Origin of the sequence: Streptomyces blattellae (assembly GCF_009709555.1) — a bacterium.
Taxonomy (GTDB): domain Bacteria; phylum Actinomycetota; class Actinomycetes; order Streptomycetales; family Streptomycetaceae; genus Streptomyces; species Streptomyces blattellae.
The window spans coordinates 1-109,654 of sequence record NZ_WJBG01000218.1; the positions used below are offsets into that span (position 1 = coordinate 1).

The following is a 109,654-nucleotide window of genomic DNA, read 5'->3' on the forward strand; positions in this document are numbered from 1 at the left end:
GCCTAATGGGAGCTGCCGGGTCGGAGAGACTCGGTGCCGTAGCCGCCAGCAGGTGAGCACTTATGTCGCCGGAACCACTGTGAGTTCTGTGGTCAGACCGTGCCCCTGCTGGTTGGCCGGAAGGCCATGACCGCTGATGGGGTGGCGTGCCCGCCGAGCTGAGCGTGAGCACTGGATCCATTAGGCCGCGTGCCGTGTCTTCCGCGGGCTGCATGACCGGGAAGTACCTGACCTGGAGGATGAGTTGCTGCTGATCGGCGACGACTGGGCCGAGGACCACCACGATGTCGAAGTCCAGGACACCACCGGCCGCCGCCTCGCGACCGCAAGGTTGCCCGAGGGCGCGGACGGTATCACCAAGCTCCACGAGCTTGTGGCGAAGCATGCGGGTGAGGACCTCGTCCCCTGCGACGTGATCGTCGGGATCGAGACGGACCGCGGCACCTGGGTGCAGGCCCTGCTTGCGGCCGGCTACCGGGTCTACGCGATCAACCCTCGGCAGGTCGCCCGGTTCAAGGAGCGGTACAGCACCTCCGGCGCCAAGAGCGACAGAGGCGACGCCCACGCGCTGGCCGACATGGTCCGCATCGACCGCGACCAGCTGCGGCCCATCGCCGGCGACAGCGACCAGGCCCAGGCCGTCAAGGTCGTCGCCCGCGCCCACCAGACCCTGATCTGGGAACGCACCCGCACCTTCCAACGACTGCGCAACACGCTGCGCGAGTACTTCCCCGCAGCCCTGAACGCCTACGCGAGCCTGGAGCTGACCAGCACCGACGCGCTGGAACTGCTCATCAAGGCGCCCACCCCCCAGGCGGCGGCCAGGCTCACCCGCATCCAGATCACCGCCATCTTGGCCCGCGCCCGACGCCACAACCGGGACCAGAAGGCCGGGGCCATCCAGGCCGCCTTGCGCGAGAAGCACCTGGAACTGCCCGAGCCGGTGGCCGCCGCCTACGGGGCCACCACGACCGCCCATGCTCGTCTCCTGATCGCCCTCAACGAACAGATAGCCGCGATGGAAGAGCAGGTGAAGGCGCATTTTCTCGCGCACCCGGACGCTGAGATCTACCTCTCCATGCCCGGCATCGGAGAGATCACCGGCGCCCGGGTGCTCGCCGAGTTCGGGGACGATCCCACCCGTTACAGCTCCGCCAAGGCCCGCAAGAACTACGCCGGAACCAGCCCCGTTACCCGGGCCTCCGGCAAGAGCCACACCGTCCAGGCCCGCTACGTGCGCAACAACCGGCTCGCCGACGCGCTTCAGCGCCAGGCGTTCTCCGCCCTGCGGGCCTCACCCGGCGCCCGCCGGTACTACGACAAGCAGCGAGCCCGCGAGGCCGGCTACAACTCTGCCCTCCGCCAGGTCGGCAACAGGCTCGTCGGCATCCTCCACGGATGCCTCAAGACCCGCACCCTCTACGACGAAGCAACCGCCTGGTCGCACCACGCACAACCCCATACCGCTTGACACCAAACGACATGGGGTGTCTGACCTGGACCCCAGGGCACCTCGGCCTGGTGCCGCCGCGTCTCCGCGCGGCGGCACCAGCCCCCCGTCCCCTCACCAACGGAGGTACTTGGTGGTTGCTTCGCCTGCAGCGTTCCGCACCGGTTCCGCTGCTCTCGTGCGCACCGTGGCCCGGCCCTCGCTGCCGATTCCTCCATGCCCTGACCTCGATGACCGCTCGCCCAGTGGTTCGTCTGCCCGCGTGGCGTGGCTACGCGCGGTCTGGGCGAACAAGGACGTCACCGAGGCACTCCAGCACTCCAGCCCGGTCCTGGCCGCCCAAGTAGGGGCCCTGTGCACAGCCGAGGATCCCGCCCTCCGGGATGTGCAGCGCGCCGCGCTGTCCGTGGCCCGCTACCTGCTCCGGGCGCAGCACCGGGCCACACCCTTCGGCCTGTTCGCCGGCGTGGCCACCGCGGAGTTCGGCCCGCAGGCGCGGGCCGAATGGGGCGAGGAGCACGTGGTCGTCGGCCGGGCGGGGGCAGAGTGGCTGGCGGCCCTGGTCGCACGGTTGGAGTCATGCCCGGACCTCCTCCAACGGCTGCCCGTCGTCATCAACAACACCGTGACGTACCGGGGAGACCGGCTCATCGTGCCGTTCCAGCCCGACGTCCAGGACGACCGGACCCGCGCGGTCGAGGCGTCTCTGGCCCTGACCGGACCGGTGCGCGCGGTCCTTGCCGCGACCCGACTGCCGATCCGGTTCGGCACCCTCGCGGACAAACTCCAGGCGGAGTTCCCCGAAGCCAGTCCCGAGAGGGCACGTCGACTGCTGGCGGAGCTGATCCGGCGGCGGGTACTGATCACAAGCCTGCAGGCTCCGAGCACCGAGACCGATGCCCTCGGGTATCTGGTGGGCCAACTCGCCGCGATCGACGCCGGAAGCCTCGCCCCGGTCGCGGGGACCGTACGCGAACTCCACGCGGTCCGGGCGGGCCTGGAGGGGTGCACCACGTACGGCGGCCGGGACAGCGTCGCGGCGCGGATGCGCAACCTCGTCCCCGGCCTGCGTCGCCACCCCGTCGCGCTCGACCTCCGCCTGGACGCCCAGATCGTTCTGCCGGAAGCGGTCGCCCAAGAGATCGAGCGCGCCGCTCTCATCCTGACCCGCTTGAGCATCCGCCCGTACGGGACCGCCGCCTGGAACGAGTACCACCAGCGGTTCTACGAGCGGTACGGCATCGGCACGATGGTGCCGCTCGTGGAGGCCGTGGCGGACAGCGGCACCGGCTATCCCGACGGCTACCCAGGCGCTCCGGCCGGCGCACGCAGGCCCCGCGTCTCCGCTCGGGACGACGCCCTCGTACGGCTGGCTCAGACCGCCGCGCTCGAGGGCCGCGACGAAGTGATCCTCACGGACGAACAGATTGGGGCCCTGGACGTGGGTCCCGACAAGCCTCGGTTGCCGCCGCACTTGGAGATCGGGGTGCGGGTGCACGCGGCCAGCCTGGAGGAGTTGCAGCGCGGGCAGTTCCGGGTGGAGGTCGTCAGCGTGTCCCGTGGCGCCGGCGTCTCCACGGGCCGATTCCTCAGCGTGCTGTCCTCCGCTGACCGCGAGGCCCTGGCCGCCGAGCTTGCCGACCTCCCGGCCGCAGACGGCAACACCATGCCCGCGCAGCTCTCTTTCCCGCCCCTGCTCCCCGAGAGCGCCCACGTCACCCGCTCCCCACAGGTGCTACCCACCGTGATCAGCCTTCAGGAGCACCGCGCCCCGCAGGACATCGTCCTGACCCCGGAGGACTTGGCTGTGGGGTGCGACGGCCGCCGCATGTACCTCGCCGTCCCCGAGCGCGGACATCGCGTGGAGGCCGTCGGGATGCACGCGCTGAACCTGCGCACCCACACCCCACCACTGGTGCGGTTCCTCACCGAACTGTCCCGCGCCCAGTGCACGCAGGTCACCGTCTTCGACTGGGGCGCCGCAACGGCGATGCCGTTCCTTCCACGTCTGCGGTACGGCCGAACCGTGCTGGCCCCGGCCCGCTGGCGGCTGGAAGCGTCCGAACTGCCCGGCCATGCCCGTCCTCGGGCTGAGTGGGACGTTGCGCTCAGCGACTGGCGTGCCCGGCGGAGGCTGCCGCGCCACGTCCATCTCTTAGAGGACGACCGGCGCCTCTTCCTCGACCTCGACGAGGCCGGCCATCGTGCGCTCCTGCGCAGACACCTCGACCGTACGCGCCTGGCCGTACTCGTCGAGGCCCCGGAACCAGAGGCGTACGGCTGGTGCGGCGGGCGAGCCCACGAGGTCGTGGTGCCCCTCAAAGCAACCAGGCCGTCGACATGGCCGCCGCTGCCAGCCCCCAGCCGGGCCCGTGCCCTGTCTGCGGACCAGATGCAGACGCCTGCCTCTTCCTCGGTTCTTCTGGCCGCCCTGTACGGCGACCCCCGCCGCCAAGACGTCTTGCTCTCCCGGCACTTGCCCGGCCTCCTCGAACAGCTCGGCAACCCGCCGTGGTGGTTCATCCGCTTCCGAGACCCGGACCAACACCTCCGCGTACGCATCGCCCTCCCCGACCCGGAAGCCTTTGCCGGCACGGCCCGAACGGTGAGTGCCTGGGCCGACGAGCTACGAAGCGTCGGCCTGCTGGCCGACCTGCGCTATCCCACCTCCTACCGGGAGATGGGCCGCTGGGGCTCCGGCGCCGCATGGGAGGCGTCCGAGGAGGTCTTCCGGGCGGACTCGCGCGCCGTCCTGGCCCAGCTCACTCAGCCTCAGCGCCCTGGACCGCGCACGCGGGTGGTGGCGCACACCGTTGCGATCGCCTCCGCGTTCCTCGGCAGCACCGAGGCCGGCATGCAATGGCTGATCGAACACATCCCACCAACCGCCCCCGCGCCCGTTCCGCGCCCGCAGTTCACCGACGCCGTACGGCTCGCCGACCCGAGCGACGACTGGTCGGTGCTGCGCAGTGTGCCGGGCGGGGACGCCATCGTGTCGGGATGGGCTGACCGGGATACGGCGCTCGCTGCGTACCGGCCGCACCTGCCCGGCCCGGACACCCAGGGCATCGCCGTCGACGACGTCCTGACCTCGCTGCTGCACGTCCACTTCGTGCGCCACGTCGCCGTGAACTTTCCGGAGGAAGAGGTGTGCCTCTACCTGGCGCGTGCCGCGGCCCTGGCCTGGACCGCCCGCACTCGGGGGAGGGCCTCGTGACCGCCCACCCCGCGCTCGGCTTGGTCGACGCCATCGCCGCCCGGCTCGCCGACCCCGACATCGTGCCCCTCGGCTCCAGGCTGCTGTCCTCGGACCGGCAGCATCTTGCTTACGGCCCGCCCGGCATCGCGCTCCTGCACATCGAGCTGGCCGCTAACGGCCGCGGCCCGTGGCACCGCGCCCACGGCTGGCTCGCCGCCGCCTCCCGGCAGCCGCTCACCAGCGGCTCGGACAGCCACCCCTTCTATGGAGTGCCCGCCTTCGCCCATGCCCTGAGCTGTGCCGCCGACCACCTTCCCGGCTCCTACCAGCGCGCCCTCGACAGGATGGACGGACAGATCGCAGTCGACGTCGGACGCCGTCTCGACGCCGCACACCGCCGCATGGACGCCGGACGCCTGCCGCAGCTCGCCGAGTTCGACGCCATCCGGGGCCTCACCGGATACGGCGCCTACCTACTGCGCCGAGACCCCGGCAGCTCCACGATGCGCGCCGTTCTCGACTACTGCGTGCGCCTCACCGAACCGATCACCCACCACGGCGAGACCCTGCCGGGTTGGTGGGCGGAGACCGGGCCCTCGGGCAGCCCGGACGACCGATTCCCCGGCGGGCACGCCAACACCGGTATGGCGCACGGCATCGGCGGTGTGCTCGCGCTCCTGGCCCTCGCCGCTCGGAACGGCTCCGTCATCAACGGGCAGCATGCAGCACTGCGCACCATCCTGACCTGGCTGGACCGCTGGAAGGAGAAGTCCGACGGCGGACCGGTCTGGCCGTACTGGGTCACTCAGGGCGAGCTGCGCAGGGGGCGTCTCGCCCCGTCCGCGCCCCAGCGGCCTTCCTGGTGCTACGGCACCGCCGGCCTCGCCCGCGCCCAGCAACTTGCCGCGCTTGCCCTCGGCGATGCCAGCCGCCAGATCGAGGCGGAGAACGCGCTCGTGGCCGCCCTCACCGATCCCGAGCAGCTGAAGGCTACGACGGACAACGGCCTGTGCCACGGGTTCACCGGCCTCGCCCACGCTGCCGCGCGTATGGCCGACGACGCCCACCCCTCGACCGCGGGAAATCTCCGTGCCGCGATCCCTCCCCTCCTGGCTGCGGTCATCCCGCCGGGCACCGACCCCGAACTCATGGCCACGGCGCTCATTCAGGACGAGGACGGCGGCCCCGGCCTACTCGACGGCGCCGCCGGCATAGCCCTGGCCCTCCTCGCGCCCAGCACCGCCGCATCACCCCGGTCCGCCTGGGACGCATGCCTCCTCATCGCTTGATCCACCGACCGAAGGACCTCTATGCCTCCCGACCGCTGGCAGCAGCACAACATCACCTTCCTGGACCGGGAGAGTGCCCGGCGCACCATTGCCGAACGCCTCGGCCCAGCCCTGATCCAGGCCGAGGCCGACGGGCAGCTCACCGGCTGGTGGTTCATGAACAAGCAGCCCTGGCCGCTGCGTTACCTCGCCGACAAGCCCTCACCCGCCATTGAGTCGCTCCTGAGCGATCTCATCGGCGATGGCGTGGCCGTGTCGTGCCTGCCCGGCGTCTACGAGCCCGAGACCGACGCATTCGGCGGACCCGAGGCCATGGACGCAGCTCACGAACTGTTCCACAGCGACTCCCGCCACCTGCTCGCTTACCAGCCGAACCCGATGCACTTGGGACGCCGGGAGACCGCCGTCCTGCTGGCGAGCGTCATGATGCGCGGTGCTGGACTCGACTGGTTCGAACAGGGCGACGTATGGGCGAAGGTCGCGGCCCTTCGACCGGCCGCCGCTCCACAGCCACCCGAACGAGCCGCCGAACTGGCCCCGGCTATGCGGAAGCTCATGACCGCTGACGCCCACAGCCTCTGCCGCCTGGGCGGCCCACTCCACGCGCACGAAGAATGGGTGACCGCCCTTGAACGGGCCGGAGCCACCCTCGCCGACCTCGCAGGCCGCGGCGCCCTCACCCGCGGCCTGCGAGCCGTCATCGCCCACCACGTGATCTTCCACGCCAACCGCGCCGGTCTCCTCCGGGACGACCAGAGCGCCCTGTCCCACATCGCACGAGAGGTAGTCATGGGAACGAGTGACCACACCGAGTCGCCCACCGAGGCAACGGCCGACATGGATAGCGTCAGCGCGGTGAAAACCGACACGATCACCACCCCCACAGCGGACGCCGAACGCCTCCGCAACGCCCTGGTCGACCAGCTCCGCGCGGACGGACACGCCCGCACGCCCGCCGTCGAGACCGCGTTTCGGACCGTGCCCCGCCACATGTTCGTGCCCGAGGCGACGCTCGAAGACGCCTACGCCAACGCACCGGTGCACATCAAGTACGACACCGACGGCACGTCCATCTCCTGCGCCTCCCAACCGGGCGTCGTCGCCCTCATGCTGGACCAGCTCGACGCCCAGCCAGGCGAACGCATCCTCGAACTCGGCGCCGGCACCGGCTACAACGCCGGTCTCCTCGCCCACCTGGTCGGCGAAAGCGGCCACGTGACCACCCTCGACGTTGACGACGACCTCGTGGAAGGCGCCCGCGCCCACCTCGCCAGCGCGGGAATCACCAACGCCCAGGCCGTGACCCGCGACGGGGCTCTCGGCTACGCCGAAGGAGCGCCGTACGACCGGATCATCGCCACCGTCGGCGCCCACGGCGTACCGCACGCCTGGCTGCAGCAGCTCGCTCCCGGCGGCCGGCTCCTCGTCCCCCAGCGCCTCAAGGGCACGGTGTCCCGCTCCATCGCCTACGAGCAGCGTGACAGCCGGTGGGTGTCCCTCGGCAGCGAGATGAACACCTTCATGCCGCTTCGGAGGGGCATCGCCGACGACGTCCGCCGAGTGATCCCGCTCAGTACGGACGGCGCCGTACGACTCCAGGCCCCCGCCGGTCTCAGCATCGACGCCGATGCCCTCGCAGGCGTACTTGACCAGCCGCGCACCGAGGAGTGGACCGGCATGACGGTCCGCGCCATGGAGTCGCCGGAGTGGATGGAACTGTTCGTCACCTGCTCCCTCCCCTCCGGCCTGATCCGGATGCTGTTCCCCCGCAGCGCCAAGGGCACCCTGCTCACCGAGGACCCCTACCCCTCCTCCACCGCGGCCGTCGACAAGGGCGCCGTCACCTACCTCGCCCGGCGCGTGTCCAAGGAGAAGACCCCCGAGGGCGACAAGCTCTGGGAGTTCGGCGTCATCGGCCACGGCCCCGGCAGCGACGAACTGGCCGCGAAGGTCGCCGACGCCATCCGCACCTGGGACAGGGAGTACCGCGACCGCGAGGCCACGTTCGAGCTCCAGCCCCTGGACACCCCCGCCATCGAGCAGCGTCCCGGCCTCTTCGCCCTCGATACGCCGCTGAACCGCATCGTCGTCGATTGGCGATGACGCCCCACGCGTAGCGGATGGTGCCCGTCGGCACACGACCGGCGGGCACCGTCGCCTCAGTAGTCGTCACTCTCGACCCGGGGGATCCATGGACCCGCACGGCCCCATAGCCCAGCGCTTCCCGCTCATCGCCCGATTCCGCCCCGCCTGCCTGCCCCTCCCCAAACGGGTACGCGCGCTCGTCGACCTGGCTGACACCGCAGTGAAACAGGCCGATCAGGGGCTCGCATCGGCCGTTTACAACCAGGCCGCGCTCATCGCCTCCGACCTTGATCTCCCCGATCTCGCCCGCGAGATGTGCCACCAGCACGCCGCCGCCTACCTCCACGCCTGCCCCCTCCCCGGCATGAGCGCGATCCGAGGACTGGAACCGGTCGTCAACCTGGCCCGCCTCCAGATCCGCGCCGGCCACGCCGATGAGGGCCGTCAGCGACTGCTCGACCTGTACAAGGCGGTCGAGGCGGGCACAGCCGCCCGGTTCGAGGGCGTTACCGTACCCGCGGACCTCACTGCGACCGGCGAAGACCGCCAGGAGGTTCGTTCCTGGCTGTGGCGCGTACTCCTCGCCGACGGCACGCGCACCCTCACCACCGAGGGGCGATGGGCCGAGGCGCTGGCGCACATCGAAGCCCACCATGGCATCGGAAAGCGGATGCTCGACGGTCGGCAGGTCGCCGTACTCGCCGCCCTCGCGGCGGGTGACACCGCGTGGGCAGTTGTCCTCCTTGCCGACACGATGCCCGGCGATCCGTGGGAGCAAGCCGTCACGGCATGCCTGACCGTTCTATGCCGCCGCGACGCCGGGCAGCCGATCGACGGCCATTTGGCGGACCTGGTGACGGCCTACCTCGGACGGAAGACCGAACCCGGGATGACCGTCTTCGACACCCGGCTCGGACTTACCGTCCTCGACACGATCGGTTCCGCCGAGCCGCTCGCCGCGCACCGCATCGTCGAGGACCTCCACCGCAGGACGGCGGACGCCGAAGACGGCAAGGCGGCCCGCGAGAACTTGGCTCATCCTCTGTTCACCGAGATCGCCACGGACCGGCAAGCGCAGGACTGTCGCGCGCTGGTGCACACCTGCGCCCTCGGCGCTGGGATCCTCCCGGACGAGCAGCGAGGAGAACTGACGGCGGCTCTGCGCGCCAGCGATAGCGTGATCCGGGAAAGCCTCGCACGTCCCTCCGAGGTCGGACGTAGATCTACTATGGAGAGAGCCTGACGGACGCACCAACCTCGGAGCTTGTCGAGGGGCTGGAACTGCTTGCCCCTGGTTGTCCGCAGGGCGGCGATCAGCGCCGCCGTGTGTTTGACGGCTGCGGGGCTGGGACGGCAACCGCCGCGTGGACCGGGGCGTTGAAACGCTGTGGTGTGCTGCGGGCTCGGCTCGTCCCGCGCGCCCGCGCCACACACTGACTCTGCCGAAGGTCTGGATCGAGCACACCGGCATGGCCGAGGGCCGGGCCGTCTTCGCCCTGTCCGGCCTGCCCGCCGCGTAGCGACCTCCCGGGGTTCGGGCGGGCGGGTGAACGAGGGGCAAAGCCTGCCCGGGCCCCAAGCACCGCCGCGATACTGGCCGCCATGACAAGCTGACACGGGCGACGGCGGACGGCACCGAGCCCGCCTTGGACCCCGACCCGACCGCGTTCTACGGCCGGCCCAGGGACAGCCGACTGGAGGCTACGTGGCCGGAGCCTGCGGCCCCACTCGGACTGCAGGTAGGCCTCCCCACGGCTGCTGTAAGCCGGCCGTCGAGTTCGGCAGCGTGGTTGACAGGGCCGAAGATGATCTTGGCGCACGTAGTCACCCTGCTGCACGGGCACGCCAAGCTCGCCGACGACGGTGCCGCCTCGTCGAGTTCGCAAGCCGGGTCCGCGGGGAGGCCGTAGCCGGGCTGTCCCTGAAGCCGCGCACGTACGTCTTCCCTGTGTTCTCGCTGCGCTGGTGGGCGGCCCATCCCGCGGCAAGGGCGGGAAGAGGGTTATCTTCGCCGTGCCGGCCGATCAGGACGCCGTAGAGTCGGCCGTCGTGCTGGGACCGCTGGTCGTGCGGGTCACGGTGCAGCGTGGTCAAGACCGTCCATGGCATGCGTTCCAGGGCGGTGCCCGGTTCGGCGGTGAACTCTGCCTCGACTCCGATCACCGGCCCACTCCCGGAGCAGCCGGATCGCCTCTGCAGGGCCGCCAGCCCTCCCTGGTGACTCCGTACGGCGAAATCAGTGTCAGCGCAGTTGCTCCCACAACTCGCGCAGGGCCCGCACCTCATCCGCGACCGAGGATACGGATCGGGAATCGACGCACGGCAGGGCGATCCGGCGGCCGGAGCTGAGGCGGACTACGACCCACTCGCCGCTCAGCTTGTTCCTGCGGATCTCGAAGTCCTGGATGTCGCTCCACGCCATTCGCCTCGTCTCCAAGGGGAAGCGCGCCTCGATGTAATCGGGGTGCGTGGTCGTCGCAAACCCCTTGCTGACCCACCACTTGCCGCTGCTGTAGGTGCGAAAAGCCGCCTCGTCTGTCATGGCCGGCGATCGTAGGCCAGCGGGACCGGGACCCCTCCCCGTTTCCCGAATGAGGCTCAGTCAGGTTGTCCTTCCGCTCCCAACCGATCGCGCACCGCGTCCCGAACCGGCCAACAAGCGAAGCTCTGCTCGCCACGTGAGCCGTAAGACGCCACGGACAGGAACGACGAACGCGGATGTTCTCCGGCGTCGAGGGCGATCCCGCGGCTGGGTGGCACGTCAGGGGCCTGGAGGATGCGGTGGACGCGAGAGTGCTGGTATCGGGCCCACCGCACCGCCGTAAGTGGGCCCGAGTCAGTTCAGGCCGGCCGTCTTCAGCCAGGACTTGGCGACGTCCAGCGGGTCCTTGTTGTCGAGCTGGACCTGGGAGTCCAGGTCGAGCAGGGTCTTGGTGTCGAGCTTGGCGGAGACCGCGTTGAGGGCGTCGATGCCCTCCTGGGAGAGGCCGGACTTGTAGGCCAGCGGCGTCACGTTGGCGAAGCCGAAGAGGTTCTCCGGGTCCTGGAGGACGACGAACTTCTCCTTGGTGATGTTCGGGTCCGTGGTGAAGATGTCCGCGGCCTGCACGGTGTTGTCCTTCAGCGCCGCCGTGGTCAGCGGGCCGCCCGCGTCGAGCGCCTTGAAGGACTTGAACTCCAGGCCGTACACGTCCTTCAGGCCGACCAGGCCCTGCTGGCGGGTCTGGAACTCGGGCGAGCCGCCGATGACCATCTCGGGGGCCACGTCCTTGAGGTCCGCGAGGGTGGACGACGCGGTGAGGTCGTACTTCTCCGCGGTCTCCGCGTTCACCGTCACGGAGTCCTTGTCCTCGGCCGGCGAGGGTTCGAGGAGCGTCAGCTTGGAGTCGAGCTTGCTCTCCACCGCGGAGCCGACGGCCTCGACGGACGTCTGCTCCGCCTCCGGGTCCAGGTACGCCAGCAGTGAGCCGTTGTACTCCGGCAGCACGGTGATGGAACCGTTCTTGAGCATGCCGTAGGTCGTCTCGCGGCTGCCGATGTTCGGCTTGTACTCGACCTTGATGCCCTTGGCCTTCAGGGCCTCGCCGTAGATGTCGGCGAGCAGGATGCTCTCGGCGAAGTTGTTCGAGCCGACGACGACCGTGTCGCCGTCCGCCTGGTCTTCGGCCAGCGGGTTGTCCGACTCGTCGGAGTCGGACGAGCCGCACCCGGCAACGAGCGCCGCCACCGCGGCAAGGGCGACCGCGGCCGCGCGAGGGTGTCGCATGCTGGACCAGCTGCTCTTCACGGTAGAAGTCACGATTCCCGTTCCGGGCTCAGAGGTTGAATGACATCAGAGGTTGAATGACATCAGAGGCTGAATGACCTGTATCTGATCCAATCCAGCCACTTCTTGGTCAGTCAAGGCCAGCCGGGTCACCAATTGGCTTCGATGCGTACCCGATCGTGAAGATACCGGGAAGGATCCGGCCGGGAGCCGCAGTCGGGTTGTAACGGATTCTTGACTCAGGGTGCGGAGGTACCGCTTCCGAAGAGCCTGTAGTCTCGCCGCAGTTGGTGAAGCACAGTGGTGTGCAGGCGCCGCTCCCCTTACATCACAATCCAGCCAGAGTCGATCAGAGACGGTCACGTGCGTTCCCGCGCCGTGCGACACCCCACGAAGGAGGCCTGGTGTCCACGAACGAGGTGGGCCTAAGGCGCTTCGCCGACCGCTGGCCGTTCAGGCGCAAGCTCAACCTGCTGGTCGGCGTGCCACTCGCCGTTCTCGCCGTGCTGCTGGCATATCTCATCACCGACCAGGTGGGCCAGGCCCGGGACGCCGCAGCCGCGGCCCGGCTGGTGCGGGACAGCGCCCAGGTCGCGGAGCTGGCCGACCGGGTGAACGCCGAGCACCAGCAGGCGATCCTGCTGTCCGTGCGGTTCGAGGCCACCGAGTCCGGCGCCCGGCCCGGCATCACCGCCTTCCGCAAGGCGCAGGCCGAGGTGGACGAGCAGGTCGAGACGGTACGCGACACCTTCGGCGACCGGCTGCCGGGCACCGAGGCCCAGGCCCTGAAGGACATCGACGGCCTGTCCAGCCTGCGGACGACGATCGAGCAGGGCTATCTGCCCGCCGACAACATCGACCCCGCCTACACCAACGCCGCCAAGGCCCTGATCGACGGTCTCGGACTCGACCGCAACCCGGCCCTCGCCGCCACCTTCACCGGCAATCTGCTGGACTCCCTGCTGCGTGCCGACGCAGCCCACAGCGCCTTCGAGACCAGCGTGTTCTCGGCGCGGACCGGAGACTCCAACGCGCTCATCGAGTTCATCGCCGCGGTCGGCAACTACGAGCTGTACACCCACCAGGCCGAGCGCTTCGCCCGGTTCGCCACCGAGGCGCAGTCCGACGAGCTGAACGGTATCGAGCACAACGCCGCCCAGGCCGAGATCCTCCGGCACTACGCGGAACTGCAGATCGACCCCAGCGGACTGCAGGCCAGTTCACCGGCGGAGATCCGCGCCGCGTTCACCGAGGCCCTCGACGGCTACCCCGACTACCGCGCGCAGTCGCAGACCCGGCTGGAGATCACCTCCTCGCTCATCGGCCAGATCGCCGACCGCGCCGACAACGCCTCCGACGACGCCTGGTGGAACGCCGCCTGGCTGCTGGGCGTGGCGCTGCTCGGCTTCGCGCTCTGGCTGGCCCTCGCCGTGGCGGTGCGCCGCTCGGTGGTCCGCCCGGTGCAGGCCCTCACCGGCGCCGCGCAGGAGGTCGCCGAGGTCGCCGGGCGCGAACTCGCCCGGGTGGCCGACGACGACGCCGAGGACGACGGCCCGCCCCTGCTGCGGGACATGCCCGTCACCGCACGCGACGAGATCGGCGACCTCGCCGAGGCCTTCAACCAGGTGCAGACCACGGCGGCGGCGCTGCTGGAGCGCCAGGTGCTCAGCCGCCGCAACACCGCCGAGATGTTCGGCAACGTGGGCCGCCGGGTCAGCAACCTGACGACTCGTCAGCTGGCGCTCATCGACGCCGTCGAGCGCGGCGAGACCGACCCGGCGCTGCTCGAACGCCTCTACTCCATCGACCACATCGCGGTCCGGCTGCGCCGCAACGCGGACAGCCTGATGCTGCTGGCCGGCATCCGCGAGACCGTCCTCGACGCCGGCCCCACCACACTCACCACCGTCGTACGGGCCGCGCTCGGCCAGATCGAGGGCTTCCAGCGGGTACGGCTCGACGCACGGGCCGACGTCATGGTGGAGCCCGACATCATCGGCGACCTCACCCTGATGGTGGCCGAACTCCTGGAGAACGCCGTGTCGTTCTCGCCGGCGGGCAGCCCGGTCGAGGTGACCGTGCACACCGGCGACGAGGGCGGCACGTCGATCGTGATCGCCGACCACGGCCTGGGTATGAGCGCCGAGCGGCTGGCCGAGGAGAACGCCCGGCTGATCCGCCGTGAGCGGCTCGACCTCGTCCCGACGAAGGTGCTCGGCCTGTTCGTGGTGGGCACGCTCGCGCGCCGCTGGTCGGTCGGCATCACGCTGACCCGGACGCCGGGCGGCGGGGTGACCGCCGAGGTGGCCATCCCGTCGTCACTGCTGCTCACGATGAGCGCGGTGACCCCGGCGCCCACGGCTCCCGCCGTGCAAGCGCCGGCCGGCCCGCACCCGTCGGCCGCGGCGGCCCGGAACGGGCCCGCCCCGCTCCCCCGCCGGGTGCCCAGACGGGAGCCGGCCGGCGCCGAGGACAAACCCGGACCCGGCACCGAGGACAAGCCCCTGATTCCCAAGCCGCGAGACGAAGCCGCCTCCGACGACGCCCAGGCCTCCGACGCCCAGGCCTCCCGCCCGCTCCGCCGCCGCGTCCGCGGAGCGACGCTCCGTACGACCGTCGGCGACACCGATCGCCAGGCCGCGCGCCCCGCCGCACCCGCCGCCGACGCGGACGCCGTCCGCAGCGCGCTGGAGGAGTTCGAGGCGGCCGTGGAACGGGCGCACCAGGACAGCGCGAGCGCGCCCGGCCCGAAGACTTCGCAGGACCAGAACCACCTCCCGGAAGGAGCGGAGCAGTGAGCACGTCGACAGGTGACACTCCCACGGGAGGCGCCACGCCCGACGAACTGCGGGCCGCAGCAGCCGACTTCACCTGGCTGCTAAACCGTTTCGCCACCGAGACCGCGGGCGTCGTCGACGCCATCGCGGTGTCCTCCGACGGTCTGCTGATCGCGGTGGCGCAACTACGGGAGCGGGCGCACTCCGAGCGGCTGGCCGCGATCGTCTCCGGCCTCACCAGCCTGGCCGCCGGCGCCTCCGGCAACTACGGCCTGGGCGCCCTGAACAAGGTCATCATCGACCTGGAGGGCGGCCATGTCCTGGTCTCCGCGATCGGCAGCGGCGCCGTGCTCGGCGTGGTCGCCGACAAGGAGGCCAAGCTGGGCAACATCGCGTACGAGATGACGCTGTTCGCCAACCGTGCCGGTGCCGCGCTCAGCCCGCAGCTCGTGCTCGAACTGAAGAACACCGTCGGCGTCCCGTCCACGGGCTGACCGGCACCGCCCGGCCGAGAAGGAGCACAGACCCATGGCGGACGGCCGTACGCCGAGCGGTGCCGGCGAGGACGGCTCACCGGAGCCGGTGGGCCCCGCCTCCGCGGTGCGGCCGTTCCTGGTCACCGCCGGCCGGGTGGCGCCGAACTCGTCCGGCCGGACGATGCCCGTCGAGACCCAGGTGGTGGCCACCGCCGAGGGCCTCGACGCGCTCGACCGGCTCTCCTTCGAACAGCACGACATCGTCGCCGCCTGCCGGCAGCCGCAGTCCATCGCGGAGATCGCGGCCCGGCTGCGGCTGCACCTCAACGTGGTCCGTATCCTCTCCGAAGACCTACGGGCGGCTGGGCAGTTGACGGTGTACGTGCCCAGCACCGACGCCACCCACGACTCATCCGTCCTGCGCAGGGTTATCGATGGCCTCCGTGCCATCCCCGACTCCCGGGGGGTACTCCGTGACTCCGACTGAACCGGTCACCGGCCGCGCGGCTGCACAGACCGCCGTACGACCGCCGCTGCCGGTGAAGATGGTGATCGCGGGCGGCTTCGGTGTGGGCAAGACCACCGCGGTCGGCTCGATCTCCGAGATAGAGCCGCTGACCACCGAGGCAGCGATCACCGAGGTCGCCGCGGGGGTGGACGACCTCTCCCACACGCCCCGCAAGACCACGACCACGGTCGCCATGGACTTCGGGTGCATCACCATCGACCCGACGCTGAAGCTGTATCTGTTCGGTACGCCCGGGCAGGACCGGTTCGGGTTCATGTGGGACGACATCGTCGAGGGCGCGGTCGGCGGCCTGGTCATCGTCGACACCCGCCGCCTCGACGACTGCTACGCCGCCGTCGACTACTTCGAGCACAAGCAGGTTCCGTTCGCGGTCGCCGTCAACGCCTTCGACGGCAAGGTCGAGCACGGACTCGACGAGGTCCGCTGGGCGCTTGACGTCGCCGAGCACATCCCGGTCATCGTCTTCGACGCGCGTGAGCGGGGCTCGGTCCGCGACGCGCTGCTGGTCGTACTGGAACTGGCGCTGGCCCGCAGCGAGGGGTGACGGGTTCGTGCTTCACCTGCGGGCCGTCTGTGACTGGTCGGCGCCGCACCAGACCGACAACGCCTCGCGGCCGCGGAGCGCTTACGCGCGGCGTACGCCCCGTGACACCGAGAGGCGGCCCGCTGCCCAGAACACGCCGAGCGTGACCAAGGCCAGGGCGGCGACCAGCGTGGCGCCGCCGACGACCTTCTCGTAGTCACGCTGGTAGAGGCCGTCGACGATGTAGCGGCCGAGGCCGCCGAAGCTGACGTAGGCGGCGATGGTGGCCGTCGAGACGATCTGGATGGCGGCCGAGCGCAGTCCGCTGAGGATCAGCGGGAGCGCGACCGGCAGTTCGACCCGGAACAGGACCTCGGTCTCGGCCATGCCCATGCCGCGGGCGGCGTCCACCGGCGCGGGATCGACGGAGCGCATCGCCTCGTAGGTGGTGACGAGGATGGGCGGGATCGCCAGCACGACCAGCGGGATCATGACGGGCGCCAGGCCGAGGCCCAGCAGTACGAACATCAGCACCATCAGGCCGAAGCTGGGCAACGCGCGGCCCGCGGTGGCGATGAGGGCGAGGATGTTGCCGCCGCGTCCGGTGTGGCCGGTGAGCAGGCCGACCGGCAGTCCGACGGCGGCGGCGATGGCGAGCGCCTCCAGCGTGTACTGGATGTGCTCGGCGAGCCGGGTCGGGATGCCGTCGTAGCCCTGCCAGTGGGCGCTGTCGCTGAAGAAGGCGTCGATGTAGTTCAGGACGTTCACCGGGCGGCCGCCTTCGCAGTGAGCGTGGGAGTGTTCTTGCGGGTGCCGCGCGGCATCCAGGGCGTGAGGAGGATACGGACGCCGATCAGGGCCGCGTCCACGAGGATGGCGAGGACCGCCGTGCCCACCACGGAGAGCCAGATCAGCCGCTCCTGGTTGTAGATCATGCCGCTGTTGAGCAGGTTGCCGAGGGCTCCCTGGTTGCCGATCAGCATGCCGACGCTGACGAGGGAGATGCTGGACACGGACGCGACGCGCAGCCCGGCGATGATCGCGGGCGCGGCGATCGGCAACTGCACCTGGACATAGCGCCGTACGGGCCCGAAGCCCATCGCGGTGGCGGCGGCGAGGGTCTCCTGCGGCACCGACCGCACCGCGTCGACGATCGCCGGGACCAGCACGACCAGGCTGTAGACGCCCAGCGGGATCATCACCGTCAGCTCGCTCTGGCCGGTGTAGTCGATGAGGATGACGAAGAACGCGAGCGACGGGATCGCGTAGAGCACGGTCGTGATCCACAGCACCGGTGGGTACAGCCAGCGCAGCCGCACGCACAGCTGGGCCAGCGGCAGCGCCACCAGCAGCCCGAACAGCACCGGAAGCAGCGCCTCGCGCAGATGCAGCATGACCAGGCCGAGGTAGCTGTGCTGGAGGTCGCTGGGCATGTCGAAGAGTTCGCTCATCGCGCGGCCTTCTCCGTCGTGCCGTCCTTCTTGCTGCCCTTGCTGTCCCTGCTGTCTTTCTTGCCGTCCGTCTTGCCGTCCGCGCGCCGCTCCGCGTGGGCGCCGCGGATCGCCTCGCCGATGGTCTGCTGGGAGACGACTCCGGCGGCCCGCCCCTCGCCGTCCACGGCGACGGCCCACCCGGTGGGTGAGAGCACGGCACAGTCCAGCGCGGCCCGCAGCGACTCCTTACCGGCGACGAACGGCCGTCCGCAGGCGAGGAGTTGGTCCTGTCGGATCTCCCCCGCGGTCAGCTCCCCCGGTTCGGCCCAGCCCAGCGGCTTGCCGTCCAGATCCGTTACGAGGAGGTAGGGCGCGTCCCCGGTAGCGCGGGCGGCGATCTGCTCGGCGGTGGCGTCGACGGCGACGATCGGCGCGGTCAGCAGTTCCAGACCCGCGGACGGGAAGAACGACAGCCGCCGAATGCCGCGGTCGGCGCCGAGGAAGTCCTCCACGAAGGCGTCCGCGGGGTCGGTCAGCAGCTCGGCGGGCGGCGCGAACTGGGCGAGATGGCCGCCGGTGCGCATCACGGCGACCATGGTGCCGAGCTTGACGGCCTCGTCGATGTCGTGCGTGACGAAGACGATGGTCTTGCCCAACTCCTCCTGAATACGCAGGAGTTCGTCCTGAAGCCCCTTGCGGACGATCGGGTCTACGGCCGAGAACGGCTCATCCATCAGCAGCACCGGCGGATCCGCCGCGAGCGCCCGTGCCACGCCGACGCGCTGCTGCTGACCGCCGGAGAGCTGGTACGGGTAGCGCTTGGCGAGCGCGGAGTCGAGTCCGACCCGCTCCATCAACTCCCCCGCGCGCGCCCGGGCCTTGTCCTTCCCCCAGCCCAGCATGCGGGGCACGGTGGCGATGTTGTCGATGATCGTGCGGTGCTGGAAGAGCCCGGCGTTCTGGATGACGTAACCCATGGACCGGCGCAGCGTGTTGACCGGCTGCTTCATGATGTCGACGCCGTCGAGGGTGATGGTCCCCTCGGTCGGCTCCACCATCCGGTTGATCATGCGCAGGGTCGTCGTCTTCCCGCAGCCCGAGGGGCCGACGAGGACGGTGATCGAGCGGTCGGGTATCTCCAGGGAGAGCCGGTCGACCGCCACCGTGCCGTCCGGGTACCGCTTCGTGACTGAATCTATCCGTATCAAAACGCCGAATACCCTTCGGGTCTGGCTGTTTCCGCCCGCTCTCGACCGTACGGGTCCGGGCCGTTGCGGGGAGAGTGTAGACGGATTGTGTTGCGGGTATTCGGCCAGCCGACGCTTCCATCACGCGGCCTTGAGGAGCGGCATACGGAGGGAGCGGGCAGGCGTTGTTCTTCTCAGCTTCTCAGGCGACCGGCACCCTCTCCGTACGCAGGACCCGTCGCTCGGCGTCCACGGCGAACACCTCGCACCCCTCCCGCCCGGCCGCCCACGCGACACCCTCCGCGCCCATGGCGAACGCCGCCGTCGCCGCCGTGTCCGCCTCGGTGAGGGTGGCCGCCACGACGGTCACCGAGAGCAGTCCGGTCGCCGGGCGCCCCGTACGCCCGTCGACGATGTGGTCGCCGCGCTCATAGCGCCCGGACGTCGCGACCGCACCGTCGGTGATCTCCAGCACGGCGCACAGCTGATCGGCGTGTTCGGGGTGCCGTATGCCCACGCGCCAGGGACCGCCCGCCACGACGACGTCGCCGCCGGCGTTGAGGCAGAACCTGCGCACGCCGGCGGCGGTCAGCAGGTCCGCCGCCCGCTGCACCGACCAGCCCTTGACGACCGCGCACGGGTCGAAGCCCTCGCCGGGCCGGCGGGCGTCGAAGGCCCCGCCGGTGGCGAGGCGGTACTCCTCACACAGGTCGAGCACTTCGGCGAGGTCCGCGCTGACCTCGCCGGGGCCGATCTCGCCCCGGTCGAGCCGGGACACCTCGCTGTCGGGCTTGAACGGGCTGAACCGTTCGTCGACCTCGCGCAGCCAGGCGTAGACCTCGTCCGCGAGCGCGGCGGGGACCTCCTCGTCGTCGATACGCAGGGAGACGGGGAAGCCCATGACGTGCTCGACCCGGCGCATGTCAGGCGCCCTGCGCGTCGAGCGCGGCCTGGAGCGACTTCTTGTAGGCGCCGCTGGTGATCGTGGCGCCGGAGACGGTGTCGATGTCGGCGCTCTGCGCTTGAAGCGTCTGCTCGATCAGCTTGGGCACGGCCTCCGTGGTCTGCGGGGAGGGCGGCGGCTGCTCCAGCAGCTTCACGGCCGTCATCTTCTCGCCCTCGAAGGTCACCTCGACCCGTAGGGTGCCGGCCGTAAAACCTCCCAGCGCGATGGGCTCGGACGAACCCGCGACGGCCTGGGTCGACGAACCCGAGGAGGAGGAACCCGAAGAGGCGGAACCCGAGGACGACCCCGGGGAGGAGGACGAGGAAGGCGCCGAGGCGGGTGGGGCGGCCTCGGCGGTGTGCGCCGTGCCGAGCGACGGCGCGTAGCGCCACACGGGGACGAGACCCGCGATCGTCAGAGCCAGTACAGGCAGTGCTCGCTTCACGGTCTCCCTCTCATCCCGCCAGGCTGAAACGCTCGAAGTGGATTTGCGGCTTGGGCACGCCCAGCTCGCGCAGGCTCCCGAGGACGGCGTTCATCATCGGGGGCGGCCCGCACACGAACACGTCCCGGTCCGCGACGTCCGGCACCAGCTTCATCAGTTCGCCCGGCGCCAGCTTGTCGGGGCTGATCGGGCCGGTCACCAGGTGCAGCTCGGCACCCCTGGTGAGGGCGAGGTCCCGCAGTTCGCCGTAGAGGACGGCGTCCCGCTCGGTGGCCACCCGGTAGATGACCACGGTGCGTCCGTGCAGCTCCTCCAGCAGGGCCCGGATGGGGGTGACACCCACGCCGCCCGCGATGAGCAGGGCCTCCGGCCGGGTGCGGTGCATCGTGGTGAAGGCGCCGTAGGGGCCCTCGGCGAAGACGCGCGTGCCGACCTTCACGTGCCGCAGGGCGGCACTGCCGTCGCCGGCCGCCTTGGCGGTGAGCCGCAGCGTGCGGCCGTCGGGGGCGGCGGAGAGGGAGTAGGGGTTGGCCTGCCACCAGCGGTCCCGGGTCAGGAACCGCCACAGGAAGAACTGGCCGGCCTGTGCGGGCATACGGTCGAGGTCCTTGCCGGTCAGGTAGATCGAGACCACGTTGTCGGCCTCGGGGACGACGGCCGTGACCCGCAGCTGGTGACGCAGGTTCCGCCACAGCGGGAGCGCCACCCGGCCGACGAACACCGCGGCGAAGGCCACGACCCACAGGGCGTTCCAGTACGTCTTGGCCGCGGACGACGAGGCGAACGTCGTACCGATCGCCACCTCGTGCGTGTAGGCCAGCAGCACGGCGACGTAGGTGTACAGGTGGATGAAGTGCCACGTCTCGTAGGCCAGGCGGCGCCGGGCGAAGCGGCCCGAGACGGCGCCCACGACGATGATGATCCCCAGCGCGACCACCGCACGCAGCACGCCCTCGATGGTCTCGACGAGGTCGACCAGCTGGTCCATCGGGTCCAGGGACGACGCCTCGGCGTAGCCGAAGATGATGAAGACGGCGTGCGCGAGCAGAGTCCACAGGATGCCGAAGCCGACCCAGCGGTGCCAGGTGGTCAGCCGGTCCATGCCGATGCGGCGGTCGAACCACGGCAGCCGGGCCACCAGCACCAGCTGGAAGGCCATCAGGAGCGCCCCGTACAGTCCGGTCAGCCGGCCCAGCACGATGAGGGTGTTCGCCGCGAATCCGGGCTGGGAGAAGAAGTAGGTCACCACAGCCACGTTCGCGGCCAGCAAGGCGTACAAGCCGGTGCGGGCGACCACCCTTGGTCGTAGCGCCGTGGGGGGCGCTGGGGGCGATTGGACGGTCGTCACTGGCGACAGCTCCTCGATTTCGGCTGGGCTTTCGAGCTTGTCCGGCGGGAGCTGTCAAAAAGCTGTCGTACGTCTTTCAAGTGTTTATCGATCTGGTCGCGGTACCCCCCTCACCGCCGAGAAACGGCACAGGGTGCCGCAGTATGTACGGGTGGAGAAAGTACGCCTTCTGGTCGTGGACGACGACCCGCCGATCGCCGACCTCGTCGCGACGGTCGCCCGCTACGAGGGCTGGGAGGCGGTCACCGCGAACTCCGGGGAGGAGGCGCTGCGGCTGGCCGCCGAGTTCCATCCGGACATCGTGGTGCTGGACCTGATGCTGCCCGACCTGGACGGCTTCGGCGTCCTGGACAAGCTGCGCCGCTCCGGGGCGATGGTGCCGGTGGTGTTCCTGACCGCCCGTGACGGGGTCGCCGACCGGGTGGCCGGGCTGACCCGGGGCGGCGACGACTACCTGGTCAAGCCGTTCGCGGTGGAGGAACTGATGGCCCGGCTGCGCACCGTGCTGCGGCGCAGCGCCGGGCCCGGCTTCCAGCGCTCGGTGCTCCAGGTCGCCGATCTGACGATGGACGAGGACACCCGGGAGGTGCGGCGCGGCGAGAAGCTGCTCACGCTCACCCCCACCGAGTACGAGGTGCTGCGCTACCTGATGCGCAAGTCGCCGACCGTGCTCACCAAGGCGCAGATCCTCGACCATGTGTGGGAGTACGGCTTCGGCGGCCGCTCGAACGTCGTCGAGCTGGTCGTCAGCAGGCTGCGCCGCAAGCTCGACGAGTCCGACGACGGCACGGCGCCGCTGATCCACACCGTCCGGGGCTTCGGGTACGTGATCCGACAGGCCGCCGAGTGAGCCGGCGGCTGCGGCGGACGTACGGCAGGCTCCGGCTGGGCACCAGGCTCGCGCTGGGGCTGGGCGCGCTGTCGCTCGTCGTGTTCGCGGTCGTCGGCACGGGCCTGACGACGTACATGAAGAACTACCTGTCGTCCCAGCTCGACGAGCATCTGGCACAGGCCCAGATCGCCCAGGCCGAGGCCCTCGCGGACTACGGCACGCTGGAGGGCAAGAAGTACTACAACTGGTTCTACGCCGTGTACGACGTGCCGGACGGCAGGCCCGAACTCCGCAGGCCCGAGGACCCCGCCGACCTGCCGAAGGACGTCGACGCCTTCACCGCTGTGGCCCGGGCCCAGACAGCCGAGCACACGGAAGTCCTGCGCAGCGAGGACATCCAGGGCGAGGGCCTGTACCGGCTGCGCGCCTGCGAGGTGGAGCCCGGTGTGGTGCTGGTCAGCGCCGCGCCCATGGGCGAGATCGAGAACACCGTGGACCGGCTGATCGTCATCGAGGTCGTCACCTTCGTGCTCGCGCTGCTGGCCCTCGTGGTGTTCGGGCGGGGGATGCTGCGGCGCGGCCTGAAGCCGCTGAGCGACATGGCGCACACCGCGCGCGACATCAGCTCGCACGATCTGACGGACTCGTCCCGGCTGCCGGTACGGCACGACAGGCCCGGCGGCGGGCCCGAGGTGGAGGAGTTGCGCACCGCGTTCAACACGATGCTGGAGCACATCGACAGCTCCCTCGCGGTGCGGGCGGAGGCGGAGCAGCGGCTGCGCCGCTTCGTGGCGGACGCCTCGCACGAACTGCGCACACCGCTGATGTCCGTACGGGGCTATGCCGACCTCTTCCAGTACGCCGCCGCCAACGCCCCCGAGGAACGGGACAAGCACCTGGCGCGGCTGCGCGCCGAGGCCGCCCGGATGGGCTTCCTCCTGGACGACCTGCTGCTGCTCGCCCGGCTGGACGCCGCCGAGGTCGAGGAGCCGCTGCGGATCAAGGAGGCCGACCTGGTGGAGCTGGTGGAGCACGCCGCGGACGCCTTCCGCGCGATCCACACGGACCACCCGCTGACGGTGGCCACCGACCCCTCCGTGCTGCCGATGCGGCTGGATCCGCAACGCATCCGGCAGGTCCTGGACAACCTCCTCACCAACGCGGCCGTGCACACCCCGGCGGGCACCGCGGTGTCCGTGTCCGTGTCGGTCACGGACAGCCGGGCCGTCGTCCGGGTCGCCGACGCCGGCCCCGGCATCCCGCCCACCGACCGGGAACGGGTCTTCGACCGCTTCTACCGCGTCGACAAGGCCCGCAGCCGCGACCGGGGCGGCAGCGGTCTCGGCCTGGCGGTGGCGCACTCACTGGTGTGTGCGCACGGCGGCACCATCGACGTCACCAGCGAGCCGGGAGCGACGGAGTTCACGCTCTCGCTGCCGCTGCCGAAAGCTCTTACGGAGCGGTGACGGTTCACCGGTTCCGGTACACGACGTCGCCACGTCGACGGGGCCCCTCCGGCGGTTGAGGGCGGCGGGGGCGAAACCCGCCTGTCAGGCCCCGGCCATCGGCAGGGTCACCTCGAAGCGGCAGCCGCCGGGCACGTTGTGCACCGCGGCCCGCCCGTGATGCGCCTCCACGATCCCCCGCACGATCGCGAGACCGAGCCCCGCCCCCGCCGGCGGCGTACGCGCGTCGCTGCCCCGCCACCCGGTGTCGAAGACGCGCGACAGATCCTCCTCGGGAATACCGCCGCAGCCGTCCGTCACGGACAACACCACACCGTCGGCCGAGCGTTCGGCGGCCACGGCGACCGTCCCGTCCGCCGGCGTACGGCGGATGGCGTTGACGAGCAGATTGCCCAGCACCCGGCTCATCTCCTTGCCGTCGACCTCGACCGGCACCGGCTCCACCCGGTCACCGACAAGCCGTACGCCGTTCTCGCGCGCAAGCGGGTCCGCCCCCGCGAGGGCGTCGCCGACGAGGTCGTACAACGAGATCCGGCTCGGGCTCAGCGCCAGCGCCCCCGCGTGGATGCGGGAGAGTTCGAAAAGGTCTCCCACCATGCCGTTGAGGCGTTCCACCTCGGTGCGGATCTGGCGGAGGTAGCGGTCGGGGTCGGCGGCGACACCGTCCTCCAGTGCCTCGGCCATGGCACGCAGCCCGGCGAGCGGGGTGCGCAGGTCGTGCGAGATCCAGGCGACGAGTTCGCGCCGGGAGGACTCCAGGGCACGTTCCCGGGTCCGGGACTCGGCGAGCTTGGCGCTGGTCGCCTCCAGCTCCCGGCTCAGAGCGGCGAGTTCGGCGGTGGCGGGGCCGTCGGGCGAGGTGAAGTCGCCTCCGTCGCCGAAGGAGCGGGCGGCGAGCGCCAGGGCCCGGCTGCTGGCGACGACCCAGCGGCCGAGCAGAGTCGCGGTGGCGAGGGAGACCACGGCGGCCATCGCGACGACCAGCGTGACGACCTTCAGGTCGTGCTCGGACAGGAACATCGCCTGCGCGACCACGAGGGTGCCCGCCAGCATCGCGGTGACGGCGACGGCGGCGACCACGGTGAGGTGCACGGCGAGCGAGCGGCGCCGGACGATCCGCAGGACGCCCGCGCCGAGCAGGCCGGCCGCGGCGGCGCCGAGGAAGGCGAAGAGGGCGATGAGGAACATGTCGCGCATGGTCACGCCTCTCCGGTGTCGAAGCGGTAGCCGTCCCCGGTGTCGAAGCGGTAGCCGACGCCCCACACCGTCTGGATCAGCCTCGGGCGCCCCGGATCGTCCTCGACCTTGCTGCGCAGCCGGCGGACATGGACGGTGACGGTCGACAGGTCGCCGAAGTCCCAGCCCCACACCTCACGCATCAGGTCCTCCCGGCTGAAGACCCGGCCGGGGTGCCGGAGGAAGAACGCGAGGAGGTCGAACTCACGGACCGTGAGGGCGATCTCGGTGCCGTTCCTGGCGGCGCGGCGGGAGGCGGGGTCGACGGTGAGCCCGGCCGCGTGCACGCCGGCGGACTGCTGGGCGGCGGTGGCCCCCGCGGCGTGCGCGGAGTCGGGAGACCGGGGGAGGGCGCGACGCAGCACGGACTCGACGCGCAGGACGAGTTCGCGGGGGCTGAAGGGTTTCGTCACATAGTCGTCGGCGCCGACCTCCAGGCCCAGGATCCTGTCGTCCTCGTCGCCGCGCGCGGTGAGCATGATGACCGGCACGGGTCCGCGCACCCGCATCCGCCGGCACACCTCCAGGCCGTCCATGCCGGGCAGCATCAGGTCCAGCACGACGAGGTCCGGCCAGTGCGCGGCGGCCCGGGCGAGGGCGTCGGGCCCGTCCCCGGCCCGGTCGACGACGTATCCGGCGCGGTCGAGGTAGCCGGACACGACCTCCGCGACGGTCGGATCGTCATCGACGACGAGGACCCGGGCCCCGGCCCCGGCCCCGGCCCCGGCCCCGGCATGCTGCTGCTGTTCCATGCCGTAAGCCTCGCACCACGCGCGCACGGCTCAGGCCGGCCCCCGCTGACGTCTCTGTTTCGTAAGGAACCGAGGTCCGCTCGTCGGTTCCCGGCCACCGTCCCGTCACGCAGGAGGGGAACGCTCTCCGCGTTCCCCCTTTGCTCGCCTCCTCTTGCTCGCCTCCTCATACCCGTCCGTCCCGCCACGGCGGCGGGCACGACGCGGAAGGACGACGTGCGCCGTGTCCCCGCTCCGGATCCCCCCTGCCGCTCTCCCTCCCGTTCCCTGTCCCGCTCCCTCTCCCGCTTCGGTCCGCGCCCCCGTACCGGCCACGACGCGTCAGCGCCGGCTGCGCTGGGCGCTGAGTCCGCTGCCGCTCCTGCTGATCGGCGGGTACGCGGCGTTCGACTGGCCCACCGTCCAGGACAGCGCCGTCCGGCTGGCCGGTGCCGACCCCTGGTGGCTGCTGGCCGCAACCGGGTTCAACATCCTGTGCTGGGTGGCCGCGTCCGTGACCCGGCAGGGCGCCCTGCCGGAACGGCTGCCGCCGGGCCCGCTGCTGGCCTCGCAGTTCGCCGCGGGCGCCGCCAACCACGTACTGCCGGCCGGCCTCGGCGCCCACGCCGTGACCCTGCGCTTTCTGCGGAACCAGGGGATACCCCTCCCCCGGGCGACGGCGTCGCTGGCGCTGTACTCGCTGGTCAAGCCGGTCACGAAGATGCTGCTGATCCTCGCGTTCCTCGCCGCCTCCCCCGGCGCGCTGCGCGTCGGCCGGCTCCTCCCGGACGCGGAGACGCTGGCCCTGGCCGGCACCGGCATCGCCTGCGCGCTCGGCGCCGCGGCCCTGCTCGTGACGGCCGTACCACCGCTGCGCCGGCCGCTGCCCGGCTGCCTGAACACCGCCCTGACCGACGCGCGGCTGCTGCACACCCGACCGGTCCGGGTGCTCCAACTGTGGGGCGGGGCCGCCGCGTTCTGGCTGCTGCAGGCCTGTGTGCTCGCCTCGGTGGGGTCCTCGCTCGGGCTGCACCTGCCCTGGGTGCATGTGATCTTCGCGTATCTCGCCGCCAGCGCCGCGGTCGGGGCCGTGCCCGCGCCCGGCGGCATCGGCCCCGTGGACGCGGCGCTGGTGTTCACCCTCGCCGTGTTCGGCGCACCCATGGTCCTGGCGACCGGCACGGTGATCGGATTCCGCGTGATCACGGTGTGGTTGCCGTTGCTGCCGGGGGCGCTGGTGTTGTCGGGGATGGTGCGGCGGAGGATGTTGTGAGCGCCCCCGCCGCGGCGGAGCGGCACATTGACCCGGCCCCGCAGGAACGCGTCCTGCTCCAGAACGCGTCGGCCCGTGAGAACGCCGCTCAGTCCCCGTCGGCCGTCAACCGCACCGCGATGCTGTTGATGCAGTACCGCTGGTCGGTGGGCGTCGGGTAGCCCTCGCCCTCGAAGACGTGGCCGAGGTGCGAGCCGCACCGGGCGCAGCGCACCTCGGTGCGGACCATGCCGTGCGAGCGGTCCGCGATGAGTTCCACCGCGTCGGTGTCCTTGGGGTCGTAGAAGGACGGCCATCCGCAGTGCGACTCGAACTTCGTGTCCGAGGTGAAGAGATCGGCGCCGCAGGCGCGGCAGGAGTAGACGCCCTTCGTCTTGGTGTCGGTGTACTCACCGGTGAAGGCGGGCTCCGTGGCGGCCTGGCGCAGCACCGCGTACTCGCTCGGGGTCAGCTCCGCGCGCCACTGCTCGTCCGGCTTTTCGACGTCGTACGACATGGGTGTCAGCCCCTCACTGCGACAGACGGTCCAGGATCAGCGGGCCCAGGTCGGTCACATCGCCCGCGCCCATGGTGAGAACGAGATCGCCCGCCTTCGCCATTCCCGCGATCACCGACAGCACCTCGGCCTTGTCGTGGACCGCCGTGACATCCGCGCCCGCCGCCCGCGCGGCCTCGATGATCAGTTCGCTGGTGACACCCGGGATCGGGTCCTCACGGGCCGGGTAGACGTCGAGGACGACGGAGGCGTCGGCGAGGGAGAGGGACTGGCCCATCTCCTTGCCCAGTTCCTGGGTGCGGGAGAACAGGTGCGGCTGGAAGACCACCAGGATCCGGGCGTCACCGGCCGCCGACCGCATCGCCTCCAGGTCGGCCGTCATCTCCGTCGGGTGGTGCGCGTAGGAGTCGATGACCTGGACGCCCGCCGCCTCGCCCTTGAGCTGCAGGCGGCGCTTGACACCGGTGTACGCGGCCAGCGCGGGCGCCAGCTCCGCGGCGGGGACGCCCAGCGCCACGCCGGCGGCGAGCGCGGCGACCGCGTTGTGGGCGTAGTGCCGGCCGGGGACGGAGACCGTGAAGGTGATCTCCGTGCCGTCCAGCAGGACCGTGACCTCGCTCTTCAGCCCCTGCGCCCGCACCGACAGGATCCGTACGTCCGCGTCCGGCGCCTCGCCGTACGTCACCACGCGGACGCCCTCGATCCGGCCCGCCAGTTCGCGCGCGCCGTCCTGGTCCGCGGCGATCACCAGCGTGCCGCCGGGCACGATCTTGCCCGCGAAGGTCTCGAAGGACTCGTAGATCTCGTCCATCGACGCGTAGTTGGCGTGGTGGTCGAGCTCCACGTTGAGGACGATGGCGACCTCGGGGGCGTACTTGTGGAAGCTGCGGTCGCTTTCGTCGGCCTCGGCGACGAAGATCTCCCCGTCGCCGTGCAGGGCGTTGGAGCCGGGGGCGTCCAGGTCGCCGCCGATGGCGTACGACGGGTCCAGGCCCAGCTCGGACAGCGAGACGGCCAGCATCGACGTGGTGGTGGTCTTGCCGTGGGTGCCCGCGACCGCGATCGCACGCAGGCCCTCCATCAGGGCCGCGAGGGCGTCGGAGCGGTGCACCACCGGGATGCCCAGCTCGGCCGCGCGGGCCAGCTCCGGGTTGTCCTCGCGGATCGCCGACGACACCACGACACAGCTGGCGTCGTCGGCGAGGTGCTCCGTGGCATGCCCGATGTGCACGGTCACACCCAGCGCGCGCAGCGCCTCGGCGGTGGCGGACTCCTTCGCGTCACTGCCCGCCACCTTCGCGCCCCGCTGCGCGAGGATCTTCGCGATCCCCGACATCCCGGCGCCACCGATGCCGATGAAGTGCGGTCGGTCCATGGCGGTAGGAAGGCCGGGTGCCATGAGTGCTTCTCCCCAAGTGATGCGACACGTATCGAGGGGTCAGCCTATGCCTTGCTGTGGGAGAACAGCTTCAGTACCGGCACCCCCACCTTGTGCCGGGCCCGCGAGGCCCAGTCCCGGTGGAAGAACTCCTCCACGTAGTGGGGGTCGGTCAGCACGATGACCTCGTCGGCCCCGGTCTCCTCGACCAGGGCCCTGAGCGCGTCCAGCGGGTGGTCCTCGATGAGGCGGCCCTCCGCCTGGCTGCCGGAGCCGCGCAGGGCCGTGAGGGACACCGCCAGGGCCTGCTCGCCGAGGACGGCGGCGTCCTTGCCCTCCGGGGTCTCCCGCTCGCGTGCCGCCTCGTCCAGCTCGCCGAGGGCGATGTCGTCGATGGCCCGCAGCAGACGGTCGGCCTGGTCGCCGCGCGGCTGAAGCAGGACGTGGAACGAGACCGGTTCGTCCCCGTGCAAGGTGGTGACGAACTCCACGTCGGCGGACGTCAGGGCCTTCTCGATCATCAGTACGCTTGTGAACACGACAGGCGTCCTTCTCCTCCGTGGGCCTTGTCCGGGCCCCTGCGGAAACCATCCTGCCCCGCGATCGCACGGGGACTGCGAGATTTAGTGTGCCCACCGGAAGCTAAACGGAACGGCAGATTCCACCGATCACCGGACGGGCATTTCCACCGCCCCCCGGACCGGCACCCCCGCCGGCCACCGGACGGGCACGTCCACCGGCCACCGGACGGGCACCTCCACCCACCACCGGACCGACACTCCCACGCACCACCGGACGGGCACCTCCACCCACCACCGGACCGACACTCCCACGCACCACCGGACGGGCACCTCCACCCACCACCGGACCGACACTCCCACGCACCACCGGACGGGCACCTCCACCCACCACCGGACGGGCACCTCCACCCACCACCAGCCCGGTCGCTTTCCGGCGTTTCCCGGTCCGTCGGCATCAAGCTCGCCGGTACCTGCCGAAGAGGAACCCGTCCTCCTCCAGCAGGGACTCCAGGGCGAGGCGCCGCGGCACCGCGACCGCCGGCCCGCCCGCGATGCGCTGCGCGTCCCCCGCGGTGAGCATCGGGGAGACGGTCAGACACAGTTCGTCGAGCACCTCGGCGGCCACCAGCTGGCCCAGCAGCCGCGGACCGCCCTCGGTCAGCAGCCGGGTGTGTCCGAGGTCGGCGAGAGCCCGTACGGCGCGGGCCGGGTCGACTCCGACCCCGTCACCGCCGATCACCACCTGCGCACCCGCCTTCTCCGCGGCCGCGATCCGGTCGGGGGCCGCGGCGGCGCCCGTCAGGATCAGCGTCGGCACCGTGGCCGAGGTGAACAGCGGCAGCGTGAAGTCCAGGTTCATGCTCGCGGTGACCACCGCGATCGCCGGCGCGGGCGCCTGTCCGGCCTCCGTACGCCGCCGGGCGAACTCCTCACGCGCGCGTGCCGGACGATAACCCTCCTGGCGTACCGTTTCCGCGCCGACCACGACCACATCCGCCAGCGCCCGCAGCGTCCCGAAGATCCGCATGTCGGCCGCACTGGAAATGGGCTGCGAGCGGCCACCGTGCTGGGCGGCCCCGTCGAGCGTGCCCACCATGTTGGCCCGCAGCCACGGCTCCCGCCCACCGGGACCGGCCTCGGGATAGGCGTAGGCGTCGGCCAGCTCGTCGAGGCTCCATTCACGGCCGTCCGGGGCTGTTTCGCAGGTCACAGGGAACAGACGTCGCATGTCATGCAGTCTGGCACGCCGCCGAGCGGGTCCGACGAGGTCGGGCACGGTTCGACCGCGCCCCGAAGCGGCGCGGGGTGTCGATCGGCGGCTACCGCCGCGCGGGCGCGACCAGCCACAACAGACCCGCGGACGAAGAACCGGCCTTGCCGCGAAGCGCCTAAGGTAGGGAACCGTGCCTACCTCCACCGCCGCCTCCGGAACCGGTCCGATAGCCGACGGGTCCCCCGTGTCCCTGTGCGCCCGCGAGCCGCACGTCCCCGCGGACCGGCTGGTCGCCGAGATGGTGCCGCCGCCGCGCTTCGACTCGGTCCGCTTCAGCACGTACATCCCGGACCCGAACCAGCCCAGCCAGACCGAGGCCGTCCGGGTGCTGGAGGCCTTCGCGGGCGGGCTGGGCGGCGCCCCCGCGTCCGCCACCGCCAAGCGCGGCTTCTTCGGCCTCGGCAAGCCGAAGGCGGCGAAGGCGGCGAAGACCCCGGCCGGCCCACGCGGCGTCTACCTCGACGGCGGCTACGGCGTCGGCAAGACCCACCTGCTCGCCTCCCTCTGGCACGCCACCCCGGCCGAGCCCGCGCTCAAGGCGTTCGGCACCTTCGTGGAGCTGACGAACCTGGTCGGCGCCCTCGGCTTCCAGAAGACCGTCCAGACCCTGTCCGGGCACCGCCTGCTGTGCATCGACGAGTTCGAGCTGGACGACCCCGGTGACACCGTCCTGGTCTCGACGCTGCTCGGCAAGCTGGTCGACGCGGGCGTCGCGCTCGCCGCCACCTCGAACACGCTGCCGGGCAAGCTCGGCGAGGGCCGGTTCGCGGCGGCCGACTTCCTGCGCGAGATCCAGGGCCTGTCCGCGCACTTCCGCCCCCTGCGCATCGACGGCGAGGACTACCGTCACCGCGGGCTGCCCGAGGCGCCGGCGCCGTTCTCCCGCGAGCAGGTCACCAAGTCCGCGTACGCCACGCCGGGCGCCTCGCTCGACGACTTCCCGCATCTGCTGGAGCATCTCGCCCGGGTCCACCCCAGCCGGTACGGCGCGCTGACCGACGGAATCAGGGCGGTGTGCCTGACCGACGTCCAGCCGATCCCGGACCAGTCGACCGCGCTGCGGCTCGTCGTCCTCGCGGACCGGCTGTACGACCGCGAGGTGCCCGTCCTGGCCTCGGGGCTCCCCTTCGACCAGCTGTTCAGCGAGGAGATGCTGAAGGGCGGCTACCGCAAGAAGTACTTCCGGGCGATCTCCCGGCTCACCGCGCTCGCGCGGGACGCCAAGGGTCTCGTCGAGATCGCCTAGCCGGACAACTCCCCCAGGTCAAGAGGTATTTCACGCCAAGAGGCCACGACTTTCAGGCTCTCTTCAGCCGGAAACGTTAAGTTAACCCTGCAAACAACTTTGCAGGGTTAACGTGTTTCTTGACCAGTCATTGACCAAGTGTTGGTGTGCGCATAGTTCATGAACTGCCTGGAGGGGGGCGCATGTTCCGAGGTACGACGGCCCGGACCCTGGTGTCGGCCCTCGCCGCCGCCCTGCTCGTCCTGCAGTTCTTCGCTCCCTCCACATTATTCGCATACGCGCACACGGTCGGTCACGTCGAGGCCAAGGCCCAGCCCGGATCCAAGCTGTCACCCAAGGCGCTGCACAACGGAGCCATCGCGTTCCGTGACGTGAGTTGCTCCGGGGATCCGACCGGTCCCCGGCGCACCCAGGAGCAGAACCGGTCCTGCGCCGCCTGGGCCGGGTCGCAGGAGCACCCTTTCGTGGCCCCGTCCACGAGAGCCGCGCGCCTGACGGTGCCGAGCGCCGCGCAGCGTCGCACGGCGAGATCCTCGACAACCCACTCTCCGGCGGCACTTCAGGTCTTCCGCTGCTGAGAGAGAGCAGAGCAGCCCCCACAACCCCCCACCACTCTGTCTTGCACGTCCGACGCGCCTTTGGTGCGCCAGGAGGAGTCACCACATCATGCAGCCCCTCATCGACAACGCCCGTACGTTCGGACAGCGCCCTGAGGAGTTCGCCAAACTCGCCGAAGGCCAGTCCCCCGAGGTCCTGTTCATCACCTGTTCCGACTCCCGGGTCGTACCGGCCCTGATCACGGGTGCCCGCCCCGGCCAGCTCTTCGAGCTGCGCACCGCGGGCAACATCGTCCCGCCGTACGCCTCCGAGCACCCCACCAGCGAGGCGGCCACCATCGAGTACGCCGCGGAAGTGCTCGGCGTCCGCGACATAGTCGTCTGCGGCCACTCCCACTGCGGAGCGGTCGGCGCACTGGTGCGCGGTGACGATCTGGACGCCGTACCAGCCGTCCGCGACTGGCTCGCCTCCGCGACACCACGTCCGCGGGGAGCGGCCGGCGATCCGACCGTGGCCGAGGGGGTGCAGAGCCATGTCCTGGCGCAGTTGCTGCGGCTGCGCTCCTACCCCTGCATCGCACAGAAGCTCGCCCAGGGCCAACTCGCCCTGCACGCCTGGTACTACGAGGTACACACCGGCGCCGTACTGGCGCACAGCCCGCAGACCGACACCTTCAAGGCCCTGTGAGCACCGCCATGAGTACCTCCACCCTCACCAAGTTCCCTCATCTGCGGCAGGACTTCGCCGCGTCCCTCGTCGTCTTCCTGGTCGCGCTCCCGCTGTGTGTCGGCGTGGCCGTCGCCTCCGGTGTGCCGGCCGAGCTCGGGCTCGTCACCGGCATCGTGGGCGGCATCGTCACCGGGCTGATGCGCGGCAGCAGCCTTCAGGTGTCCGGCCCGGCCGCCGGTATGACCGTGCTGGTCTTCGAGGCGGTGCGCGAGTTCGGGCTGCCGGTGCTCGGTGTGCTCGTGCTCGCCACCGGCCTGCTCCAGATGCTGATGGGCGCCCTGAAGCTGGGGCGCTGGTTCAGGGCCATCTCGATCGCCGTCGTCGAGGGCATGCTGGCCGGTATCGGGCTCGTCCTGATCGCCGGGCAGCTGTACTCGGTCGTGGACGCCGAGGCGCCAGCCTCCGGGCTCGGGAAGATCGCGGGGCTGCCCGGGGCGTTCACCGACGCCCTGTCGGACACCGGGGCCTTCGCCTCGCTGTGCCTCGGCGCGGGCACGATCGCCGTGCTGGTGCTGTGGAAGCGGATGCCGCGCCGGGTGCGCACGGTGCCCGGTCCACTGGCCGCGGTGGGCCTGGCGACGCTGGTCGCCGTGGTCTTCGGCCTGCCGGTGGCCACCGTCGAGGTACAGGGGCTGCTGGGCTCCATCCAGCCGCCGCCCCTCGATGCCTTCGGTGAACTCGCCGATGTCGGCGTGCTCACCACCGTCGCCGCCTTCACGCTGATCGCGTCCGCCGAGTCGCTGTTCAGTGCGGCGGCGGTGGACCGGCTGCACGACGGTCCGCGCACCGAGTACGACAAGGAGCTGATCGCGCAGGGCGCCGGCAACACCGTCTGCGGTGTGCTGGGCGCGCTGCCGATGACCGCCGTGATCGTGCGCAGCGCGGCGAACGTCCAGGCGGGCGCGCGGACGAAGGCGTCCAGGGTGCTGCACGGCGTATGGCTGCTGCTGTTCGCCGCCCTGCTGCCGGCCCTCCTCGCCTACATCCCGATCCCGGCCCTCGCAGGCATCCTGGTGCACGCCGGCGCCAAGCTCATCCCGGTCCGGGAGATCGTGTCGCTGTGGCACGAGCATCGCGGCGAGGCGCTGATCCTGATGGTCACGGCGGTGTCGATCGTCGCGGTCAACATGTTCGAGGGCGTGCTCATCGGCCTCGCGCTGGCCATCGGCAAGACCGCGTGGGAGGCCTCGCACATCAAGCTGGAGGTCATAGACAAGGGGGCCGGGCCCGTCCAGGCGTATCTGTCGGGCAATGCGACCTTCCTGCGGCTGCCGAAGATACTCGACAGCCTGGAGGCCCTGCCCCAGGACCGTCCCGTCGAGCTGAACCTGTCCGGTCTGCACCACCTGGACCACGCCTGCCGTACGGCGCTGGAGAACTGGGCCGAGCGGCACAGCGCGGTCGGCACCGATCCGGTACGGCTCGACGGTGCCGTAGCGGTACCTGAGGCGCGGAGTTAGCACCCGCCGACGCCGGCCATGCCCGGCTGAGGCCCCGGCCCGGGGCTTCAGCCGGGCATATCGTCGCCCCGTCGCCCCATCTCCCCGTCGCCCCATCTCCCCGTCGCCCCATATCGTTGCCCTATTCGGGCATATCGTGGAAAGTAGTATGAATCTCATACTTTCTATGCAGGGCGGCTGAACAGGGGTCGTCATCATGCTTGAGGAGTTGCTGGCCGCGGTCATCGCCGCCGGGGCGGCCGGGGCCATCTACATCGCCGCCGCCGCGCGCGTCGTCAAGCAGTACGAGCGCGGAGTGGTCTTCCGGCTCGGGCGGCTGCGCGGCGACGTGCGCCTGCCAGGGCTCGCCCTGATCGTCCCCGGCATCGACCGGCTGCACAGGGTCAACCTGCAGATCGTGACGATGCCGATCCCGGCCCAGGAGGGCATCACCCGGGACAACGTCACGGTGCGGGTGGACGCGGTCGTGTACTTCAAGGTCGTCGACGCCGCCGCGGCGGTCGTCAACGTCGAGGACTACAAGTTCGCGGTCTCCCAGATGGCCCAGACCTCGCTGCGGTCGATCATCGGCAAGAGCGACCTCGACGATCTGCTGTCCAACCGGGAGAAGCTCAACCAGGGCCTGGAGCTGATGATCGACAGCCCCGCCGTCGGCTGGGGCGTGCAGATCGACCGCGTGGAGATCAAGGACGTGTCCCTGCCGGACACCATGAAGCGCTCGATGGCCCGGCAGGCGGAGGCCGACCGGGAGCGCCGGGCCCGGATCATCAACGCCGACGCCGAGCTCCAGGCCTCCAAGAAACTCGCCGAGGCCGCGCAGCAGATGGCCGACACACCCTCCGCGCTCCAGTTGCGGCTGCTCCAGACGGTGATGGCGGTGGCGGCGGAGAAGAACTCCACGCTGGTGCTGCCCATCCCGGTGGAGCTGTTGCGGTTCCTGGAGAAGGGGGCGGAGACCCACCCGGAACACCTCGACCGCCCGGCGCCCGACACCTCCGGCCGACGCCCACCGGACCACGCCGGTCGGACTCCTCCCGTCTCCGCCGGCCAGATGCCCCCAGACCACGCCGGTCAGATCCCTCCCCGCCCGGCTGACCAACTCCTTCCCGACGATCTCGGCCAGCTCCCGCCCGACCAGCCCGACCAGCTTCCGCCCGACCAGCCGGACCAGCTCCCGCCCGACCAGCCGGACCAGCTCCCGCCCGCCCCCTCCAGCCGGCGGTCCGCCCCCGACCGCTCGCTGGAGCAGTGAAACGCTCTACGCGCGTGGTTCACGCGGCCGCGACCAGATGGTAGACACGGCGGCGTCACAGTCCTGTCCGCCAGCAGGAAGGTTGCCCCATGCCCGAGTACGGCCGTACGACACGCCGTCAGATGCTCGCCCGCACCGGCGCGTCGGTCGCCTCCGTCGCCTCCATCGCCTTCGCCGGTGATCTCACGGAACTCTTCGCGGGTACCGCCCCCGCGCAAGCGGACCTGGGCCACACCGGTTACGGCCCGCTCGTCCCGGACCCGAAGGGCCTGCTCGATCTGCCGAAGGGCTTCCGCTACCGGGTCCTCTCCCGCGAGGGCGACCCGCTGCGCTCCGGCGAGGGCCGGGTGCCGTCCCGCCCGGACGGCATGGCCGCCTTCGCGGGCCGGCACGGTCGCGTCCATCTGGTCCGCAACCACGAGAACAGGGCCAACGCCGAGATCTCCGTCCCGACGGTCCAAGGCCTCACCTACGATCCCGCGGGCAAGGGCGGCTGTACGGCCCTGACGCTGGACAGCGGCGGCCGGGTCCTGGCCGAACGGGTCGCGATCGCCGGTACGGCCGTCAACTGCGCGGGTGGCCCCACTCCTTGGGGCACCTGGCTGACCTGCGAGGAGACCGAGGACCGGGCAAGCTCCGGCGGCTATGCCAAGGACCACGGCTTCGTCTTCGAGGTCGACCCGGCAGAACCACACCGCAGCGGGGCCGTACCGCTCACCGCGATGGGCCGCTTCCAGCACGAGGCGGTCGCCGTCGACCCCCGTCGCGGCATCGTCTACGAGACCGAGGACGCCTTCGAGCGGCCCTTCGGCCTCTTCTACCGCTTCCTGCCCGACCGGCCGCTCGGCGGCCCCGGTTCGCTCCGCGCCGGCGGCCGTCTCCAGGCGATGCGCGTGCCCGGCGTACCCGACCTCTCCTCGGTCCGGGAGACCGGCGCCCGCTTCGACGGCGTCGAGTGGGCCGACGTACCGGACCCGCTCGCGGCCGGAACCCCCCTCCGCCTCCAGGACTTCGGCCCGCGGGGCATCACGCACGCGCAGAAGCTGGAGGGCTGCTACTGGGGCGGGCGGTCCGTGTACTTCGTGTCGTCGTACGCACGCACCGCCGAGGGCTCGGCGGCCGACCACTACGGGCAGGTCTGGCGGTACGACCCGTCGGCACGCAGTCTCACCCTGGTGGTCGCCTTCGGCCCGGACACGGACGTCCAGTTGCCCGGCGAGTCACCGGACAACATCTGCCTCGCACCGAGCGGCGGGCTCATGGTGTGCGAGGACGGCAGCGGCGCCCAGCACGTCTTCGGCGTCACGCGGCAGGGGGAGGTGTACGCGATGGCCCGCAACCGCCAGAACATCGGCACCGCCGAGGAGCCGGAGTGGGGCGAGTTCGCGGGCGTCACCTTCTCGCCCGACGGCGGGACGATGTACGTCAACTGCTACACGCCCGGCACGACGTTCGCGGTGACGCGGAGCTGAGCCCTTCCGGCCGGAACTGAGTCCTCCCCGGCGAGCGGGTGAATTCGGCGAGAGACACCTGGAAAGGGCCCGTAAAGGACAAAGGGAACATTCCACACATAGCTACGTTCGTGCGGTGATCACACTTGTACGAAGAGTAGCCGTCGCCTGCACCCTGTGCGCCGCCCTCGCCTCCTGCGGGCCGGCCGAAGCGCCGCACCATCCACCCGCCCCCGCGAAGCGGACCGTCGCCCCGTCACGGCCCCCGACCCTCGCCCCCGGCCCCGCGGGCCTGACCCCCGTCTTCGAGAACGGCCCGCGGACCGGGGACAAGACCGTCGCCCTCACCTTCGACGCCGACATGACCGCGGACCAGGGGCCGAGGGCGGCGGCCGGGGAGCGGTTCGACAATCCACGGCTCATCGCGACGCTCCGGGCGCTGAAGGTGCCGGCCACCGTGTTCATGACGGGCCGCTGGGCCGAGGAGTACCCGGTCCAGGCCCGCGCCATCGGCCGGGACCCGCTCTTCGAGGTCGCGAACCACTCGTACAGCCACTACGCCTTCACCGACGACTGCTACGGCCTGCCGACCGTGTCCGGGGACCGGATGCGGGCGGACGTGGAGCGCGCGTACGCGGCCTTCCGCAGGGCCGGGGTGCGGGAGCCGATGCCGTACTTCCGCTTCCCCGGCGGCTGTTACGACGGCCGGGCCCTGAAGGCGCTGAGCGCCACCGGCGTCACCGCCGTGCAGTGGGACGTGGTGGGCGGGGACGCCTTCGCCACCGACGCGGGCGCGGTGGCCCGGCAGGTCCTGGACGGCGTACGGCCGGGCTCGGTGGTCGTGCTGCACTGCACGACCAGCGCCGCCCCGACGACCGAACGCGCCCTCCGTACGATCGTCCCCGAGCTGCGCCGCAAGGGCTTCCGGTTCGTGAAGGTGTCCGAGCTGATCGGGGCCGCGGACGGACGGCATTGACCCTCGCACGACGGACAGCTGGCCCTCGTACGCTGGACATATGAGCGACGACGACTACTGCCTGATCGACGCGACCAGGCCGCCCAGGGCCGACGGCCCGCCGTACGCGGAGTGTGTGCTGTGCCGGGAGCCGACGGAGTACCCGGAGTCGTACAAGGGCATCACGCTCTGCCCGGTCTGCGAGTGGCAGGAGGCCCAGCGCACGGCCTGCTCGGGGTGACCGACGCGCTACAGCCCGGTCCCACATGTGGTGCGGCCCTCCTCTCGCGCCCGGAGCAGCCGATCTTCCGCCTGGCAGACTGGCGGACGTGACCAGCCCGTCGCCCGGCCGGGATCATGGGTCTACCGTGAGATCCGCGCGCTGGAACGCGCAACGCCGAGGGTGTGTCCGGGAGTTGTCATGTCAGTCGACCGTCCGCTGATCAACAGCAAAGTGCCGCACTCCGCCCGCATCTGGAACTACTGGCTGGGCGGCAAGGACTGCTACGAGATCGACCGGCAGGTCGGTGACCAGATGCGTGAACTCAACCCCGAGATCGTCGACATAGCGCGCGCCCAGCGGGGGTTTTTGAAGCGCGCGGTCACCTATCTGGCCGGGGAGGCCGGTATCCGGCAGTTCCTCGACGTCGGCACCGGCCTGCCCACCTTCGACAACACCCACGAGGTCGCCCAGGGCATCGCCCCCGAGGCGCGGATCGTGTACGTCGACCACGACCCCGTCGTGCTGACCCATGCCCACGCGCTGCTCACCAGCACGCCCGAAGGCGCCACCGACTACATCGACGCCGACCTTCGCGCACCGGAGTCCATCCTGCGGGGCGCCGAGGGCACGCTCGACTTCAGCCGGCCCGTCGCGCTCATGCTGCTCGGCGTCGTCGCGCACATCCCGGACGACACCGCGCGACCGATCGTGGAACAGCTCAAGGAAGCCCTCCCCGCCGGGAGCCACCTGGTGTTCTGCGACAGCACCGAGGTGTTCCACGCGGACGAGATGCGGGCGATGGTCGAGCGCTGGAACGAGGCGAGCGACAACCCGCGGGTCAACCGGACCCCCGAGCAGCTGGCCCGCTTCTTCGAAGGCTTCGACCTGCTGGAGCCCGGTCTGGTCCCGGTCGCCGAGTGGCGCTCCGGCCCGGCTGGCCCGGACGAGCGGCGAGACGTGGACAGCTTCGGCGGCGTGGCCGTCAAGCGCTGAACGCCGGTCCCGTTCCGCGCCGTTGAACACCGGCCGTCTCCCGCGCGTACCTCCCGACGTCGGCGGCCTCCCGCCCACGTCCACTGCCTCGCCCGAACCTCAAATGTTGCTCTGAAGGCGCCCGGAGCGCGGTTCGGGTCGGCGTGCCGGGGCCATACCCCGTCACACAGCGGCGGAACGTCGAAGGAGACGACGCGGCACAGCCAGGTGACACCGGGGCGGAGGAGGGAACGATGGAGCGACTGGGGACGGGCATCGGGTGGCGGCCGGAGATCGCGGACGCCGTGGAGCGGATGCCGGGTATCGACTGGGTCGAGGCCGTGGCGGAGAACGTGTGCCCCGGCCATCTCCCCGAGTGGCTGCTGCGGCTGCGTGAGCGCGGCGTGACCGTGATCCCGCACGGTGTCTCCCTCGGCCTCGGCGGCGCCGACCGCCCCGACGAGATCCGCCTCACGGCACTCGCCGAGCGGGCCGAGGCGCTGGGCGCCCCGCTGGTCACCGAGCACATCGCGTTCGTCCGGGCGGGCGGCCCGCTCACCGTCTCCCCCCGTCTGGAGGCGGGCCACCTGTTGCCGGTCCCGCGCACGAGGGATGCCCTCGACGTCCTCTGCGAGCACATCCGTATCGCCCAGGACGCCCTGCCCGTGCCGCTCGCCGTGGAGAACATAGCGGCGCTCATCGCGTGGCCCGGCGAGGAGATGACCGAGGGCCAGTTCCTGTACGACCTCGCCGACCGCACCGGCGTACGGCTCCTGATCGACGTGGCCAACCTGCACACCAACCACGTCAACCGCGCCGAGGACCCGGCCAAGGCCCTCGCCGAACTCCCCCTGGAAGCCATCGCCTACGTCCATGTCGCCGGCGGCTTCCGGCGCGACGGCGTCTGGCACGACAGCCACGCCCACCCGGTCCCCGACGAGGTCCTGGACATCCTGACCGACCTGGCCTCCCGAGTCGCTCCGCCCGGCGTCCTGCTGGAGAGAGACGAGAACTTCCCGGAACCGGCTGAGCTGGAACGGGAGTTGGGAGCGATCAGGGGCGCTCTGGAGAAGGGCCGGACCGCACGGGAGTCGCCGACCGGCCACCCCGCAGCGGCACCGCAGGGCTCCAAGGCACCAGAGCGCCACAGGGCCCCGCAGAACCCGGCCTCCACGCCTCCCACCGACACGACCGCCGCCCGCCAGCGCCTCGCCCTCGCACAGACGGCACTCCTGTCCGCCCTGGTCGCCGGCACGCCCGTCCCCGAAGGCTTCGACCGGGTCCGGCTCGGCGTACAGGCACGGGCCCTGGCCGGAAAGCGAGCGGACGTCGTGGCGAAGGTCGCCCCCGAACTCCCGCACATCCTGGGCCCGTCCTACCGTCCCGCTTTCCTCGCCTACGCCCAGCGCCACCCGATGACGGGCGGCTACCGCCAGGACGCGCTGGACTTCGCGGGCCACCTGCTGTCCGCGGGCCGCCCAGAGGACGCGACAGCCCGACGGCACCTCCACGACTGGCACCTGGACCGCTCAGGCCCAACCCCGCGCCCCCACCGCCCCACGACCCGCCTGGCCCGCGCAACCCGCAAGGTACTGCTACGCCGCTGAGCACGCCCCCTCCGGGAGACGACACCCACCCCGACCCTCGCCCCCAGAGCCCCACCCTCACCCCCTTTGCCCCTGTACGCCCGCCACGCACACGCCCCCCACACCCCCCACCACACCCACCCAACCTCAACCATGCCTCCCCACCTCCCAGTTGGCGAAGACCGCGAAGTAATATGCCAACGCCGCACCAGAAGCGCACTGACGTGCGGTGCCGCAAGCAGGAGGCACCATGCGACCCCGACCCCCGATCAAAGGCCGAGGCATATTCTCCGGCACCGGCCTGATCATCACCGGCCTGGCAGCGACCCTCGCGGCGCTGATCTACCCGATCTGGTCGTACGCCGACCGATCGGGAACCGGGGTGGACGTACTCAACGCCGAGACGGTGCCGACGAGGTTCGGACCACTGTCGGCGCTGGACCGCGACTTCGTCACGAAGGTCAGGCTCGCGGGCCTGTGGGAGCTGCCCGCGGGCCGGCAGGCCCAGCAGAAGGGCACCACCCCGGCCGTACGCACGGCGGGACAGCACCTGGTCGAGGGCCACGCCTTCCTGGACGAACGGGTCCGCGACGTCGCCTCCCAGCTGGGCCTCGCACTGCCCAACGAGCCCACCGACCAGCAGCAGGAGCGGCTCGCCACGCTCAACGCGGCGCAGGGAGTGTCGTACGACCGCGAGTTCGCGAACATCCTGCGCCGGGCGCACGGCGACGTCTTCACCCTCGTCGCCCAGGTCCGCGCAAGCACCCGCAACTCCCTGGTCCGTGCGCTCGCCGACGACGCGAACACCACCGTGCTGGACCACATCACGGTGCTGGAGGCCACGGGCTACGTCGACTTCGACGCCCTGGCCCGCGACATGGCCGCCGCCGGCACTCCCCCGCTCACCCGCTCCCCGGCCCCGCCCGGTCCCACCACCGACCCTGGCCCGGTCGTCCCGCTGACCCCGCCGTCGTCCCCGTCCCCGACGTACTCGCTGCCGCCACCGGCCACCGACCCACCGCCCGGTATTCCCGGCGGTTCCTGAAGGGGCTCCATGTTCTGGGTACTGCTCCTGCTGCCGGCCTGGGCGATCGCGGGCATTGCGTGCACGCGGTTGTGCCTGGCCGCCGTACGTACAGCAGCCGCGGACGCCGATGCGACCGCGGGCCGGGGTCACGACCTGACGCTGTACGAGGCGGCGTTCCTGTCCGGTGGCCCCCGCCGGGTCGCCGATCTGACGCTGGTGTCGATGGCCCGCCAGCAACGGCTGCTCCTCGCGCACACGGGCTGGGCGACCGTCGTCGACCCGCGCGGGCGGGACGAGATGGAGCGCTCGGTGATCGGGGCCATCGGGCCAGAGGGGCAGTCGCCGATAGCCCCGGTGCGGGACGCCGCAGCCGCCGCGGACGCGGTCGGCAGCCTCGCCGACCGGCTGGTCAGCGCGGGCCTCGCCGTGCCCGCCGGCTCCCGTACGTCCGTCGGGGCAGCGGTCCGCCAGGTGCAGCTCGCCACGGTGGCCGTCCTCGCGCTGGGCACCGCCGCGCTGCTGACGCCCGCGCCGTCGGAGCTGCCGCGCCATCTGGTCGCCCTCTGGTTCGCGCTCCCGCTCGCCCTCACCCTGAGCTGCCTGGCCATCGCGCGGATCGAGATCCACCCGTACTCGCACTGGGCCTCCCCGGCCGGGCAGCGCCTGCTGGGCGCCCTGGCCTTGCACGCCGGCTCCGGGGACGACCGTACGTATCTCACCTCCGTCGCCGTACGCGGAGTGCGCGCGATCGGCGAACCGGACCTGCGCGCGGCCTTCGGGCGCCGTGATCCGTACTGGCGCCACCGAGACTCGTCAGGGGGCGCATAGGGCGCAATGGCGCCGACACCGGCAGGCGGTGCTTGCCTTCGCCGACGGCCGACCGAAACATCCCTTCTGTCGCTGCCGTGCACCGAAGGGATACCTGATGAGAGCCCCCGCCCTCTACTCGGCCGCCGGGTCTTTGCTCCTGACAGCCCTCGCCGGTGTCAGCGCCCCGCCGGCCGGCGCCGCCGTGGCCGCCGCGGGCATGCCCGAGCTGCAGGGCACCGCGGTCGCCGCCGCGCGCGCCGCGGCGGCCGGGATCGACTTCGGCACATGCGCCCTGGGACAGGACATGCCGGGCCGCATGCAGTGCGGCACGGTGACCGTCCCCCTCGACTACGCGCAGCCGAACGGCAAGCAGATCAAGCTCACCGTGAGCCGCGTGCGGGCGACCCACAAGGACCCGCACAACAGCAAGCGCGAGGTGCCCCGGCAGGGCGCCCTGGTCTACAACCCGGGCGGGCCGGGCGCCTCCGGCATGTACTTCCCGCTGGTCGGCCTGCTCCCCGAGTGGAAGCGCATCGCCGGGGCGTACGACCTCGTCGGCTACGCCCCGCGCGGGGTCGGCCGGTCCGCGCCGCTGTCCTGCCAGGACCCCAAGCAGTTCTTCAAGGCGCCGTCCGAGTCACCGACGTACCCCTCTCAGGCGCACAAGAAGGAGCGCATCGCGCAGGCCAAGGCGTATGCGCGCGGCTGCGCCAAGCGGTCGGGCAGCGGCCTGAAGCACTATCACTCCCTCAACAACGCCCGGGACCTGGACGTCCTGCGGGCCGCGCTGGGCGAGGAGAAGCTGACGTTCATGGGCGCCTCGTACGGGACCTACTTCGGGGCGCTGTACGCGACGCTGTTCCCCACGCATGTGCGGCGGATGGTGCTCGACGGGCCGGTGAACCCGGACCCGGAGCAGATCTGGTACCGCAACAACCTCGCCCAGTCGGCCGCGTTCGAGGGCCGCTGGGCGGACCTGCGGAAGTGGATCGCCAAGCACGACCGCGTGTACGGCCTCGGCGACACCCCGCAGAAGGTGCTGCTCAGCTACGAGAAGGCGCGGGCGCGACTGGCCGGCAAGCCGGCGGGCGGCAAGGTCGGGCCGGGCCAGTTGCAGGACGCGTTTCTCACGGCCGGATACTACGACGACTACTGGCCGGGTCGCGCGCAGGCCCTGTCGGCGTATCTGAAGGGCGATCCGCAGCCGCTGATCGACATCGCTGGTCCGCAGACCGCGGCGGCGGCCGAGGAGGAGAACTCGGGCGCCGTCTACACGGCCGTCGAGTGCAACGACGGGCCCTGGCCGACGGACTGGGCGGTGTGGGACCGGGACAACACCCGGCTGGCCCGCCTGGCGCCCTTCGAGACCTGGGAAAACGTATGGCTCAACCTGCCGTGCGCCTACTGGCCGGCGCCCCGGCAGCAGCCCCTCGACGTGCGCACCGCGCCGGGCGAGCTGCCGCCGACGCTGCTCCTGGCCGCCGAGCGGGACGCGGCGACGCCCTATGACGGCGCCCGCGAAATGCAGCGGCGGCTGTCGGGCTCGGTGCTGGTGACCGAGCGGGACTCCGGCACGCACGGCATCGCGGGCGGGCCGAACGCCTGCGTCAACGGCCACCTGGACGCCTACCTGCTGGAGGGCCGCCTGCCGCTGTGGCGTGCGGCCTGCAAGGCGCACCCGGAGCCCAGGCCGGAGACGAAGACGGCCGAGCCGCCCCGGACGGGCGACCGCGCCGACAAGGCGACAGCCGCCCGGCACAAGGGCTGAGGCTGAACAGGACCTGGTCAGCCTCGCTCGGGGCTGATCAGGCGAGCCCCGCGATCAGCTCGCCGATGTCCTTGCGGCGGCCCGTGAAGAACGGCACCTCCTCGCGGACGTGCATCCGGGCCTCCGAGGCACGCAGATGACGCATGAGGTCGACGATGCGGTACAGCTCGTCGGCCTCGAAGGCGAGGATCCACTCGTAGTCGCCGAGGGAGAACGAGGCGACCGTGTTGGCGCGCACGTCCGGGTAGCCGCGGGCCATCTTGCCGTGGTCGGCGAGCATGCGGCGGCGGTCCTCGTCGGGCAGCAGGTACCAGTCGTAGGAGCGCACGAAGGGGTAGACGCTGATGTAGTTGCGCGGCGTCTCGTCGGCGAGGAACGCCGGGATGTGCGAGCGGTTGAACTCGGCGGGACGGTGCAGCGCCATGTTCGACCAGACCGGTTCGAGGGCGCGGCCCAGCCTGGTGCGGCGGAAGAGGTTGTACGCCTCCTGGAGCTGGTCGCTGGTCTCCGCGTGCCACCAGATCATGAGGTCGGCGTCGGCGCGCAGCCCGGACACGTCGTAGGTGCCGCGGATCGTCACGTCCTTCGCGGCGAGCTGGTCGAACAGCTCCTGGACCTCGTCGGCGTAGCCCGCGCGGTCCTCGGGGAGGGCGTCCTTCAGCTTGAAGACGGACCAGAGGGTGTAGCGGATGACCTCGTTGAGGTCCTTGGCCAGCTTGCCCTTGTTCGGGATCCTGGCGGACTCGGTGGTGGGGGCGTCGTCACTCATGTCTTTCATTCTCCCGCTCCGCCGTGCGGACTCTGCACCGGGTGGGCGGTGCGGTCCTCCGCAGCGCGCAGGTCGCCCTGGATCTGGTCCACCGCCGCGTGGGCGCTCGCGATGCATGCCGGGATGCCGACGCCGTCGTACTGCGCGCCGCACACCGCCAGGCCCGGCAGCTTGGCGATGTGCTCGCGGATGCGGGCCACGCGCGCGTGGTGGCCGACGGGGTACTGGGGCAGGCCGTCGTCCCACCGGGTGACGCGGGTCTCGACGGGGGTCGCGTCGAGTCCGGTCGCCGCCTTGAGGTCGTGTCGCGAGACCTCGACCAGCTCGTCGTCGGCGCGCTGCAGGATCTCGGTCTCTCCGTACCGCCCGACGGAGGTGCGCAGCACGACGAGGTGCGGGTCCTGGCCGGCGATCCAGCCCCACTTCTGCGAGGCGAACGTGGACGCCTTGATGGTGCGCCCGTCGACCGGCGGCACGAGGAATCCGCTGCCCTCGGGGAGCGCGGTCTCCGCGCGGCGGTAGGCGAGGGTGACCAGCGCCATGGAGGCGTACTCGACGGCGGAGAGCTCGGCCGCGGCGGCGGGGGCCTCGGCGCGCAGGAGGCCGGCGGCGGCAGCGGCGGGTACGGCGACGACGACCGCGTCGGCGTGCAGCACCCGGTCACCGGCGACGACCCGCCATTTCCCGGAGGACTCCCGGCGCAGCTCCGTGACGGCCGTCCCCGTGACGATCTCACCGCCCCGCTCCCGCACCGACTCCGCCACCGCGAGCGGCAGTCGGCCCACCCCGCCCTCGATGCCCATGAAGACCGGCCCGGTCTGCTGCGCGGCTGCCGCCTTCGCCTGGATCTCGCGGACCCCTTGCGTGAGCGAGTGGTGCGTCCGGGCCGCCTGGAAGAGCTGGGGGACCGCCGAGCGCATCGAGATGCGGTAGGCGTCGCCCGCGTACACACCACCCAGCAGCGGTTCCACCAGGCGGTCCACGACCTCACGGCCCAGCCGCTCCGCCACGTACTCCCCGACGGCCACGTCCTCCCCCACCTCGGTGCGCGGCAGGTCGGCGTCGCGCTCGATGCGGCGCAGGCCTTCGTCGGAGAGCACGCCGGTCAGCACGGAGGCGGTGCCGGGGACGCCCATGACGTGGCCCTTGGGCATGGGGCGCAGGGCGCCGCGGGTCCAGATCGCGGCGGACGCGGTGGCGGGCGGCTGAAGGCGGTCGGCGAGCCCCACCTCACGGGCGAGGGCCACCGCCTCGGGGCGGCGCGCGAGCATCGACTCGGCGCCGAAGTCCACGCGCGCGCCCGCGATCTCGCCGGGCAGCAGCTTGCCGCCGACCCGGTCCGACGCCTCCAGGACGGTCACTCTCGCTCCCCGCCGCACCAGTTGGTGGGCGGCGGCCAGCCCGGCAACGCCCGCACCGATGACGACGACCTGCCCGGCTCCCGCAGGAGTCTCCGTTTCGCGCATGTCCCCAGCCTCTCAGACCCCACTGACAGTCCGTTCGCGCCCCCGGTGGCCGGCACGAGTCCCGACCGTGACCTCCTCGGGACCTTTTCCGGCCAACGTCCCGGTCCGCCCCGGCGTCGAAGGAACGTCAGCCGTCACCGACCCCCGGGGGTAGCCGCACATGCGCATACGACGATCCGTACGACCGGTTCCGGCGCTGGCCGGCATCCTGCTGGCCGCAGCCTTGGCGCTCGCCGGCTGCAGCGGCGCGGGCGACAGCGCCGGCAGCGACAGCGGCGGTGAGGCAGCCGCCGCACAGGACCGGCGCCAGGAGGGCGCCGGGGGCGGCGAAAGCGACGCGGGCGGCGCCAAGGCCTCGGCCCCGCCCCGGCTGTCCACGAGCCGCATCATCCGCACGGCCTCGCTGACCGTGCAGGTCAAGGACGTTCCGAAGGCCCTGGACGAGGCCCGTACGACCGCCGAGAACGCGGGCGGCTACGTGGGCGACGAGACCACCACCCGGGACGAGAAGGGCAACGAGCGCACCCGCGTGATCCTGCGCGTGCCCGTCGACCGGTACGAGGAGGTCCTCGCCGGCCTGGAGGGCGCGGGCAAGCTGCTCGACCGCACGGCGAAGGCGCAGGACGTCACCGAGCAGGTCGTCGACGTGGAGAGCCGCATCACGTCGCAGCGCGCCAGCGTCGTCCGGATCCGCGAGCTGATGGACCAGGCGACCAAGCTCAGCGATGTGGTCACCCTGGAGGGCGAGTTGAGCACCCGCCAGGCCGACCTGGAGTCCCTCCTCGCCCAGCAGGCGTCCCTGGAGGACCGCACCAGCCTGGCCACCCTCACCCTCTCCCTGTCCGAGACTCCGGTGAAGAAGGCCGCCGAGGACGACGACCCCGGGTTCCTGGACGCGCTCGCGGGCGGCTGGGACGCGTTCGTGACGATGCTGCGCTGGATCGGCGTGGTGATCGCCGCGGTGCTGCCGTTCGCCGTGGGGGCGGCGCTCCTCGTACTGCTGTGGCTGCGCCTGATCCGCCCCCGGCTGCCGCGCCGCCCGGCCCCCGCGCCGTCGCCCGCGATGAGCGCGCTGGGCCCGATCCCGACGGCGCACCCGGCACCGGAGCGCCCCCGCGGAGAAGACGAGGACTGAGCGGACGGGCTTGAGATGCCCGGCCCCCGTAGCGTGTTCGCATGAGCATGAGCGCTGCACGGAGTGCACGGACCGCACGGGAACGACTGGTCGTGATCGGCGGCGACGCCACGGGCATGTCCGCGGCGTCGCAGGCCCGCCGCTTGAAGGACCCGGACGAGCTGGAGATCGTGGCCTTCGAACGCGGCCACTTCACCTCGTACTCGGCGTGCGGCATCCCCTACTGGGTCGGCGGCGACGTGCCCGAGCGGGACCAGCTGATCGCCCGCACCCCCGAGGAGCACCGCGCCCGCGGCATCGACCTGCGCCTGCGCACCGAGGTCACGGAGATCGACGTCGCCGAGCGGCGGGTACGCGCGCGTGACGTCGATTCCGGCGCCGAGTCCTGGACGTCGTACGACAAACTCGTGATCGCCACCGGCGCCCGCCCGATCCGCCCGGACATGCCGGGCGCCGACGCCCCCGGCGTCCACGGAGTGCAGACCCTCGACGACGGCCAGGCCCTCATCGACACGCTGGCACGCACGCGTGGCCGGCGCGCGGTGGTCGTCGGCGCGGGCTACATCGGCGTCGAGATGGCCGAGGCCCTCATCAACCGCGGCTACGAGGTGACGGTCGTCAACCGCGGGAGGGAACCCATGTCCACCCTCGACCCGGACATGGGCCGCCTGGTGCACGAGGCCATGGAGGGCCTCGGCATCACCATGGTCAACGACGCTCAGGTCACCAAGATCCTCACCGGGGCGGACGGCCGCGCCCGGGCCGTCGCCACGGACGACGCCGAATACCCGGCCGACGTGGTGGTCCTGGGCATCGGCGTCCGCCCGGAGACCACCCTGGCCGCACGGGCGGGCCTGCCCCTCGGCGCCCACGGCGGCCTGCTGACCGACCTCTCGATGCGGGTACGCGGCCACGCCGGCATCTGGTCCGGCGGCGACTGCGTCGAAGTCCTCGACCTGGTCTCCGGCCAGGAACGCCACATCGCCCTGGGCACCCACGCCAACAAACACGGCCAGATCATCGGCACCAACGCCGGCGGCGGCTACGCCACTTTCCCCGGCGTCGTCGGCACCGCCGTCAGCAAGGTCTGCGACCTGGAGATCGCCCGCACCGGCCTCCGCGAAAAGGACGCCCGCCGGGCAGGCCTCCAATTCACCTCGGTCACCATCGAATCCACCAGCCGCGCCGGCTACTACCCCGGCACCAACCCCATGACGGTGAAAATGCTCGCCGAACGCCGCACCGGCCGCCTCCTGGGCGTCCAGATCGTGGGGAGGGAGGGCGCGGGCAAGAGGGTCGACATCGCGGCTGTGGCCCTGACCGCCCGGATGACGGTGGAACAGATGACGGCCCTGGACCTGGGCTACGCCCCGCCCTTCTCCCCCGTCTGGGACCCGGTACTGGTAGCGGCCAGAAAGGCTGCGAGGGCGGTGGAGCAGCATCCCTAGGGGCGCGGGGACCTACGGCGCACCCCGGAAAATCAACCCGTCCCGTTGATCCGGTCGATAGCCTGCCGGGCCTGCTCCGCCGGCGGCCTGGCCGGCAGGGACGAAACCGACGCCGACGCCACAGCCGCCGGCTGCTCCCCGGAGGGCCTCGCATGCGCGGCATTCCGCGCGGACCGCAACCGATGGCTGACGGCCTCGTCGAACGTCACCGGCCGCTGCATCTGCGCCGCCAGCCGCCCCGCCTCCTGGCCGAGCCGGGCAATGTCCTCCCAGGGCAGATGCAGCACCAGGGAAACTTCGGCCTCACCGTCGGGCAGTGCCTGAATCGGAGGAGTCACTCGGTCGTTCATCGCCTGTTCCTCACGTCGTCCCCGCGAAGCGCCATTCCGCGGGCGGTTGAAGTGACATACGCACGCGGGCACGGCGGCGTTCACCGATTCGCCGCCCTTATCGGGGGCACTACTTCCTTGTGGTCATCCCCGTCCATGACGTGAACCCGGTGCGCCGCACCCCTTGGGTGACGTACGCGCTGATCGCCGCGAACGTGGTCGTCTTCATGCTCACACCGGGCGTCGCCGGTTCCGTGGCCGGAGACGGCAGCCTGGCCCAGCTCTGCCACCTCCAGGCCTACTTGGACCAGTACGCGGCGGTGCCGAGAGAGCTGATCCACCACCAGCTGCCCCAGTTGGTGCCCACCGGTGAGGTCGCCGTCGGCCCGCGGGGACCCGGCTGCGTCGTCGGCCCGCCCTCCTACGACAAGTCGCCGGAACTGAGCGTCCTCACGGCGATGTTCCTGCACGGCAGCTGGCTGCACCTGCTCGGCAACATGCTCTTCCTGCTGATCTTCGGCAACAACACCGAGGACCGCATGGGCCATGTGCGGTTCACGCTCTTCTACGTCGTCTGCGGCTACGCGGCGTCGTACGGCTTCGCGCTCCTCAACGCCGACTCCGGCGACCCGCTGATCGGCGCGTCGGGGGCGATCGCCGGGGTGCTGGGCGCCTATCTCGTGCTGTACCCCAAGGCCCGCATATGGGTCCTCGTGCCCTTCCTGATCTTCCTGCCGCTGCGGCTGCCCGCCTGGCTGGTGCTGGGCTCCTGGTTCGTGCTCCAGGCGGTGTACTCGTCCGGCGAGGGCATCTCCGACGCGGGCACCGTGGCGTACGCGGCGCACATCGTGGGTTTCCTCGCCGGCATGCTGCTCGCCTGGCCGCTCAAGCCGGGCACCCCGCCGCCACCGGAGCCTCGGGGCCTGCTGTTCGGCAGGCGGGCGCGGCCCCGGCACACCTGGTGAGTCAGCGGGCGGTGTGCGTGTGGACGTACTCCACGAGGCGGGTCAGCGTGTCCGGGTCGGTGTTCGGCATGACGCCGTGGCCGAGGTTGAAGACATGCCCCTCCAGGCCGGCCGCCGCGTCGAGGACCTCGCGGGTCTTGGTCTCGACGGCTTGTGTGGAGGCGAACAGGACGGTCGGGTCGAGGTTGCCCTGGAGCGCCTTGCCGGGGCCGATCCGGCGGGCGGCCTCATCCAGCGGGATGCGCCAGTCGACGCCCACGACGTCCGCTCCGGCCTCGCCCATCAGGCGCAGCAGCTCGCCGGTGCCGACACCGAAGTGGATGCGCGGGACGCCGTACTCCGCGACCGCCTCGAACACCTTCGCCGAGGCGGGCATGACGGAGCGCCGGTAGTCGGCGGGGGCGAGCGCGCCGACCCAGGAGTCGAACAGCTGGACCGCCGAGGCGCCCGCCTCGATCTGGACCCTCAGGAACGCGGCCGTGATGTCGGCGAGGCGGTCGAGCAGGTCGGCCCACAGCTCGGGGTCGCCGTACATCATCGCTTTGGCGTTCTCGTACGTCCGTGACGGACCGCCCTCGACGAGGTAGCTCGCGAGGGTGAAAGGGGCGCCGGCGAAGCCGATGAGCGGGGTCTCGCCGAGTTCGCGCGTGAGCAGGCCGATGGCCTCGGTGACGTAGCCGACGTCCTCGGGGGTGAGGTCGCGCAGCCGGGCGAGGTCGGCGCGGGTACGGACCGGCCGCTCGACGACCGGGCCGACGCCGGGCTTGATGTCGAGGTCGAGGCCGATCGCCTTGAGCGGGACGACGATGTCGCTGTAGTAGATCGCCGCGTCCACGCCGTGCCTGCGCACCGGCTGGAGGGTGATCTCGGTGACCAGTTCGGGCCGCGTGCAGGACTCCAGCATCGGGATGCCCTCACGCACCTTGCGGTACTCCGGCAGCGAGCGTCCGGCCTGCCGCATGAACCACACCGGCGTATGCGGCACGGGCTCCCGCCGGCACGCCTTCAGGAAGGCGGAGTCATACGTCGCTGTCGGCTGCTTGCCCGCAGGGCTGTCATTGACGCTCACGACGGAAAGTCTCGCACGCCGCACTGACGGCCAAGCTCGGGGGAGCGACAAGCCTCCACCGGCCCGCAACCCGCCCCAACGACAGCCACCACCCCTCCCCGTAGGCGACCAAACCAATCCAGGCAAGGGTGTCTACCCTGCACCCAGCCCCCGTTCCGCTTAATCTGCACCGCATGGCTGCGGCTCAGGGACAACTGTCGGACGGCGCTGGCGGAATGGACGACGCGAAGGAGGACGCTGGGCATACCAACACGGCTCCCCCACCCTTCCGGGCCGCGGTCGACGCGCTGCGCACAGCACGGCTGCGGCCGCAGGTCGAGGTCGAGCCGACGCGCGCGCCCCAGCGCCTGGCCCCCTTCGCGCATGCGCTGGAAGCCACGGTCGTCGACGGCGAGCAGGATCTGGCCGACGGCCGCCTGGTGCTGCTGCACGACCCGGCCGGACACGACGCCTGGCGGGGCACCTTCCGGCTGGTGACGCTGGTGCGCGCGGAACTGGAGCCGGAGATGGCCGCCGACCCGCTGCTGCCGGAGGTGTGCTGGTCGTGGCTGACCGGTGCGCTGCAGGCGCGCGGACTGACGTACGACGAGCCGAGCGGCACCGTCACGCGCGCGAGCTCGCACTACTTCGGCGGCCTTGCCGAGCGCCCGTCGGCCTCGCAGATCGAGATCCGCGCCTCCTGGACGCCGCGTGAGGGCCTGGGCGGCGTCCCGGACACGGCGGCGCATCTGGCGTCCTGGTGCGATCTGCTCGCCCAGGTCGCGGGCCTGCCGCCGGCCGGTCCGGGCGACGCGTCGGTGGTGACGCTGCCGCAGCGACGGGGGCCGCAGTCACGCTGACGGCCACCCCAACGACCGAGGCGCCTCTCTCGTTTTGTCGATACGACCACTTTCAGTCATCAACGGGCCCTCGAACGAACCGATTCGTTCATCGAGCGATCGACAGTCTGTCCGAATTGCCCTGATTGTTACTCACTAGATCGTGATCTTTCTCTAAAGAAACAGAGGTTTAGTGCCGAAGACGACTGTGACCTAGAAGTCGTCCCCGCACCCAGGAGGCCTGGTGTCCGTTCTCCTCGAGCAGCCCGCAAGCCTGGTCGCCTACCGCCCGAACAAGCCGACCGCCATGGTGGTCGTGGCCGATCCCCGCGTCCGCTCCACCGTCACCCGCCACTTGTGGGCGCTCGGTGTGCGCGACGTCATCGAGGCCTCGTCCATCGCGGAGGCTCGTCCCCGCATCGGCAACCCCCGTGACATCTGCGTCGCCGACGTCCACCTGCCCGACGGCTCGGGCCTCACCCTCCTGTCGGAGACCCGCGCCGCGGGCTGGCCCAACGGCCTCGCCCTCTCCGCCGCCGACGACATCGGCGCCGTACGCAATGCCCTCGCCGGCGGCGTCAAGGGCTACGTCGTCACCGGCACCCGTACGACGGTCGGGCTCCCCACCCGACCGGGCGCCGCCCCCATCGGCGCCGCCGCCGCCCGTATGCACCGCCGCCCCCCGGGTGCCCCGAGCCACCCGGGCGGCTACCGAGAGCTGTCCGGCCGTGAGGTCGAGGTGCTGCGGCTGGTGGCGGAGGGCCAGTCGAACAAGGCGATCGGCGTCTCGATGGGCCTGTCCGCCCTGACCGTCAAGAGCCACCTCGCCCGTATCGCCCGCAAGCTCGGCACGGGCGACCGCGCCGGCATGGTCGCGGTGGCCCTGCGCACCGGAATCATCCACTGAACCCGCATCGAGCTGTCATATTCACACTTGTGAACCCTTGCCCCTTAAACGGAACCGGTCGCCGGTCCCGCCCTACCAACCCCATGCGTCGTGAACCGGATCTTTCACCGACCTGACTGGTTTACGACCCTCAAGCGCCCGTCGACGGAACGTTCCGTCGACGGGCGCTGTCCATACACAGATACCCTTGACATGTGACCGACGCCCAAGAGACCGCAGCAGACAGCTCACTGCGAACCACCGGAGGCGCCCCTCCGGACGACGGCGGATCTTCTGTTACGGGGGCGCCGAACCCTGAACCGACCCCTTTGCTGGAGCCGCGTGACGGTATTCCGCCGGTCGTCGCCGACGACGCCGCGCTCGCCGAGGTGATCGCCGCCTTGGCGGCCGGCTCCGGCCCCGTCGCCGTGGACGCCGAGCGTGCCTCCGGCTACCGCTACGGACAGCGCGCCTACCTGGTCCAGCTGCGTCGCGAGGGCGCGGGCACCGCGCTGATCGACCCGGTGGCCTGTCCCGACCTCTCCGGCCTCGGCGAGGCGCTGTCCGGCGTGGAGTGGGTGCTGCACGCCGCCACACAGGATCTGCCCTGCCTGAGGGAAATAGGCATGGTGCCGACGCGGCTGTTCGACACCGAGCTGGCCGGGCGGCTCGCCGGGTTCCCGCGGGTCGGGCTCGGCGCGATGGTCGAGGGCGTTCTCGGCTTCGTCCTGGAGAAGGGGCACTCGGCCGTCGACTGGTCCACCCGCCCGCTGCCCGAGCCGTGGCTGCGGTACGCCGCGCTCGATGTGGAGCTTCTCGTCGACCTGCGGGACGCGCTGGAAAAGGAGCTGGACCGGCAGGGCAAGCTGGAGTGGGCCCACCAGGAGTTCGCGGCGATCGCGGCGGCGCCGCCCGCCGAGCCGCGCAAGGACCCCTGGCGCCGTACGTCCGGGATGCACAAGGTGCGGCGGCGTCGGCAGCTGGGCGTCGTGCGCGAGCTGTGGCAGACACGGGACCTGATCGCGCAGCGGCGGGATGTCTCGCCGGGCAAGGTGCTCAGTGACGCGGCCATCGTGGAGGCCGCGCTCGCGCTTCCGGCCAACGTGCACGCGCTGGCCGCTCTGAACGGGTTCGGGCACCGGATGGGGCGGCGGCAGCTGGAGCAGTGGCAGGCGGCGGTGGACCGGGCGAAGGCGCTGGCCGACGCGCAGTTGCCGCAGCCCGGTCAGCCCGTCACCGGGCCGCCGCCGCCACGCGCCTGGGCCGACAAGGATCCGGCCGCGGCTGCCCGGTTGTCCGCGGCTCGGGCCGGGGTTTCGGCGCTGGCCGAGGAACTGAACATGCCGCAGGAGAACCTGATCACGCCGGACACGGTGCGGAGGGTGTGCTGGGAACCGCCGGTTCCGGCTGACGCCGGGGCGGTGGGGGCGGCCCTGGCCGGGTTCGGGGCCCGGGCCTGGCAGGTTGAGCTGGTGACTCCCGTGCTGGTGGAGGCATTGTCGGCCAAGGCGCCGTAGGCGGTCGCCGCCCCGCGCCCTGGAGGGTCGCGCCCGCACCGCTGACTTCGATGTGACCTTCACCGCTCCCCCTGCCGGGGGTGTGCAGCTACGTTACCCACAAGTAGCATGGGTCTGAGCGCACGCTCAGCGCTTGCGTGACGCAGCAGTGCAGATCCCGCATCTCTGGAGGAGAGCCATCGTGCCTCGTACCGTCAGGGACGTCGTCTTCGTCGACGGCGTCCGCACCCCGTTCGGCAAGGCGGGCCCGAAGGGCATCTACCACGAGACCCGTGCCGACGACCTCGTCGTGAAGGCGATCCGGGAGCTGCTGCGCCGCAACCCCGGTCTCGACCCGAAGAAGATCGACGAGGTCGCCATCGCCGCGACCACACAGATCGGTGACCAGGGCCTGACCATCGGCCGTACGGCGGGCATCCTCGCCGGTCTGCCACAGTCGGTGCCCGGCTACTCGATCGACCGCATGTGCGCCGGTGCGCTGACCGCGGTCACCACCACCGCGGGCTCCATCGCCTTCGGTGCGTACGACGTCGTCATCGCCGGTGGTGTCGAGCACATGGGACGGCACCCCATGGGCGAGGGCGTGGACCCGAACCCGCGGTTCGTCAGCGAGAAGCTGGTCGACGAGTCCGCCCTGTTCATGGGCATGACCGCCGAGAACCTGCACGACCGCTACCCGGCCATCACCAAGCAGCGCGCCGACGAATACGCCGTGCGCTCGCAGGAGAAGGCCGCGAAGGCGTACGCCAACGGCAAGATCCAGGCCGACCTGGTCCCGATCTCGGTGCGCCGGACCGCTGCAGTCGACGGCGGCTCCGCCGCGGGCTCGGCCGGGGAGACCGGCTGGGGTCTGGTGACGGCCGATGAGCCGATGCGTCCCGGCACCACCCTGGACAGCCTCTCCGGGCTGAAGACGCCGTTCCGTGTGCACGGACGGGTCACCGCGGGTAACGCGGCCGGTCTGAACGACGGCGCCACCGCGTCGGTCATCGCGAGCGAGGACTTCGCCCGCGAGCACGATCTGCCGGTCAGAATGCGCCTAGTTTCGTATGCGTTTGCGGGCGTCGAGCCGGAGGTCATGGGCTACGGCCCGATCCCGGCGACCGAGAAGGCCCTCGCGAAGGCCGGTCTGTCGATCGAGGACATCAACCTCTTCGAGATCAATGAGGCCTTCGCCGTACAGGTCCTGGCCTTCCTGGAGCACTACGGCATCGCGGACGACGACGCGCGCGTCAACCAGTACGGCGGCGCCATCGCCTACGGCCACCCGCTGGCCTCCTCCGGCGTCCGGCTGATGACGCAGCTGGCCCGCCAGTTCGAGGAGCAGCCGGAGGTCCACTACGGCCTCACCACCATGTGCGTCGGCTTCGGCATGGGCGCCACGGTGATCTGGGAGAACCCGCACCACAAGGACGCCGGAGGCAACAAGTGAGCACCACCGCTGAGCTCCTGAAGGGCGCGGCCGAGCTGTTCCCGGACGAGGTCGTCACCCAGGCGCACGTACGCCACCTCGACCTGCCGTACGGGGCCGGCCGTTTCGCGCTGATCACGCTCGACAACGGTTTCGACCACACCAAGCCGACCACCTTCGGCCCGGCCTCGCTGGCGAACCTCGACGCCGCCCTCGACCAGGTCGAGGCGGAGGCCGCGGCCGGTGACATCGTCGGAGCCGGTGTCACCGGCAAGCCGTTCATCTTCGCGGTCGGCGCCGACCTCAAGGGCGTCGAGCTGCTGAAGGAGCACAAGGACGCGCTGGCCATCGGCAAGGGCGGCCACGAGGTCTTGGGGCGCCTCGCGTCCCTCGCCGTGCCGACGTTCGCGTACTACAACGGCGCCGCGATGGGCGGTGGCGTCGAGGTCGGTCTGCACTGCACGTACCGCACTGTGTCCGCGGCCCTGCCCGCCTTCTCGCTCCCCGAGGTCTTCCTCGGTCTGGTCCCCGGCTGGGGCGGCTGCACCCTGCTGCCGAACCTGATCGGCGCCGACAAGGCCGTCTCGGTGATCATCGAGAACTCGCTCAACCAGAACAAGCAGCTCAAGGGCGCGCAGGTCTACGAACTGGGCATCGCCGACGCGCTGTTCGAGGGCGCGGATTTCCTGGAGCAGTCCCTGCTGTGGACGGCGTCCGTCCTCAAGGGCGAGATCGTCGTCGACCGCCCGGTGATCGACCGCGGTGAGGCCTGGGACCAGGCCGTCGCCAAGGGCCGCTTCATCGCGGACGGCAAGGTGCACGGGGCCGCTCCGGCCGCCTACCGCGCCCTCGACATCATCGCCGCCGCCAAGAACGGCGACCTCCAGCAGGGTTACGACGCCGAGGACGCGGCGCTCGCCGACCTGATCATGGGTGGCGAACTGCGCGCCGGCATCTACGCGTTCAACCTGGTACAGAAGCGGGGCAAGCGCCCGGCCGGTGCGCCGGACAAGAAGCTGGCCCGCCCGGTCACCAAGGTGGGCGTGGTCGGCGCGGGCCTGATGGCCAGCCAGCTCGCCCTCCTCTTCCTGCGCCGCCTGGAGGTGCCGGTCGTGCTGACCGACATCGACCAGGAGCGGGTCGACAAGGGTGTGGGCTACGTCCACGCCGAGATCGAGAAGCTGCTCGGCAAGGGCCGTATCAACCAGGACAAGGCCAACCGTCTGAAGGCCCTGGTCACCGGTGTGCTGGACAAGGCCGAGGGCTTCGCGGACGCGGACTTCGTGATCGAGGCCGTGTTCGAGGAGATCGGCGTCAAGCAGCAGGTGTTCGCGGAGGTCGAGGCGGTGGCCCCGGCGCACGCGATCCTCGCCACCAACACCTCCTCCCTCTCCGTCTCGGAGATGGCGTCGAAGCTGAAGAACCCCGAGCGGGTCGTCGGTTTCCACTTCTTCAACCCGGTCGCGATCCTCCCGCTGCTGGAGATCGTCCGCGGTGAGCAGACGGACGACGCCTCGCTGGCGACCGCGTTCGCCGTCGCCAAGAAGCTGAAGAAGACCGCGGTTCTGGTCAAGGACGCCCCGGCGTTCGTCGTGAACCGCATCCTCACCCGCTTCATGGGCGAGATCCAGAACGTCATCGACGAGGGCACCCCGGTCGAGGTCGCGGAGAAGGCGGTGGAGCCCCTGGGCCTGCCGATGTCTCCTCTCGTCCTCCTGGAGCTGGTCGGTCCCGCGATCGGCCTGCATGTCTCACAGACCCTCAACCGGGCTTTTCCGGACCGCTTCACGGTCTCCCCCAACCTCGCGGCCGTCGTCAAGGCGGGCAAGCGCGGCTTCTACATGTACGACAGCGGTAAGCCGGAGCTCGACCCCGAGGTCGCCGCGCTGCTGAAGCAGGGCGATGTCGTCCTGACCGAGGAGCAGGTACGGGCGCGCGTCCTGGACGCGGTGGCGCAGGAGATCGGGCTCATGCTCGACGAGGGTGTCGTCGCCGAGGCCCAGGACATCGACCTCTGCCTGATCACCGGCGCCGGCTGGCCCTTCCACCTGGGCGGCATCACGCCGTACCTGGACCGTGAGGGCGTGTCGGAGCGGGTGAACGGGAAGCGGTTCCTGGAAGCGGGCGTGGCCAGCGTCCCCGTATGACCGCAGCTGATGCAAGTCGGTGCCCCGCACGCCAACTGGTATGCGGGGCAGTGGCGTTGTCGTGGCTAGAGGTTTTCCTGCCAGGCCGCGAGGGCGAGGCCGGGTTCGTCCTTCTGCCGGGCGAGGCGCAGGACGCCGTCCGGGGTCATGCTGGCCGCCACGACGCGTCCCTCGGCGTCCTCCGCCAGGGCGACCCGGGTGCCCGCCGGGAGCTGCGGGCCGGATTCCGTCCACCACAGGCCCGCCGACTCCAGTTCGGTCGGGTAGGCGGCGAAGGCGACCCGGCCTGAGGCCGAGCGCTGCGCGAGCAGGGTGCAGTCGTGGCCGTCCAGGACGAAGCGGAGGGTGGCCACCGGGCCGGGGCCCGCGGCGGCGATGAGCGCGATCGGGTCGCCGCCCGGCCGCCACGCGTACAGCATGCCCTCCGGGTCCGCGAAGAACAGCGTCGTGTGCTCCTTGGAGGTCGGCAGCGCGCTCAGTGTGCCCGGCTCGACGCGCACCGGCAGCGGATCGGCCGCGACCGGGCGGGCGCCGGGTTCGTGCTGGTGCCAGCTCAGGATGGAGTCGGGGTTGGTGCCGTACACCTCGACGAGGCCCGACTCCCCGGCGACGGCGACGAGTTCCTCGTGCACCCTGGAACCCTTGAGGTCGTGCCAGCCGTTCCAGCCGCCGCGTTCCTTCTGGTTGATGGTGTGGACGCCCTTGCCGCGGTTGCGCACGAAGAGGTACACCCGTCCCTCGGCGTCGACGGCGACGGCGGGGGTGCCGGTCCGCTCGCCCTTCTTGTGGGGATGGCCGATCGGGACCCAGTCCAGCGGCGCGAGGAGGGGCCGGAAGTGTGCGGAGTGCACCAGGCCGGACTCGCCCGGCACGGTGGGCCGCCAGGCGACCAGATGGGCGTAGCCGTCGGCGCCCTGACCGACCGCGACCCCGGTCTGCACACTCTGCTCGCCGCCCACTCGGCGCGGGGCGTCCCACGGGCCGCGGGGGACGCGTTCCGCCCGGCACAGGACGGCGTCGTTCGACGGCCAGTAGACGCCGAGGCGGCCGTCTCGGCCGCGGATGAGCCAGTCGCCGTTCACCGCCTCACTCTAATCGGGCGAGCCATGTACCCGGGATCGGCCCCGCGTCTCATGACGCCGAAACAGGACAGGCTCAATCCCGGCACCGTTTTACAGAGGAGCGCTCCCGTGTACGAGGGATCACTTGTGTGTACGAGGGAGAACTCCCGTATGCGGGGAAGCTCTCCCGCACACCCGCGACACAGAAAGTTGACGCAGATGACCGACCAGCTGACCGTGAGCGTCCTGGGCACCGGGATCATGGGCGCCGCGATGGCCCGCAACCTCGCGAAGTCCGGGCACGCCGTGCGGGCCTGGAACCGCACCCGCGCCAAGGCGGAGCCCCTCGCCGCCGACGGTGCCCGCGTCGCCGACACGCCCGCCGACGCCGTCCAGGGCGCCGATGTCGTACTGACCATGCTGCACGACGGCCCCGCCGCGCTGGACGTCATGCGCGAGGCCGCGCCGGGCCTGCGTTCCGGGACCGTCTGGGTGCAGTCCAGCACCACCGGACTCGACTCGATCGCCGATCTGGCCGCCTTCGCCCACCGACACGGCCTGGTGTTCTACGACGCACCCGTGCTGGGCACCCGGCAGCCCGCCGAGGCCGGGCAGCTCACCGTGCTCGCTGCCGGGCCGGAGCGGGGGCGGGAGACCGTGACGCCGGTGTTCGGCGCGGTCGGTGCGCGCACCGTGTGGACCGGGGAGGACGGGGCGGCGGGCAGCGCGACGCGGCTGAAGCTGGTGGCCAACAGCTGGGTGCTCGCCGCGACCGTCGCCGCCGGTGAGGTGCTGGCTCTGGCCAAGGCGCTGGAGGTGGATCCGCAGGGGTTCTTCGACCTCATCGCGGGCGGGCCGCTCGACATGGGGTATCTGCGGGCGAAGGCCGGGCTGGTGCTCAACGACCAGTTGACGCCCGCGCAGTTCGCGGTGACGACCGCGGTGAAGGACGCGCGGCTGATCGTCGAGGCCGGTGAGCGGCGGGGGGTGCGGCTGGATGTCGCCGCGGCCGGGGTGGAGCGGCTGGAACGGGCTGTAGTGCTGGGGCACGGCGACGAGGACATGGCAGCGGCGTACTTCGCGAGCTTCGACGAGAAGTCGGAGGACTGAGCGGGGTTGGGGCTGGGCCGGGGGGGTGGGTCACGCGGGCCCCGGCACCGTGGTGGCTGGGTTGGGGTGGGGTGGGGCAGCGCGGCGGGACGCCGAGGCGCTGGGCGGCTTCGTGAAGGCGGAACTGGCGCCCTACAAGTGCCCGCGCGAGGTGGTCTTCCTGGACGCGCCGCCGCGCACGGCGACCGGCGAACTCCAGCGCTTCAGGCTGCGCGCCGACGCAGCTCGGCGCTGACGGGGTGCCGCTCGCGCCCAGCCTCGCTCCCCCCTCGCCCCGGGCGGCACGCATGCCCGCAGCCGGGCGGATATGCGGCCGCCCGGCGTGCGACCCTGGCGCCATGGATGACAATCCCCCGCTGCTCCTCATCGTCGATGCCGCCAATGTCGTCGGGTCGGTGCCCGACGGGTGGTGGCGGGATCGGCGGGGGGCCGCGGAGCGCTTGCGGGATGCCCTGGCTGCCGAGGGGTTGCCGGGACATGCCGGGCCCTTGGAGACCGTGCTCGTGGTCGAGGGGGCGGCTCGGGGGGTGGAGTCCGTGCCGGGGGTACGGGTCGAGGCCGCGCCCGGGAGCGGTGACGACCACATCGTCGAGCTGGTCGCGCGGGCGGCGAACGGCCGAAACTGTCTCGTCGTCACGGCCGACCGTGAACTGCGGCGCCGAGCAACGGCGTTGGGAGCGGAGGTCACCGGCCCCCGATCGATCCGCCGCCGGTGATCCCGTCCCAGACACCGGGCGGCACCGACCAGGACACGTCCCACCGCGCCGCCGTTCCGTGTGCCGGGCGCGGATCCGGCACGCATCCGGCACGCGCCCGGCACGGACCCCGACGCGCGCCCAGCACGCATCCGGCGCGGACCCGGCGAGCCTGTCGGTTGGCTGTTCCGGCCCGCAGACTTCAGTGGAGTGGGGTCTGCGGGGTCGTATCGGCGGCTCGGTCGGCTATTGCGGGTCTCCGGGCCTCGGCCCCTTCATCACGTCGCCGACCGTCGTCTCCTCGTGCCGTCCGAGACGGCTGTGGGAACGGCCGTAGAGGAAGTACACGACGAAGCCGACGGCCATCCACCCGGCGAAACGGACCCAGGTCTCGGCGGGCAGGTTGAGCATCAGCCACAGCGACGCGCACACGGACAGGATCGGGATGAACGGCACCCATGGGGTGCGGAACGCCCGGTGCAGATCGGGGCGGCTGCGACGGAGGATGATCACGCCGATCGCGACGACCACGAAGGCGAACAGCGTGCCGATGTTGACCAGCTCCGCGAGTTCGCTGAGGGGGGTGAAGCCGGCGAGGATCGCGATGAGCACGCCGAGCAGGATGGTCGGCCGGTGCGGGGTCCTGAACCTCGGATGGACGTGGGAGAAGAAGCGCGGCAGGAGCCCGTCACGGCTCATCGCGAAGAAGACCCGGGTCTGACCGAGGAGCAGGATCATGCAGACCGTCGTCAGGCCGACCGCGGCACCGAAGCTGATGAAGCCCGCGAACCAGGGATGCCCGGTGGCCTTGAAGGCGTCGGCCAGCGGGGCGGTGATGGACAGGTCGGTGTAGTTCTGCATGCCGGTCACGACGATCGACACGGCGACATACAGGGTGGTACAGATCAAGAGCGAGCCGAGGATGCCTCGGGGCATGTCACGCTGCGGGTTCTTGGTCTCCTCGGCGGCCGTGGCGACGACGTCGAAGCCGATGAAGGCGAAGAAGACGACGGAGGCGGCGGTGAAGATGCCCATCACGCCGAAGTTGGAGGGCGCCCAGCCGAACATCAGCTGGATGAGCGGGGCTTGCAGGTTGTCCCCCGCCTCCACGGCCTGCGCCTTCGGGATGAACGGGTCGTAGTTGTCGCCGTCGATGAAGAAGGCGCCCGCGATGATCACGGTCAGCACCACCGTCACCTTGACGGCGACGACGAGCGAGGTGACCCGCGCGGAGAGCTTGGTGCCGACCACGAGGATGGCGGTGAGCAGCAGGACGAGCGCGGCGGCGAGGATGTCGAAGCCGAAGCCGTCGGCGCCGTCTCTGGTGCCGAGCGCCTCGGGCAGCTCCCAGCCCGCGTTGTCCATCAGCGAGGCGATGTAGCCGGACCAGCCGACGGCCACCACCGCCGTGCCGAGCGCGAACTCCAGGACCAGGTCCCAGCCGATGATCCAGGCGGGCAGTTCACCGAGAGAGGCGTACGAGAACGTGTACGCGGAGCCTGCGACCGGGACCGTGGAGGCGAACTCGGCGTAGCAGAGCGCGGCGAGCGCGCAGACGACGCCGGCCACGACGAAGGCCAGCGCCACGGCCGGACCGGCGTTGTTCCTGGCGACCGTGCCGGTGAGGACGAAGATGCCGGTGCCGATGATGACACCGACGCCGAACACCGTCAGATCGAGCGCGGACAGGGATTTCTTGAGCGCGTGCTCGGGCTCCTCGGTATCGAGGATGGACTGCTCGACCTTCTTCGTCCTGAAGAGGGTGCTGCTCACGGGCGTACCTCCCACGCTGTGTCGTCCTCGACATGATCGAGAGGGGGCGTGGTGCGTATGCCCCGGCGCAGGTCGTCTCACACGAATGGGCCGGTTTCACCACCCTTGGCGGTGGTGAAACCGGCCCACTCGGACACGCGGCGGGGCGCTGGGCGCTCCGTCGGCTGTGTCGACTTCCGGCTCCGCCGCGGGGCCGCGACAGGCCGTCGGTCGTCGGTCGTCGGTCGTCGGCACCACCGTGGCTGGTCGCTGCTGCTCGCTCCCCCATCGCGGCGCAGCCGCATATGGACCCAGCCGGCGGAGCGCCCAGCGGCCCGGCCCCGCTCAGTCGCGCGCGGGTTCCACCGTGGCCTCCGGACGGTCGAACCGGCCGTCCAGCTTGGAGACCAGCCCGGTGACCTGGCGGGCGATGTCGGGGGCGGTCAGCCCGATCTCGGCCATGACCTCCGTGCGGGAGGCGTGGTCGAGGAAGCGCGGCGGGATGCCGAAGTCACGCAGCGGGACATCGACGCCGGCGTCGCGCAGGGTCTGGGCGATCGCCGAGCCGACGCCGCCGACGCGGGAGTTGTCCTCGACGGTGACGACCACGCGGTGCCGCTCCGCGAGGGGGGCCATGGCCTCGTCGACCGGCTTGACCCAGCGCGGGTCGACGACGGTCGTGGAGATGCCCTGCTGGTCGAGCAGGGCGGCGATGTCCAGGCACATCGGCGCCAGGGCGCCCACCGAGACCAGGAGCACGTCCGGCGTGTCGGTCCGCGGCTCGCGCAGCACGTCCATGCCGCCGACGCGGCCCACCGCGGGTACGGCGGGGCCGACGGCGCCCTTCGAGAAGCGGACCACGGTCGGCGCGTCGGTCACGTCGACGGCTTCGCGCAGCTGGGCGCGGACCTGGTCGGCGTCGCGCGGGGCGGCCAGCCGCAGGCCGGGGACGACCTGGAGGATCGACATGTCCCACATGCCGTTGTGGGAGGCACCGTCGGTGCCGGTGACGCCGGCCCGGTCCAGTACGAAAGTCACACCGCACTTGTGGAGGGCGACATCCATCAGGACCTGGTCGAAGGCACGATTGAGGAATGTGGCGTACACCGCGAACACCGGATGCAGACCGCCCGTGGCCAGGCCCGCCGCGGAGACGGCGCCGTGCTGCTCGGCGATGCCGACGTCGTAGATCCGCTCCGGGAAGGTGTCGGCGAACTTCTTGAGGCCGACCGGCTGGAGCATCGCCGCGGTGATCGCCACGATGTCCTCGCGCTCCTTGCCGAGCCGCACCATCTCCTCACCGAAGACGGAGGTCCAGTCGGCGCCCGACGCCTTGACCGGCAGTCCCGTGTCGGGGTGGATGGGGCCGATGCCGTGGAAGCGGTCGGCCTCGTCCTGGAGGGCGGGCTGGTAGCCGCGGCCCTTTTCGGTGAGGCAGTGCACGATGACCGGGCCGCCGAAGCGCTTGGCGCGGGCCAGCGCGGACTCCAGGGCCTCGATGTCGTGGCCGTCGATCGGGCCGACGTACTTCAGGCCGAGGTCCTCGAACATGCCCTGGGGCGCGATGAAGTCCTTCAGGCCCTTCTTGGCGCCGTGGAGGGTCTCGTAGAGCGGCTTGCCGACGACGGGTGTGCGGTCGAGGATCTCTTTCGTCCGGGTGAGGAAGCGCTCGTACCCGTCGGTCGTCCGCAACGTGGCCAGGTGGTTGGCGAGACCGCCGATGGTGGGGGCGTACGACCGCTCGTTGTCGTTGACGACGATGACGAGCGGGCGGTCCTTGGCCTCGGCGATGTTGTTCAGCGCCTCCCAGGCCATGCCGCCGGTGAGGGCGCCGTCACCGATCACGGCGACCACGTGGTCGTCGCGTTTGCGGATCTGGTTCGCCTTCGCGAGGCCGTCGGCCCAGCCGAGCACCGTGGAGGCGTGCGAGTTCTCGATGACGTCGTGCTCGGACTCGGCCTGCGAGGGGTATCCGGACAGGCCGCCCTTCATCTTCAGCCTGCTGAAGTCCTGGCGGCCGGTGAGCAGTTTGTGCACATAGGACTGGTGGCCGGTGTCCCAGAGCACCTTGTCCTTGGGTGAGTCGAAGACCCGGTGCAGGGCGATGGTGAGCTCGACCACGCCGAGGTTCGGGCCGAGGTGGCCGCCGGTCTTGGAGACGGCCTCGACCAGGAAGGTCCGGATCTCCTCTGCCAGCTGGTCCAGCTGCTCCAGGCTGAGCCGGTCCAGATCGCGCGGTCCCCTGATGCGGGTCAGCAGCGGCACCCGTGCCTCCTTGCAGTAGAGCTGATCGAGCTGTTGCCGGGCTTGTCGAGTCTAATGTTCCGCCCGGGCGGTCGATGCCCGGGCGGTGCGTCGTACCTCACGCGATCGGCTGTACCCAAGTTGTGGCGTTCCTACGACAAGACTGTGCCCGGCATCTCCATTGATGCCGGGCAACAGGTCTTTTTCTGACGCGCTGTACGCGGCTATGCGCGACCGGCGGTCTTCTGCGTCCGGCGGGTGATCGAGTCGATGACCACCGTGGTCAGCAGAACACCCGCGGTGATCATGTACTTCACCGGTTCGGCGATGGACTCCAACTGCAGCCCGTACTGGATCGACACGATCACCAGCACACCCAGCAGCGCGTTCCACGTACGCCCACGCCCGCCGAACAGCGACGTACCGCCGATGACCGCCGCGGCGATCGCGTTCATCAGCAGATCACCGGTACCGGCGCTCTGGTTGGCGGACGCGATCTTCGAGGCCAGGAACAGACCGCCGATGGCCGCGAACCCACCGGAGATCGCGAACACGGAGATCCGTACGGCGGTGACGTTGATGCCCGCGCGGCGGGACGCCTCGACGCTGCCGCCGAGGGCGAACACCTTGCGGCCGTACGAGGTGCGGCGCAGCACGAAGTCGGTCAGCACCAGGAAGAAGAGGAAGATCACCGTGGCCAGCGGCAGGCCCTTGTACTGGTTGTACATGACCGCCGCGGAGAAGGCGACGACGGCGAGCAGCACGGTCCGCAGGATCGTGTCGCTCAGCGGCCGGGACGGGACGCCCGCGGCCTCCCGGCGCCGGTTGCCCAGGAACGACGTGATGAAGAAGACGGCGACGACCACGGCCGCGAGGCCGTACGCGGCGGCCACGTCGGAGAAGAAGTACGTGGTCAGATTGCCGATGAAGCCGTCGCTGTCGAGGTTGATCGTGCCGTTCTCGCCCAGCGTCTGCAGCATGAAGCCCAGCCAGAACAGCAGACCCGCCAGGGTCACGGCGAAGGCGGGGGCACCCAGCACCGCGAAGAAGAAGCCGTGCAACGCGCCGATGGCCGCGCCGGCGGCGACGGCGAAGAGCACCGCGACCCACTCGGGCCAGCCCTGGTTGACGGCGAGGACGGCCGCGATGGCGCTGGCCGCGCCGCTGACCGAGCCGACCGACAGGTCGATCTCGCCGAGCAGCAGCACGAAGACGATGCCGACGGAGATCATGCCCGTGCCGACCATCGTGACGGTGATGTCGCTGATGTTCTGCGCGGACAGGAACGCCGAGTTGAGGGACTGGAAGACGACACAGATGGCGACCAGGCCGACGATGACCGGCAGGGAGCCCAGCTCGCCCGCCTTCATCTTGCGCTTGAACTCGCCGAGGTAGCCGGTGAGGCCGCGCTCGCGTACCAGGAGCCGCGGGTCGACCGCGGTCACCGCGGCCGCGGCGGCCTCGGGGTTCTCGACGGCGTGCGCGTCCTGCGGGGACGTGGAGGTCTTGTCGATGCTCACTGGGAAACCTCCCCGTTCGTGCGCGCCGCACGGCGGGTCACGGCATTGTCGGTGGCGCCGGTGATGGCGGAGATGATCTCCTCCTGCGAGGTCGTCTTGACCTCGAAGACACCGTTGTTCTGGCCCAGGCGCAGCACCGCGACCTTGTCGGCCACGGCCTTCACATCGGCCATGTTGTGGCTGATGAGGATGACCGCGTGGCCGCGCTCGCGCAGCCGCTCGACCAGGTCGAGGACCTGGGCGGTCTGCTCGACACCGAGGGCCGCGGTGGGCTCGTCGAGGATGACCAGCTGGGGCTCTCCGAGCATGGACCGGGCGATGGCCACGGTCTGGCGCTGGCCGCCGGAGAGCGAGGCGATCGGGATGCGGACGCTGGGGATGCGGATGGAAAGCGTCTTCAGCAGTTCCTGCGAGCGGCGCTCCATCTCGACCTCGTCGAGGACGCCCCACTTCTTCAGCTCACGGCCGAGGAACAGGTTGCCGACGACGTCGATGTTGTCGCACAGCGCCAGGTCCTGGTACACCGTCGCGATGCCGAGGGCCTGGGCGTCGTGCGGCCGGTTGATCGACACGGCCTTGCCTTCCCATTCGATGACGCCCTCATCGATGGGGTGCACGCCGGCGATCGTCTTGACCAGCGTGGACTTTCCGGCGCCGTTGTCGCCGACCAGGGCGACCACCTCACCGGCGTGGACCTCAAGCTCTACGTCGGTGAGCGCCTGGACGGCACCGAACCGCTTGGAGACCCCGCGCAACGCCAGCACGGGCGTAGCGGACACGTGAACCATCTCCTTCGCCGCCTGACCCGGCGGGAGGTTATGCAGAAAAAGACTGGGGGGATGTTCCGTCCGGCGCCCCGCACGAGCTTGCGGGGCTGTGTGTACGCGGGGCGCCGGAGGAGCCTGGAGCGCGACGGTCCCGGTCGGGGAGTCCGGGAGAGGATTCCCGGACTCCCGTACGTTCACCGGGACGTGCGGCTGATCAGTTCAGACCGATCTTGTCGCAGGCCGACTTGTACTTGCTGGTGCAGATCTCGTCGACCGTGTAGACGCCGTCCTTGATGACGGTGTCGTTGATGTTGTCCTGGGTCAGCGAGGAGACGTCGACCAGGACCGACGGAACGTCCTTGGCGCTGCCGCTGTCGACCTTGTCGGAGGCGATGGAGTCCAGGGACTCACCCTTGGCGAGCGCGACGGCCATCTCGGCGGCGGCGTTGGCCTCGGGGGCGTACGGCTTGTAGACGCTCATGTACTGCTCACCGGTGACGATGCGCTGCACCGCGGCGAGTTCGGCGTCCTGGCCGGTGACGGGGACGTCGATGCCGGCGGCCTTCAGGGCGGTGATGATGCCGCCCGCCATGCCGTCGTTGGCGGAGTAGACGCCGATGATGTTGTCCGCGCCGAGCGCCGAGATCGCCGACTCCATGTTGGCGTTGGCGTTGTCCGGCGACCACTCCTTGGTGTCGTACTCCTTGCCGATGTTCACCTTGCCGTCGAGGACGGAGTGCGCGCCCTCCTTGAACTGGGCGGCGTTCGGGTCGGTGACCGAGCCGTTCATCATGACGATCTCGCCGTCCTTGGCGTTGTCGCCCAGCGCGGTGAGCAGGGCCTCGCCCTGGGTCTTGCCGACCGCCACGTTGTCGAAGGACGTGTAGGCGCTGATCGGGCCCTCGGCGAGGCGGTCGTAGGCGACGACCTCGATGCCGGCGTCCACGGCCTTCTGCACGGAGTTCTGGATGGCCTTGGCGTCCACGGCGTCCAGGATCAGCACGTCCACCTTGTTGGTGATCATCGTGTCGACCTGCTGCGCCTGGAGGTTGGCGTCCTGGCGGGCGTTGTTGTACTGGATCTCCGCCTTGTTGTCCGTCAGCTCCCCGATCCTCTTCTCGATCAAGGGGCGGTCGAACTTCTCGTACCGCGCGGTCTTGTTCTCCGGAAGCAGGAGACCGACCTTGATGTCGTCGCCCTTGGCGGCGCTACCGGTGGAGTCGCTGCCACCGTCGGCCTCTTCCGCGCTGCCACAGGCGGCGAGGGAAACAGCCATCGCACCTGCGGCGACGGCAACGGCGGCACGACGCATACGCGTGTTCACTTCAGAAACCTCCCTGACGAGGCCGCGTCACTGCGGCCGAGGTGGCTGGAAGTCAACTCGGCCGCACGTGCGACGTCAAGAAGTAAATCCTTAACGGGTTGGCAACGGTGCCATGCGTTCTCTAAGTGAAGGCAGGGGCAACGGCGGTCAGCGAGCCGTCCAAGAGGGTCGAATCCCCCATCTCGCTGAGGGCCAGCGCAAGGGCCCCGAGGACCTCCGCACGACCGCCGAGTGCGCCCGGCAACACCGAGAGCTGCCGTGCGGCACTGGGGATCGCATACCGGCCGACCGACTCCCTGACGGGCCCGAGCACCAGCTCACCGGCCTCGGCGAGATCACCGCCGAGGACCACTCGGCTCGGGTTGAGCAGATTGCAGATATTGGCCACTCCACTGCCGATGTGACGGCCGACGTCGGCGATCACCCGACGGCAGCCCGGGTCTCCGTCCCGCGCCAGCCGCACGACGCCTTCCATGGTCAGGCCGGTGCCGTGGCTGGACCGGAGCAGCGGGAGCACATAGCGCGCGGCCGTGAAGGTCTCCAGGCAGCCCCGGTTGCCGCAGCGGCAGACGGGGCCGGATTCATCCAGAGTAATATGTCCTATTTCCCCCGCCGTGCCACCCGGGCCGCGGTAGATCTTGCCGTTGATGACCAGGCCCGCGCCGACACCGCTGGCGACCTTGATGTACGCCAGGTCCTTCGCGCCGCGGCCACTGCCCCAGACCATCTCGCCGAGAGCGGCCAGATTGGCGTCGTTGTCGACGTGGACAGGCACGCCGAGCCGCCCCCGCAGCTCCTCGGCGGGCTTGGTGCCGGTCCAGCCCGGCAGGATCGCGGTGGAGCCCAGGGTGCCCGACTCGACGTCGATCGGACCCGGTACCCCCAGGCCCACGCCCGCGACCTTGGAACGGTCCACCCCGGTCGCCGCGATCAGCCGGCTGACCAGCACTTCCGCCCGGTCGAAGCTCTGCGTGGCGGAGGCGTCCACGTCGAGCGGCTCGGCCTCCTCGGCCAGCACCTGATGGGCGAGATTCCCGACCGCTACGCGCAGGTGCGTATGCCCGAAGTCCACGCCGATCACGATGCCGGCGTCCCCGCTCAGGGAGACGCTGCGGGCTCTGCGACCGCCCGCCGAGGTGGGCGTGACCTCGACCGTTCCGCCGTCCTTGAGCTCTCGAACGATGTTGGAGACCGTCGCCGCGGACAGGCCGGTCGTCCTCGCGATCTCCGCCTGGGTGAGCGAGCCCGCCAGCCGTACGGCACGGACGACCCGCTCCAGGTTGGCTCGGTGCAGCGACGACTGCGACCCCGGAGTCTCCACGACGACCTCCTGCGCACGGGACCGCTTCAATGGGGCCCCGTCTATGTCCAACTAGTGAACTCTAAGCTGAGCCGTTCGGGTTGCCTCCCGTCAAGAGGTTGAACCGGATCCGAGGTTCCGTACGCACAGAGCGCACCGCTCCCAAGGATCGGGAGCGGTGCGCTCATTCGTGGTTTCCGGGCGCTACTTCAGCGCCCCCGCGGTCAGCCCCTGCACCACCTGCCGCTGGAAGACGATGTACGCCGCGAGCACCGGCAGCATCGCCATCACCAGGCCCGCGAACAGGCCCGACCAGTCGCCCTTGTAGCCCTGGCTGGCCGCGAGCTGGACCAGGCCCTGGGTGAGGACGCGCTGGTCCGGGTCGGTGTTGAGGACCGTCGGCAGCATGTACTGGTTCCACTGGCCCAGGAAGTTGAAGATGCCCACGCTGACCAGGCCGGGCTTGGCCATCGGCAGCATGATCTGGAAGAACGTCCTGGAGTGCGACGCCCCGTCCACGAAGGCCGCCTCCGCCACCGAGGTGGGCAGGGTGCGGAAGAACGCGGTCAGGAAGAAGACCGTGAACGGGAGCGAGTAGGCGATGTAGACCAGGATCAGCCCGTGGATCGTGTTCAGCAGGCCCAGGTTGTTCACGACGTAGAACAGCGGGACCAGCGCCAGCATGATCGGGAAGCTCATGCCGCCGATGAAGAGGTAGTAGATGAACCGGTTTCCCGGGAATTCGAAGCGGGCCAGCACATAGGCCGCCATCGAACCCAGCACCAGCGTGCCGACGAGCGAACCCCCCACCACCAGCACGGTGTTGAGGAAGTAGTCGCTCATGTTGGCCTCGGTCCAGGCCCGCGACCAGTTGTCGAAGTGCAGCGTGTCCGGCAGCGACCAGGGCGAGCTGAAGATGGAGGCGTCGTCCTTGAAGGACGTCATGACCGCCCACAGCAGCGGCATGGCCACCATGAACGCCCAGATGATGAGGACGCCGTGGGAGAAGACGTTGAGGACGGCGCCTTCCTTCTTCTCCTTCGGGGGCGTGCCGGCCGGATCACCGGTCTTGCCGACGGACACACCGGGCTCGGTCCCGGGGGCGGAGGTCTCGGTCGTCTTCATCTGATCAGTACTCCAGCCGCTCGCGCCGGCCCAGCCGCATCACGATGGCGGCGAAGGCCAGCGTGACGATGAGCAGGGCGACGCCGATGGTCGTGGCATAGGCGGCCTGCCCGTCCCGGAACGCCTTCTGATACACGTACAGGACCAAGACGGTGGTCGAGTAGTCGGGACCGCCCGGCCCGGTCGTCATGATCTGTACGACCGCGAAGGACTCGGCACCCAGGGCGAGAATGCCCATGTAGACCCAGCCTGACTGCACGGTGTCCCAGAGCAGCGGCAGAGTGACCCGGAAGAAGGTGGTGCTGCGGCCCGCGCCGTCGAGCAGCGCGGCCTCGTACAGCTCCACCGGGATCGAGGCCATGCCCGCGGAGAACAGGACCACGAAGAAGCCGACCGTGGACCACACCAGCACCGCCATCACGGCCCACAGCGCGAGGTTCGGGTCGCCGAGCCAGAGCGGCTGGACGCTGTCGAGGCCGATCCCGCGCAGGATCGAGTTGATCGCACCGCTGTCCGGGTTGTATGCGAAGGAGAACAGCAGGGCGACGATCGCGATCGACAGCACCTGCGGGAAGAAGTAGACGATCTTGTAGAACGAGGAGCCGCGGACACCGGTGATCACCGGGCCGCCCTTCCTCTTCCGCCCGCCCACATTGATCATGAAGGCGAGGAACAGCGCCAGACCGATCGTCACCACCGGCAGCAGCAACGCGAACAACAGGCTGTGCTGCAACGACTTCCAGAAGATGTCGTCGTTCAGCATCCTTTCGTAGTTGTCGAAGCCGACCATCTTGAAGTCGGGACTCAGCCCGGTCCAGTCCGTGAACGAGTAGTAGATGGACTGGATGAACGGCCAGACGACGAAAAGCGTGTACAGCCCCAGGGGTACCGCCAGGAACCCCACGATGAACCGGTACTTGCCGTGCTGCATTGCTACCGACCCCGTTCTGTGCGCGGGTGCCGCCGCTGGTGACGGATCCTCACCTGACCTACTGGTGCTTGTAGTGCTTGATCGACGAGTCCTTGGCGGTCGCGTCGGCGTAGTCCTGGATCTTCTTGATGGTCTCCGCGGGCGTGAGCCGGCCGGCCATCATCTCGCCGAGGCCGGCCACACCGATCTGCTCCTTCTGCAGCTGCACATACCAGTCCTGCATACGTGGATTCACCACGTTCTCGCCGGCCTTCTCCAGCGCGGCGACACCGGACGTGAGGCCCGGGGTGAGAGTGATGCCGTCGGTGCCGCCGTTGTACGCGGTGAGCGACTTGACCTTGGACGTGAAGTTCTTCGAGGACGCCTCGCTCAGCATGATGCGCAGCTGCTCCATGCCGCCCGTGCCGTTCTTCGCCTTGGCCGGGACGATGAAGGGCTCACCGCCGGACGCCCAGATGGTGCCGAAGGGCAGCTTGTCGGAGCTGTCGATGCCGGTGGGAGCGGAGACGGCGAGGTTGAAGTCCTCCGGGATGACATTCGCCGACTCGTTCTCCACCCAGGAGCCGTTCGGGATGAACAGCGCGTCGCCCTTGGCCCAGGCGGTCTGCGACTGGATGTGGTCCAGGCCGGGGGTGCCCTTGAGGATGTAGCCCTTCCGGTAGAGCTCGTAGTAGGCGTCGAAGCACGCCTTGACCGCCGGGTGCCGCCAGGCGTTCGGCTCCAGGTTGTCGATGGCGTCGAGCACCTCGACCCCGCCCACCTTGCCGATCATGGGGTAGAGCGAGAAGGGGATGTAGTACGGGTATTTGCCCGCGTACGTCCAGCCCGCGATGCCCTGCTTCTTGGCCTTCTCGCAGACCGCGAGCATCTGGTCCCAGGTCTCCGGGTACTGCTCGTCGAGCGAGTCCAGGGCCTTCTGCGAGTACCAGACCCCGTACACCGTGTAGGCGTAGTACATGATCCAGACCGGGTCGCCGTCCAGCCGGCCCATCTCCACGATGCCGGGGCGCAGCGTGTCGCGGACCTTCTTGTCCGGGTCGTCGTACGACGGGGCGTCCAGCAGAGGTGTGAGGTCGGCAAGCTGGTTCTTGCTGGAGAGGACGCCCATGTCCATCTGCTCGGCGCCGGAGTTGTCGATGAGGTCCGGCGGGGTGCCCTGGTTGAAGCGGGGCTGCAGCGTGGACTGGATCTTCTGCGTCGCGGAGAACTTCACCGTGGCCTCGGGAAAGTTCGTCTCGTAGATCTTCACGGCGTCCTCGGCGTACTCCTTGCCGAAGCCGCCGTCGAACAGCACGAATTCCATCCCCGCGGTGTCATTGACGCCGAGCGGGTTCTTCGCGGTCTTCTCGCCCGCTTCGGCCTTCTCCTCGTCGTCCCCGCCGCCGCTGGCGCAGGCGGACAGGAAACTCATCGCGGGTACGGAGATCAGGCCGAGGGCTGCCGACCGCTTGATCAGATCGCGGCGGCCGACGCCCGCGGAGCCGGTGTCCGCCGGGTGCGTGGCGGGCCCGGCGTTCGCGATGTCTCCGGTGTTCGCGATGTCCCCGGTGTATTCGGTGTTCTCGGCGGAAGTGGATCCCATGCTCAAGTCCTCGCCTTCTCCAGGACTCAGGCGGTGAACCGGATCCTCCCCGGCACCGCGGTCAGGTCAAGCAGGGTCGTGCAGGATGCAAATCGAATGTGCAAATCGGACATGTGGATCGGACGTACGAATCAGGGCGTGCGGATCGAGTGAAGTGCCGACAGGTATAGTCCATTTCCCGTCGACGGAGCAAGATCGAATGCAAGGTTGGCCATTGGTCTTTTCCGAGTTGAGACCTGGCGGAAATATGAGCCGTCTGTGCGCTCCTTGCCGGATAAATCCCCGGGATTGCCCCCGAATGCCCCCACCCAACACCCTTGACAGGTTTGGCCACTTGCACCACTACTGATCCTTGCGCATCTCGGTTGACAACGTTGTCCAGTATGCAGGGAGGGTGCTCCAGCATGCAGCGCAGAAGTCGGCACAGATGGGGTTCGGCGGTCGTGACGGCGACCGCCTTTGCTTTGGCGGTGAGCTCTCAGGGGGCGGCGGTGTCGCTGCCGGGCGAGGTGGCAGCCGCCGACCGGGAGTTCGCCTCGTCCTTCGAGGCGGACGAACCGGCGCCGGACTGGCTGAACACCGTCGACACCGCACCGGACGGCAGCAAGCGCGCCTCCGGTGTCGACGGCGGGTACAGCAGTGGCATTCCGGGCAATGTGACCGACCATGTCACGGATGTCCGGGCCAGCGGTGAGAACACCGGCGCCGGCGAGGTGAAGGAGAACCTCGTCGACGGCGAACCGAGCACCAAGTGGCTGACCTTCGCGCCCACCGGCTGGGCCGAGTTCGACCTGGACGCGCCGGTCAGGGTGGTCACCTACGCGCTGACGTCGGCCAACGACCACGACGAACGCGATCCGCTGGACTGGACCCTGAAGGGCTCCACGGACGGCACGAACTGGACCACCCTGGACACCCGCACCGGCGACACCTTCGCCGAGCGGTTCCAGACGAAGACGTACGACCTCGCCGCGCCGGCCGAGTACCGGCACTTCCGGCTCGACGTGACCAGGAACAACGGAGCCACCGACGCCCTGCAACTCGCCGACGTGCAGTTCTCCGAAGGCGGCAGCGACGACCCGGTCCCGCAGGACATGCTCTCGCTGGTCGACCGCGGCCCGAGCGGCTCGGCGACCGCGAAGGCGGGCGCGGGCTTCACCGGCAAGCGGGCGCTGCGCTACGCCGGGCGGCACACCACCGACGGGCAGGCCTACTCGTATAACAAGGTCTTCGACGTCAATGTGGCCGTCGGGCGCGATACGCAGCTGTCGTACCGGATCTTCCCGTCGATGGCGGACGGTGACCGGGACTATGACGCCACAAACGTTTCCGTCGATCTCGCTTTCACGGACGGGACGTATCTGAGCGACCTCAAGGCGACCGACCAGCACGGGTTCGCGCTGACGCCGCAGGGGCAGGGCGCGGCCAAGATCCTCTATGTGAACCAGTGGAACAACGTGGCCTCGCGGATCGGGTCGGTCGCGGCCGGGAAGACCGTGGACCGGATCCTGGTGGCGTACGACTCCCCCAAGGGGCCGGCGAAGTTCCGGGGCTGGCTCGATGACGTGGCGCTGAAAACGGTTCCGCGGGAGAAGCCGAAGGCCCATCTGTCGGACTATGCGGTGACGACCCGCGGCACCAATTCCAGCGGTGGCTTCTCCCGCGGCAACACCTTCCCCGCGACGGCGGTTCCGCACGGTTTCGACTTCTGGACGCCGGTGACCGACGCGGGTTCACTGCGCTGGCTCTACGAATACGCGCGCGGGAACAACGACGACAACCTGCCGACGATCCAGGCGTTCAGCGCGAGCCATGAGCCCAGCCCCTGGATGGGCGACCGGCAGACCTTCCAGGTGATGCCGTCCGCCGCGTCCGGCACGCCCGACAACGGCCGTGAGGCACGGGAGCTGGCCTTCCGGCACGAGAACGAGACCGCGCGGCCGTACTACTACGGAGTGCGTTTCGAAAACGGTCTCACGACAGAAATGGCGCCGACCGACCACGCGGCGGTCATGCGCTTCACCTATCCCGGCGACGACGCGAGCGTCCTGTTCGACAACGTCACCGACCAGGCAGGCCTGACGCTCGACGCGGAGAACGGCACCTTCACCGGTTACTCCGACGTGAAGTCGGATCTGTCGACGGGCGCGACCCGGCTGTTCGTGTACGGGGTGTTCGACGCGCCGGTGACGGAGGGGTCGTCGAGCGGGGTCAAGGGATATCTGCGGTTCCAGCCCGGCGACGACCGGACCGTGACCCTGCGCATCGCCACGTCCCTGATCAGCGTCGACCAGGCGAAGGACAACCTGCGTCAGGAGATCCCGGACGGCACGTCCTTCGATGCCGTGAAGACGAGGGCCCAGCGGCAGTGGGACAAGCTGCTCGGCAAGGTCGAGGTCGAGGGCGCCACACCGGACCAGCTGACCGCGCTGTACTCCAGCCTGTACCGGCTGTACCTGTACCCTAACTCCGGCTTCGAGAAGGTCGGTTCGAAGTACCAGTACGCCTCCCCGTTCTCGCCGATGCCGGGCCCGGACACTCCGACGCACACCGGCGCGAAGATCGTGGACGGCAAGGTGTACATCAACAACGGTTTCTGGGACACCTATCGGACGACCTGGCCGGCCTACTCGCTGCTGAGCCCCGGACAGGCGGGTGACATGGTCGACGGGTTCGTGCAGCAGTACAAGGACGGCGGCTGGACCTCCCGCTGGTCCTCGCCGGGGTACGCGGACCTGATGACCGGCACCTCGTCGGACGTGGCTTTCGCGGACGCGTATGTCAAGGGCGTCGACTTCGACGCGAAGTCGGCGTACGACGCGGCCGTGAAGAACGCCACGGTCGTACCGCCCTCGTCGGGTGTGGGCCGCAAGGGCATGACCACCTCACCGTTCCTCGGCTACACGAGCACCGAGACCCACGAGGGCCTGTCATGGACGCTGGAGGGCTACCTCAACGACTACGGCATCGCGCAGATGGGCCGGAAACTGTATGAGGAAACGGGCGAAAAGCGTTACAAGGAGGAGTCGGAGTACTTCCTCGACCGGGCCCAGGACTATGTGAACCTGTTTGATTCCGAAGCCGGTTTCTTCCAGGGCCGCGACGCCCAGGGTGACTGGCGGGTCGAGTCGTCGAGGTACGACCCGCGGGTGTGGGGCTACGACTACACCGAGACGAACGGCTGGGGTTACGCCTTCACGGCCCCGCAGGACTCCCGCGGCCTCGCCAACCTCTACGGCGGGCGCAGCGGCCTCGGGGACAAGCTGGACGAGTACCTCGCCACCCCCGAGACGGCCTCACCCGAGTTCATCGGCTCGTACCCCGGTGTCATCCATGAGATGACGGAGGCGCGGGACGTACGGATGGGCATGTACGGGCATTCCAACCAGGTCGCCCACCACGCCCTCTACATGTACGACGCCGCCGGGCAGCCGTGGAAGACGCAAGGGAGCGTGCGCGAGGCGCTGTCCCGCCTCTACGTCGGCAGCGAGATCGGCCAGGGCTACCACGGCGACGAGGACAACGGCGAGCAGTCGGCCTGGTTCCTGTTCTCCGCGCTCGGCTTCTACCCGCTGGTGATGGGCAGCGGCGAATACGCGATCGGCTCCCCGCTGTTCACCAAGGCGACGGTCCATCTGGAGAACGGCCGGGACCTGGTCGTCAAGGCGCCGAAGAACAGCGCGAAGAACGTGTATGTGCAGGGGCTGAAGGTCAACGGGCGTACGTGGACGTCGACTTCGCTGCCGCATTCGCTGATCGCCAAGGGTGGTGTCCTGGAGTTCGACATGGGCCCGAGGCCGTCGGCGTGGGGTTCCGGGAAGAACGCGGCGCCCCCGTCGATCACCCGGGACGACGAGGTGCCGACGCCGCGCGCGGACGTGCTGGAGGGTGAGGGCGCCCTGTTCGACGACACGTCGGCCACGGAGGCGACGGTGACGTCGGTCGACCTGCCCGTGTCCGTGTCCGTGTCCGTGTCCGTGTCCGTGTCCGTGTCCGTGTCCGTTTCCGATACCGGTTCCGGTTCCGCCAAGGCCGTCCAGTACACGCTGACCTCGTCGGACCGGACCAAGGCGCCGACGGGCTGGAGGCTCCAGGGTTCGTCGGACGGGACGACGTGGCGGACGCTCGACCCGCGGTCGGGGGAGTCCTTCACGTGGGACAAGCAGACGCGTGCGTTCTCCGTGGGGCGGCCGGGTACGTACGAGATGTACCGCCTGGTCCTGAACGGCGAGGCGACCGTGCCGGAGGTCGAACTCCTCGCCTGAGCCGAGCGGTCCAGGAACCGAGCGGTCCAGGAACCGAACAGTCGAGGAATCGAGGAGTTGAGGTCTCGTGCCGCTTCCCGTGCCCGTCCTCGCCGAGGGAGTCGATCCGGCCTGGCTACCGCCGGCCGCCTTCGAGCCGCTCGGCACCCGACGGACCCTGATCCGCGGATCGGGCCCCATGGTGGAGACGGTGCACGGTGAAGTGGCGGACGCCGTCGCCCGGTTCGGTGGTCGTGTCGTACGCGATCCCGAGCCGGGCGACGGCATGTCGTACGACCTGGTGCTCGAACTGACCGGGGCGAGCGGAGACGAGGGGTTCGCGTGCGGGCGTCAGGACGGTACGACGACCGTCACGGCGTCCGGTCGACGCGGGCTGCTGTACGGGCTGTTCCATGTCGTACGGCTCGGTGAGGACGCCTTCCGCGGCGAGTGGGCGCGCGAAGTGCACCAGCCCGCGGCGGCTCTGCGCATGGTCGACCACTGGGACAACGTGGCCGTGCACCCGGTGATGGGCCAGGTAGAACGCGGTTACTCCGGCGGTTCGCTGTTCTGGGCGGACGGGCGGGCCCGCGGAGAGCTGGAGCGCGTGCGGGCGTACGGCAGGCTGCTCGCGGCCTGCGGGATCAACGCCGTGGCCGTGAACAACGTCAACGTGCACCGGACCGAGGCGCGGCTGCTGACCGACCGGATCGGTGAAGTCGCCGCTCTGGCCGACGCGTTGCGGCCGTACGGGATCAGGACGCATCTGTCGGTGACCTTCACCGCGCCGATCGTGCTCGCGGGTCTGGAGACGGCCGATCCGCTGGATGCGCGGGTGCGGGAGTGGTGGGCGCGGGCGACTGCCGACGTGTACGCGGCGATACCGGACTTCGGCGGGTACGTGGTGAAGGCCGACTCGGAGGGGCAGCCGGGCCCGTTCACGTACGGCCGCAGTCACGCGGACGGCGCGAACATGCTGGCCGCCGCGCTGGCCCCGCACGGCGGCACGGTGCACTGGCGGGCGTTCGTCTACAACCACCGCCAGGACTGGCGGGACCGTACGACGGACCGGGCGCGGGCGGCCTACGACCATTTCGTGCCCCTGGACGGGAAGTTCGCGGACAACGCGGTGCTCCAGGTGAAGCACGGGCCGATGGACTTCCAGGTGCGGGAACCGGTTTCACCCGTGCTGGGCGCGATGCCGCGGACGCGGCTGGCGCTGGAGTTACAGGCGACGCAGGAGTACACCGGTCAGCAGCGGCATGTGTGCTGGCTGGGGCCGATGTGGAGCGAGGTGCTGCGGTTCCGGCCCGAAGCGGAATCGTCCGTCGGTGAGTCGGCGGCGCGCGGCGGTGGTCTGGTGGCGGTGTCCAACGTCGGTGACGACCCGTTCTGGACGGGGCATCCGCTGGCCCAGGCGAACCTGTACACCTTCGGACGCCTGGCCTGGCAGCCGGGCGCGGACCCGGGCCGGCTCCTCGATGAATGGATCGGGCTCACCTTCCCGGGCGCCTCGCGGCGGCTGGCCGCCGGGCTGCACGCGGTGCTCGACGGTTCGTGGCAGACGTACGAGAAGTACACCGCGCCGCTCGGGGTGGGCTGGATGGTGCAGCCGGGTCATCACTACGGGCCGAGCGTGGACGGCTATGAGTACAGCCCGTGGGGCACCTATCACTTCGCCGACCGTGACGGCATCGGCGTCGACCGCAGCGCGGCCACCGGCACCGGCTATGCGGCTCAGTACGCCAAGCCCTGGTCCGAGGTGTACGAGTCGCCGGACACCTGCCCCGACGAGCTACTGCTGTTCTTCCACCACATGTCGTACGGGCACATGCTGCACAACGGCAAGACGGTGATCCAGCACATCTACGACACCCATTTCAAAGGTGTGACCGAGGTGGAGGAGGCCCGGGAGACCTGGGCCTCGCTCGCGGACCTGGTCGATCCGGCACGCCATGCGCGGGTCGCCGAGCGGTACGAGGAGCAGCTGCGCTCTGCTCGCGAGTGGCGGGATCAGGTGAACAGCTACTTCTTCCGCAAGTCCGGTGTGGCCGACGCACATGGGCGCCGGATCTACTGAACGTGCAGGACCGCTGTGCCGAGCGGGTCGAGGGTGAGCGGCTCGCCCTTCTCGAAACGCTTTCCGGTGAGCAGGTCGGTGGCGGACGTGTGGGCGGTGAGGTGAGCCGGGTCCGGTGTGTGGTTGAGGAGGAAGAGCAGGCGCTTGCCGTCGGGGGCGGTGCGGGTGGCGGTCTCCAGGCCGGCGTGACCGGCGTACGGGCCGAGCAGTGCGTGGCGGGTGAGGATGCGGCGTACGACCCAGTCGACGCCGGGCTGGTCGAGGGCGGTGGCGACGTACCAGGCCTCGCCCGCGCCGTACGGGTGGCGGGTCACGGCGGGGGTGCCCGCGTAGAAGTCGGCGCCATAGGTGGCGACCGGTTCGGCGCCGCGCGAGCGCACCAGCTCGAACACCAGGCGGGCCTCGGTGCGCAACCCTCCCATTGCTATGGGCTGCACGACGTCCTGCGGGCGGGCGTCCCATTCGTCGACACGGACACCCATGAGGGGGGCGAGCGGGCCGGGGACATCGGTGAGGAAGGCCCGGTCGTGCTCGTCGGCGCGGCCGGAGAGGAAGGTGGTGAGCACGGTGCCGCCCCGTTCCGTAACCGCTTCCAGGCGAGTCGCGAGGTCGCCCTTGACCATGTGCAGGACGGGGGCGAGGACGACGGCGTACGGAGTGAGGTCGGCGGTGACCGGGACGACGTCGACATCGGCTCCGGCCTCACGGGCGGCCCGGTAGTAGGCGTGGACCACCTCCTGGTACCGGACCAGTCGCGAGGGGCCGTCGGAGATCTCCAGCGCCCACCAGCTGTCCCAGTCGAAGAGGAGGGCGGTGCGGGCTGGGGTGCGGGCGCCGAGGGTCGCGGCGCCCAGGAGCTGCAGTTCCCGTCCGAGGCCGGCCACTTCCCTGAAGACGCGGGTGTCGTCGCGGCCCGCGTGGCCGATGACCGCACCGTGGTACTTCTCGCAGGCTCCGCGCGAGGCACGCATCTGGAAGTACAGGGCCGCGTCGGCGCCGTGGGCGATGGCCTGGAAGGTGGCGAGGCGCAGTTCACCGGGGCGGCGGAGCGGGTTGACGTCGCGGCAGGCGGTGGTGGACGGGGTCTGCTCCATGAGCCAGAAGGGGGCGCCGTCCTTGAGGCCGCGCATCAGGTCGTGGGCGAGGGCGGGCCAGGTCGGCGGGGCGTCGAGGGGCGGGTAGCTGTCCCAGGACGCGAAGTCGAGGTGCGGGGCCCAGCGGTGGTAGTCGAGCGGGCGGAACATGCCCATGAAGTTGGTGGTGACGGGTGTGTCCGGGTCATGGGCGCGGATCGCGTCCTTCTCGGCGAGGAAGCAGCCGAGCAGGGCGTCGGTCGTGAAGCGGTGGTAGTCGAGGGTGATGCCCTGGAAGGCGGTGTGGTCGGGGCCGCGCCAGTGCTCGGTGAGGGCGTTCGGGGGTTCGATCTCGTCGAAAGCGGTGTAGCGGTGCGACCAGAAGGTGGTGCACCAGGCGTCGTTGAGGGCGTCGAGGGTGCCGTGGCGAGCGCGGAGCCACGTGCGGAACGCCGCGGCGCACAGGTCGCAGTAACAGGCGCCGCCGTACTCGTTGTTGATGTGCCAGCCCAGGAGTGCCGGGTGCTCCGCGTACCGTTCGGCGAGACGGGAGGCGAGGGCGGTGGCGGCCTTTTGGTACGCCGGTGAGCTGGGGCAGAAGTTGTGGCGCTGGCCGTAGCGGTGGCGGCGGCCCTCGAAGTCGGTGCGGTTGACCTCGGGGTGTCTCTTCGCGAGCCAGGGCGGGAGAGCGGCGGTGCCGGTGGCGAGGCAGACCCGCCGGCCTTCGGCCGCGGCGCGGTCGAGGATGCGGTCGAGAACGGTTAAGTCGTAGGTGTCTTCGGCCGGTTGGGTCAGGGACCAGGAGAAGACGCCGACGGTGAGCGTGTCGATGCCGGCCCGGTCGAACAGGCGGTGGTCCTCGTCCCACACCGTCTCCGGCCACTGCTCCGGGTTGTAGTCGCCGCCGTAGGGGATCTTCGGGGTGCGGGGCGCGGTCATGCGGTGAAATCCTCCTCGGTCTCGGCGATCACCGGGCGGCTGCTGTGCAGCAGGGACAGCAGCAGCGGGGCGGCCAGCAGGGCGGGCAGGGCCTCGGTCAGCAGGGCGGTCAGTCCGGCGGTCAGGACGAGCAGCGAGACGGCGCCGAGGGTGGCGCGGGCATGCCGAAACAGGAAGTAACCGGCCAGCCGGGCGGTGTCGCGGGTACGGAAGGCGAACAGCGAGGTCAGCACGAACGCATGCCCGCCCCAGAGCAGCGAGGCGAGCCCTATGGCCGCGAGCAGCACCGCCCACCAGCCGGGCAGACCGGTGGCGGAGAAGTGGGTCAGGGTGAAGGCGATGACGGTGAGCCAGCCGAGCAGGGGCGCCCAGAGCTTGAGGACCGGGACCGTGTTGAGCCGGTAGCCGCGCCGGTACGTGCGGGCCGGGTGGAGGTCGGTGAGGTCGTGGTCCCGGTGGTGGAGGGCGTACAGGGCGGCGGACAGCGCCGGGCCGAGCGGCAGCAGGCATACGGCGGCCAGGGGGAGGTTCGAGGGGTCGGCGCCGAGGAACAGCAGCCCGGCCAGGCCCGGTGAGGCGGCGAGGAGCAGCAGCGCCTCGACGGTGACCAGGGTGTGGATCAGAGCGGCGGCGCGGGAGAGGGCGCCGTCACCGAAGGAGCCGGGCCTGGCGGCGGGGGCGGTCGCGCCGGACCCGGCGGCGGGAGCGGTCGCGCCGGACCCGGCGGCGGGAGCGGTCGCGCCGGACCCGGCGGCGGGAGCGGTCGCGGGGGTCATCCGTTCTCCTGCTCGAACCGTTCGTACGCCTGGTTGTGCAGGTCGACGAGCTGGTCCAGGTTCTTGCCCTTCAACTCGGCCACGTAGTCGTCCCATTCGGACATCGGGCGCTCGCCGAGCACGAACTGGAGGGTGTTCTGGATGGCGGTGTCCTTGAGCGGGGTGTCCCAGAGGGTCGCCTGCTCCTGTTCGGAGGACTGAAGCGGGTGGGCCGGGTCGACGGGCAGCTCCCTGTACTGGGCCATGGCGTCCTGGAACTTCTTCTCGTCCGGGCTGAAGCTGGAGGAGACCAGCTCCCAGCTGCCGCCGTAGGTGAAGACGCCATTGAAGAAGCCGTAGTCCTTCTGGAGGTCCTTCGGGGCGTCCGGGTCGGATCCCATCAGCGAGATCCCCGGCTCCAGCCGGTACTCGGCGCCGGACCGGGTGTAGGTGACGCCCTCCACACCCCACTTGCAGAACGTCTGGCCCTCGTCGGAGTACCAGAGCCAGTCCACGAACTGCATCATCGCGACGAAGTCGTCGCTGTCGAGGGCCTCGCTGGAGATCATGATGCCGTTCTCCAGCCGGATTCCGCTCAGGACGATGGGTCCTGCCGGTCCCAGCGGCACCGGGATCATCTCGATACTGGAGCCCCTGACCTGCTTGTCCAGGTTGTAACGGTATTCCTGCACCAGCACCTGCGGATTGGCGCTGATCACATAGGACTTCTCGGCCAGCAGCTTCTGCACGGCCTGGTCGTCCTGCTGGGTGAAGCTCTCCGGGTCCAGCAGTTTCTCGGCGACGAGTTTTCTGACGTACTCGACCATCTCCCGGTAGGCGTCCTGGGTCGCGGTGAAGACGAACTTCTGCGCCTCGGTGTCGAAGCTGATGTTGTTGTAGTTCCAGCCGGCCTTCACGCCGTACGCCTGGCCGAGGTAACCGAACAATGCACCGCATGGAAATGGGGTGTTGACGCTCCAGCGGTCGGTCCAGGGGTATTTGTCGGGGTACTCCGCCCTGAGCGCCTTGAGGACGTCGTACACCTCGTCCCAGGTGGTCGGCAGGGTCAGGCCGTGCCGGTCGAGGATGTCCGTGCGCAAGGACAGCGAGTAGCCCGACTTGGGTTTCTCGTGCAGGCCGGGCAGCAGGTAGTACTTGCCGTCGGACTGGCGGATGGAGTCGAGTTCGGGCTCCAGCTGCCACTTGCGCACCTTGTCCTGGAAGTTGGGCATCAGGTGCACGTACTCGCTGACCGCGAGGATCGCGCCGGACGACACGAAGGCGACCTCGGAGGGGTGGTACGTCTTCGGGATCAGGTACGGGGCGTCGCCCGAGCCGATGAGCACGCTGCGCTTGTTCTCGTAGTCGGCCAGCGGCACGTCGACGGGCTTGATGGTGATCCCGGTGCGCTTGGTGACCTCCTTCCAGAACAGCCAGCTGTCCTTGAGCGGGTAGACCGGGTTGTTGTTGTGCAGCATCGAGAAGGACAGCGGCTTGGTCGCCTTGAACTGCTGCCCGGCGCGGTACTCCTTCATCGCGCCGTTCTGCTTCTTGGAGAGGTCCTTGGAGTCCCCGCCGTCGTCGCCGCTGCCGCAGCCGGTGAGGGTGGCCAGACCGATGAAGCCCGCGGCGGCCAGGATCTGACGCCGCGACAGCTCTCCTGTGTTCTTCACGGGAACTCCCTTGTTCCGTAGGTGAGTTGCTGGTATCAGCCCTTGACCGCGCCGAGCATCACGCCCGAGACGAAGTAGCGCTGGACGAACGGGTACACGCAGACGATCGGCAGGGCGGTGAGGATGATGGCGACGGCCTGGATGTTCGCGCCGACCTGGCTGAGCTGTTCCGTGCCGGCGCCGGCGTTGGAGCCTCCGGTGGCGCCCTGGATGAGGTTGCGCAGATAGACGGTCACCGGCATCAGATCGGAGGAGTCCATGTAGAGAAACGCGCTGAACCAGGAGTTCCAGAAGGACACCGAGTAGAAGAGCACCATCGTCGCGACGACCGCCTTGGACAGCGGCAGCACGATGCGGAGCAGGATGCCGTAGGTGCTCAGCCCGTCGATCTGCGCGGCCTCCTCCAGTTCGGTCGGCAGGTTCTCGAAGAAGGCCTTCATCACCAGCAGGTTGAAGACGCTGATCGCGTTGGGCAGCGCGATGGCCCAGACGCTGTTCTTCAGGCCCAGGCTGGTGATCAGGACGTAGTTCGGGATCAGGCCGCCCGTGAAGAACATGGTGAACACGGCGATGCCGACGAGCGCGGTGCGGCCCTTGAGGTGCTTCTTCGACAGGACGTACGCGTAACAGGTCGTCAGGCCCATGGCGACGGCCGTCGCCACGACCGTGTAGAGCACGGTGTTTCCGTAGTTCCGCCAGAACATCGAGTCCTGGAGCACGATCTTGTACGTGGTGAGGTTGAACCCCTTGGGCCACAGCGTCACTTCACCGGCCCGGATCTCCCGCTCCCCGCTGAAGGATCGCGCGATGATGTTGACGAAGGGGTACAGGGTCACGACCACGACCAGGGTGAGGATCACTCCGTTGACGCCCTGGAAGACCCGGTAGGAACGGCTCGGCTTCACCACAGGCTGGTCCCCACTGTGCGACGCGAGAGCGTGTTGGCGGAGGTGATCAGGACCAGGCCGATGATCGCCTCGAACAGGCCGATGGCGGCCGCGTAGCTGAAGCTGTTGGACTCGACACCGGCCCGGTAGACGTAGGTCGAGATCACGTCGGCGGTCGGATAGGTCAGCGGGTTGTACAGCAGCAGGACCTTCTCGAAGCCGACCGCCATGAAGGTGCCGATGTTGAGGATCAGCAGCGTGATCATCGTGGGCCGGATGCCGGGCAGGGTGACGTGCCAGATCTGCTGCCAGCGGTTGGCGCCGTCGATGCGCGCGGCCTCGTACAGGTCCTCGTCGATCGTGGTGAGCGCGGCGAGGTAGAGGATCGTGCCCCAGCCGGCGGTCTGCCAGATCTCCGAGCCGACGTAGATCGTGCGGAACCACTCGGGCTCCTGGATGAAACGGATCGGATCGTGGCCGAACCAGCCGAGGATGTGGTTGACCGGGCCGTCCGTGGCGAGCATCTGCATGGTGATGCCCGCGACGATGACGATCGACAGGAAGTGCGGTAGATACGAAACCGATTGCACAAACCGTTTCAGCGACCGTCTGCGCACCTCGTTGAGCAGCAGCGCGAGAATGATCGGAATCGGAAAGCAGAACACCAGCGTCAGCCCGCCGAGCCACAGCGTGTTGCGGAACACCTGCCAGAAGGTGGGATCCGTGAGGAACATCTCCACATAGCGCAGCCCCACCCACTCCTCGCCGAAGATCGACCCGCCGGGCTCGAAGCGCCGGAAGGCGATCACATTGCCGAGCATCGGCAGATAGCGGAAGACCAGGAAGAACAGCAGCGGCAGTACGACCAGCGAGTACAGCTGCCAGTCCCGGCGTAACGCCCGCCGCCAACTGCGGTGCGCCGGACGGGAAGCAGAGGCGGGCGCGGACTTCGGCCGGGGCGGGTCCTGGGTGCCGGGCGATGGCGTGAATCTGGTGGGGGTGCTCATGCTCGGTCCTCCGGGACGGTTTCACGGATCCGAAACTTTCGAGCTATTACCGGTAACTTGCGGCAACTTAAAGCTCTCGGAAAGCGCTGTCAATGGGTGGTGCAACGGTCAGTTGTGACGAGAGGTGATGTTGTAACCCGCCGCGATATGGGTAAGCCACGGAGACTTGACCGTTCAGCTCGTCGCAAGTTTCTGTATTCGAACCGACTCCTGCGAGGTGCCGACGTGCCAACGTTCGACCTGCCCCTGCCGGAACTGGAGCACCACCGCCCAAACCTCGACGAGCCCGCCGACTTCGACGCCTTCTGGCGGAACACGCTGAAGGAGGCCGAGCAGGCCGAACCCCTGCTGTCGGTACATCCGGTGGAGACCGGGCTGCGGCTGACCCGGACCTGGGACGTGACCTTCCGGGGCTTCGCGGGCGAACCGGTGCGTGCGTGGTTCAGCAGACCCGCCGGGACGCCCGGCCCCCTTCCGGCCGTCGTCGAGTTCGCGGGCTACGGGCGCGGACGCGGCCTCCCGCACGAGCGGCTGACCTGGGTGAACGCCGGCTACGCCCATCTGCTCATGGACAACAGGGGCCAGGGCGACCAGTACGGCAGCGGCGGCGACACTCCCGACCCGCACGCCGGCGCACCGGGCGGCCCCGGCCCCGCGGTGCGCGGTCTGCTCGACCCGCACGACTACCACTACCGGCGTCTCATCACCGACGCCGTACGCGCCGTCTCCGCCGTACGCGCCCTGCCCGGCGTGGACGGCTCACGGATCACGGCCGTCGGCAACAGCCAGGGCGGCGGCCTCGCCCTCGCCGTCGCCGGACTCGTCCCGGACCTGACGGCGGCCCTGGTCACCGCACCGCTCCTGTGCGGCATCCGGCGCGCACTGGACCTCACGGACGCGGGCCCGTACGGCGAGATCGTCGCGTACCTCACCGTCCACCGCGGCGCCGAACAGGCCGCGTACCGCACGCTCTCCTACATGGAGGGCATCTCCTTCGCCCGCCGCGCCCACGCCCCGACGCACTTCGGAGTCGGCCTGCGCGACACGGTGTGCCCGCCGAGCGGTGCGTACGCCGCCTGGAACCGTTATGCCGAACTGAGCGGCACGGACCCGCGCAAGGAGATCCACGCCTACCCGTTCAACGGCCACGAGGGCGGCGACGCGTTCCACGTACGCGGCCAACTGGCCTGGCTACGAGACATGTCGGGCTGACCTACGGTTGGGTGATTCTCTGCGGCCCGGGCGACGGCCTCGTTGCCCGCAGCGGGGCCGCGGGCGCCGCGGCCACTCGGCGCGGCCACTCGGCGCGGCCACTCGATGTGACCCCTCGGCGTGTCCCTTCTGCGTGTCCCTTCTGCGTCAGGCGTTTACAAGCGGGCAACACGGCGCTACTTTGCCCCACAGCGGGGGGTGGGAGCGCTCCCACACTAGGCGGACCGGAACCCGCCCAGGACCGCTCCCATCCCCCGCATCCATATGCGCACGTTCCTCACGACCGCCGAGCGAAGGGACGTAGGACTGTCATGCTCCCGACAACATCATCACCTCCCATCCCCCGCCCCAGACCCCGATTACCCCTCCCGACCCGCCGAGGAGCCCTCTTCCTCGTCCTGCTGTCCCTGCTCACGACGATCCCGGCTCTCGGCCTGATCGTCACGGCGGGGGGCAAGGCGGAGGCCCACGGCACCCCGATGAAACCCGGCAGCCGCACCTTCCTGTGCTGGCAGGACGGGCTGACGGACACCGGTGAGATCAAGCCCGTCAACCCGGCCTGCAGGACGGCACAGCAGGTAAGCGGTACCACGCCGTTCTACAACTGGTTCTCCGTGCTGCGCTCGGACGGCGCCGGCCGCACCCGCGGCTTTGTGCCGGACGGCGAGCTGTGCAGCGGCGGAAACACCAGCTTCACGGGCTTCAACACCCCCAGCGCCGACTGGCCGTTGACCCATCTGACCTCGGGTGCGACGGTCGACTTCTCGTACAACGCATGGGCCGCACACCCGGGTTGGTTCTACGTCTACGTCACCAAGGACGGCTTCGATCCGACCGCGACGCTCACCTGGGACGACATGGAGGAGCAGCCGTTCCTGAGCGTCGACCACCCGCCGCTGAACGGTTCACCCGGCACGGTCGAGGCCAACTACTCCTGGTCCGGGCAGCTCCCCGAAGGCAAGTCGGGGCGGCACATCATCTACATGGTGTGGCAGCGCTCGGACAGCGCGGAGACCTTCTACTCCTGCTCCGATGTCGTCTTCGACGGCGGGAACGGTGAGGTAACCGGTATCAAGGAGCCCGGCAACCCGACCGATCCGGTGCCGGGCACCTGCACGGCCACCCGGAGGACGACCGGCAGCTGGAGCGGCGGCTACCAGTCCGAGGTGACCGTCACCAACTCCGGCGACATCCCGATGCTCGGCTGGATGGTCGACTGGACACTGCCGAGCGGCCAGCGGGTCGACAGCCTGTGGAGCGGCAACCCGACGTACAACGGGCAGGACGTGATGGTGCACAACGCCGACTGGAACGGATCACTGGATCCGGGCGAGAGTACGACATTCGGCTACGTCGTAAACGGTTCCGGCGGTGATACGGCGACGGCCTTGCCCTGCCGGGTCGGCTGAGCGGGGCAGTGCGGTGCGGTGCGAGCGGGCCCGGTGGAGCATGTCCTCCGGGCCCGCGGCAGGGTGCCGTTGCGGAAGACCTGTGCTCCTCCACCTGGGGCGCGGCGATGCCGCCACCCGACCGGAATTGCCGTTCTTAACCCTATTCACCGCCGTTCTTCGTCCCCGTGGCAGTGGTCACAGCTGACCGGTGCGCGCGATCAATCGGTCGGCGAAGTCCAGGGTCTGGTCGAGGGTGGAGAACGCGGCGAAAGCGTCCACGAACGCCTCGTCCGCACCGGACTCGGCAAGGCGTGTGAGCTTGGCGGCGAGCGAGTCAACGGATGTGTTCGGTTCGAGGTTGATTCGCATGGCTGTTTTCAGCGTGTCGGGATCGCGGCCCGCGTCTTCGGCCGCGCGACGCGCTATCGACCACCAAGCATCGATCACGTCGTCCGGCAACCCCTCGAACGCGAGCCAGCCGACGCCACTGCGGCCGACCCGGCGCATCGCGGCAGCGCTGGCACCACCGATCCAGATGGGCGGCCCGCCGGCCTGGACCGGGCGCAGATCGGCGTGGGTCGGCGGCAGGGTGAAGAAGGGGCTTTCCCAGGCCACCGGATTGGTCGTCCACCACGCCTGCAGGAATGCCAGCAGGTCGTCGAGGATCTTGCCGCGCTGATGCCAATCCGCGCTGCGGGCGATATCGTGCTCGTCCTTCATCCACCCCAGCCCCACGCCGACTTCGAGGCGACCTTCACTGAGCACATCGAGCGTAGTGAGAAGCCGGGCGAGGTGTGGTGGCTCGTAGTAGAACGTGTTGAGCGTGCTGGCGTTCAGCCGCACCCGCCTGGTCGCTGTCGCGGCCACGGTCCAGAGCAGCAGAGGATCGAGGGAGCGGGTCATCTCCGGCGGGAACGGCTGCTGCTCGCCGGGGTAAGGCGTGTGCGGTGCGACCGGCGTGACCAGCCGATCGGCCACCCACAGCGAGTCATAACCGAGGTCTTCGATCCCACGGCAGAAGGCGCTCAGGCCGTGAGCGCTGCCGACGGCGGGTCCTACGGCGGGGATTCCGAAACCAAGCTTCAAAGTGGTCCTCCGGGAAGGAAAATGAGCGATCGCAGCTGTGCTGCGCGGGGACGGGCACCGCTGTCACACAGGACGACAAGTGCAGGGCGGCTTCCGGTCGTGGGGCCGGCGTGGATGGCGGCGTTGCGGCCCTCCGTCAGGTGTGCTGGTGGCGGGGTGTCAGGGTGCGCCGAGGTATGTGGTGGCCTGGATTTCGTGCAGGTGTATGACGATGTCGTGGGCCTTGCCGAGTGCGGCCGTGTATTCCACGGGGTCGGGCCATCCGGCGCCGATGTTCCAGGTGGCACGCTCCTTGTCCAGCCATGTGCGCACCGGTTCGGGGGCCGTGCGCATGTCGAGGATGTAGTCGTCCCGGCGGGCCTTGTCCAAGGTCTGTTCGTTGGAGTCCGGCTTCGCGCCGTCCACGTGGTAGCTGCGCATCACGTTGTCGTCGGTGCCGAACGCGTTGAAGGAACCCTTGCAGAACGAGAAGCCGATGCTGGCATAGCGGCTGCCCAGCGCGTCGCGGAGAAAGGAGCCCTGGGTCTTGGGGTACCGCGTGTCGAACGAGTCGTAGGACACGTGGGTGTTGTGGGCCGACAGCAGAATCTTGTTCCCGGTGTTCCGGCGCCACCACTCCACGTTCTCGGCCATCACCTGGTCGCGGAGCTTCATCATCTGGGCGATCTGGTCCTCGTCGCCGAGGTCGAAGGCAAAGCCTCTGGCCATCTGGTGGATGGCCAGGGCGTGTTGTGTCATCCACAGATGGTCCTGCTTGTCACCGGGGCCGGGGCGTTGTGCGCGCAGGAGGTCGTAGACCTTCCGGGTCCGCTCCGCCCGCTCCTGGCGCTCGGCGAGCGGCAGTTTGGCGTACTCCTCGGCGAAGGTGCCGGCGTCGGTGGTCGGGGCCAGACCGCGGTACAACTCGGTTACCTGCTCCAGCAGTTGCGGGTACTTCTGCGATACGTAGTCGATGACCCGTGCGTACAGTTCCGGGCCGGCATAGCCCGTGTCGTTGCCCATGAAACGGACCGGGTCGCCGGGGTGGTGGAGGTTGTAGTCGCGCATCCACGTGATGAGGTCGATGTAGTCCTGGTTGTTCCAGATCCGGTAGGAACCCTGGAACTCCTCACGGGCGATGTCCTTGAGGTCGCCCTTGCCCTGCACCACGTACTCGTCGATCCGCACACCGCTGCTCCAGGGGAGTTCCAGGCTGAAGGTCCGAAAGCCCTTCTCCTCGACCAGATAGCGGAAGACCCGGTGCTTCATGCGGAAGAAGTCCCGCGAACCGTGGGTGGCCTCGCCCAGTCCCACCACCTCGGCGCCCCTGAGCATGCGGCCCAGCGCGTCGAGGTCGCGCAGGCTGCCCGTGGGGTTCGTGGTCCGCAGGGCGTGGGAGCTGCGGTCGATGCCGGCCACCACACTCTCGCCGCCCTGCCAGGAGGAGGATGCCTTCGAGGCCGGGGCCGGCGAACCGTGCGCCGTAGCGCCCACGGCAGGCGTGGCGACCGTCAGCGCGCTGAGGGAGAGCAGGACCGAGGGGATGATTACTGCCTTGCGTCGCGTCATGCCTGTAGATTTCCGTGTGCATAGAGTCCGTCACCAACCCGTGTGCTGCCCGTCCCGCGGTACCGCAGGTACTACCCCGGGACTCGGGCTACCCCCCCCTACGTCGTGGCCTTGCCGCCTGGTGGAGCCGGTCGTGGGCGATGAGCGGATACAGGGACGACGAAGGCCGGGCCCGGCAGTATGCCGGGCCCGGCCTCGGATCACGGTGCCGACAGCACACCGGACCTGTTGCGGGCGGGAATGGCCGTGACGGCTCCCAAGCGGGTGCCGTCACGGCCTGATCAGCCGTTCTGCCGGGGATCCGCGAGTCCGTCGGAAAGAATTCCGCCCAACCCCGGGACGGTCGGACGCAAGGGCGCGTACGCCGCCCGGGTATGCCTAGCTGATGCCCTCCAGGGCGATGGCCGGGGGCGACGGCGTTCATCGCCGGCCCCGCAGGTTCCGTACGACCAGAGTGCCCGCGCACAGGACGGTGATCGCGCCGCACACCAGGTGCACCCAGGTGTCGGCGCCGCCGAAGGAGGCCGCCATGTTCGCGAGCGCGCCGGCCACCACCACCATCCAGAGCAGGGTGCGGGCGATGTCCCCGGAGCTGAGCCGGTCGGCGGGTTCGGGGGTCGTCGTGTGCTGCATGGCGGCTGCTCCGGAGTCTTGTGGGGTGGCCCTGCGGTGGCCGTGTGCCGTTCCTGCTGTCGTCATCAACGCTATGGATCAGCACCTCTGGCGGCCGATCCCGCAGCCCGCCCGGTTCGGGGTACAGCAGGCTGTACTGCCCCGCCGCTTGGGCGACGGCGAACTCGCCGACGACATAAAGTCGTTCGCATGACAGCGGGCAGGAGTGGAGCGGCAGACCGGCGCGAGAGCCGCGAGAGCTTCAAGGACATCGCGCTACGGAGCCTGAGCGCCGCCGGTGAGGCGATCGCCCAGCTGGCGTCCGGGCTCAACACGGCTCTGCTGGCCATGCTGTTGCTGCTGTGGCTGACTCTCACCGCCGCGACGAGCGTCGTCGGCGTCGGGCTGCTCATGGCACCCGCGATCCTGCGCACCCTGCACGCCCTGGCCGGCCGGGAACGCGGCCGGCTCGCCCGCTGGGACCCCGAGGTCGCCGCCCCGGAGCCCCCGCCCACGCGGCTGCGGGCCGCCCTCGTCGACCGCACCACCTGCCGCGAACTGGGCTGGCTGGTCCGGCACTCCACCGTGGGGGCGCTGCTCGGACTGCTCGGCGTGGTGCTGCCGGTCCTCGCGGTGCGGGACACCGCTTTCCCGCTGTACTGGACGTTCATACCCGAAAGCGCGACTGCCACCTCCGTGGGCATCGGAAACGCACACACCTGGCCGGACGCGGTCGCCGTGATGCTTCTGGGCGTGGGCTGGATCGCCATCATCCTGGGGCTGACGCCCGGTATGGCCCGGCTCCAGGCGGGCCTCGGGCGACGGCTCCTGTCGGCCGGTCCCGACGTCGATCTCTCCCTGCGCGTCGCGGAGTTGACCGCCACACGTGCCGCCGCTCTGGACGCCCACGCCACCGAACTGCGCCGCATCGAACGCTCGTTGCACGACGGTGCGCAGAACCGGCTCGTCTCCGTCGCCGTGCTGATCGGGGCGTCCCGCCGCATGGTGGCCCGCGATCCGGCGGGCGCCGGCGAACTCCTGGAACGCGCCCAGTCCGCCGCCGAACAGGCGCTGGCCGAGCTGCGTACCGTCGCCCGCAGCATCCAGCCGCCGGTGCTGGCTGACCGGGGCCTCGCGGGCGCGCTCTCCGGTCTCGCCGCGAACTGCGCGGTGCCCTGCCGGATCGACGTGGACGTGCCCGAACGCTGCGCCGCCTCCGTCGAGGCGACCGCCTACTTCGTGGTCGCCGAAGCCCTGACCAACATCGCCAAGCACAGCGGCGCCCGGCACGCCGTCGTCACGGCACGCGGCGGCGGGGGCCGACTCGTGCTGTCCGTCGAGGACGACGGCAGGGGCGGCGCCGGGGGTGACTCCCGGGCTTCCGGCTCCGGGCAAGAGGACGGCGGCTCCGGGCTCACCGGCATCCGTCGCCGCATCGCGGCGCACGACGGCGGCCTCACCCTGACCAGCCCGCCCGGTGGCCCGACCGTCCTGACAGTGGATCTTCCCTGTGGATCGTGATGACCGGAGCCCGACCTGTGGAGCCCGACCTGTGGAGCCCGACCTGTGGAGCCCGACCTGTGGACCCTGTGGAGCCTGACATGCGGATCGTGATAGCCGAGGACGATCCCCTGCTGCGTGAGGGGCTCGCCCTGCTGCTGCGCGCCGAGGGGCTCGACGTGCTGGCCACCGCGGGCACCCCCGACGAGGCGCTGGTCGCCATCGACGTGCACAAGCCGGACGTCGCCGTCCTCGACGTACGGATGCCGCCGACCCACACCGACGAGGGGATCGTCGCCGCGGTCGAGGCCCGGCGCCGACGGCCCGACCTCGCTGTGCTCGTGCTGTCCGCCTACGTCGAGCAGAGTTTCGCCACCGAGTTGCTCGGCGGCGGGGTGAACGGCCTCGGCTATCTGCTCAAGGAACGGGTCGGCCGGGTCGAGGAGTTCCTGGACGCGCTGCGGCGCGTGGCTGGTGGCGGCACCGCCATCGACCCGGAGGTCGTCGCCCAGCTCTTCACCCGCTCCCGCCAGGACACCCGCCTGGAACGGCTCAGCCCCCGCGAACGGGACGTACTCGCCCTGATGGCCGAGGGGTTGGGGAACTCTGCCATCGCCGAGAAACTCGTCGTCACCGACGGCGCCGTCCACAAACACATCCGCAGCATCTTCGCGAAGCTCGATCTGTCTCCGACGGACCAGGTGGACCGCCGGGTCGCGGCCGTCCTGCGGTATCTGGAGGATCTACGGCGGCTGGCTTGAGGTGGTGTCGGTGCAGCCAAGAGCATCCTCGTCCCTTGACCGGCCGGCGACTCCCTTACGTGGCGACCTCCGCCAACAGCTCCTCCACCCGGGTAAGAGCGCGGTCCCCAGCGACGCTCTAATCCTGGCCTCAGGTTGACCGGGGACAATGAGCGGCAAAAACATCGACTGGAAGGGGGCTGGGCCGGCGTGCGGATCATGATCGCGGATGATGACGCGGCCATCCGTGAGTCGCTGGAGCGGGTGCTCCAGGTCGAGGGTTACGACACCAGCACCGTCGCCAACGGTCTCGCCGTGCTCGACGGGGTCGGTGGGGCCGGCGGTGACACGCTGGATCTGCTGCTCCTCGACGTGATGATGCCCCGCCTCGGCGGGTTGGAGACCTGCCGGCGGTTGCGGGCCGCGGGCCGGGATCTGCCGGTGCTGATGCTGACAGCCCGTGACCAGGTCTCCGACCGGGTCACGGGGCTGGACGCGGGCGCCGACGACTACCTGCCCAAGCCGTTCGCCACCGAGGAGTTGCTGGCCCGGGTGCGGGCCCTGCTGCGCCGGCGCACGCCGACCGACGAGGAGTCGCAGATCCTGTCGTTCGCCGACGTCCGGCTCGATCCCGACAGGTTCGAGGCGTGGCGGGGCGGGCGACCGCTGCACCTGACCCGGACCGAGTTCTCCCTCCTGCAGGTCCTCATGTGCAACGCGACCCGGGTCTTGACCCGCGACGCGCTGTTCGAGGCGATCTGGGGCTGGGGCATGAGCTCCACCGCCAACAACCTCCAGGTATACGTGAGCTACCTGCGCCGCAAGATGGAGGCCGAGGGTGAGCCGCGATTGATCTACACGCTGCGCGGCCTGGGATACACGTTGCGGGAGACTCCTCCGTGAGCAGGCCCGCCGGCCGGGAACCGCGCCGGCTGACCCGATGGTGGCGCCGGCAGTCCCTGCGGACCAGGCTGACGGTGATCGCGGCGACGGCCATCGCGGTCAGCGTGTTCGCGGCCTTCCAGGTGGCCAGCGAGCTACTGGACTGGGAGCTGCGGGACACCGCCGAGAATCAGTTACGCGCCGACTCCCGTGTCCTGGCGACGAACGCGGAGCGCGCCGGTCTGGCGCAGGTCCAGCTACCGCCGTATCCCGGATCCGGTCAGCTGGTGCGGGTCATCCTGCCCGACGGCTCGACCCGGACGCCGGCCGGCCAACCCGCGCTGCCCCCGGTCAGCGAGCACGCCGGGCGCGTGGCGCAGGGCGCGTCGGCCGACCTGATGGAGTCGAGCGACAGCGACGAGGACGGCTACCTCATCTACACGCTGCGGGCGGGCGACGGCGCGGTCCAGGTGGCCCGCGTCGCCGACGACAGCCCGATCAACCGGTTCGGGTTGGGCATGCTGCTGATCGGGCTGCTCTGCGTGGCCGGCGGCGCCCTTGTCGGGCGGACCGTGGCGCGGACCGGGCTGGCACCGATCGACCGGCTGACCGCCGCCGCGGTACGTGTCGCGCACACCCGGGATCTCGACGCCGACATCCCGGATGAGGGCGGTGGGGAGATCCGGCGGCTGATCCAGTCGATCAACGACATGCTCGCTGCGCTCCGGGACTCCCAGCGGGCCCAGCGGCTGCTCGCCGAGGACGCCGCCCACGAGCTCAAGACCCCGCTCACCAGCCTGCGCCTCAACGTCGAGCTGCTGATCCGGCTCGATCGGCGCGGCACCCTGGACAGCGCGCTGCCGGCGGAGAGCCGGACCCGGCTGCTCAACGATCTCGGCGCCGAGGTGGCCGAGTTGAGCACCCTTACCGCCGAGCTGACCGACCTGGCGCGCGGTGACGTCAGCGACGAGAGCACCGAGGTGCTCGACCTCGCCGACGTGGTGGTGGCCGCCGCGGCCCGTGCGCGTTCCCGCGTGCCCGACATCGAGGTCGCGCTCGACGTGACATCTGCGTGGGTGAGCGGGCGTCCCGCTGCGCTTGAGCGGGCGGTGCTCAACCTCATCGACAACGCCGGCAAGTGGTCCCCCGCGGACCAGCCGGTCCAGGTCCGGCTCCGTGCCGAGGGCGCGTCGGTCGTGCTTGAGGTCGACGACGCCGGGCCGGGCATCGACGCCGCCGACGTACCGCGGGTGTTCGACCGGTTCTACCGTGCCGACAGCGCCCGGGCGTTGCCGGGATCCGGTCTGGGGCTGTCGATCGTGCAGCGGGTCGTCGACGCCCACGGCGGCCGGGCCACCGTCGCCCGCTCCGCACGCGGTGGCGCGCTGCTGCGGGTCGACCTTCCCCGTCCCGGTGATCATGTGAGTGTCGAAGTCCCGTGAACACATGGTGAGTCCGTGCCTGCTCCTGCACCTTCCCCCAGGGCCTGTTCTGAGTTCCCCGCCGGCGCCCCGACGCCCGGCACGCATGCTCGCCGCACGGCGCCGCAGGACAGGTGGCTCCGCCACATGGCCTGCGACACCGCCCGCGACTGACGAAGGCTGGCGAGAGGCTTGCTGAGGATGCTGCTCCGCTGACTTCGGAGCAGGTCGATCGCATCGTCGCGATCCTCCGGCTGAGCGACGGCGACGACACGCAGCCGCAGCACATCGCCAGCGGCGCTCGTTCGCCACACGCTCGCAAGGACAGAAGAACCCCTCACCTGGTACCAGGTGAGGGGTTCTTCGTCGTCTTAGGATGCGCAGCTCCGCTCCGGAACAGATCGCCTGCGATCATGGTCACAGGCGGCGTCTTCCGCACCGTCGAGCGCGAGTGCCCCGCTCCCCGCGAGATGCAGGGGCAGGGGCAGGGCGCTCGTTCACATCAGGTCAAGAACCGGCAAGCTGGCGCAGCACGTAGTGCATGATGCCGCCGTTGCGGTAGTAGTCCGCCTCACCGGGGGTGTCGATGCGGACGACCGCGTCGAACTCGACACCGGTGTCGGTGGTGACCTTGACCGTGCGCGGCGTGGTGCCGTTGTTGAGCTCCTCGACGCCGGCGAAGGAGAAGGTCTCCTCGCCGCTCAGGCCGAGGGACTCGGCGGACGCACCCTCCGGGAACTGCAGCGGCAGGACGCCCATGCCGATGAGGTTGGAGCGGTGGATGCGCTCGTACGACTCGGCGATGACCGCCTTGACGCCGAGCAGCGCGGTGCCCTTGGCGGCCCAGTCGCGGGACGAGCCGGAACCGTATTCCTTGCCGGCCAGGATGGCCAGCGGGATGCCCTGCTCGATGTAGTTGCGGGAGGCGTCGTAGATGAACGACACCGGAGCGCCGTCCTGGGTGAAGTCGCGGGTGTAACCGCCTTCCGTCCCCGGCGCGATCTGGTTGCGCAGGCGGATGTTGGCGAACGTACCGCGGATCATCACCTCGTGGTTGCCGCGGCGGGAACCGTACGAGTTGAAGTCGCGGCGCTCCACACCGTGCTCGGTGAGGTACTTGCCGGCCGGGGTGTCGGCCTTGATGGCACCGGCGGGCGAGATGTGGTCCGTCGTCACCGAGTCGCCCAGCTTGGCCAGGACACGGGCGCCGGTGATGTCGGAGACGGGGGTGGTCTCCATCGTCATGCCCTCGAAGTACGGGGGCTTGCGGACGTATGTCGACTCCGTGTCCCACTCGAAGGTGTTGCCGGTCGGGACCGGGAGGGACTGCCACTGGGCGTCGCCGGCGAAGACGTCGGAGTAGGACTTGTTGAACATGTCCTCGCCGATGGCGTTGGCCACGACGTCGTTGACCTCGGCCTCGGAGGGCCAGATGTCCTTGAGAAAGACCGGGTTGCCGTCCTGGTCGATGCCCAGGGCGTCACGCGTGATGTCCACCTTCATGGAACCCGCGAGGGCGTACGCGACGACCAGCGGAGGGGACGCCAGGTAGTTCATCTTGACGTCGGGGTTGATACGGCCCTCGAAGTTCCGATTGCCGGACAGGACCGAGGTGACGGCGAGGTCGTGGTCGTTGACGGCCTTGGAGACCTCCTCCGGCAGCGGGCCGGAGTTGCCGATGCAGGTGGTGCAGCCGTAGCCGACGAGGTTGAAGCCGACCTTGTCCAGGTACGGCGTCAGACCGGCCTTGTCGAAGTAGTCGGTGACGACCTTCGAACCCGGAGCGAGGGTGGTCTTGACCCACGGCTTGCGGGTCAGGCCCTTCTCCACGGCCTTCTTCGCGACGAGCGCGGCGGCGACCATGACGTACGGGTTCGAGGTGTTGGTGCAGGAGGTGATGGCCGCGACCGTTACCGCACCGTGGTCGATCTCGTACGTCGAGCCGTCGGGGGCGGTGACGGTGACCGGGTTGGACGGGGCGCCGTTCGGGGCGACGGCCGGGGCGTCGGAGGCCGGGAAGGACTCCTGGCCGGCCTCGTCGACGACGTCGACGTAGTTGCGCACGTCCAGCTTGAACTGCTCGGCGGCGTTCGCGAGGACGATGCGGTCCTGCGGGCGCTTCGGGCCGGCGATCGACGGGACGACCGTCGACAGGTCAAGCTCCAGCTTCTCGGAGAAGTCCGGCTCGGCCTTCGGGTCCAGCCAGAGGCCCTGCTCCTTGGCGTACGCCTCGACGAGCGCGAGCTGCTGGGCGCTGCGGCCGGTGAGACGGAGGTAGTTGATGGTCTCGTCGTCGATCGGGAAGATCGCGGCCGTGGAACCGAACTCCGGCGACATGTTGCCGATGGTGGCGCGGTTGGCGAGCGAGGTGGCGGCGACGCCCTCGCCGTAGAACTCGACGAACTTGCCGACCACACCGTGCTTGCGGAGCATCTCGGTGATGGTGAGCACGAGGTCGGTGGCGGTGGTGCCGGGCGTCAGCTCACCGGTGAGCTTGAAGCCGACGACGCGCGGGATGAGCATCGAGACCGGCTGGCCGAGCATCGCGGCCTCGGCCTCGATACCGCCGACGCCCCAGCCGAGGACGCCGAGGCCGTTGACCATGGTGGTGTGCGAGTCGGTGCCGACGAGGGTGTCGGGGTAGGCCTGGCCGTTACGCACCATGACGGTCCGGGCGAGGTGCTCGATGTTGACCTGGTGGACGATGCCGGTGCCCGGCGGGACGACCTTGAAGTCGTCGAAGGCGGTCTGGCCCCAGCGCAGGAACTGGTAGCGCTCGCGGTTGCGGCCGTACTCCAGCTCGACGTTCTGCGCGAAGGCGTCGTTGGTGCCGAACTTGTCGGCGATGACGGAGTGGTCGATGACCAGCTCGGCCGGGGAGAGCGGGTTGACCTTGGCCGGGTCGCCGCCCAGCTCCTTCACGGCCTCACGCATGGTCGCGAGGTCCACGACACAGGGCACGCCGGTGAAGTCCTGCATGATCACGCGGGCCGGCGTGAACTGGATCTCCTGCGACGGCTGGGCCTGGGAGTCCCAGCTGCCGAGGGCGCGGATGTGGTCGGCGGTGATGTTCGCGCCGTCCTCGGTGCGGAGCAGGTTCTCCAGCAGCACCTTCAGGCTGTACGGAAGGCGGGCCGAGCCTTCCACCTTGTCCAGCCGGAAGATCTCGTACGACTCGTCGCCCACCTGCAGCGTGCTGCGGGCGTCGAAGCTGTTCGCCGACACGACAGTCTCCTTCTTTGATGTGCGCGTTCCCACCGCATCCTGCCGCCACGACGTCTTGGCCGATCCGCTAAGGTAAGGCTAAGTTAGGTAGCCCTTAGTGCCAGACCGATGAGAGCGTGCGACTGCGGTACGCCTCGGCAGATATCTCGATGTCGAGATAACTCTAGTACATGAGGGCCGGATGGTCATGCCCGGCCCACCGTGATCTGCCATGCCCGCATCCGTTCCGGGTATCCGGTACGGGACGAAAGGAGGCACGGATGCCCCTCACGTTCCGTAAGAGTTTCCGGATCCTGCCGGGGGTGCGGCTGAACATCAACCGGCGCTCCTGGTCCATCACCACCGGTGGCGGGCACGGTCCGCGACACACACGCAGCAGCACAGGACGTCGCACGACATCAGTGGATTTGCCCGGACCGTTCGGATGGCGTCGTACCCGTACCGCCAGGCGGCGTTGACGGCCCGTCACCCGAATGGATCCCTCAACGCGCGCCATCTCATATCTGAGATAACCTCAAGCCCATGGCAGACGACTACCTCGTACGCATCGGCAAGCTCATCCGTGACGCCCGGCAGCACCGGGGCTGGACGCAGTCGCAACTCGCCGAGGCGCTCGGCACCAGTCAGAGTGCGGTGAACCGCGTCGAACGGGGCAACCAGAACATCAGCCTTGAGATGATTGCCCGCATCGGTGAGGCGCTGGACAGTGAAATCGTCTCTCTCGGGTATGCGGGCCCGATGCATCTGCGCGTGGTCGGTGGTCGCCGGCTGTCCGGCTCCATCGACGTGAAGACCAGCAAGAACGCGTGCGTGGCACTGCTGTGCGCCTCGCTGCTCAACAGCGGGCGCACGGTGCTGCGCCGGGTGGCGCGCATCGAGGAGGTGTACCGGCTGCTGGAGGTGCTGGGCTCGATCGGGGTCCGCACTCGCTGGATCAACGACGGCGTGGACCTGGAGATCGTGCCGCCGGCCGAGTTGGAGCTGGAGGCGATCGACGCCGAGGCGGCCCGCCGTACCCGCTCGATCATCATGTTCCTCGGTCCGCTGCTGCACCGTATGGACCGCTTCAAGCTGCCGTACGCGGGCGGTTGCGACCTGGGCACCCGGACCATCGAGCCGCACATGATCGCCCTGCGGCGCTTCGGGCTCGACATCGCCGCCACCGAGGGGCTGTACCACGCTCAGGTGGACCGGTCCGTCTCCCCCGTGCGGCCGATCGTGCTGACCGAACGCGGGGATACGGTTACCGAAAACGCGCTGCTGGCCGCCGCGCGGCATGACGGCGTAACCGTTATCCGCAACGCGTCGTCCAACTACATGGTCCAGGACCTCTGCTTCTTCCTGGAGGCGCTCGGCGTCAAGGTCGAGGGGATCGGCACCACGACGCTCACCGTGCACGGCATGCCGACGATCGACGTCGACGTCGACTACTCCCCCTCCGAGGACCCGGTCGAGGCGATGAGCCTGCTGGCCGCCGCCGTGGTGACGGAGTCGGAACTGACGGTGTGCCGGGTGCCGATCGAGTTCCTGGAGATCGAGCTGGCGGTGCTGGAGGAGATGGGCCTCGACCACGACCGGTCGGCGGAGTACGTCGCCGACAACGGCCGTACCCGGCTGGTGGACCTCACCGTTCGGCCCTCCAAGCTGGAGGCGCCGATCGACAAGATCCACCCGATGCCGTTCCCGGGCCTGAACATCGACAATGTCCCCTTCTTCGCCGCCATCGCGGCCGTCGCACAGGGCAAGACCCTCATCCACGACTGGGTCTACGACAACCGGGCGATCTATCTGACGGACCTCAACCGCCTCGGCGGACGCCTCCAACTCCTCGACCCGCACCGCGTCTTGGTCGAGGGCCCCACCCGCTGGCGTGCCGCCGAGATGATGTGCCCACCGGCCCTGCGTCCCGCCGTCGTCGTCCTCCTGGCGATGATGGCGGCCGAGGGCACGTCCGTGCTGCGGAACGTGTATGTCATCAACCGGGGGTACGAGGATCTGGCGGAGCGGCTCAACTCGGTGGGGGCGCAGATCGAGATCTTCCGGGACATCTAGACCGACGCTCGCCGAGTGCCTCGCCTCAGCCGCCGACGCGTACTCCGCAAGGTGCCGTTCACACACGCCGGCCAGCATGAGCATGGAGAACCGCGGTTCAGCTCGGGCTGGCCGGGGTGAGGACCACGAAGTCCGCGTTCGACGGGTCGAGGCAGACGGCCAGCCGGCCGACGCCCTCCGCGTCGTCCGGGCCCATCTGCACGCTGCCGCCGTTCCCGGTGACCTTGGCGACCGCGGCGTCGCAGTCGGCGACGGCGAAGACCGGGTGCCAGTACGGCCGTCCGTTCGCCAGGGCGAGGTTCTCCTTGGGGAGTTCCATGAGCCCGCCGTGCATGCGCTCCTCGGGAAGTCCGGCCGGGGTGATGAGGGAGTACGTGCCCCCACCGCCCGGCAGTTCCATGTCACTGAACTGCCAGCCGAAGACACCGCCGTAGAACTCCTTCGCGGCCTCGGCGTCGCTCGTGTACAGCTCGGTCCAGGACAGCGAGCCCGGGTCGTCCACCAGCTCGACGCCGTTGTTCGTCCCCGGCTGCCAGACGGCGAACTGGCCCCCGAGCGGATCGCTGTACTGCGCCATCCGGCCCCACTCGTCGAGGTCCATCGGGGCGACCCGCACCGTGCCGCCCGCGTTCTGCACCGCCTGCGTGGTGGCGTCCGCGTCGGCGACGCTGTAGTAGATCATCCAGGCCGAGCGCGCGCCCTCCTCGCTGAGCTTGCCGAGCCCGGCGACGATTTTGCCGTCCTTCCGGAACATGCCGCCTTCCATGTCCTCGCCCTCGCCCATGGACTCGTAGTCCCAGCCGAGGACGGCGCTGTAGAAAGCCGCGGCGGCCGGGACGTCGGGGGCGCCGAGGTCGAGCCAGCAGGGTGAGCCGGGGACGAAATCTGTGGTGATCACGGTGGTTCCCTTTCGCAGAGCCTGTGACCTCAGCGTGACATCCACCACTGACACTCGCCCCTCGGCCGGTCCGCCCGAAGGGTCTCAGGGCACTCGTCCATAAACGCTGTCGCGCCTCCTCCCGGCCGGGAGGAGGCGCGACAGCGTGACGTCGCCGGCGTGCGTCAGCCCTTGGCCAGGGTGACGTCCTGCTGCAGCTGGGCGTGGAAGTGGGGCATCAGGGGCAGTCCGCCCCAGGGGCGCAGCTCCATCAGCGTGGCCTCGACCTTGGCCTTGCCGGCCTTGAGCGTGCGCGGCGCGGGCTTGCCGGTGTTCTCCCAGCGGTGCTTGGCGCCGTCGCACACGGCGTGGGTGCCGCCGATGGCGTGACGGACCGTCACGGACCCGAGGCTGTCGGAGGAGCTCGTGCCCTGCCCGACGTTGGAGCTGACGAAGACCGGGCCGACGTTGTTGCGGCAGCGGTAGGTGCCGGAAATCCTGACGGTCCCGTCGGAGGCGATGCGCGCGGTCTTGTCGACCGTCACCATTTCCTTGGTGTCGGCGGGAGCGGGCGGGGCGGCGAGGGCGGACGGGGCGACGGCCAGCAGGAGCAGCGTGGCGCCGGCGGCGGCGAGGACGGCTGGAACAGGGCGTACGGGCATGGCGGGAACTCCCGAATGAAACGGAATAAGGCTTTCCACATCTAATTCCACCGGTACGTCCGCGGCCGTGATCCTCACTCCTTCGGTGGCGAGTCCGCGCCGACCGTCGTGGAACCGTCCGGGTGTTGTCCGCGTGTTGTCACGCTTGGCGGCCGGCTGTTCCGCTCACTTCACGGCCGGCGCATGGTCTGTCCATAGGGCTCGTCCACGGACGGCCGGACCCATGTGGAGGTACGCCATGTGTTCCCACCAGCCTTCGTGCCCTTCGGCCGACAGCAACGCCCCGCACATCGTCGCCGCCCACCCGGAGCAGGGCTGGAACCTGCTGTGCGACGGCGCGATCGTCTTCGACGACACCGGCGAACTGCTTCCCGACGGCCGCGTCGTGGCCCCGCACCGGCTGCCGGTGGAGCGGCTGGCCGTCGCCGCCTGACCGGTTCCTACGGCAGTACGGCGAACCCGTCGAGCTCGATCAGCGCCGCCGCGTCCCACAGGCGTACGACCTCCACGACCGCCATCGCCGGATAGTCCCGCCCGGCCGACCTGCGCCAGATGCGGCCCAGTTCGGCGGCGTGGGCGCGGTACGCGGCGACGTCCGTGGCGTAGACGGTGACGCGGGCGAGGTCGGCGGGGGTGCCGCCCGCCGCGCGCAGAGCGGTCAACAGGTTGGTGAGGGCCTGCTCGAACTGTTCCGGGAGGGTGGCGCCGGTGACCTTGCCGTCGGCGTCGAGGGCGGTCTGGCCGGCCAGGAAGACGATGCGGGAGCCGGTGGCGACGACCGCGTGCGAGAAGCCGGTGGGCGGGGAGAGGTCGGGCGGATCGACTCGCTCGGCGGTCACGGGGCCTCCCCGGCGGATGCGTACAACTCCTTGGCGATGATGCTCCGTTGGATTTCGCTCGCGCCCTCGTAGACACGTGGCGCGCGCACCTCGCGGTAGAGGTGTTCGAGCAGGTGGCCACGGTGCAGGGCGCGGGCGCCGTGCAGTTGGACGGCCGTGTCGACGACGTACTGCGCGGTCTCGGTGGCCAGCAGCTTCGCCATCGCCGCGCGCTTCGGGACGTCCGGGGCGCCTTCGTCGTACGCCGTCGCCGCCGCGTACACCATGAGGCGGGCCGCCTCCGTGCGCAGCGCCATCTCCGCGGCCTGGTGGGCGACGGTCTGCAGGTCCCTCAACTTACCGCCGAAGGCGTCCCGTTCGGCGGTGTGGGCGAGGGTCGCGTCCAGGGCCGCCTGCGCCATGCCGACCGCGAAGGCGCCGACGCTGGGCCGGAAGAGGTTGAGGGTGCCCATGGCCACGCGGAAGCCGCGGTCGACCTCGCCGAGCACGTCGTCCACGGTGACCGGCACCGCATCGAAGACCAGCGTGCCGATGGGGTGCGGGGAGAGCATCTCCAGCGCGGCGCCGGTCAGGCCGGGACGGTCGGCGGGCACGAGGAAAGCGGTGACACCGCGGGCGCCGGTACCGGGGGTCGTGCGCGCGAAGACGGTGTAGCAGTCAGCCTCGGGAGCGTTGGAAATCCAGCACTTCTCACCGGTGAGCCGCCACCGGGCGGGGCCGTCCGGATCGGCGCTGGGGGTGCCGGTGGGATCGGCGCTGGGTGTGCCGGTGGGATCGGCGCTGGGGGTGCCGGTGGGATCGGTGAGGGGGGTGCCGTTGGGGCCGCCGGGGGTGGAGCCGCCGGGGGCGGCAGCGCGGGAGTCGCCGGGGGCGGCAGCACCTGAGCCATCGAAATCGGCGGGGGTGGCGCCGGGGACGGTGGTGGCTGAGCTGTCGGGGCCGACACCGGTGAAACCACCGGGACCAGCAGCACGTGAGCCTCCAGGCCCGACACCGATGAAGCCACCAGACTCGGCAGCAGCCACAGAGCCATCGGGGCCGGCACCGCGGGAGCCGCCGGGGACGGCACCGCGGGAGCCGCCGGGGACGGTAGCGCGGGAGCCGCCGGGGCCGGTGGTGCGGGAGCCGCCGGGGCCGGTGGTGCGGGAGCCGCCGGGGACGGCACCGCGGGAGCCGCCGGGGACGGCACCGCGGGAGCCGCCGGGGACGGTAGCGCGGGAGCCGCCGGGGGCGGCAGCGCGGGAGCCGCCGGGGTCGGTGGTGGGGGAGTCGGCCGGGTGAGTGGGGTGCGGCTGCGGATCCGCTCGCAGCGTCAGCGCCGCCGCGTCCGATCCCGCGCCCGGCTCGCTCAGGGCGAATGCGGCGACCGCTGTGCCCTCGCTCACCCGGGGGAGCCAGTGGGCGCGCTGGGCGGGGGTGCCGTAGGCGTGGACGGGGTGGGCGCCCAGGCCCTGAAGGGCCAGGGCGGTCTCGGCCTCGGTGCAGGAGTACGCGAGGGACTCCCGCATCAGACAGAGGTCGACCGCGCCGGAGGTGAACAGCCGCTCCAGCAGCCCCAGTCGGCCCAGCTCGGCCACGAGCGCACGGTTGACCCGGCCCGGCTCGCCCTTCTCCGCGAGCGGACGCAGCCGTTCGGCGGCCAGCGTGCGCAGTTCGGCACACCAGGCGATCTGTTGCGGTTCGAGTGAGAATGCGGACATCGCCGGTCCCCTCTCCCGTGCGTCTCCGACGACGGTATCGCGCACCGTTGACTGCCGTCACCAACACGATACGCTCGTTGGGCACGCCCACCACACCAAGGGGGCGAACCGCCATGGACTACCCGGACGCCGACGCCACCGCGCGGCCGACGGCCTCGGCCCACGTCGACTTCTTCGCGCGCGAGCATCTGCCACCGCCCGACCAGTGGCCCGAACTCCGCTTCGATCTGCCGGAGCTGCGTTACCCCGATCGGCTGAACGGCGCCGCCGAGTTGCTCGCCGGGCCGGACGACGACCGGCCGGTGTTCCACACGCCGGACGGCGCCACATGGTCGTACGGCACACTGCGTGCCCGCGTCGACCGGCTCGCCCATCTGCTCACCGGTGACCTGGGTGTCGTCCCCGGCAACCGCGTCCTGTTGCGCGGCCCCACCACTCCCTGGCTGGCCGCCTGCTGGCTGGCGGTGCTGAAGGCGGGCGCGGTCGCGGTGACCGTGCTGGCCCAGCAGCGGCCGCAGGAGCTGCGGACCATGTGCGAGATCGCCGAGGTGCGGCACGCGCTGTGCGACATCCGGACCCTGGACGACCTCGCCAAGGCCGAGATACCGGGGCTGCGGATAGCGGTGTACGGCGGTGACGCCCCGGACGACCTGCTGCACCGGACGGCGCCCGACACGCCGTACACCGCCGTGGACACCGCTGCCGACGACGTCGCGCTGATCGCCTTCACCTCCGGCACCACCGGCCGCCCGAAGGGGTGCATGCACTTCCACCGGGATGTGCTCGCGATAGCGGACACCTTCTCGAAGCATGTGCTGCGCCCACATGTGGGCGACGTCTTCGCCGGCAGTCCCCCGCTCGGCTTCACCTTCGGTCTCGGCGGGCTGGTGATCTTCCCGATGCGGGCCGGCGCGAGCGCACTGCTGCTCGAACAGGCGGGCCCCAAGCAGCTGTTGCCCGCGATCGCCGAACACCGCGTCTCGGTGCTGTTCACCGCGCCGACGGCGTATCGCGCGATGCTCGACGAGCTCGACTCGTACGACATCTCCGCGCTGCGCCGCTGTGTCTCCGCCGGCGAGAACCTGCCCGCCGCCACCTGGCGGGCCTGGCACGGGCGGACCGGGCTGCGCATCATCAACGGCATCGGCGCCACCGAGCTGCTGCACATCTTCATCTCGGCGGCCGACGAGCACATCAGGCCCGGGACGACGGGAGTTCCCGTACCGGGGTGGCACGCGCGCGTGGTCGACGAGAACGGTGCCCAGCAGCCCGACGGCGAGCCGGGACTGCTCGCGGTGCGCGGCCCGGTCGGCTGCCGGTATCTCGCCGACCCGCGGCAGCGGGAGTACGTGCGCGGCGGCTGGAACATCACGGGTGACACCTACGTCCGCGAGATTGACGGCTACTTCCGCTACGTCGCCCGCGCGGACGACATGATCATCTCGGCCGGCTACAACATCGCGGGACCCGAGGTGGAGGACGCGTTGCTGCGTCACCCGGACGTGCTGGAGGCGGCCGTGGTGGGGCGGGCCGACGAGGCGCGCGGACAGGTCGTGGTGGCGTACGCCGTGCTCAGGGAGGGCGCACGGCGGGACGCCGAGGCGCTGCGCGGCTTCGTGAAGGCGGAACTGGCGCCCTACAAGTGCCCGCGCGAGGTGGTCTTCCTGGACGCGCTGCCGCGCACGGCGACCGGCAAACTCCAGCGCTTCAGGCTGCGCGCCGACGCCGACCGGGACCTGGGGCGGCACACCGAAGGTGACCAGCGGTGATATCGACGACCTAAGATGATCAACGTGTCCGACCAGCATGCCCCACGGTCCCTGATCGTCACGCTCTACGGCGCGTACGGTCGCTTCATGCCCGGCCCGGTGCCCGTCGCCGAGCTGATCCGGCTGCTCGCAGCAGTGGGCGTGGACGCGCCCTCCGTACGCTCGTCGGTATCACGGCTCAAACGGCGCGGGCTGCTGGTGCCGGCCCGTACGGCGCAGGGCGCGGCCGGGTACGAACTGTCGCCGGACGCCCGCCAGTTGCTCGACGACGGCGACCGGCGCATCTACGCCACCACGGCGCCCGAGGAGGCGGGCTGGGTGCTCGCCGTGTTCTCGGTGCCCGAGTCGGAGCGGCAGAAGCGGCATGTGCTGCGCTCGCGGCTGGCCGGGCTGGGTTTCGGCACCGCCGCCCCGGGGGTGTGGATCGCCCCGGCCCGGCTGTACGAGGAGGCCCGGCACACCCTCCAGCGGCTGTGGCTCGACCCGTACGTCGAGTTCTTCCGCGGCGACCACCTCGGCTACGCGCCGACCCTGGAGGCGGTCGCCCGCTGGTGGGATCTGGCCGCGATCGCCAAGCAGCACGAGGCGTTCCTCGACCGCCACGCGCGCGTGCTGCACGACTGGGAGCAACGGACGGACACCCCGCCCGAGGAGGCCTACCACGACTACCTGCTCGCCCTGGACTCCTGGCGCCACCTCCCCTACGCCGACCCTGGACTGCCCGCGCACCTGCTGCCCGCCGACTGGCCGGGCGCCCGCTCCGCGGCGGTGTTCCGGGGACTGCACGAGCGGCTGCGGGACGCGGGGGCGAGCTTCGCTGGAGTGTGACCTCACCCACGGATTGTGTGATCCCACCCACATCACGCGTCACTAATGGAACCCTTAGGTTGTTCTATCGCTCTTCTCAAAGTTCTTACCTAGCGTCCACTCACTACGCGGGGTAAAGAAAGAGGATTCTGACGCATGACCACCACGGCAAGGGCTCAGGGAGCCACCGTCTGGCTCACCGGGTTGCCGAGTGCGGGTAAGACGACGATCGCCCGGCATCTCGGTGAGCGACTGAAGGCCGAGGGACATCGCGTAGAAGTCCTCGACGGCGACGAGATACGGCGTTTTCTCTCCGCCGGCCTGGGCTTCTCCCGCGAGGACCGCAACACGAACGTGCAACGCATCGGCCTGGTCTCCGAGGTCCTCGCCCGCAACGGCGTGCTCTCGGTCGTCCCGGTGATCGCGCCGTACGCCGACAGCCGCGAGGCCGTGCGCAAGCGGCACGACGCGAGCGACACCCCGTACATCGAGGTGCATGTCGCCACCCCGGTCGAGGTGTGCAGCGAGCGGGACGTGAAGGGCCTGTACGCCAAGCAGGCCGCGGGCGAGCTGACCGGGCTGACCGGCGTCGACGACCCGTACGAG

Annotated in this window: 89 protein-coding genes and 3 pseudogenes; 50 read left to right on the forward strand and 42 right to left on the reverse strand. The window is 70.2% G+C overall.

Going from position 1 to position 109,654, the window contains the following annotated elements:
* Nucleotides 1-244 precede the first annotated feature (244 nt).
* The 6 genes from GFH49_RS30730 to GFH49_RS30755 all read left to right on the forward strand — a co-directional run bounded on the left by GFH49_RS30730 (nucleotide 245) and on the right by GFH49_RS30755 (nucleotide 9,543).
* Nucleotides 245-1,471: an IS110 family RNA-guided transposase gene (locus tag GFH49_RS30730; protein WP_155053965.1), complete on the forward strand. Its 1,227-nt coding sequence runs from the start codon at nucleotides 245-247 to the stop codon at nucleotides 1,469-1,471.
* Between the two features lie 241 nt (nucleotides 1,472-1,712).
* A complete protein-coding gene (locus GFH49_RS30735; protein ID WP_155059332.1) occupies nucleotides 1,713-4,667 on the forward strand; it encodes a lantibiotic dehydratase in 2,955 nt (984 codons plus the stop codon).
* Nucleotides 4,664-5,938: a lanthionine synthetase C family protein gene (locus tag GFH49_RS30740; protein ID WP_155059333.1), complete on the forward strand. Its 1,275-nt coding sequence runs from the start codon at nucleotides 4,664-4,666 to the stop codon at nucleotides 5,936-5,938. The genes GFH49_RS30735 and GFH49_RS30740 overlap by 4 nt, the downstream gene beginning before the upstream one ends.
* A 21-nt stretch (nucleotides 5,939-5,959) precedes the next feature.
* Complete coding sequence (gene fxlM / locus GFH49_RS30745; RefSeq protein ID WP_155059334.1) at nucleotides 5,960-8,041, forward strand: methyltransferase, FxLD system; 2,082 nt, start codon at nucleotides 5,960-5,962, stop codon at nucleotides 8,039-8,041.
* 88 nt (nucleotides 8,042-8,129) lie between these two features.
* Nucleotides 8,130-9,266 carry a hypothetical protein gene (locus tag GFH49_RS30750; RefSeq protein WP_155059335.1) on the forward strand — a complete coding sequence of 379 codons (1,137 nt, stop codon included), beginning with the start codon at nucleotides 8,130-8,132 and terminating at the stop codon, nucleotides 9,264-9,266.
* A gap of 121 nt (nucleotides 9,267-9,387) precedes the next feature.
* Nucleotides 9,388-9,543: a hypothetical protein gene (locus tag GFH49_RS30755; protein ID WP_155059336.1), complete on the forward strand. Its 156-nt coding sequence runs from the start codon at nucleotides 9,388-9,390 to the stop codon at nucleotides 9,541-9,543.
* A 722-nt stretch (nucleotides 9,544-10,265) separates the two neighbouring features.
* Here the strand turns inward: GFH49_RS30755 and GFH49_RS30760 are convergent.
* Nucleotides 10,266-10,565, reverse strand: a complete 300-nt coding sequence (locus GFH49_RS30760) for a PH domain-containing protein (protein ID WP_155059337.1) — start codon at nucleotides 10,563-10,565, stop codon at nucleotides 10,266-10,268.
* Between the two features lie 294 nt (nucleotides 10,566-10,859).
* On the reverse strand, nucleotides 10,860-11,822 hold the full coding sequence (locus GFH49_RS30765) for an ABC transporter substrate-binding protein (RefSeq protein WP_155059338.1): 963 nt from the start codon (nucleotides 11,820-11,822) through the stop codon (nucleotides 10,860-10,862).
* Between the two features lie 371 nt (nucleotides 11,823-12,193).
* Here GFH49_RS30765 and GFH49_RS30770 point away from each other — a divergent pair, with 371 nt between their 5' ends.
* Genes GFH49_RS30770 through GFH49_RS30785 form a run of 4 tightly spaced genes read left to right on the forward strand, consistent with a single transcriptional unit; the run spans nucleotide 12,194 to nucleotide 16,115 of the window.
* Nucleotides 12,194-14,587 carry a sensor histidine kinase gene (locus tag GFH49_RS30770; RefSeq protein ID WP_230396596.1) on the forward strand — a complete coding sequence of 798 codons (2,394 nt, stop codon included), beginning with the start codon at nucleotides 12,194-12,196 and terminating at the stop codon, nucleotides 14,585-14,587.
* Nucleotides 14,584-15,060: a roadblock/LC7 domain-containing protein gene (locus tag GFH49_RS30775; protein WP_155059339.1), complete on the forward strand. Its 477-nt coding sequence runs from the start codon at nucleotides 14,584-14,586 to the stop codon at nucleotides 15,058-15,060. Before GFH49_RS30770 ends, GFH49_RS30775 begins: the two co-directional genes overlap by 4 nt.
* A 34-nt stretch (nucleotides 15,061-15,094) precedes the next feature.
* Nucleotides 15,095-15,529, forward strand: coding sequence for a DUF742 domain-containing protein (locus tag GFH49_RS30780; protein WP_155059340.1), 435 nt, complete (start codon nucleotides 15,095-15,097; stop codon nucleotides 15,527-15,529).
* Complete coding sequence (locus tag GFH49_RS30785; protein WP_155059341.1) at nucleotides 15,516-16,115, forward strand: GTP-binding protein; 600 nt, start codon at nucleotides 15,516-15,518, stop codon at nucleotides 16,113-16,115. Before GFH49_RS30780 ends, GFH49_RS30785 begins: the two co-directional genes overlap by 14 nt.
* 81 nt (nucleotides 16,116-16,196) lie before the next feature.
* Here the strand turns inward: GFH49_RS30785 and GFH49_RS30790 are convergent, their stop codons facing one another.
* From GFH49_RS30790 to GFH49_RS30815, 6 genes are all read right to left on the reverse strand, one after another.
* The gene (locus GFH49_RS30790) at nucleotides 16,197-16,862 is read right to left on the reverse strand and encodes an ABC transporter permease (protein ID WP_155059342.1); all 666 of its coding nucleotides are present in this window, start codon (nucleotides 16,860-16,862) and stop codon (nucleotides 16,197-16,199) included.
* Complete coding sequence (locus GFH49_RS30795) at nucleotides 16,859-17,545, reverse strand: ABC transporter permease (protein WP_155059343.1); 687 nt, start codon at nucleotides 17,543-17,545, stop codon at nucleotides 16,859-16,861. Before GFH49_RS30795 ends, GFH49_RS30790 begins: the two co-directional genes overlap by 4 nt.
* Nucleotides 17,542-18,735 (reverse strand): ABC transporter ATP-binding protein, encoded by a 1,194-nt coding sequence (locus GFH49_RS30800; RefSeq protein WP_155059344.1) that lies wholly within the window; start codon nucleotides 18,733-18,735, stop codon nucleotides 17,542-17,544. Before GFH49_RS30800 ends, GFH49_RS30795 begins: the two co-directional genes overlap by 4 nt.
* 181 nt (nucleotides 18,736-18,916) lie before the next feature.
* Nucleotides 18,917-19,636 carry an FAD:protein FMN transferase gene (locus GFH49_RS30805; RefSeq protein WP_155059345.1) on the reverse strand — a complete coding sequence of 240 codons (720 nt, stop codon included), beginning with the start codon at nucleotides 19,634-19,636 and terminating at the stop codon, nucleotides 18,917-18,919.
* 1 nt (nucleotide 19,637) lies between these two features.
* The gene (locus GFH49_RS41655; RefSeq protein WP_155059346.1) at nucleotides 19,638-20,105 is read right to left on the reverse strand and encodes an FMN-binding protein; all 468 of its coding nucleotides are present in this window, start codon (nucleotides 20,103-20,105) and stop codon (nucleotides 19,638-19,640) included.
* 10 nt (nucleotides 20,106-20,115) lie between these two features.
* Nucleotides 20,116-21,453, reverse strand: a complete 1,338-nt coding sequence (locus GFH49_RS30815) for a ferredoxin reductase family protein (protein WP_196218173.1) — start codon at nucleotides 21,451-21,453, stop codon at nucleotides 20,116-20,118.
* A 151-nt stretch (nucleotides 21,454-21,604) separates the two neighbouring features.
* On the opposite strand from GFH49_RS30815, the gene GFH49_RS30820 reads away from it, so the two are divergent.
* Entirely contained in the window at nucleotides 21,605-22,303 is a 699-nt protein-coding gene (locus GFH49_RS30820; RefSeq protein WP_155059347.1) for a response regulator transcription factor, read from the forward strand.
* The gene (locus GFH49_RS30825) at nucleotides 22,300-23,751 is read left to right on the forward strand and encodes a sensor histidine kinase (RefSeq protein ID WP_155059348.1); all 1,452 of its coding nucleotides are present in this window, start codon (nucleotides 22,300-22,302) and stop codon (nucleotides 23,749-23,751) included. Before GFH49_RS30820 ends, GFH49_RS30825 begins: the two co-directional genes overlap by 4 nt.
* An 84-nt stretch (nucleotides 23,752-23,835) precedes the next feature.
* Here the strand turns inward: GFH49_RS30825 and GFH49_RS30830 are convergent, their stop codons facing one another.
* A complete protein-coding gene (locus GFH49_RS30830; RefSeq protein WP_155059415.1) occupies nucleotides 23,836-24,948 on the reverse strand; it encodes a sensor histidine kinase in 1,113 nt (370 codons plus the stop codon).
* 2 nt (nucleotides 24,949-24,950) lie between these two features.
* Nucleotides 24,951-25,739 carry a response regulator transcription factor gene (locus GFH49_RS30835; RefSeq protein WP_155059349.1) on the reverse strand — a complete coding sequence of 263 codons (789 nt, stop codon included), beginning with the start codon at nucleotides 25,737-25,739 and terminating at the stop codon, nucleotides 24,951-24,953.
* Nucleotides 25,740-25,962: 223 nt separating this feature from the next.
* Between GFH49_RS30835 and GFH49_RS30840 the strand changes: the two genes are divergently transcribed.
* Nucleotides 25,963-26,991 (forward strand): lysylphosphatidylglycerol synthase transmembrane domain-containing protein, encoded by a 1,029-nt coding sequence (locus GFH49_RS30840; RefSeq protein WP_155059350.1) that lies wholly within the window; start codon nucleotides 25,963-25,965, stop codon nucleotides 26,989-26,991.
* A gap of 88 nt (nucleotides 26,992-27,079) precedes the next feature.
* Here the strand turns inward: GFH49_RS30840 and msrB are convergent, their stop codons facing one another.
* The 4 genes from msrB to GFH49_RS30860 all read right to left on the reverse strand — a co-directional run bounded on the left by msrB (nucleotide 27,080) and on the right by GFH49_RS30860 (nucleotide 30,614).
* Nucleotides 27,080-27,487 carry a peptide-methionine (R)-S-oxide reductase MsrB gene (gene msrB, locus GFH49_RS30845; RefSeq protein WP_155059351.1) on the reverse strand — a complete coding sequence of 136 codons (408 nt, stop codon included), beginning with the start codon at nucleotides 27,485-27,487 and terminating at the stop codon, nucleotides 27,080-27,082.
* 13 nt (nucleotides 27,488-27,500) lie between these two features.
* The gene (gene murC / locus GFH49_RS30850; RefSeq protein WP_155059352.1) at nucleotides 27,501-28,886 is read right to left on the reverse strand and encodes a UDP-N-acetylmuramate--L-alanine ligase; all 1,386 of its coding nucleotides are present in this window, start codon (nucleotides 28,884-28,886) and stop codon (nucleotides 27,501-27,503) included.
* Between the two features lie 44 nt (nucleotides 28,887-28,930).
* Nucleotides 28,931-29,404 carry an indole-3-glycerol phosphate synthase gene (locus GFH49_RS30855; RefSeq protein ID WP_155059353.1) on the reverse strand — a complete coding sequence of 158 codons (474 nt, stop codon included), beginning with the start codon at nucleotides 29,402-29,404 and terminating at the stop codon, nucleotides 28,931-28,933.
* 436 nt (nucleotides 29,405-29,840) lie between these two features.
* Nucleotides 29,841-30,614: a pyrimidine reductase family protein gene (locus GFH49_RS30860; RefSeq protein WP_155059354.1), complete on the reverse strand. Its 774-nt coding sequence runs from the start codon at nucleotides 30,612-30,614 to the stop codon at nucleotides 29,841-29,843.
* Between the two features lie 175 nt (nucleotides 30,615-30,789).
* On the opposite strand from GFH49_RS30860, the gene zapE reads away from it, so the two are divergent.
* The 12 genes from zapE (at nucleotide 30,790) to GFH49_RS30920 (ending at nucleotide 44,696) form a co-directional block, all read left to right on the forward strand.
* A complete protein-coding gene (gene zapE / locus GFH49_RS30865) occupies nucleotides 30,790-31,905 on the forward strand; it encodes a cell division protein ZapE (RefSeq protein ID WP_155059355.1) in 1,116 nt (371 codons plus the stop codon).
* 666 nt (nucleotides 31,906-32,571) lie between these two features.
* Nucleotides 32,572-33,150, forward strand: coding sequence for a carbonic anhydrase (locus tag GFH49_RS30870; protein WP_155059356.1), 579 nt, complete (start codon nucleotides 32,572-32,574; stop codon nucleotides 33,148-33,150).
* Between the two features lie 8 nt (nucleotides 33,151-33,158).
* Nucleotides 33,159-34,652: a SulP family inorganic anion transporter gene (locus tag GFH49_RS30875; protein ID WP_155059357.1), complete on the forward strand. Its 1,494-nt coding sequence runs from the start codon at nucleotides 33,159-33,161 to the stop codon at nucleotides 34,650-34,652.
* A gap of 196 nt (nucleotides 34,653-34,848) precedes the next feature.
* Nucleotides 34,849-35,904: a slipin family protein gene (locus GFH49_RS30880; RefSeq protein WP_155059358.1), complete on the forward strand. Its 1,056-nt coding sequence runs from the start codon at nucleotides 34,849-34,851 to the stop codon at nucleotides 35,902-35,904.
* 89 nt (nucleotides 35,905-35,993) lie between these two features.
* Nucleotides 35,994-37,376, forward strand: coding sequence for an alkaline phosphatase PhoX (locus GFH49_RS30885; protein WP_155059359.1), 1,383 nt, complete (start codon nucleotides 35,994-35,996; stop codon nucleotides 37,374-37,376).
* A 115-nt stretch (nucleotides 37,377-37,491) separates the two neighbouring features.
* Nucleotides 37,492-38,331, forward strand: coding sequence for a polysaccharide deacetylase family protein (locus GFH49_RS30890; RefSeq protein ID WP_155059360.1), 840 nt, complete (start codon nucleotides 37,492-37,494; stop codon nucleotides 38,329-38,331).
* 40 nt (nucleotides 38,332-38,371) lie between these two features.
* Nucleotides 38,372-38,551, forward strand: a complete 180-nt coding sequence (locus tag GFH49_RS30895; protein WP_155059361.1) for a hypothetical protein — start codon at nucleotides 38,372-38,374, stop codon at nucleotides 38,549-38,551.
* Nucleotides 38,552-38,731: 180 nt separating this feature from the next.
* Nucleotides 38,732-39,526 (forward strand): SAM-dependent methyltransferase, encoded by a 795-nt coding sequence (locus tag GFH49_RS30900; protein WP_155059362.1) that lies wholly within the window; start codon nucleotides 38,732-38,734, stop codon nucleotides 39,524-39,526.
* 233 nt (nucleotides 39,527-39,759) lie between these two features.
* Nucleotides 39,760-41,112 (forward strand): MbnB/TglH/ChrH family RiPP precursor modification enzyme, encoded by a 1,353-nt coding sequence (locus GFH49_RS30905; RefSeq protein ID WP_155059363.1) that lies wholly within the window; start codon nucleotides 39,760-39,762, stop codon nucleotides 41,110-41,112.
* Between the two features lie 229 nt (nucleotides 41,113-41,341).
* The gene (locus GFH49_RS30910; RefSeq protein WP_155059364.1) at nucleotides 41,342-42,136 is read left to right on the forward strand and encodes a DUF4142 domain-containing protein; all 795 of its coding nucleotides are present in this window, start codon (nucleotides 41,342-41,344) and stop codon (nucleotides 42,134-42,136) included.
* 9 nt (nucleotides 42,137-42,145) lie between these two features.
* Nucleotides 42,146-42,946 (forward strand): TIGR04222 domain-containing membrane protein, encoded by an 801-nt coding sequence (locus tag GFH49_RS30915; protein WP_155059365.1) that lies wholly within the window; start codon nucleotides 42,146-42,148, stop codon nucleotides 42,944-42,946.
* A gap of 97 nt (nucleotides 42,947-43,043) precedes the next feature.
* Nucleotides 43,044-44,696, forward strand: coding sequence for an alpha/beta hydrolase (locus GFH49_RS30920; RefSeq protein ID WP_155059366.1), 1,653 nt, complete (start codon nucleotides 43,044-43,046; stop codon nucleotides 44,694-44,696).
* 37 nt (nucleotides 44,697-44,733) lie between these two features.
* Here GFH49_RS30920 and hemQ read toward each other — a convergent pair whose 3' ends face one another.
* Nucleotides 44,734-45,465: a hydrogen peroxide-dependent heme synthase gene (gene hemQ / locus GFH49_RS30925; protein ID WP_155059367.1), complete on the reverse strand. Its 732-nt coding sequence runs from the start codon at nucleotides 45,463-45,465 to the stop codon at nucleotides 44,734-44,736.
* 5 nt (nucleotides 45,466-45,470) lie between these two features.
* Nucleotides 45,471-46,931, reverse strand: coding sequence for a protoporphyrinogen oxidase (gene hemG, locus GFH49_RS30930; RefSeq protein WP_155059368.1), 1,461 nt, complete (start codon nucleotides 46,929-46,931; stop codon nucleotides 45,471-45,473).
* Nucleotides 46,932-47,091: 160 nt separating this feature from the next.
* Here hemG and GFH49_RS30935 point away from each other — a divergent pair, with 160 nt between their 5' ends.
* The gene (locus tag GFH49_RS30935; protein ID WP_155059369.1) at nucleotides 47,092-48,066 is read left to right on the forward strand and encodes a DUF4349 domain-containing protein; all 975 of its coding nucleotides are present in this window, start codon (nucleotides 47,092-47,094) and stop codon (nucleotides 48,064-48,066) included.
* Between the two features lie 41 nt (nucleotides 48,067-48,107).
* On the forward strand, nucleotides 48,108-49,514 hold the full coding sequence (locus tag GFH49_RS30940) for an FAD-dependent oxidoreductase (RefSeq protein ID WP_196218174.1): 1,407 nt from the start codon (nucleotides 48,108-48,110) through the stop codon (nucleotides 49,512-49,514).
* 32 nt (nucleotides 49,515-49,546) lie between these two features.
* Here the strand turns inward: GFH49_RS30940 and GFH49_RS30945 are convergent, their stop codons facing one another.
* Nucleotides 49,547-49,864: a hypothetical protein gene (locus tag GFH49_RS30945; protein WP_155059370.1), complete on the reverse strand. Its 318-nt coding sequence runs from the start codon at nucleotides 49,862-49,864 to the stop codon at nucleotides 49,547-49,549.
* A 119-nt stretch (nucleotides 49,865-49,983) separates the two neighbouring features.
* On the opposite strand from GFH49_RS30945, the gene GFH49_RS30950 reads away from it, so the two are divergent.
* Nucleotides 49,984-50,808, forward strand: coding sequence for a rhomboid family intramembrane serine protease (locus tag GFH49_RS30950; protein WP_155059371.1), 825 nt, complete (start codon nucleotides 49,984-49,986; stop codon nucleotides 50,806-50,808).
* Nucleotide 50,809: 1 nt separating this feature from the next.
* Here the strand turns inward: GFH49_RS30950 and hemE are convergent, their stop codons facing one another.
* Nucleotides 50,810-51,877 (reverse strand): uroporphyrinogen decarboxylase, encoded by a 1,068-nt coding sequence (gene hemE, locus GFH49_RS30955; RefSeq protein WP_155059372.1) that lies wholly within the window; start codon nucleotides 51,875-51,877, stop codon nucleotides 50,810-50,812.
* 173 nt (nucleotides 51,878-52,050) lie between these two features.
* On the opposite strand from hemE, the gene GFH49_RS30960 reads away from it, so the two are divergent.
* The 5 genes from GFH49_RS30960 to GFH49_RS30980 all read left to right on the forward strand — a co-directional run bounded on the left by GFH49_RS30960 (nucleotide 52,051) and on the right by GFH49_RS30980 (nucleotide 58,656).
* Entirely contained in the window at nucleotides 52,051-52,716 is a 666-nt protein-coding gene (locus GFH49_RS30960) for a DUF3000 domain-containing protein (protein WP_155059373.1), read from the forward strand.
* A gap of 223 nt (nucleotides 52,717-52,939) precedes the next feature.
* Nucleotides 52,940-53,602, forward strand: a complete 663-nt coding sequence (locus tag GFH49_RS30965; RefSeq protein ID WP_155059374.1) for a response regulator transcription factor — start codon at nucleotides 52,940-52,942, stop codon at nucleotides 53,600-53,602.
* Nucleotides 53,603-53,796: 194 nt separating this feature from the next.
* The gene (locus GFH49_RS30970; protein WP_155059375.1) at nucleotides 53,797-55,098 is read left to right on the forward strand and encodes a ribonuclease D; all 1,302 of its coding nucleotides are present in this window, start codon (nucleotides 53,797-53,799) and stop codon (nucleotides 55,096-55,098) included.
* A 181-nt stretch (nucleotides 55,099-55,279) separates the two neighbouring features.
* Nucleotides 55,280-56,530, forward strand: coding sequence for a thiolase family protein (locus GFH49_RS30975; protein WP_155059376.1), 1,251 nt, complete (start codon nucleotides 55,280-55,282; stop codon nucleotides 56,528-56,530).
* Nucleotides 56,527-58,656 carry a 3-hydroxyacyl-CoA dehydrogenase NAD-binding domain-containing protein gene (locus tag GFH49_RS30980; RefSeq protein ID WP_155059377.1) on the forward strand — a complete coding sequence of 710 codons (2,130 nt, stop codon included), beginning with the start codon at nucleotides 56,527-56,529 and terminating at the stop codon, nucleotides 58,654-58,656. Before GFH49_RS30975 ends, GFH49_RS30980 begins: the two co-directional genes overlap by 4 nt.
* A gap of 65 nt (nucleotides 58,657-58,721) precedes the next feature.
* On the opposite strand, the gene GFH49_RS30985 is transcribed toward GFH49_RS30980, so the two are convergent.
* A complete protein-coding gene (locus GFH49_RS30985) occupies nucleotides 58,722-59,738 on the reverse strand; it encodes a PLL family lectin (protein ID WP_155059378.1) in 1,017 nt (338 codons plus the stop codon).
* A 198-nt stretch (nucleotides 59,739-59,936) separates the two neighbouring features.
* On the opposite strand from GFH49_RS30985, the gene GFH49_RS30990 reads away from it, so the two are divergent.
* The 3 genes and pseudogenes from GFH49_RS30990 (at nucleotide 59,937) to GFH49_RS31000 (ending at nucleotide 61,543) form a co-directional block, all read left to right on the forward strand.
* On the forward strand, nucleotides 59,937-60,827 hold the full coding sequence (locus GFH49_RS30990; protein WP_155059379.1) for an NAD(P)-dependent oxidoreductase: 891 nt from the start codon (nucleotides 59,937-59,939) through the stop codon (nucleotides 60,825-60,827).
* Between the two features lie 79 nt (nucleotides 60,828-60,906).
* Nucleotides 60,907-61,062: pseudogene (locus GFH49_RS30995) on the forward strand (AMP-binding enzyme); the annotation flags it as partial.
* 103 nt (nucleotides 61,063-61,165) lie between these two features.
* On the forward strand, nucleotides 61,166-61,543 hold the full coding sequence (locus GFH49_RS31000) for a PIN domain-containing protein (RefSeq protein WP_155059380.1): 378 nt from the start codon (nucleotides 61,166-61,168) through the stop codon (nucleotides 61,541-61,543).
* A gap of 225 nt (nucleotides 61,544-61,768) precedes the next feature.
* Here the strand turns inward: GFH49_RS31000 and GFH49_RS31005 are convergent, their stop codons facing one another.
* From GFH49_RS31005 to ngcE, 9 genes are all read right to left on the reverse strand, one after another.
* Nucleotides 61,769-63,295 carry an amino acid permease gene (locus tag GFH49_RS31005; RefSeq protein WP_155059381.1) on the reverse strand — a complete coding sequence of 509 codons (1,527 nt, stop codon included), beginning with the start codon at nucleotides 63,293-63,295 and terminating at the stop codon, nucleotides 61,769-61,771.
* A 324-nt stretch (nucleotides 63,296-63,619) separates the two neighbouring features.
* Complete coding sequence (gene dxs, locus GFH49_RS31010) at nucleotides 63,620-65,539, reverse strand: 1-deoxy-D-xylulose-5-phosphate synthase (RefSeq protein ID WP_155059382.1); 1,920 nt, start codon at nucleotides 65,537-65,539, stop codon at nucleotides 63,620-63,622.
* Between the two features lie 203 nt (nucleotides 65,540-65,742).
* Nucleotides 65,743-67,038, reverse strand: a complete 1,296-nt coding sequence (locus tag GFH49_RS31015) for a sugar ABC transporter permease (protein ID WP_155059383.1) — start codon at nucleotides 67,036-67,038, stop codon at nucleotides 65,743-65,745.
* Nucleotides 67,035-67,826 carry an ATP-binding cassette domain-containing protein gene (locus tag GFH49_RS31020; protein WP_196218175.1) on the reverse strand — a complete coding sequence of 264 codons (792 nt, stop codon included), beginning with the start codon at nucleotides 67,824-67,826 and terminating at the stop codon, nucleotides 67,035-67,037. Before GFH49_RS31020 ends, GFH49_RS31015 begins: the two co-directional genes overlap by 4 nt.
* A gap of 193 nt (nucleotides 67,827-68,019) precedes the next feature.
* Entirely contained in the window at nucleotides 68,020-69,117 is a 1,098-nt protein-coding gene (locus tag GFH49_RS31025; protein WP_196218178.1) for a substrate-binding domain-containing protein, read from the reverse strand.
* A gap of 133 nt (nucleotides 69,118-69,250) precedes the next feature.
* Nucleotides 69,251-70,450 (reverse strand): ROK family transcriptional regulator, encoded by a 1,200-nt coding sequence (rok7B7, locus tag GFH49_RS31030; protein WP_155059417.1) that lies wholly within the window; start codon nucleotides 70,448-70,450, stop codon nucleotides 69,251-69,253.
* 183 nt (nucleotides 70,451-70,633) lie between these two features.
* The gene (locus GFH49_RS31035; protein ID WP_155059386.1) at nucleotides 70,634-71,554 is read right to left on the reverse strand and encodes a carbohydrate ABC transporter permease; all 921 of its coding nucleotides are present in this window, start codon (nucleotides 71,552-71,554) and stop codon (nucleotides 70,634-70,636) included.
* 4 nt (nucleotides 71,555-71,558) lie between these two features.
* Nucleotides 71,559-72,485, reverse strand: coding sequence for a carbohydrate ABC transporter permease (locus GFH49_RS31040; protein WP_155059387.1), 927 nt, complete (start codon nucleotides 72,483-72,485; stop codon nucleotides 71,559-71,561).
* 58 nt (nucleotides 72,486-72,543) lie between these two features.
* Nucleotides 72,544-74,067, reverse strand: coding sequence for an N-acetylglucosamine/diacetylchitobiose ABC transporter substrate-binding protein (ngcE, locus tag GFH49_RS31045; protein WP_230396597.1), 1,524 nt, complete (start codon nucleotides 74,065-74,067; stop codon nucleotides 72,544-72,546).
* Nucleotides 74,068-74,471: 404 nt separating this feature from the next.
* Between ngcE and GFH49_RS31050 the strand changes: the two genes are divergently transcribed.
* A complete protein-coding gene (locus tag GFH49_RS31050) occupies nucleotides 74,472-78,332 on the forward strand; it encodes a GH92 family glycosyl hydrolase (protein WP_196218176.1) in 3,861 nt (1,286 codons plus the stop codon).
* 67 nt (nucleotides 78,333-78,399) lie between these two features.
* On the forward strand, nucleotides 78,400-80,391 hold the full coding sequence (locus GFH49_RS31055) for an alpha-glucuronidase (protein WP_155059388.1): 1,992 nt from the start codon (nucleotides 78,400-78,402) through the stop codon (nucleotides 80,389-80,391).
* Here GFH49_RS31055 and GFH49_RS31060 read toward each other — a convergent pair.
* Genes GFH49_RS31060 through GFH49_RS31080 form a run of 5 tightly spaced genes read right to left on the reverse strand, consistent with a single transcriptional unit; the run spans nucleotide 80,385 to nucleotide 86,725 of the window.
* Nucleotides 80,385-82,403, reverse strand: a complete 2,019-nt coding sequence (locus GFH49_RS31060; RefSeq protein WP_155059389.1) for a beta-galactosidase — start codon at nucleotides 82,401-82,403, stop codon at nucleotides 80,385-80,387. The genes GFH49_RS31055 and GFH49_RS31060 overlap by 7 nt on opposite strands.
* Nucleotides 82,400-83,179 (reverse strand): YesL family protein, encoded by a 780-nt coding sequence (locus tag GFH49_RS31065; RefSeq protein ID WP_155059390.1) that lies wholly within the window; start codon nucleotides 83,177-83,179, stop codon nucleotides 82,400-82,402. The genes GFH49_RS31060 and GFH49_RS31065 overlap by 4 nt, the downstream gene beginning before the upstream one ends.
* Entirely contained in the window at nucleotides 83,176-84,831 is a 1,656-nt protein-coding gene (locus GFH49_RS31070; protein WP_155059391.1) for an ABC transporter substrate-binding protein, read from the reverse strand. The genes GFH49_RS31065 and GFH49_RS31070 overlap by 4 nt, the downstream gene beginning before the upstream one ends.
* A 35-nt stretch (nucleotides 84,832-84,866) precedes the next feature.
* Nucleotides 84,867-85,739 (reverse strand): carbohydrate ABC transporter permease, encoded by an 873-nt coding sequence (locus tag GFH49_RS31075; protein WP_155059392.1) that lies wholly within the window; start codon nucleotides 85,737-85,739, stop codon nucleotides 84,867-84,869.
* On the reverse strand, nucleotides 85,733-86,725 hold the full coding sequence (locus GFH49_RS31080; protein WP_155059393.1) for an ABC transporter permease: 993 nt from the start codon (nucleotides 86,723-86,725) through the stop codon (nucleotides 85,733-85,735). The genes GFH49_RS31075 and GFH49_RS31080 overlap by 7 nt, the downstream gene beginning before the upstream one ends.
* Nucleotides 86,726-86,950: 225 nt before the next feature.
* Between GFH49_RS31080 and GFH49_RS31085 the strand changes: the two genes are divergently transcribed.
* Both GFH49_RS31085 and GFH49_RS31090 read left to right on the forward strand, forming a co-directional pair.
* A complete protein-coding gene (locus tag GFH49_RS31085; protein WP_155059394.1) occupies nucleotides 86,951-87,937 on the forward strand; it encodes an acetylxylan esterase in 987 nt (328 codons plus the stop codon).
* A 311-nt stretch (nucleotides 87,938-88,248) separates the two neighbouring features.
* Entirely contained in the window at nucleotides 88,249-89,346 is a 1,098-nt protein-coding gene (locus GFH49_RS31090; RefSeq protein WP_155059395.1) for a lytic polysaccharide monooxygenase auxiliary activity family 9 protein, read from the forward strand.
* A 177-nt stretch (nucleotides 89,347-89,523) separates the two neighbouring features.
* Here the strand turns inward: GFH49_RS31090 and GFH49_RS31095 are convergent, their stop codons facing one another.
* From GFH49_RS31095 to GFH49_RS31105, 3 genes are all read right to left on the reverse strand, one after another.
* A complete protein-coding gene (locus GFH49_RS31095; RefSeq protein ID WP_155059396.1) occupies nucleotides 89,524-90,414 on the reverse strand; it encodes a TIGR03619 family F420-dependent LLM class oxidoreductase in 891 nt (296 codons plus the stop codon).
* Between the two features lie 159 nt (nucleotides 90,415-90,573).
* Nucleotides 90,574-91,962, reverse strand: coding sequence for an erythromycin esterase family protein (locus GFH49_RS31100; RefSeq protein WP_155059397.1), 1,389 nt, complete (start codon nucleotides 91,960-91,962; stop codon nucleotides 90,574-90,576).
* A gap of 420 nt (nucleotides 91,963-92,382) precedes the next feature.
* The gene (locus GFH49_RS31105) at nucleotides 92,383-92,595 is read right to left on the reverse strand and encodes a hypothetical protein (RefSeq protein WP_155059398.1); all 213 of its coding nucleotides are present in this window, start codon (nucleotides 92,593-92,595) and stop codon (nucleotides 92,383-92,385) included.
* Between the two features lie 189 nt (nucleotides 92,596-92,784).
* On the opposite strand from GFH49_RS31105, the gene GFH49_RS31110 reads away from it, so the two are divergent.
* The 4 genes from GFH49_RS31110 to GFH49_RS31125 all read left to right on the forward strand — a co-directional run bounded on the left by GFH49_RS31110 (nucleotide 92,785) and on the right by GFH49_RS31125 (nucleotide 97,138).
* The gene (locus GFH49_RS31110; RefSeq protein WP_155059399.1) at nucleotides 92,785-94,095 is read left to right on the forward strand and encodes a sensor histidine kinase; all 1,311 of its coding nucleotides are present in this window, start codon (nucleotides 92,785-92,787) and stop codon (nucleotides 94,093-94,095) included.
* A gap of 80 nt (nucleotides 94,096-94,175) precedes the next feature.
* Nucleotides 94,176-94,835: a response regulator transcription factor gene (locus GFH49_RS31115; protein ID WP_155059400.1), complete on the forward strand. Its 660-nt coding sequence runs from the start codon at nucleotides 94,176-94,178 to the stop codon at nucleotides 94,833-94,835.
* A gap of 189 nt (nucleotides 94,836-95,024) precedes the next feature.
* Nucleotides 95,025-95,717 (forward strand): response regulator transcription factor, encoded by a 693-nt coding sequence (locus tag GFH49_RS31120; RefSeq protein ID WP_155059401.1) that lies wholly within the window; start codon nucleotides 95,025-95,027, stop codon nucleotides 95,715-95,717.
* On the forward strand, nucleotides 95,714-97,138 hold the full coding sequence (locus GFH49_RS31125) for a HAMP domain-containing sensor histidine kinase (RefSeq protein WP_155059402.1): 1,425 nt from the start codon (nucleotides 95,714-95,716) through the stop codon (nucleotides 97,136-97,138). Before GFH49_RS31120 ends, GFH49_RS31125 begins: the two co-directional genes overlap by 4 nt.
* Before the next feature lie 486 nt (nucleotides 97,139-97,624).
* Here GFH49_RS31125 and acnA read toward each other — a convergent pair whose 3' ends face one another.
* Nucleotides 97,625-100,342, reverse strand: coding sequence for an aconitate hydratase AcnA (acnA, locus tag GFH49_RS31130; RefSeq protein ID WP_155059403.1), 2,718 nt, complete (start codon nucleotides 100,340-100,342; stop codon nucleotides 97,625-97,627).
* 260 nt (nucleotides 100,343-100,602) lie between these two features.
* Between acnA and GFH49_RS31135 the strand changes: the two genes are divergently transcribed.
* Together GFH49_RS31135 and relB are read left to right on the forward strand one after the other, a co-directional pair.
* Nucleotides 100,603-100,800: a DUF4236 domain-containing protein gene (locus GFH49_RS31135; protein WP_155059404.1), complete on the forward strand. Its 198-nt coding sequence runs from the start codon at nucleotides 100,603-100,605 to the stop codon at nucleotides 100,798-100,800.
* 64 nt (nucleotides 100,801-100,864) lie between these two features.
* Entirely contained in the window at nucleotides 100,865-102,394 is a 1,530-nt protein-coding gene (relB, locus tag GFH49_RS31140) for a type II toxin-antitoxin system RelB family anti-toxin (RefSeq protein WP_155059405.1), read from the forward strand.
* 97 nt (nucleotides 102,395-102,491) lie between these two features.
* Here the strand turns inward: relB and GFH49_RS31145 are convergent, their stop codons facing one another.
* Both GFH49_RS31145 and GFH49_RS31150 read right to left on the reverse strand, forming a co-directional pair.
* Nucleotides 102,492-103,292, reverse strand: coding sequence for a VOC family protein (locus GFH49_RS31145; RefSeq protein ID WP_155059406.1), 801 nt, complete (start codon nucleotides 103,290-103,292; stop codon nucleotides 102,492-102,494).
* Nucleotides 103,293-103,456: 164 nt separating this feature from the next.
* Nucleotides 103,457-103,933 (reverse strand): DUF6299 family protein, encoded by a 477-nt coding sequence (locus tag GFH49_RS31150; protein WP_155059407.1) that lies wholly within the window; start codon nucleotides 103,931-103,933, stop codon nucleotides 103,457-103,459.
* A 238-nt stretch (nucleotides 103,934-104,171) separates the two neighbouring features.
* Between GFH49_RS31150 and GFH49_RS31155 the strand changes: the two genes are divergently transcribed.
* Nucleotides 104,172-104,366, forward strand: coding sequence for a DUF5999 family protein (locus GFH49_RS31155; protein ID WP_155059408.1), 195 nt, complete (start codon nucleotides 104,172-104,174; stop codon nucleotides 104,364-104,366).
* Between the two features lie 7 nt (nucleotides 104,367-104,373).
* On the opposite strand, the gene GFH49_RS31160 is transcribed toward GFH49_RS31155, so the two are convergent.
* From GFH49_RS31160 to GFH49_RS31170, 3 genes and pseudogenes are all read right to left on the reverse strand, one after another.
* Nucleotides 104,374-104,772: a RidA family protein gene (locus tag GFH49_RS31160; protein WP_155059409.1), complete on the reverse strand. Its 399-nt coding sequence runs from the start codon at nucleotides 104,770-104,772 to the stop codon at nucleotides 104,374-104,376.
* Nucleotides 104,769-105,506, reverse strand: a pseudogene (locus GFH49_RS31165) (acyl-CoA dehydrogenase family protein); the annotation flags it as partial. The gene GFH49_RS31160 and the pseudogene GFH49_RS31165, both read right to left, overlap by 4 nt.
* A gap of 560 nt (nucleotides 105,507-106,066) precedes the next feature.
* A pseudogene (locus tag GFH49_RS31170) lies at nucleotides 106,067-106,472 on the reverse strand (acyl-CoA dehydrogenase family protein); the annotation flags it as partial.
* A 113-nt stretch (nucleotides 106,473-106,585) separates the two neighbouring features.
* Between GFH49_RS31170 and GFH49_RS31175 the strand changes: the two are divergent.
* The 3 genes from GFH49_RS31175 to cysC all read left to right on the forward strand — a co-directional run.
* Nucleotides 106,586-108,241, forward strand: coding sequence for an AMP-binding protein (locus GFH49_RS31175; RefSeq protein WP_155059410.1), 1,656 nt, complete (start codon nucleotides 106,586-106,588; stop codon nucleotides 108,239-108,241).
* Between the two features lie 15 nt (nucleotides 108,242-108,256).
* A complete protein-coding gene (locus tag GFH49_RS31180; protein WP_155059411.1) occupies nucleotides 108,257-109,069 on the forward strand; it encodes a PaaX family transcriptional regulator in 813 nt (270 codons plus the stop codon).
* Nucleotides 109,070-109,204: 135 nt separating this feature from the next.
* Nucleotides 109,205-109,654, forward strand: a 450-nt coding sequence (gene cysC, locus GFH49_RS31185) for an adenylyl-sulfate kinase (protein ID WP_155059412.1), incomplete at its 3' end; no start/stop codon positions are given.

Bases quoted from the DNA above. Each gene is read 5' to 3' on its own strand.
- GFH49_RS31025 (WP_196218178.1), bottom strand. From the start codon at position 69,117: ATGCGTCGTGCCGCCGTTGCCGTCGCCGCAGGTGCGATGGCTGTTTCC.
- GFH49_RS31065 (WP_155059390.1), bottom strand. From the start codon at position 83,179: ATGACCCCCGCGACCGCTCCCGCCGCCGGGTCCGGCGCGACCGCTCCC.
- GFH49_RS31040 (WP_155059387.1), bottom strand. From the start codon at position 72,485: ATGCAGCACGGCAAGTACCGGTTCATCGTGGGGTTCCTGGCGGTACCC.
- GFH49_RS31080 (WP_155059393.1), bottom strand. From the start codon at position 86,725: ATGAGCACCCCCACCAGATTCACGCCATCGCCCGGCACCCAGGACCCG.
- GFH49_RS30885 (WP_155059359.1), top strand. From the start codon at position 35,994: ATGCCCGAGTACGGCCGTACGACACGCCGTCAGATGCTCGCCCGCACC.
- GFH49_RS30760 (WP_155059337.1), bottom strand. From the start codon at position 10,565: ATGACAGACGAGGCGGCTTTTCGCACCTACAGCAGCGGCAAGTGGTGG.
- ngcE (WP_230396597.1), bottom strand. From the start codon at position 74,067: ATGGGATCCACTTCCGCCGAGAACACCGAATACACCGGGGACATCGCG.
- GFH49_RS31020 (WP_196218175.1), bottom strand. From the start codon at position 67,826: ATGGTTCACGTGTCCGCTACGCCCGTGCTGGCGTTGCGCGGGGTCTCC.
- GFH49_RS31155 (WP_155059408.1), top strand. From the start codon at position 104,172: ATGTGTTCCCACCAGCCTTCGTGCCCTTCGGCCGACAGCAACGCCCCG.
- GFH49_RS30920 (WP_155059366.1), top strand. From the start codon at position 43,044: ATGAGAGCCCCCGCCCTCTACTCGGCCGCCGGGTCTTTGCTCCTGACA.
- GFH49_RS31000 (WP_155059380.1), top strand. From the start codon at position 61,166: ATGGATGACAATCCCCCGCTGCTCCTCATCGTCGATGCCGCCAATGTC.
- GFH49_RS30910 (WP_155059364.1), top strand. From the start codon at position 41,342: ATGCGACCCCGACCCCCGATCAAAGGCCGAGGCATATTCTCCGGCACC.
- GFH49_RS30935 (WP_155059369.1), top strand. From the start codon at position 47,092: ATGCGCATACGACGATCCGTACGACCGGTTCCGGCGCTGGCCGGCATC.
- GFH49_RS30990 (WP_155059379.1), top strand. From the start codon at position 59,937: ATGACCGACCAGCTGACCGTGAGCGTCCTGGGCACCGGGATCATGGGC.
- GFH49_RS31105 (WP_155059398.1), bottom strand. From the start codon at position 92,595: ATGCAGCACACGACGACCCCCGAACCCGCCGACCGGCTCAGCTCCGGG.
- GFH49_RS30860 (WP_155059354.1), bottom strand. From the start codon at position 30,614: ATGCGACGTCTGTTCCCTGTGACCTGCGAAACAGCCCCGGACGGCCGT.
- GFH49_RS30805 (WP_155059345.1), bottom strand. From the start codon at position 19,636: ATGCGCCGGGTCGAGCACGTCATGGGCTTCCCCGTCTCCCTGCGTATC.
- GFH49_RS31035 (WP_155059386.1), bottom strand. From the start codon at position 71,554: ATGAAGACGACCGAGACCTCCGCCCCCGGGACCGAGCCCGGTGTGTCC.
- murC (WP_155059352.1), bottom strand. From the start codon at position 28,886: ATGGCACCCGGCCTTCCTACCGCCATGGACCGACCGCACTTCATCGGC.
- GFH49_RS31150 (WP_155059407.1), bottom strand. From the start codon at position 103,933: ATGCCCGTACGCCCTGTTCCAGCCGTCCTCGCCGCCGCCGGCGCCACG.
- relB (WP_155059405.1), top strand. From the start codon at position 100,865: ATGGCAGACGACTACCTCGTACGCATCGGCAAGCTCATCCGTGACGCC.
- GFH49_RS30900 (WP_155059362.1), top strand. From the start codon at position 38,732: ATGTCAGTCGACCGTCCGCTGATCAACAGCAAAGTGCCGCACTCCGCC.
- GFH49_RS30835 (WP_155059349.1), bottom strand. From the start codon at position 25,739: ATGGAACAGCAGCAGCATGCCGGGGCCGGGGCCGGGGCCGGGGCCGGG.
- GFH49_RS30895 (WP_155059361.1), top strand. From the start codon at position 38,372: ATGAGCGACGACGACTACTGCCTGATCGACGCGACCAGGCCGCCCAGG.
- GFH49_RS30750 (WP_155059335.1), top strand. From the start codon at position 8,130: ATGGACCCGCACGGCCCCATAGCCCAGCGCTTCCCGCTCATCGCCCGA.
- GFH49_RS30960 (WP_155059373.1), top strand. From the start codon at position 52,051: ATGGCTGCGGCTCAGGGACAACTGTCGGACGGCGCTGGCGGAATGGAC.
- fxlM (WP_155059334.1), top strand. From the start codon at position 5,960: ATGCCTCCCGACCGCTGGCAGCAGCACAACATCACCTTCCTGGACCGG.
- GFH49_RS31100 (WP_155059397.1), bottom strand. From the start codon at position 91,962: ATGACGCGACGCAAGGCAGTAATCATCCCCTCGGTCCTGCTCTCCCTC.
- hemQ (WP_155059367.1), bottom strand. From the start codon at position 45,465: ATGAGTGACGACGCCCCCACCACCGAGTCCGCCAGGATCCCGAACAAG.
- hemG (WP_155059368.1), bottom strand. From the start codon at position 46,931: ATGCGCGAAACGGAGACTCCTGCGGGAGCCGGGCAGGTCGTCGTCATC.
- GFH49_RS30780 (WP_155059340.1), top strand. From the start codon at position 15,095: ATGGCGGACGGCCGTACGCCGAGCGGTGCCGGCGAGGACGGCTCACCG.
- GFH49_RS30945 (WP_155059370.1), bottom strand. From the start codon at position 49,864: ATGAACGACCGAGTGACTCCTCCGATTCAGGCACTGCCCGACGGTGAG.
- GFH49_RS31115 (WP_155059400.1), top strand. From the start codon at position 94,176: ATGCGGATCGTGATAGCCGAGGACGATCCCCTGCTGCGTGAGGGGCTC.
- GFH49_RS30795 (WP_155059343.1), bottom strand. From the start codon at position 17,545: ATGAGCGAACTCTTCGACATGCCCAGCGACCTCCAGCACAGCTACCTC.
- GFH49_RS30870 (WP_155059356.1), top strand. From the start codon at position 32,572: ATGCAGCCCCTCATCGACAACGCCCGTACGTTCGGACAGCGCCCTGAG.
- GFH49_RS31135 (WP_155059404.1), top strand. From the start codon at position 100,603: ATGCCCCTCACGTTCCGTAAGAGTTTCCGGATCCTGCCGGGGGTGCGG.
- GFH49_RS30875 (WP_155059357.1), top strand. From the start codon at position 33,159: ATGAGTACCTCCACCCTCACCAAGTTCCCTCATCTGCGGCAGGACTTC.
- GFH49_RS31180 (WP_155059411.1), top strand. From the start codon at position 108,257: ATGATCAACGTGTCCGACCAGCATGCCCCACGGTCCCTGATCGTCACG.
- GFH49_RS30830 (WP_155059415.1), bottom strand. From the start codon at position 24,948: ATGCGCGACATGTTCCTCATCGCCCTCTTCGCCTTCCTCGGCGCCGCC.
- GFH49_RS30940 (WP_196218174.1), top strand. From the start codon at position 48,108: ATGAGCATGAGCGCTGCACGGAGTGCACGGACCGCACGGGAACGACTG.
- GFH49_RS31050 (WP_196218176.1), top strand. From the start codon at position 74,472: ATGCAGCGCAGAAGTCGGCACAGATGGGGTTCGGCGGTCGTGACGGCG.
- GFH49_RS31175 (WP_155059410.1), top strand. From the start codon at position 106,586: ATGGACTACCCGGACGCCGACGCCACCGCGCGGCCGACGGCCTCGGCC.
- GFH49_RS31060 (WP_155059389.1), bottom strand. From the start codon at position 82,403: ATGACCGCGCCCCGCACCCCGAAGATCCCCTACGGCGGCGACTACAAC.
- msrB (WP_155059351.1), bottom strand. From the start codon at position 27,487: ATGTCGTACGACGTCGAAAAGCCGGACGAGCAGTGGCGCGCGGAGCTG.
- GFH49_RS31090 (WP_155059395.1), top strand. From the start codon at position 88,249: ATGCTCCCGACAACATCATCACCTCCCATCCCCCGCCCCAGACCCCGA.
- GFH49_RS30915 (WP_155059365.1), top strand. From the start codon at position 42,146: ATGTTCTGGGTACTGCTCCTGCTGCCGGCCTGGGCGATCGCGGGCATT.
- GFH49_RS30905 (WP_155059363.1), top strand. From the start codon at position 39,760: ATGGAGCGACTGGGGACGGGCATCGGGTGGCGGCCGGAGATCGCGGAC.
- GFH49_RS30880 (WP_155059358.1), top strand. From the start codon at position 34,849: ATGCTTGAGGAGTTGCTGGCCGCGGTCATCGCCGCCGGGGCGGCCGGG.
- GFH49_RS31110 (WP_155059399.1), top strand. From the start codon at position 92,785: ATGACAGCGGGCAGGAGTGGAGCGGCAGACCGGCGCGAGAGCCGCGAG.